The organism is Aeromonas sp. s11, from assembly GCF_040907945.1.
GTDB lineage: Bacteria > Pseudomonadota > Gammaproteobacteria > Enterobacterales > Aeromonadaceae > Aeromonas > Aeromonas veronii.
In genome coordinates this window covers 1-106,354 of record NZ_JBFOCU010000010.1, presented here as the reverse complement: position 1 = coordinate 106,354, position 106,354 = coordinate 1, and the positions used below count along the sequence as shown (strand labels likewise).

Below are 106,354 nucleotides of genomic sequence, written 5' to 3'. Positions count from 1 at the left end.
TATTGCTAAGAAATCGTCTTGGTCACTTCACCAGACATTGAAAATCAAAAATTGTTTTTGATGCTCGATGCTGTGAGTGCCCACACAGATTGCTTGATTCAAATTGTTAAAGAGCGTCACGCTTGTCGCGTTGAGGAGGCGCATAATACGCTTCTCACTTCGAAAGTCAAGCGATTGTTTTCGCTTTTCTTTCGGCGCCCACTTCGCTAGGAAGCTGGCTCATCAGTTCGGCGTGTTCCGCCGTGCTGGTAGGGGCGCATTATAGGGAGCGGCGCTGCGATGACAAGACTTTTTTTGAAGAAAATCACGAAAATTTCAAATTATTCAATTAGAAACAGCTTATTCAGTGTATATATACAATGTTATCCACAATCCGGTTATTTCACTCCCATTTTAGCGTCATTTATGTCGCCTTCAGTGACCTTGGGAATGCCATACTGGAGCCGATAACCTCTCCCGAGTGGTCCATGGTAGCGCCAATCAGGAAAGCTGGTTACCATGGAGGTGAATATAGTGTTGCACCTTTTTTGCTTTCATTTACAAAAGGTCTTTTAAGATGAATTTATCCAAGTTTCCCGTATATATGCAGGCCGCAATCCTTGCTCTGGTATTGGCAGTGGTTGGCTACCTGGTTGCCCAGGCCCTGCAGTTCTCTTTGAAAGCGGAAGTGATTTTTGCAGCAGGTCTGGCCATCGGCGGTTTCGTGGTACCGCTGTTCCTGAAGCGAACCCCGGCCAATGTCGCCGAGTCGATCGCCAATCAGGAGACTTGCACCTTATATGTAGGCAACCTGCCATATCGCGCCAATGAGATTGCAGTGCGCGAATTGTTTGCCGAACAGGGCCAGGTCATTTCCGTGCGGTTGATGAAGGACAAGGCAACCGGCAAGCGCAGAGGTTTCGGTTTCGTGGAGATGCCCGCCGCCGATGCCGCCAAGGCGATTGCCGCGTTGAATGATAAAGAGTACCAGCAGCGCACCCTCAAGGTGCGTGAAGCGAATGACAAACGTGATAAAGAGGAAAGAGAAGGTAGCGAAACTGACGCCTAACCGCTCGTCAGTACTTCACCTCTTCCAGTGATGACAGCCCCCATGCTTGCAAGGGGGCTGTCAGTTTTTGGGCCTCCCCATCCAGCCGGGTACAGTAAGCCCTGGCAATCACCTCTTCTATATGTACAGGCTGCACGGCGGCGTGCCCGCCATTGCTCAGCAACCAGGCCACCCGTTTGGCAACTGCACTGCCCGAGTCGATCAGCTGGCATTGCGGCATCAGTTGCCCAATCTCTTCATTAAGTAGCGGGAAGTGAGTACAACCGAGCACCAGCGTATCCGGCTGCTCTTCCCCATCCAGCCAGTCGGCCAATACCTCGCGCAGCAGCGCCATATTGACCGGCAAGCCCGCCAGCTTGTGTTCGGCTTCTATGACCAGCTCGGTGGTGCCCTTGAGCAGCACACGCTTGCCGGGAGCAAACTGGGCGATCAGTTCGTGGGTATAGTCGCGGCTCACAGTGCCTGGCGTAGCCAGCAAACCGATACAACCGTTGCGAGTCTGTGCAGCGGCGGGCTTGATGGCTGGCACCACCCCCACCACGGGAACATCCAGTGCCTCACGCAAGGCCGGCAGCGCTATGGTGCTGGCCGTGTTGCAAGCAATCACCACCAGATCGATATGATGACGGGCCACCATGGTGGTCACCAAGCGGGTGCAGGCAGCAATCAGGGCGGGCTCGCTCAATTCACCATAGGGGAAGTTGGCGTTGTCGAAGCAGTAGAAATAGTTGTGTGCCGGCAGAACGCGGCGGATCTCGCGGTAGATGGTCAGGCCACCCATACCGGAATCAAACACGAGAATATTGGCCACTTGAGCTCCCCTTTGGTGCAAGGCGGCGATCATACTCCCGCCTGCCGCCAATAGAAAAGGCCCTGCCAATGGCAGGGCCCCTGATTTTTCCGCTTAGCCGGGTCCGGCTTAGAGTGAGTAATCCATTGTCACGTAATAAGCGCGCTCATCGGCAGGGTAACCCACCGACGTCTGATAGTGCTTGTCCAACAGGTTGTTGATCTTGCCCGATACCTTGAGCGCTGGCGTCACCTTGTAACCAACAACCAGATTCCACACGCTGTAGCCACCCAGCTTGGTGGTGTTGGCCACATCGTCATAGCGCTCTCCCTGATAGATCCAGCTCAACGAGCCATCAAACTGTTGCCACTGCGCCTGCGTAATCCACTTGGCCCCTTTGCGGGAGACCCGCTGCAACTGCTTGTCGGTCACCTTGTCTTTGGGATCCTTGTACTCGGCAGAGACCCTATGGCTCAACCAGCCGGTGTCGAACACCCCTTCCAGTTCGACCCCTTCAATGCGCGCCTTGCCAACGTTCTGCGGTGTCCACATACCCTGACTGTTGGGTGCCCACTGGATCATCTGTTCGAAGTCGTTGCGATAACCGGTGGCTCGCCACTCCACACCAGCAGTTTGACCATCCAGCATCAGCTCGCTGCTCTTCGACTCTTCCGGCTTCAAGTTGGGATTGCCTAACCCCGGATAGTAGAGATCATTAAAGGAGGGGGCGCGGAAACCGGTGCCATAACGGGCACTCAGGCGGTAATCCTCCGCGAAACGCCAGCCAGCACCAGTCTGCCAGGTGTTGTGGCGGCCATACTGTTCGTTGTCATCACTGCGCCCGCTCAGCTCACCCTGCCATGTCTGGTTGTCGAATTGGGCCAGGGCATAGACCCCGGTATTGTCCCGCTCCTTGGCCCCTGCCGGATAGGGGGAGCCAGAAGAGCGCGAGCGAGCGTCCAGCATGTCGCGCTGCCAGTCAGCACCGCCGCCGAGCGTCCACAACTCGTTCAGCTTGAGGCTGTTGACCCAGTTCAGGCTGTATTGACGGGTATAGCCACGATTATTGGCCTGATCACGGCCGCTATTGTCGAGATAGTCGTAGGCATCCTGTCTGGAGAAGGCGCCGCGCAGTTCGCTCAGATAGCGATCATCGTGATAGCGCGACCCCAGCTGATAGCTCTGGTTTTCAGTCCACGTTTCGGCTCGATGCGGCGCATAGTTTGCATCAGACCCCGCATACTGGGCCACATTGCGGAACCAGCGGGTCGTACCGAACAGATCCCAGTTGCTGCCGAGCGCCTGCTGATAATCGAGCATGGCGTTGTAGCCCTGATGCCCGTGACGGTCACCATCGTTGATGCCGGGCAAGGGGTGTACGTTGTAACCCTCTTCATCATCAAAACCGCCAGCCACCTTGAGCTGACCCGCCTCGCCCACCTGGCTGGCGCTACTGAAAGCAGCCTGGCGCTGTTGATGGGAACCGGCACCGATATTGAACTTGTGCTGATTGGTCCCCTTGTCGGGGCGGGTAATGATGTTGATCACCCCGCCGATGGCGTCGGAGCCGTAGATGGTGGCGCGTGGGCCACGAATGTATTCAATGCGCTCCACCTGATTGAGCGGCAGATTGTTCAGTTCGGTCATCCCGGCGGTCAAAGAGGCACTGCGCACCCCGTCCACCAGCACCAGCGTCTGAGAAGAGGTGCCACCACGCACCCGCAGCGAGCTGAGCTGGCCTCGGCCACCATTGCTGACCACTTCCACACCGGGCAGGGTTTTGACCACATCGGTCACGGTCTGGGCTTGCAGGCGATCGATCTCGTCCCGGGTCACCACATTGACCGGGGCAAGCACGCTGGAAGCAGGTTGGGCGACGCGGGTAGCGGTCACCACCATGGTGGGATTGACGGGAATGGTCAGCTGCTGGGCAAACGCCGCCGTCGGCAACAGGGCAGCCGCCAGAAATTTCTTCGACATGAGAGATCCTTAAGTTCGCGTAAGTATCTACTTCGTGGCCGGTTTCTCTCGGCCCGAAATACGAACTCTGGCAGGTCTTCGGGCTCGGGGGCTGATAGCCTACGGCGACGGCTTCCCGCCTGACGGCAGTGCCCTGATGTCGCTTCGTTCCCCCTTACCGCTGCGCGCCAGCTCCGGATTCTCACCGGATTCCCTATTAAGCATGATGCGCCAAAGCGGGAGGATTATAGGCAGAGCCAAGCTGGATGTATAGCCATCCAGATTTCTATTTCTTGCCAGCCAGCACCGCCAGCCTCTGCTGGGCCCCCTCCATTACCGCCTGTACCCCGGGATGGGAGAGATGGCGCCCTGCCGAAACCAGATAGTAAGAGAGAGTGACGTCGGTGAGGGTCGCAATTCGCTCCACCCCGTAGAGGCGACCAATTTCGTCAGCCATTGCCAGCGGCGCCGGGAAGATCCCCATCCCCGCCTTGCCGAACGACTTCATCAGGGTGGAGTCATCAAACTGCCCCACCAGATGGGGATGAATGCCCTGCTGGCGATACCACTCCAGCAGCCGATCGTGGGTGGCAGACTTCTCTCCGGGGATCAGCAGCGGCAAGCCCTCCAGCGAGGCGGGAAAACCGTCCCGCGCCCGAGCCGCCAGCTCGGGGCTGGCAAACAGCGCCAGCGGGCTGCGCCCCAGCTCGTGGTTGTAGCCGCGCACGCCGCTGTCGGGGGGAAGCGGGCGATCGATCAGCACCATGTCGAGCTTGTGACGGGCCAGCTCGCTGAACAGCTGCTCGGCCCGCTCCTCGTGACACACCAGCCGCAGCGGGGTCGCCAGCGCCATGGCGGGGGCCAGCAGCTCGAACGCCAGAGTGCGGGGTACCGAATCGGCGATCCCCACCTGCATGGTCAGTTCCTGACTGGCGTGGCGCAGGGTGTGCTCCAGCTCGGCGCCGAGCGAGAAAATCGCCCCCGCCTGCTCCTGCGCCTGCCGTCCGGCTGCGGTCAGCACCAGACGCCGCCCCACCCGGTTGAACAGCGCCACTCCGAGGGACTGCTCAAGCTCGGCGACCTGACCGCTGATGGTCTGCGGCGTGAGATGCAGCTGTTCGGCGGCCTGCGTCACGCTGCCGCTGCGCGCCACATGCCAGAAGTAGTAGAGCTGTTTGTAGTTGAGCATGCCGTTCCCTATCAGTTTTTACCGAACAACCATCAGCGAGAATCTGATTTTATCGAAACATTGCGGGCTCTAGCATGCAACCATTATCTGAACTGCCCTGCGAACCATCATGCTGGACGTTGTTGTACTCTTCTTTCTGTTTGGTCTGCTGGCAGGTCTGGTGCGCTCCGAGCTCAAACTGCCGCCTGCCCTCTACGACACCCTCTCCCTCTTTCTGCTTCTGGCCATCGGCCTCAAGGGCGGCGTCGGTCTGGCCCAGCAATCCCTGCAACCTCTGCTGCCACAGCTGGCGCTGGTGATCCTGCTCGGCGTGGTGCAGACCCTGCTCGGCTTTGCCGTGCTGCGCCTCAAGATGAACCGGGTCGATGCCGCCGCCACTGCCGCCCACTACGGTTCGGTCAGCGTCGCCACCTTTGCGGTCGGGGTGAACTGGCTCACCGAGCGGGGCATCAGCTTTGAATCCCAGCTCTCCATCTTCCTGGCTGTGATGGAGATCCCGGCCATTCTGGTGGGCATAGTGCTCGCCCGCGGCATCAGTCGCGAGACCCGCTGGCGCATGCTGGCCCACGAAACCTTCCTCGGCAAAGGGGTAACCCTGCTGCTGGGCGGCATGGCCATCGGCTATCTGGCCGGGCCGGATGGAATTGCTCCGCTCAAGCCGCTGTTTGTCGACCTGTTCAAGGGAGCGCTGGCGCTGTTCCTGCTGGAGATGGGCCTCATTGTCGCCCGTCAGTGTCAGGACTTACGCAAGCATGGCTTCTTCCTGCTCGGCTTCGCCCTGTTGATGCCGCTCGCCTCGGCGGGACTGGGATTGGCAGCTGGCCAGCTGATGGGGCTCTCCCTCGGCGGACTGACCCTGCTGGCGACCCTGGCGGCCAGCGCCTCCTATATTGCCGTGCCGGCTACCATGCGCATCGCCGTGCCTCAGGCCAATCCGGGGCTGTCCCTCAGCGCCGTGCTGGGGGTCACCTTCCCGTTCAACATCATGCTGGGGATCCCGCTCTACCACAGCTGGGCCCGCCACTTCACGGAGTAGCCACATGCAGACCGAGACCCGCACCCTGCTGACCGTCATCACGGAAGCCAATCTGGAGCCGACCCTGCTGCGCACCCTCACCCGCGAGGGGCTGCGCGGCTACACCATCACAGATGCCCGCGGCAGGGGGGATCATGGCGAGCGCAACGCCAGCTGGAGCGAGAGCGGCAACATCCGGCTGGAGGCCATCTGCAGCCGGGAGCAGGCGGAGCGGCTGCTGGCCCACCTGCAGAGTCGCTACTACCCCGACTACGCCATGATCGCCTTTCTGCAACCGGTAGAAATCGTGCGACCCGAGAAATTCTGAGCCGGCTTGCCGGCTCTTTTTGCTTACCAAAAGCAAACGTTTAACAGCAAGGAACCAATACACATGAACACCCCTCCGATGATCGGCCTGGTAATGGGCTCCGACTCCGACTGGCCCGTGCTGCAGGCCGCCGCCCGCATCCTCAAGGAGCACGGCGTACCCTACGAGGCACAGGTGGTTTCGGCCCATCGCACCCCGGATCTGCTGTTCGAGTATGCCGCCACTGCCCGCGAGCGCGGCCTGCGTGCCATCATCGCCGGAGCCGGTGGCGCCGCTCACCTGCCGGGCATGGTCGCCGCCAAGACCACTCTTCCGGTGCTGGGGGTGCCCATCCCATCACGCCATCTCAAGGGAATGGACTCGCTACTCTCCATCGTGCAGATGCCCAAAGGGGTGCCAGTCGCCACCTTCGCCATCGGCGAGGCGGGGGCTGCCAACGCCGCCCTGTTTGCCGTCTCTCTGCTCTCCGTTGCACAAGACGGCGACGCCCCCCGCTACCGGCAGCAGCTCGACGACTTCCGCACCCACGAGCGAGATCGGGTGCTGGCACTGCAACTGGAGGAGCCGACATGATCCTGCCTCCCGCCACCCTCGGCATGCTCGGCGGCGGCCAGCTCGGACGCTACTTCGTGATGGCCGCCCACCGCCTCGGCTACAAGGTGGTGGTGCTGGATCCCGATCCCGCCAGCATCGCCGGTGCCGCCGCCGATCACCATATTGTCGCCCCCTATGACGACACTGCGGCACTGGTCGAGCTGGCCAGCCGCTGCGAGGCCATCAGCTGCGAGTTCGAAAATGTGCCCGCCACCACCCTCGCCCTGCTCGAAAAACAAAAGCCGGTGCGTCCGACCGCCAGCGCTGTGCGCATCTGTCAGGATCGCCGCGAGGAGAAAGCCTTTCTGCGCGGGGCCAACATCACGGTCGCCCCCTATCTGGCGCTACTGCCGGAAGAGCCCATCCCCGCACAGGCCAGCGAACTCTTGCCCGCCATTCTCAAAACGGCCCGCGAGGGGTACGACGGCAAAGGGCAGTGGCAAGTGAGCGACCTGGATGAGCTGGCGACGGCGCTGGCAGCCAGTGGCGTGCCCTGCGTGCTGGAAAAACGGCTGGCACTGGAGGGGGAGTTTGCCCTGACCCTGGCCCGCAGTCCGAGCGGCGCCATCAGCGCCCTGCCGCTGGTGCAGAACTGGCACCGCGGCGGCATCCTCGATCAGACTCGCTCCCCGGCCAATGTGCCAGCGCTCGAGAGCGAAGCCAAAGGAATCGCCGAACACATCATCGCAGCCCTCGATTACGTCGGGGTGCTGACGGTGGAGTTCTTTCTGGTGGAGGGGCGACTGCTGGTCAACGAGCTGGCGCCCCGCCCCCACAACTCGGGCCATCCCAGCCTCGACAATGCCGCATGCAGCCAGTTCGAGTTGCAGGTGCGGGCCCTGTGCAATCTGCCGCTGCCAGAGCAGATCGCCGTGCGCCCCGCCCTGTTAATCAACCTGCTGGGGGATCTCTGGCAAAACGGCACCCCCGACTGGGCCGCCCTGCTGGCGCTGCCCGGCCTGCATCTGCACCTCTATGGCAAGGGCGAACCCCGCCCCGGCCGCAAGATGGGCCATATCACGGTAACCGGTGACGACTGGCCAATGGTGGAAGAGAGCTGCCGTCAGGCCCGCCAGCTGCAGGGGTTAACGCCGCGCTGATCGACCATCGGAAATGCAAAGACCCGGGCATGGCCCGGGTCTCTGTTTTTGCTTGCTGTGGCAGGGAGACTTATCAGGCCCGCTCGACCGCTACCGGTGCCGGCAGGCGGATGGTGAGGGAGAGCACCAGCGCCACCACCAGCAACACCAGGATCAGGTGGAAGGTCGCCATAAAGCCGCCAAACAGAGAGGCCACGATGGAGCCGATGATGCTGCCCAGACCAAAGCCCAGATAGATGACGCCGTAGTTCTTGGTCAGGTTGTTGAGACCGAAGAAGTCGCTCACCAGCGAGGGGTAGACGGTGATGGTGCCACCGAAGCTGAATGCCACACAGGCGACCGCCACGAAGAACAGATTGGCATTGAGCGGCACGAACAGCAGTAGCGCCATGCCCGCCAGGGTAATCAGCTGGGCGATGGTGATGACCCGGATGCGGGACATCTTGTCGGAGAGGATCCCCAGCACCAGACGGCCACCCAGGTTGGCCATGGCGATGATGGCGACGGCGTTGGCGGCGACCACGGCAGGCAGACCCACCATCTTCTCGCCGATATCCTTGGCCACGCCGATGACGTAGAGGCCGCTCATGCAGGCGGTGAGGAACATCAGCGCCAGCATCCAGTACTGCGGCTTGCGCATCGCTTCGGCCAGGGTGAAGTCACGGCTCTCGCTCTGCTGCACGGAAGCGGCCTGCTTGGGCGCATCCTTCATCAGCATGCCGCCTACCAGCACCATGGACATGGCAATCAGCCCCCACAGCTGGAAGGTGGTCTCAAGGCCGGAGCTGGAGAGCAGCAGCAGGTTGATGTATTTGAAACCGAGACTGCCGAGGCCATAGGCCCCGATGGAGCAGGCGGAGATGAGCCCCTTGCGCTCCGGGAACCACTTCACGCAGTTGGAGAGGGTCATCAGGTAGCCGGTACCGTCGGCAAAACCGACCAGAATGCCCGCACAGAGGTAGAGCATCGCCAGATTGCTGGCGTGGGCGGTGAGGAAGAAGCCGATGCCGAGCAGCACACCGGCGCCCAGGGTCACGTTGCGCACCCCGAACCGCTCCTGCAGCTTGCCCGCCATGGAGGAGGCGACTGCCAGCGAGAGGCTGAGCAGGCCGAAAGCGAAAGCGACCTGACTCACCGGCTCGTCCAGCTTGTCGGAGAGCTGGGCGTTGAACAGGCTCCAGGTGTAGACAGAACCCAGTGCGAACTGGGTGATGATGGTACCGATCAGTGTCAGGTACCGGGTGCGATTCATCTCTTTGGTCATGATGCGTCTCGGTCGATGGCCTTAAGGAAATTGAGGCCACTATAGGCAAGACGCAGCTCGCGCCGATCGATTAAGGCATGAAATGCAGATCGGCGGGAATGAATGACAATCAGAGCCGCATCAGCTGACGGAACGCCTTGATGTTGCTGCGACTGACCGGCACCTCGAACGGCAGATCATGGAGCCGGATGAGATAGGTGCTGTTAAACCAGGGGACGATTTCACGGATCTTGTTGATGTTGACGCAGTAGGAGCGGTGGCAACGGAAGAACCCCTCGGCAGGCAGCCGGCTGACAAACTCGCTGATGGTCATGGTCATCACGTAGCGGTCATCGCGGGTATAGACATAGGTGAGCTTCTCGTCGGCTTCCGCGTAATAGATCTGCTCGCAGGGGGTGACGATGATGCGCTCCCCCTTCACCAGATTGACGGTGCGATTGTGGGGGCTGCTCCCCTCGCCGCTCGCCTCCCCTGTGGTGGCTGGCTGCGACTTGCCCGCATGCTCGAGCTTTTGCAGCAGATTGATGATGCGGGGCTCGTTGTAGGGCTTGAGGATGTAGTCGAACGCCTCCAGCTCGAACGCCTCCACCGCAAACTCCTTGTAGGCGGTGACGAAGACAATGTGGGGCGGATGGCTCGACTTGTGCAGGTTCTTGGCCAGCAGCAGGCCATCGATGGAGGGGATCTGGATATCCAGAAACACCACGTCCACCTCGTGATCCTGCAGATATTTGAACGCCTCCAGCCCATCCTCAAAGCTCGCCACTATCTCGATCTGGCTGTGCTGATTCACCAGATAGATGAGCTCCTCGCGAGCCAGATACTCGTCTTCCACAATGATCGCTTTCAGCATGACAACACCTCTCGCGGCACACACTTATCCTCAGCCATGATGGCACTCAGCATGGCATCGACTCCTGATCCGGCAGATAGAAACTCACTTCGGTACCCGGCTCCAGCCGCTTGAGGTGCAGGCCGTCGCCATAGAGCAGCTTGACCCGCTGATGCACGTTCATCAGGCCGATGCTGCGACTCTCCACCCGCCCGGCGGCGACCCCGTCGATCACCTCCTGACTGATGCCGTAACCGGTGTCCCGCACCGCCACACGGATGCCGCCAGCCAGCTGCTTCACCTCGATGGTGACCCGACCCGGCGCACTGCGGGGCTGGATGCCGTGCAGGATGGCGTTTTCCACCAGCGGCTGCAACAGCAGGCTCGGCACCTCGATATGCACGTCATCCACATCGAACACCACCTCCAGCTTGTCGCCAAAGCGGGCCTGCTCGATGGCCACGTAGTCGCGCACCTGCTGCAGCTCCTCCTGAATGTCGATCAGTTCATCCCCCTTGTTGAGGTTGTAGCGCAGGTAATCCGCCAGATTGGCGATCAGCTGGCGCGCCTGCTGGGGCCGAATGCGGATCAGCGACGAGATGGCGTTGAGGGCATTAAACAGGAAGTGCGGGTTGATCTTGCTCTGCAACGCGGTGAACTCCGCCTTGCGAGTCATCTCCTTGAGCTGCTCGATGCGCGACACCTCCATCTGGGTGGAGATGAGCTGGGAGAGGCCCACCGCCATCTCCCGCAGGGAACTGGTGATGCTGTGGGTGCGGCGGTAATAGATCTTGAGGGTGCCGCTCACCGAGCCGTTTTCCCGCAGCGGAATAATGATGACCGAGTGAAAATCGGAGAGGTGATACTGGCGCAGATCGTTGTTGATGATGATCTGGTCGAGCAGCACCGCCTGCTGGGTCATGCCGCTGATGGCGTGGTGCTCATCCAGCTCGTAGTAGTCCTTGCCCACCCCGACATAAGCCAGCACGTCATGGGTATCTGTGATGGCCACCGCATCGGCGCTGATGTCGCGCCGGATCACATCGCACACCTGACTGAGGGAGTGGCGATCGATGTTCTGGAAGAAGGGCAGCGTCTTGTTGGCGATATCGAGCGCCAGCTTGGCCTGCTTGGCGGCAATCAGCTCCTTCTCATCATCCAGATCCTGCACCAGCTTGATGATAAGGCCGATGCAGAGCGCCCCGGCGATCATCGGATAGGCGATATGGTTAACGATCTCCACCCCGACTTCGTGGGGCTCGGTCAGCAGCCAGATCAGCAGCATGGTCAGCCCTTCGCAGAGCATCCCCGCCAGAATGCCGTAGAGCCAGAGCCGCGACTTGCGACAGCGCAGGTGCAACCAGGTGGCGAGCAGACCGGCGATGATGCTGGCAATCAGGCAAGGGATGGAGGTGTGACCATCCATGTCGATGAGGTAGCGGTGCAGGCCGGAGATGACCCCGGCCGGAATGCCGACCCAGGGGCCGAACAGGATGCCGCCGGAGATGATGGCGATGATCCGCACGTTGATCAGCGCCCCCTCCACCGGAATGCCGGTGTAGGTACTGAACACCGCAAACAGGCCGAAGATGGAGGCCACCAGCACCAGCTCCGCCGGGGTGTGATCCCGCTTCTGGAACAGCCGCTGGAACGGCCGGGTGCGGGTCAGGAAGAAGAGGGTCATCAGCATCAGCGCCGCCCGCTCGAACACCGCCAACAACATCATCTGATTCTCAAGCATCTGCGCCCCCTTGCGGCAACCCAACCGATCACCATAACCCTGACCAATAAATCGGGGCCGGATAAACCAGCCCCTGTGACATCAACAGTACTGACCGGCCACCCAGCCGGAGGACCAGGCCCACTGGAAGTTGTAGCCACCCAGCCAGCCTGTCACATCCACCACTTCGCCGATGAAGTAGAGGCCCGGTACCTTGCGCGCTTCCATGGTCTTGGAGGAGAGCTCGTTGGTATCGACGCCGCCCAAAGTCACTTCGGCGGTGCGATACCCCTCGGTGCCGTTGGGCAGGATCTGCCAGTCACCCAGCAGATTGGCCACCGCTTCCAGCTCCCGCTCGTTGTACTGGCGCATCGGCTTGCTGACCAGCTGGCCCAGCTCCACCAGTTTGTCGACGAAGCGCTTGGGCAGCTCGCGCCCCAGCACGGTTTTCAGCTCCTGCGCCGGGTGCGCCTGCGCCCATTCGCGCAGGGCAGCCGGAATATCCAGCTCCGGCAGCAGGTTGATGTGGATCTTCTCACCCGCATGCCAGTAGGAGGAGATCTGCAGGATGACGGGGCCGGAGAGGCCGCGATGGGTGAACAGCATCGCCTCCTTGAAGCGAGTGCCATCCTCGGCGGTCACCGCGACCGGCAGGCTGATGCCCGCCAGATCGGCGAAGGCCTCTTTCTCCGCCTGATGGAGAGTAAAGGGCACCAGACCGGCGCGGGTCGGCAGCACCTTGAGGCCGAACTGCTCCGCCAGTTTGAAGCCATAAGGGGTAGCGCCCAGCTTGGGCATGGAGAGACCGCCGGTCGCCACCACCAGCGAGTGACAGCCGATCTCCCCCTTGCTGGTGGTCAGCACAAAGCCTTCGTCCTGCTTGCTGACGGTGAGGATCTCGGTCTGGAACTGCAGGGTCACCCCGGACCAGTCACACTCGGTGAGCAGCACATCGACGATATCCTTGGCGCTCTCGAGACAGAACAGCTGCCCCAGGGTGCGCTCGTGATAGTTGACCCCGTGGCGGTCCACCAGATCGATGAAGTCCTGCTGGGTGTAGCGAGCCAGTGCCGACTTGCTGAAGTGGGGATTTTCCGACAGGTAGGCGTGAGCGCCAGCCTGATGGTTGGTGAAGTTGCAGCGACCACCACCACTGATGAGGATCTTGCGGCCCGGCTTCTTGGCGTTGTCGAGCACCAGCACGGAGCGGCCACGGTAGCCCGCCTGCGCCGCACACATCAATCCGGCCGCACCGGCCCCGATCACCACCACATCGACCTGCTTCATCATCACTCACTTATCAAAATAGAAACGGCACCTGGCCAGAACCGAGATTGCCTCTGACGGAACACAACCATAGTGGCTGCCCACCAGAATAAATAACGGCCCTTAAAAGGGCCGTTATTGTACTGGCTGAACACTAAGTGTCCACGACTATCAGGCGTTGCTGTCCATGATGCTGGCAGGGGCGCCCTTGGCCAGTTCGGCCAGCTCCTTGTCGATGAAGTAGAGGCCTTTGCCATCTTCACCCACCAGACCCAGACGGTCGACGATGCTCTTGAACAGCTTCTCCTCTTCATGCTGCTCGGCCACATACCACTGCAGGAAGTTGAAGGTGGAGTAGTCCTGGGTGGTGAAGGCTACGTGAGCCAGACCATTGATGCACTTGGTGATGTGATACTCGTGCTCCAGGGTGGTACGGAACACGTCGCCCAGCGACTTGAACTCGTGGGGAGGGGCATCGATGGCACCCAGTTTTGGCATGGCACCGGTCTCGCTCACGTAGGTGAACAGACGCTCCATGTGCTGGCGCTCCTCGACCGCGTGCTGGCGCAGGAAGGTCGCCGCCCCTTCAAAGCCCTTGTCTTCGCACCAGGCGCTCATCTGCAGATAGAGATTGGAGGAGTAGAACTCCAGGTTAATCTGCTCGTTCAACTTCTCGATCATGGCTTGGGCCAGCATCTTGTTTCTCCTCAGTGATTTGGTATCGATTGTCGCCACACTCCCGCCGCGAATCAACCCGCCAACGAGAGGGAGATCCCGTTTCTTTCAGCTCAGGGGGTCAGCTCGCCAAGGGAGGCGACATCCACCGGCGCAGCATAATCGACGCCCGGCAGCTCGAAGCCGTTGAGCTGCATGAAGTCCTGCCGCAGCCCTGCAAAGTCCCCCAGCCCGTGGAAATTGTTCGGCGTCACCTTGGGCCAGAGCGCCGAAACGGCGGCCTGAATGGCCGGGTCGAGCTCGTGGTCATCCATCCGGATCAGCCGGTTGCCATCGGCCACCACCCCATTGGGCCCGTACATCTTGGCTGCAAACAGCCGCTGCATCTGCTCGATGCAGCCTTCGTGCACACCGCGCTCCTTCATTACCCCCATCAGCAAGCCCAGATAGACCGGCAGCACAGGAATATAGGCGCTCGCCTTGGTCACCAGCGCCTTGCAGACCGATACCCAGGCGTGGCCGCCAATCTCGGCCAGTTGCAGGTTGATGGTCTCGGCGGTGGCGTGCAGATGCTCCTTGGCATAACCGATGGTGCCATCCCGATAGAGGGGATAGGTGGATTCGGGGCCAATGTAGGAGTAAGCGACAGTCTGCGCGCCGGGGGCGAGACAGTCGGCCTGCTGCAACGCCTGCATCCAGAGCTGCCAATCCTCGCCGCCCATCACGGTGACGGTATCGCGGATCTCCTCCGGGGTGGCGGGCGCCAGCGACTGCTGCACCAGCGTATCGCGCTCCAGATCCAGCCCCCAGCCGCTGAATGGCTGGCCGGTGGTCTTGAGCACCGAGCGCACTTGCGTGCCGTCCGGTAGCACCCGGATGCCGCTCGCCAGCGAATAGATCACCAGATCCACCTGCCCCAGCTGCTGGCGGATGGTATCGATGGCCTGCTGGCGCATCGCATCGGAGAAGGCATCACCGATCAGGTTGATCGCGATACGCCCCTCCTGCTCCGCCTCCTTGCGAAACCAGATGTTGTTGTACCAGCCGGCACTGCCCAGCCCCTTGTCGGAGGGACCACGCTCGAACGAGATGCCAATGGTGTCGGCACCGGCACCGAAGGCGAGCGCAATTCGCGACGCCAGCCCGAAACCGGAGGAGGCCCCCAGCACCAGCACCCGCTTGGGCCCGCTGAACGGGCCAGCGGCCTTGATGCGTTCGATCTGCTGTTGCACGGCGGCGCGGCAGCCGATGGGGTGACAGTTGCGGGCAACACAACCTTGAATCTGGGGATGAATGATCATGAGAAGGCCTCCAAAGAAACTGGCTACAGCATAACCAAGTCGCGGGAGATTAACTTGATGCCGGATCTCTATCAGCAAGAAAACGGCAAGAAAAGCAGCAGGAAATGAGGCAGAAAAACAAAAGGGAGCACGTGGCTCCCCAAAGCGGTATTCAGATGCTTTTTGTTGTTTTGTGTTCATTGCGAAGCACGGGCACATCCTATGCCTCTCACCGGCTGCGGGCAATAGAGTGGGTGTGACCTGGCTCAAACTCCTGTTTAATTTACGAGCAAAAAGTGATTATTAATTGAGTCAATTGCAACCGTCAGCTGGAAATTAAACTCGTTCAAATCCCTAAACTGTGCCCAAGGCACCATTTTAGTTTCAGCAGAGATTGGTATAGTGAGTGAAGGATCGGTAAGGAGACATCCCATGAGTGGTACAACCTATTACAAGCACATTCTGGCCGCGATCGACTTGTCGGAAGATAACCGCAAGGTGATCGACAAGGCGGTGGACAGAGCCCGTTCCAACGGCGCCAAGCTGTCGGTTATCCATGTCGATGTGGACCTCAAGGATCTCTACACCGAGATGATCGATATCGACATCGACAACGTGCAGGATCAGGTGATCGCCGAAGCGAAAGAGAAGCTGGAGGCCTTCCTCGCCTCCGTGGACTACCCCATCGAGAAGAAGCTGGTTATCTGCGGCGATCTGAGCGAGCGGGTCAATCAGGCGGTCAAGGAGTACGAGATCGATCTGCTGGTGTGCGGCCATCGCCAGAGCTTCTGGAGCCTGCTCACCTCGAGTGCCCGTCAGCTGATGAATACCGTGCCCTGCGATCTGCTGGTCGTTCCCTTGCAGAAGTGATCAAACAGGCGTAGTGTGATTTGCCATGAATATGACCTCATTCAATCACAACTACTGGTGGTGCTGCTCTTAAACAGGCGGCACCGCGTTTCTATTGTAAATTTCCCAAAGAAAACACCGTGACCGCCGAGAGGCGGTCAACTGTTTTTATCCCTTTGTCGCCTCCCGGCTCACCCAACTGGAGAGAGTGACATGCACAACCCCGTTATCCTGACTGGCGATCGTCCCACCGGCAAACTGCACATCGGCCACTATGTCGGCTCCCTGCGCCAGCGCGTCGAAGCCCAGCACCATTACCGTCAATTCGTGATGATCGCCGATCTGCAGGCGCTGACCGACAACGGCCACAACCCGGCCAAGGTGACCGACAACGTGCTGGAGGTAATGGCCGACTATCTGGCGGTCGGCCTCGACCCGGCCAAGACCACCTTCTGCCTGCAGAGCGCCCTGCCCGCCCTCGCCGAACTCACCTGCTACTACCTCAATCTGGTCAGCGTCGCCCGGCTGGAGCGCAACCCCACCGTCAAGGCAGAGATCCAGCAAAAAGGGTTCGAACGCACGCTGCCAGCCGGTTTTCTGGTCTATCCGGTGAGTCAGGCCGCCGACATTACCGCCTTTCGCGCCAGCCATGTGCCGGTCGGGGAGGATCAGCTGCCGATGCTGGAGCAGACCAACGAGATCGTCCGCCGCTTCAACTCACTGGTAGGCAAAGAGGTGCTGACCGAGTGCCAGCCGATCCTGAGCGACACCGGCCGCCTGCCCGGCATCGACGGCAAGGCCAAGATGTCCAAATCCCTCGGCAACACCATAGAGCTCGGCATGTCGGCGGAAGAGGTCAAACAGGCGGTGTTCGCCATGTATACCGACCCCAACCACCTCAAGGTGAGCGATCCGGGTCAGGTGGAGGGAAATACGGTGTTCGCCTATCTCGATGCCTTCCATCCGGACAAGGAGCTGGTCGCCGAGATGAAGGCGCACTACCGGCGCGGCGGATTGGGCGATATGCGCTGCAAGCAGGTGCTGAACGACTGCCTGCAGACCCTGCTCGCCCCGATGCGAGAGCGCCGGGCCGCGGCCATTGCCGACAAGAAGATGCTGCTGGAACTGCTCTATCAGGGCACCGAGCAGGCCCGCATCATCACCGATGAGGTCTTGGCTGAGGTGAAAAGCGCCATGGGACTCGACTACTTCGCCAGCATCCGCTGAGTCGGCGTACCGAGGGCATCGGCGCCGTAGAGGTCGTACACCAGCTGATGCAGCAGGCTCTTGAACCAGCTGATCGCCTCGTCATGGGCGGTCAGCGGGTGGCCCGCCATCAGATAGACGATGGGGATCTCCGGATCCAGCTGATGCATCCGCAGCGGGTAGTAGCGGCAGAAGTGGCGCCCGATCATCTCGGGCACCACCACCAGATAGCGGCCGGTCGCCATCAGCGGCGGCACCGCCATAAAGCTCGGTAACCTGACCCCCAGCTCCCGCTCCACCCCGAAGCGGGCCAGCCAGAGCTCCACCATCGCCTGGCTGTGGCCCCAGCTGGAGGTGTGGATATGGGGGCGGCTGACCAGCTCGACCGGAGTCAACACATCGGGCAGCTCGCTGCCAAGGGGCGACAGGCAGACCAGCGGATTGCTGAACCACTCCTCGCGCCAGAGACGGGGCGAGAGGTGGTTGGCACCGGCAAAACCGATCACCAGATCCAGCTCCCCCTTCTCCAGCTCCCGCTCGTAGTCGCTGTCGGCCAGTTCGCACACCTCCAGCCGGCAGTGGGGCGCTGCGCGGAACAAGCGATCCACCAGCAACGGCACCAGCCCGTGCTCTACCGAACCCGGGGTGGCGATGCGGAAAATCCGCCGCGCGCTGGCGGGTTCGAATCCCTTGGCCTGCCGCAACCCCTGCTCCAGCATCGCCAGCGCCTGCCGCACCGGCCCGGCCAACGCCTTGGCCCGCTCGGTCGGCATCATCTCCCGTCGGCTCATCACGAACAGCGGGTCATCCAGCGCCACCCGCAGCCGCCCCAAGGCGTGACTGACGGTGGATTGGGATAGATGCAGCCGTTCGGCGGCACGGGTGACGTTGCGCTCCTGCATCAGCATGTCGAATACGGCGAGCAGGTTGAGGTCGAGACGGGCGAGCGAGCTATCCATCGATATTAGCCATAGTTAAATGCCAACAATTCATTTTTACCATAGTAACAGATTGCCTAGAATGCGCTGGCTTAATACATCGGAGATTCAAATGCGTAGCTATCTGTTATTGCTGGCCATTGGCCTGCTGTGGGGTTCCCAATTCATTTTCATGCACCAGGCCGTTGCCGAGTTGCCACCCATTCTGGTAGCTGCCGGTCGTGCCCTGTGCGGCAGCCTGACCCTGGGTCTGCTCTGCCTGTTCATGCGGCTCAAGAGTGAGCACACCCCGTGGCGCACCTATATGCTGATCGCCCTGCTGGATGCCACCATCCCCTTCATCATGGTCGCCTGGGGCCAACAGTATGTGGATAGCGCCATCGCCGCCGTGGTCATGGGTTGTATCCCGTTTGTGACCATTCTGGCTGCACCGCTGTTTATTTCTGGTGAAAGAATCACCAAAACCGGTCTGCTCTCCGTGATTATCGGCTTTGCCGGTGTGCTCACCCTGTTCTGGCCGAAACTCTCCCAGGGCATGAACGCCGGTCTGCTCGGTGCCATGGCCATTCTGCTGGGCGCCAGCTGCTTCGCCATCGGTCTGCTGATGATCAAGCGCTTCGCCAAGGACCATCCCGTCGTGGTCGCCCGCAATATCCTGATCTCCTCGGCAACCCAGTTGCTGCTGGTCGCCCCCTTCATGGTTGACCTGAGCAGCCTGACCCTGCCGAGCAGCCAGGCCCTGAGCGCCATTACCGTGCTGGGTACCCTCTGTACCGGTCTGGTCTACTTCCTCTACATGGCGCTGATCCAGAAGGCCGGCCCGACGTTCGCCTCCTTCAGCAACTATCTGGTGCCGCTGTTCGGCGTGATGCTGGGCGCCCTGTTCCTCGGCGAACAGATCCACCCCACCACCGGCGTGGCACTGGCCCTGATCCTCGGCTCGGTCGCCATGAACCAGTGGGCCCAGCAGCGTCGTGTACAGCGTGAGGCAACCCTATGTCAGGCATCTTGACCACCCTGTGCGGCGGTCTGGTCCTGATTGCCGGCTGGCAGTATCGCCAGCGACTGGCGGGCGTGCTGGGGCTGTTGATGGTACTTCTACCCTGGTTCTTCGATAGCAAGCTGCAAGCCATGCTGAGCTATGCCCTGAGTGCCTGAATCGCTTTTCTGAGTGTGTGAAGAGAGTACATCTCTCCTGTTTTTTGGGACTGTTTTAAAAAACCTCCGATTTGTCCCCCGCTACCGGCGCTCTGCGCCGGTTTTTTTATGCCCGCTTGCCGCCACTCACATCCGGTAGCGGTAGTCGATCCGCTCGTTCTTGCGCGGCCCGGTGATCTGCCAGCTCAGCAGAAAACCGCCGTCAATCTCGGTCAGCTCGGCGCGGTAGTGATCCGCCCCGCACAGATGGGGCTCGGCGGTCAGCCAGCGGCCATCCCCTTGTGGCAGCAGCTCGAACAGTTCGACCGGCGCTTCATAACGCAGGTGAGAAAGGCGGATCCCCCGCTCGCTACGTTGCCACCAGAAACGGTTGTGCATGGTGAGCACCCGATCATGGGGAGTGGTGTAGCGCCCCTGCTCGCTGAAGAGCCAGCCACCCTGATGATCGGTCACCGCCACAACCCCTTCGCCGCGACCATTCCAGTCGGTCGCCGACCCCTCGCCATTGCTGGCGGTGAAGCCAAATGCTCCGACCTGTGGCAATCGTGCCCATAAACGCTGGATTGCCGCTTCCATCTCGGCCATCATAGCCCCCTCAAAAATTGACAACTGATGACAAATCAACCACATGAACTACTTGATAGGGGTCACCCTGCTCTGGTCATTCTCCTTCAGCCTGATCGGGGTCTACCTCGCCGGTCAGGTGGATGCCTACTTTTCGGTGCTGACCCGCATCGCCCTCGCCACCTTGGTATTTCTGCCCTTCCTGCGCCGCCGCTGGCTGCGACCCGCTCTGGTGGCCAAACTCATGGCGCTGGGCGCCATCCAGCTCGGCATCATGTATCTCTTCTACTACCACTCCTTCCTGCTGCTGACGGTACCGGAAGTGCTGGTCTTTACCATCTTCACCCCCATCTACGTCACCCTGCTCCACGACCTGCTTGAGCGGCGCTTCAACCTCGCCTATCTGTGGGGAGCCCTGCTGGCCGTCGCCGGTGCAGCCGTGATCCGCTTTGACGGGCTGACCGAGAGCTATGCACTGGGCTTTCTGGTGGTGCAGGGAGCCAACCTCTGCTTTGCCATGGGTCAGGTGGGCTACAAGGTACTGCTGGCGAGGGAGGCTGAGCAACCGCCACAGCTGGCGATTTTCGGCTGCTTCTATCTGGGAGCACTGGTGATCGCCCTGCCCGCCTGGTGGTGGCTGGGCAAACCCCAGTACCCGACCAGCGGGTTGCAGTGGGGCATTCTGCTCTGGCTCGGGGTGGGCGCTTCGGGGCTGGGCTACTTCCTGTGGAACAAGGGGGCAACGCTGGTCAGCAGCGGGGTGCTCGCCATCATGAACAATGCGCTCATTCCGGCCGGTCTGCTGGTCAATCTGCTGATCTGGGGCAAGGATACCGATTTGACCAGATTGGCCATCGGCGGCGTGCTGATGCTGGCATCCCTCAAGGTGTGCCAGCATCGCAAGGTCACTTCATCCTGAGTGGCAACTAGCCGACGACGGCGTTGCGCTCCCGTCTGGCCTGACCGTGGCAGGTGGCCAGACGGGCCAGCAGATGGTCAAGCTGCTCGCCGGGCTGGCTCTGTACCAGCCCGATACTGACGGTCACCGGTCGCTGTGGCAGCAGGCTGGCGTCGGCAATCTCGAGGCGCAGCCGTTCGGCAATCTCCAGCCCCTTCATCCGCTCGGTGCGGGAGAGCATCAGAATAAAGCCATCCTCATCCCAGCGGGCGAAGGGATCTTCGCGGCGCAGCTCGTGACGCACGATGCGCGCCAGTTTGGCCAGCATGGCGTCGCAAGCCGCTTCACCAAACAACTGCTGGATTTTGGCCATGTGATCGACCGAAAACTGCAGCAGGCTGAAAGTGCCGCTCTCGTTCGCCAGCCGCTCTTCAAGCAGTTGCTCGAAACGGCCACGGCTCTCCAGTCCGGTCAGCGGATCGGTGCCATGTCGCTCCTCCACCAGCACGGCAGCGGGATCGAGGTGACGGACGACCCCCAGCAGATAACCCCGCTCATCGCGACGCATCCGCTCTTCCAGCCGGATGTAGTGGCCGTGGTGGTGAAGAATGCGATATTCAAGGCGCAGACCGCTGCTGCGGCCGCTCTGGCAGGCGCTCAGGGCATCAGCCAGCCGGGCAACGTCATCGGGATGCACCCGCTCCAGCCAGCCGAGATCATCCGGCCAGCTATCGCCAAGCCCCAGCAGGCGCAGGCAGGAAGGGTCGCGGCGCAGTCCCTGTTGCGGAGACCAGGTCCAGATCCCCGCCTCCAGCAGCGCCATGGCATCGAACAGCAGACCCGGATCAAGCCGGGCGGTGACATCCACCAAAGGTGTCTTGAGCATTTCCATGGGGCACCTCGAAACCGAATCTGAAGAGCTGATTCATAAGTAACATTGGCCATGGCGGCGAGCAACAGGGTCAGCTCGCTTTTCCGTGATAACCCTCCATCAGGGTCTGCCAGTTGTCCGGTACGAAGTGAAAACTGGTGTGCAGTTGGGACTCCTTGTTGAAGGAGCGCAACAGCCGCTCCAGATTACCCTTCTGCCACTCACCGGGGGAGCGGATCGCCCCCTTGTCGAAGTCGATCACCCACACCTTCTCATCCTTATCGAGCAGCAGGTTGTGGCTGTTGAGATCGGCGTGGTAAACCCCGGCATCGTGCAGCTGGCGCACCGTCTGGCCAATCTTGTGCCACACCTCGCTGGCCACCGGCCCCTGCTTGAGCAGGGCGACCATGTCCTTGGCACCGCGAATACGCTCGATCAGGATGTCGGCGCGATAAAATGGGCCCTGTTTGGCCATCCGCGCCCCGAACGGACGCGGCACCGGCAACCCCAGTTCGCACAACTTGGCCAGCAGGGTGTATTCCGCCATGGCGCGGCTCGATTCGACCCCTTCGAACCAGAAGCGATCCCGCACCACCTTGCCCACCATGCCGCCACGATAGTAGTGGCGCAGCACCAGATGGCGGGACTCATCCTTGACGAACCAGGTCACGCCGCGACCGATGGAGGTTCCCACCACCTGACGGTTGTTCTGCCACCAGGCCGGTTCGAATAACTGGGAAGTGGGGTCGCGAAAGGCCCCTTCGGCGAACCAGCAAACCTGGTTGTGTTCGGTCTGTATCAGCATCATGAAGATCCCGCTCGGTGGGTCGTTGATCGCCCCTATGTATGGGCGATGAGGCTGCGACTGTGGCATGCCCGCAACATGTGCCAGCCATGGCGGCTATTCGGGTGGCAAAGCCCGGCTGACGATTGCGCGCAATTTTACAATCCAGAGGGGAGTTTGCATAATGCCATCCACCCTTTTTGCCAGCCGTGCGCCACATCATGCCGCTATTTCAAACGCCTCCCTCCTCCATCTGCATTCTGCGGCTCTCCGCCATCGGCGACTGCTGCCACGCGCTGGCACTGGTACGGGTCATCCAGCGGGAGTGGCCGCAAACCCGCATCACCTGGATCACCGGAAAAATCGAGGCCACCCTGTTTGCCGATCTGCCCGGTGTCGAGGTGATCGCCTTCGACAAGAGCAAGGGGTGGCGCGGCTATCGCGACCTGTGGCAGACCCTCAGGGGACGTCAGTTTGATGCCCTGCTGCATCTGCAGGCGGCCATGCGCGCCAGCATCGCCACCCTCGGCATCAAGGCCAAGGTCAAACTCGGGTTTGATCGGGAGCGGGCCAACGACGGCCAGTGGCTGTTCACCAACCACAAGGTGCCCTCGCCCGCCTCCCCCCACGTGCTGGACGGTTTCCTCGCCTTTGCCAAAGAGCTCGGCATCAAGGATCTGACCCCGGATTGGCAGCTGCCCATCAGCGCCGAGCATCAGGCCTGGGCGAAAGAGAAGATTGGTGGCAAACCGACCCTGCTGATCTGCGCCGCAGCCAGCAAGGCCTTCAAGAACTGGACGGCAGCGGGCTATGCCGCACTGGCGGATCACGCAGCCAGCAAGGGTTTTCAAGTCTATCTCTGCGGCGGGCCAGCCAAACTGGAGCGGGATCTGGCCGCCGAGATCCGGCAACTCAGCCAGAGCAAACCGGTCGATCTGGTTGGCCAGACCAACCTCAAGCAGCTGTTGGCGCTGATTGGTGAGGCGAGTCTGGTGCTGGCCCCCGACACAGGCCCAACCCACATGGCCACCATTGTCGACACACCGGTCATCGGCCTCTATGCCCACCACAATCCGGCCCGCACCGGCCCCTATCTCTGCCGGGATTATGTCGTCAGCGTCTATCAGACCCTGATTGAGCAGGAGACCGGCAAGCCGCTGGCCGAGCTCGGCTGGCGCACCCGTCTCAAGGATCCCGATGCCATGAGCAAGATCACCAGCGAGCAGGTCATCGCCGCCTTCGATCGCCTCTGCGCCGATCGCCACCTGCCTGACTGAAAGCAGCTCGGAAATCCCGAGCAGTGAGGCAGGGATAACCTGATGGCCCCATGCCGGAGCGACAGGCAGAATAACGACCGATGTGGGTTACGCTCCCGCAACAAGCTACGAACACTTTGATCGGCCGGAATATGATTCCGGCCGTTTTTTTATTCGCCACCTTCTGTTAAAATTCGCCGCCTTTACATCCCCCTGATCCAAGAATTTATCCGCATCATGCGTTTGGCTGTCTCCCTTTCGGGCACAAGACGGCGGCCTCTGCTACAACCAAAATGCGGGTTCCGATTAAAGGTAATAACATGGCGCAACAAGGCACTCTCTATATCATCTCCTCCCCGAGCGGCGCAGGTAAGTCCAGTCTGCTCAACGCCTTGCTGACCAACCACAATCAAGCTGGCAAGATGCAGCTGTCGGTCTCTCACACCACGCGCGCCACCCGTCCCGGCGAAGAGCACGGCGTCCACTACCACTTCGTCAAGGTGGAAGAGTTCAAGGAGCTGATCGAGCGCGGCGATTTTCTGGAGTGGGCCGAGGTATTCGGCAACTACTACGGCACCTCCCGCGCCGCCATCGAAGCCTGTCTGGCCAAGGGGATCGACGTATTCCTCGACATCGACTGGCAAGGTGCCCGCCAGATCCGCGAGCAGATGCCGACCAAATCCATTTTCATCCTGCCCCCCAGCCGCGAAGAGCTGGAACGCCGCCTGATTGGGCGCGGTCAGGACAGCGCCGAAGTGATTGCCGGCCGGATGGCGAAAGCCATTGCCGAAATGGTGCACTACGACGAGTATGACTATGTCATTATCAATGAAGACTTCGAGCAGGCGCTGTTCCAGCTCAGGTCCATTATTGAGTGCCAACGGCTGGAGATGCGTCACCAGCAACAGGCTCAAAAAAACTTGCTGCAACAGCTACTGGCAGAGTAAGCCAAAAACAAGTAAACTTTTGCGTCATTTTTAAACACTGCTTTTCTAAATACAGAAAGCCCAAACACTGGAGTCCTGCATGGCACGCGTTACTGTAGAAGATGCTGTAAAACAGGTAGGTAACCGTTTTGACCTGGTGCTGGTCGCCGCGCGCCGCGCTCGTCAAATCGCGGTACAAGGCAAAGATCCCCTGGTCGACGAAGAGAACGACAAGCCGACTGTGATCGCTCTGCGTGAGATCGAGCTGGGTCTGGTGAACAATCAAGTGATGGACACCCAGGACCGCTACGAACAGCAAGAGCAGGAAGCCGCCGAGCTGGCTGCCGTTGCTGCCATCGCCGAAGGCCGCGGTTAAGTTATTCCTCCGGTTGGCACCCGCCCGGGTGCCGACTGTTCATCCCCATTTACAACCGCTCGAAAACCTCGCAAACTCAGGGCTATACCCTCAATTCCACGAATTGCCGTTTCACCGCTGCGGGGACTGTCTTGTATTTATTTGAAAACCTTAAAGAAATAGCCAGTTCCTACCTGCCGCCAGAGCAGGTTGAGAAGCTCAAGCAAGCCTATGTGGTGGCCCGTGATGCCCACCAGGGTCAGATGCGTTCCAGTGGCGAACCCTACATCACCCACCCTGTTGCCGTTGCCCGGATCCTGGGTGACATGCGCCTCGATCATGAAACCCTGATGGCCGCCGTGCTGCACGACGTCATTGAAGACACCTCTGTCACCAAGGCCGATCTGGCCGAACAGTTTGGCAATGCGGTTGCAGAACTGGTGGCCGGGGTCTCCAAGCTCGACAAGCTGAAATTTCGCGATCGCAAAGAGGCGCAGGCCGAGAACTTCCGCAAGATGGTGATGGCAATGACCCAGGATATCCGGGTCATTCTGATCAAGCTGGCCGACCGCACCCACAATATGCGTACCTTGGGTTCCCTACGACCGGACAAACGCCGCCGCATCGCCCGGGAAACCCTCGAAATCTTTGCACCCATCGCCAACCGCCTCGGTATTCACACCATGAAGAACGAGCTGGAAGAGCTGGGCTTCGAGGCGCTCTATCCGATGCGATCCCGCGTGCTGCGCGAATCGGTGCGCCGCGCCCGTGGCAATCGCCGCGAGATCATCGACTCCATCCAGAGCGAAATCAGCGGTCGCCTGAAAGAAGCGGGGATCGAGCATCAGGTCAGTGGCCGCGAGAAGAATCTGTTCTCCATCTACAACAAGATGGAGAAAAAAGAGCTGCAATTTCATGAGGTAATGGATATCTACGCCTTTCGTGTCAAGGTGAAGGACATAGATACCTGTTACCGGGTGCTGGGACAGATGCACAGCCTCTACAAACCGCGCCCCGGCCGCTTCAAGGATTACATCGCCATCCCCAAGACCAACGGCTACCAGTCCCTGCATACCTCGCTGGTGGGGCCGCACGGGGTGCCGGTGGAGGTGCAAATTCGCACCGAGTTTATGGACCAGATGGCCGACAAAGGGGTTGCCGCCCACTGGGCCTACAAGCAGGATGGCGACAGCTCGGGCACCACTGCCCAGATCCGCGCCCAGCGCTGGATGCAGAGCCTGCTGGAATTGCAGCAGAGCGCCGGCAGCTCGTTTGAATTCATCGAAGGGGTCAAAACCGACCTCTTCCCCGACGAGATCTACGTGTTCACGCCGGAAGGACGCATCATGGAGTTGCCCGCTGGCGCCACGCCGGTGGACTTTGCCTATACGGTGCACACCGACATCGGCCACGCCTGCGTCGGTTCGCGGGTCGACCGCCACCCCTACCCGCTCAGCAGCCCGCTGCACTCGGGCCAGACGGTGGAGATCATCACGGCACCGGGCGCCCGTCCCAACGCGGCCTGGCTCAACTTCGTGGTAACCACCAAGGCTCGCTCCAAGATCCGCCAGTTCCTCAAGAACCTGCGCACTGAAGAGTCGGTGGTGCTGGGTCGCCGCCTGCTAAACCATGCGCTGGGCGCCAAGAATATCGAAGACATCCCCGAGCCGCGCATCAAGCAGGTGCTGGCCGATACCAAGCATGAGAACCTGCAGGGGCTGCTGGCCGATGTGGGCCTCGGCAACGCCATGAGCGTCATGGTGGCACGCCGCATGCTGGGGGATGAACTACCGCCGGAAGAGCAGCCCAAGTCCAGCAGCAAGAAGATGCCGATCAAGGGTGCCGACGGCATGCTGGTCACCTTCGCCAACTGCTGCCGTCCGATCCCGGGGGATGCCATTATCGCCCACATCAGCCCGGGCAAGGGTCTGGTGATCCACCAAGAAGCCTGCCGCAACATCAAGGGCTACAGCAAGGAGCCGGACAAGTACCTGCCGGTGCAGTGGGAGGTGGACAAGGAGCAGGAACAGGAGTTCCGCACCGGCATCAGCATCGAGATCGTCAACCATCAAGGTGCGCTGGCCGAGCTGGCCAACGTGATTGCCGCCACCGGCGCCAATATTCACGCCATCAGCACCGAAGAGAAGGATGGCCGGGTCTATCAGGTCAGCCTGCTCATCACCACCAAGAGCCGCATCCACCTGGCCAACATCATGCGCAAGATCCGCGTGATGCCCAACGTGCTCAAGGTGAGCCGACAGAAGAACTGAACACAGGCGGCGCAAGCCGCCTGCTGCTTTTATTGAGACAAGCCATGACCCCCGAACGCTTCAAGCGCATCACCGACATGCTGGCCCAGCGTCAGCTCGATTTGACCGTCTGTATGGAAGAGGTACACAAACCTCACAATCTGGCCGCCATCGTGCGTACCGCCGATGCCATCGGCATCCACCGGGTACACGCCGTCTGGCCCAAAACCTGGATCCACAAGCGCAAGGGCACCGCCCGCGGCAGCCAGAACTGGGTGGATGTAAAACTGCACCCGGATATCGGCACAGCCGTTGCCGAGCTTAAAGCCTCCGGCATGCAGATCCTGGCGACTCACCTCTCCGACAGCTCCGTCGATTTTCGCGCCATCGATTACACCAAACCGACCGCCATTCTGGTGGGTCAGGAGAAACACGGCATCGGTGAAGAGGCGCTGGCGCTGGCCGATCACCATATCGTCATCCCCATGGTGGGCATGGTGCAGTCCCTCAACGTCTCGGTGGCTGCCGCCGCCATCCTCTACGAGGCGCAGCGCCAGCGCGAGCTGGCCGGTTGCTATCAGCGCGGCTGCCCGCTCACGCTGGAGGAGCAGAACAGCATCCTGTTCGAGGGGGGTTATCCTATCTATGCCCAACTCTGCAAAGAGAAAGAGATGCCCTACCCCCAGCTCGGCCCGGCCGGTGAAATTCTGGCGGACGAAGAGTGGTGGCAGCGGATGCAGCTGACCCGCAAAGGGTGGGCGCAGCAGAGCGAGCAGGACGACCTACAGGAGGAGTGATGGAGAACCCTTTTGGCAGCTGGCTGGAATCGCAAATCATCCGGGATCACCTGACCAACCCGAACATAGAGGCCGGCGACTACAGCTACTACTCCGGCTACTACCACGGCAAGCCGTTCGAGGATCACTGCGTCCGTTACCTGCTCGGCGATGGCTCGACCCGCGACACCTGGGAGAGCGGCCTCTGGGGCGAGGTGGATCGGCTGATCATCGGCAAGTTCTGCTCCATCGGCTCGGGCGCCACCTTCATGCTGGCGGGCAATCAGGGCCACCGGCTGGATTGGGTTTCCACCTTCCCGTTCAACCCCGACACCTTTGGCGAAGGTGCCCGCAGCGGCTTCCAGCGCAAGGGGGACACCCGGATTGGCAACGATGTCTGGATCGGCTCGGAAGCGATGATCATGCCCGGCATCTCCATAGGCGATGGTGCCGTCATCGCCACCCGCGCCGTGGTGACCAAGGATGTGGCCCCTTACACCATAGTCGGCGGCAACCCGGCCCAACCGATCCGCCGCCGTTTCAGCGATGAGCAGATCCTCATGCTGCAAGAGATGCAGTGGTGGGACTGGCCCCTGCCTCGCTTGCAAGCCTGCATGGCGCTGCTCTGCTCGGGGGATATCGCCGCCCTTTATCACCATTGGCAACAGGAGTGTGCCTGATGAAACCCCTCTCTCTTTCCCTGTTGGCCCTGACCCTGTTTTCTGCCGGAGCCCTTGCCGTGACCAATACCTATCAGCTCACCAGCGAAGCCGATGTACCCAGCCTCTACCAGCAAACCCTGCCAGACTTCTGGCGCCAGCATGCGGTGGAAGGAGAGTTCAAGGGCAAGGATGGGGTGACCATCCGCTATGCTGCGCTGCGGCAAGCCAAGGTCGATCACGCCATCCTCATCGTCAATGGCCGGGTCGAGAGCTACCTCAAGTATCAGGAGCTGGCGTGGGATCTCTGGCGTCAGGGCTACAGCCTCTATCTCATCGACCATCGCGGTCAGGGGATGTCCGATCGGCTGCTGGATGACCCGCAGAAGGGATATGTCGACCAGTTCGACGATTATGTGGTCGATCTCAAGCAGTTTCACGACCAGATCATCATGGCGGACCAGCCTGACAAGCTGTTCCTGCTGGCCCACTCCATGGGCGGCGCCATCTCGGCCCGCTATCTGGAGCGCTGGCCCGATGATATCAAGGCGGCCGTGCTCTCCTCCCCCATGCTGGGCATCAATCTCGGCGGTCTGCCCAAGTGGCTGGCCAAGGGATTGGCGAGCACCATAGGCACGGTCGGCGGCTGGCTTGGCGAGCCTCCCTACGGCCCCGGTCAGGGTGCCTATCAGGATCACGGCTTTGCCGATAACGAACTGACTCACAGCCAGCCCCGCTATCAAGCGTTCCGCCAAATCTACGAGCGGCACCCGCAGATCAAGCTGGGTGGCGCGACCGCCCACTGGATTTATCAAGGGATCACTGGTGCCGATGCCGCCATCGCCGATGCGGGCGCCATCAAAACCCCGCTGCTGGTGCTGCAAGCTGGCAGCGACAGCGTGGTGGACAATGCCGCGCAGGATCGCTTCTGCACCATTGCCAAGTGCGAAGGGGGCAAACCGCTGCGCATCGAGGGAGCCTGGCACGAACTGTTTATCGAATCCGATGACAAACGCCAGCCCGCCCTGACCGCGATGGTCGACTTTTTCGCCCGCTTCTGAGCTGGCTATTTTTTGTAACCCTAAATAAATGGGGTGACAGTGCGGGCTAAGGTAAACTGCCCCTGTTTTCAATCGATGCCGAGGTAATGATGTTCAAGGTAGTTGTATCCGATCTCGATGGCACTCTGCTCAACAAGCAGCACCAGATCTCTCCCCGTACCCGGGATACCCTGCACCGCCTGGTAGAACAAGGTGTGAAATTCGTGGTCGCCACCGGCCGTCATCATGTTGACGTTCGCAGCTTCCGCGATGCGCTGGGGATGGACATCTACCTCATTACCTCCAATGGCGCCGTGGTCCATGACAAACAGGATCAGCTGATTTTCAACCAGCCGCTGCCGACCGAGATCGCCGCCGAACTGATTGCACTGGAGCGCGACCCCTCTATCCACCTCAATGTCTATCAGGGTGATGACTGGGTGGTGGAAGAGGAGCTGCCCTGGCTGCTGCAGTTCCACGACGAGTCAGGGTTCACCTACCGTCTGGTCGATGACCTGAAGCAGGAACCGAAAGAGCAGATCAACAAGGTGTTCTACATCGGCGACCACGAGAAGCTGCTGAAGATCGAGGCGCACCTCAACCAGCGCTATGGCGATCAGCTCAACGTCACCTTCTCCCTGCCGGACTGCCTCGAAGTGATGCACGCCGGGGTGCACAAGGGCAATGCTGTGCGGGCCGTGCTGGAGCAGAACGGGTTCGATATGTCCGAGGCGATCGCCTTCGGCGATGGCATGAACGACTTCGAGATGCTGACCATGGTGGGACGCGGCATCGTGATGGGCAACGCCCATGACCGCCTGAAAATGGCGCTGCCGGAGTATGAGCAGACCCTCACCTCCGACGAAGATGGCGTCGCCGTCTATCTGGAGAAGCTGTTCGAGCTGGAGAACGTCAGCGCCGCCTGATCCTCTTCATCCCGACATTCGATTCAACAAAGCCTCACCATGTGAGGCTTTGTTTTTTCAGAGTCTCCAGCCAGGGATTGGGCCGCTGCCAGCTGAAGCTCTGGTTCGCTCCGCCGTAGCATTCAGCCAGCCGCAGCGGCGTGCCGGGGGTATGGCGTCGCCCGGCCACATCGAGGCAGCGGGAGACCTTGCTGTTGAACAGCCTGTCTTTCTGCCACTCCCACTGCGCCTGACCGTCACAGGGTGCCAGCATCACTTCGCTGTCGTTTTTGGCTTGCAAACAGAGCTCCTGCAGGCGCAACTCACCCAGATCCCACTCGAACAGTTGATCGTCTTTTCCGCTGCAAGGTTGTGCCAACACCTTCTGTTGGGACACCGCAACGCAAAAATCACCGCTGGTCAGCAAGGGGGAGCGCGCATGCTCCTCCTGCGGTTGTGAAGCAATGGAGCCCATCATCACATCGGTGGATGGCGGCTTGATGGTACAGCCACCCAGCAGCAAGGCAGCCAGCAGGGCAGGAGAGCAAGCAAAGGAAATTTTGTTATTCATGGAAAAATGCCTGAAATGGGCCGATGACATCCGGTTGTCAGTGACTCGAGGCTGAAGCATAACCGAAAGGCGGGGCGCGCTGCCCAAATAGAGTGTAAACAGACGTAACAGGGAGAGAGTGCTGGCCCAACGGAGGCCAGAAAGCAAAAAACCTCGCCGAAGCGAGGTTTTTCTAAATTTGGTCGGTGATAAAGGATTCGAACCTTTGACCCTCTGGTCCCAAACCAGATGCGCTACCGGACTGCGCTAATCACCGAGGCTATTTCTTTCAAAATAGTTTACTTCAAAAAAACAAAGACGACCTGATGGTCATCCTCGTCATACAGCAAGTATGGTGCGAAGAGAGGGACTCGAACCCTCACACCCGGGGGGCACTAACACCTGAAGCTAGCGCGTCTACCAATTCCGCCACCTTCGCGTACCTGACAAGCTGTAAAATGGGGTGGCTGATGGGGCTCGAACCCACGACAACCGGAATCACAATCCGGGACTCTACCAACTGAGCTACAGCCACCACAGCTGTTTTCGTTCCACAACAACGCCCGTTTAACCGACGCACTTTTGATGGTGCGCCCGACAGGATTCGAACCTGTGACCTCTGCCTCCGGAGGGCAGCGCTCTATCCAGCTGAGCTACGGGCGCTACGCTGTCGAACGGGGCGCATTATTAATGATGGTTGCTGGTTTGTCTACACTTTTCTGTCACCGAAACACTGTTCGTTGTTTTTTCAAGCACATTGCGCACTTTTCTTCCACTATTCCCCTGCTGACAGCCGAAAAGGGGCAGATCGCAGTCGCAAATCACCTTGCTGCCTTGACTTGATTTGATGCCCATCTAGAATGAATGAACGTTCATTCAATCGAAAGTCACACTGATGATTCTGGATAAAAAAGAGAGCATCTTCAACGCGGCCCATGAGGTGCTGGGTGAACGGGGTTTTCATGGTCTGTCGATTGCAGAAGTTGCCAAGAAGGCCAATGTTGCCACCGGCACCATCTATCGCTACTTCGGCGACAAGGATGATCTGATCCGGCAACTGCACCAGCACACTATCTTGCAGTGTGTGCCCATGGTCATGGCCGATGTAGCAATCGATAAAGTTTCATTTCAACAATTTCGCCAATTATGGCTCAATATTCATGCCATTTTTGTTAACGAACCCAACGCTATCCGGTGCAAATTGCAGTACGAGAGCTCTCCGCTAGGGGCAGAATTGGAGACCAATCCTGCCATTCTGGCTGCCTGGGAGCCTCTGGACCGATTTTTTGAACAGGGCGTTGAACAAGGATTGTTTATTGATTTACCGATACGGGCACTCCAGGTGTTGAGTCTGGACAGTGTCATGCATCTGGCCCTGCAGTGCAGGGTGCACAACATCACGCTGACCGAATCGCAGTTGGAAACCGCGATCCGTGCCAGCTGGAATGCCATTTTATCCCCCAATCTTTCCACCTCAGGAGCCTGTTCATGAAAAAGTGGATGGCCATTATGTTGCTGATAGCGATCGCCTTGTTTGGCAGCGTCATCGGCTTCAATTTGTTCAAACAGAAGATGATTGCCCAATATATGGCCAACCGGCCGGAACCCGAGTTCCCCGTCACAGCCATGGTGACCAAGGCGCAGGATTGGGTACCGACCATCGAAGCGATCGGCTTCATCGAGCCGAATCAGGGGGTGACCCTCTCTACCGAACTGGCCGGCACCATTGATGCCATCACCTTCGAGTCGGGCAAACCGGTCAAGGCTGACCAGCTGCTGCTGAGCCTGGACTCCACCGTGGAGCGTGCCAATTTGCGGGCCTCCCAGGCCAAACTGCCGGCGGCAAAAGCCAAGTTCGATCGTTTCCAGAACCTCTACAAGACCAGCTCCATCTCCAAAGAGCAGCTGGATGAAGCCGAAGCGGCCTATCGCTCGCTGGAAGCGGATATCGAGAGTCTGAAGGCGACTATTGCCCGTCGTGAAGTCCGTGCGCCCTTTAGCGGCGTGGTCGGCCTGCGCAATGTGTTCCTCGGTCAGTATCTGCAACCGGGCACCGATATCGTGCGCCTGGAGGATACCAGCGTGATGCGCCTGCGCTTCACCGTGCCCCAGACCGATATCTCCAAAATCAAGCTGGGCCAGACCATCAAGATCAATGTAGATGCCTATCCGCAAACCCAGTTTGACGGTCATATCACCGCCATCGAGCCTGCGGTCAACTTCCAGAGCGGCCTGATCCAGGTACAGGCAGACATTCCGAACAACGACGGTCAGCTGCGTTCCGGTATGTTCGCTCGCGCCAGCATCATTCTGCCGACGGTGAAAGATCAGATCGTGATCCCGCAAACCGCTATCTCCTTCACCCTTTACGGTCAGAACGTCTACGTGCTCAAAGAGGGCGAAGAGACCGACAAAGAGGGTAACAAGGTGAAAGTGCTGCGAGCCAAGCAGGTTGTGGTCAAGGCTGGTGAGCGCCGTGGCAACGATGTGCATGTGCTCTCCGGCATTCAGGCCGGTGACCAGATCGTACTGTCGGGTCAGGTTCGCCTGAGCAACGACACCAAGGTGCATGTGGTCGAGAACGATGCCCTGGCCGTTCCGGCACAAACCCCGATGCTGTAAGCGCGGAGATCTGCGATGCGATTTACTGACATATTTATAAAACGGCCTGTGCTGGCGATCTCGCTCAGCTTCCTGATCGCCTTGCTGGGCTTTCAGGCCATCTTCAAGATGCAGGTACGGGAATACCCCGAGGTGACCAACACGGTGATCACCGTCAGCACTGGCTACTATGGCGCCAGTTCTGATCTGATCCAGGGGTTCATCACCCAGCCGCTGGAACAGGCGGTCGCGCAAGCCGACAACATCGACTTCATGACCTCCTCCAGCCAGCTGGGCAGCTCCACCATCACTGCGTACATGAAGCTCAACACCGACCCCAACGCCGCGCTGTCCGACATCCTGGCGAAGGTGAACTCGGTGCGCTCCCAGCTGCCGAAAGAGGCGGAAGACCCTTCGGTCACCTCCTCCACCGGTTCAACCACGGCGGTGCTCTACCTCGGCTTTACCAGCCCCGAGCTCAATTCCAGCCAGATCACCGACTATCTGGAGCGGGTTATCAAGCCGCAGCTCTTTACCGTGGGCGGGGTCTCCAAGGTTGACCTCTACGGCGGTGTCGAGTTTGCCCTGCGGGTATGGCTGGATCCGGCCAAGATGGCGGCCTTCAACCTGACGGCCAGCGACGTGATGACGGTGCTCAACAGCAACAACTATCAGTCCGCGACAGGTCAGGCGACCGGTTACTTTACCCTGTTCAACGGCAACGCCGAGACCCAGGTCAAGGATGTCGACGAGCTGAAGCGTCTGGTGGTTGCTACCCGTGACGGCAAGGTGATCCGCCTTTCCGACATTGCCAAGGTGACCCTCGAGAAGAGCCACGACATCTATCGCGCCAGCGCCAACGGCCGCGAAGCTGTGGTCATGGCGGTCAACGCCGCGCCAACAGCCAACCCCATCAACATCGCCCACGATGTGCTGGCGTTGCTGCCAAGCCTTGAACGCAATATGCCGAGCACCATGCGTCTCAACGTGATGTATGACTCAACAGTGGCGATCAACGAGTCCATCCACGAGGTTATCAAGACCATCCTGGAGGCAGCCGCCATCGTTCTGGTGGTCATCACCCTGTTCCTCGGTTCGTTCCGCGCTGTCATCATCCCGATCATCACCATTCCGCTCAGTCTTATCGGCGTGGTGATGATGATGGATATGTTCGGCTTCTCGATAAACCTGATGACTCTGCTGGCGATGGTGCTGGCGATCGGTCTGGTGGTGGATGACGCCATCGTGGTGCTGGAGAACGTCGACCGCCATATCAAGGAGGGGGAAGAACCGTTCCGGGCGGCCATTATCGGTACCCGCGAGATCGCGGTACCGGTTATCGCCATGACGGTTACCCTGGCGGCGGTATACGCCCCTATCGCCCTGATGGGGGGCATCACAGGCTCCCTGTTCAAGGAGTTTGCCCTGACGCTGGCTGGCGCCGTGTTCGTCTCGGGCATCATCGCCCTGACTCTGTCCCCGATGATGTGTTCCAAGATGCTCAAGGCCAACGAGCAGCCAGGCAAGTTCGAGAGCACAGTCCATCACCTGCTGGAGCGGATGACCGATCGCTACGACAGCATGCTGCACGCCGTGATGAAAAAGCGCCCCGTCATCGTGGTGTTCGCCGTCATCGTCTTCGCCAGCCTGCCGCTGCTGTTCAAGTTCATCCCGAGCGAACTGGCACCGTCAGAGGACAAGGGGGTAATGGCCGTGCTGGGTACCGCACCGTCCAACGCCAACCTGGACTACATCGAAAACACCATGGCGGATGTGAACAAGATCCTGGACGACCAGCCCGAGATCGCCTTCTCCCAGGTCTTCTCAGGGGTGTTCAACGCCAACCAGGCGTTCGGTATCGCCTCCATGGTGCCCTGGAGTCAGCGTGAAGCGAGCCAGAAAGAGGTGCTGGATCGGGTCGCCAATCTGGTGAAAGACATCCCGGGTATGGCCATCACCACCTTCCAGTTCCCGGAACTGCCGGGTGCATCGAGTGGTCTGCCGATCCAGTTCGTCATCACCACCCCGAACAGCTTCGAAAGCCTGTTCCTGGTGGCCGGTGAAATTCTGGCAGCGGCGCAGAGTAACGGTCAGTTCGTCTATTCGGATCTCGATCTGAACTACGACTCCGCCACCATGAAGATCCGCATCGACAAGGACAAGGCGGGTGCCTACGGCATCACCATGCAGGATATCGGTATCACCATGGGCACCATGATGGCGGATGGTTACGTCAACCGTATCGACCTGGATGGCCGCTCCTACGAGGTGATCCCGCAGGTCGAGCGCAAATACCGTCTCAATCCGGAGTCCATCAAGGGTTATTACGTGCGGGCCGCCGACGGCAAGTCGATCCCGCTCGGCAGCCTGATCAGCATTGAAGTGGTTGGCGAGCCTCGCGCCCTGCCCCACTTCAACCAGCTGAACTCTGCTACCATAGGCGCCGTTCCGGCTCCGGGCGTGGCCATGGGTGATGCGATCAACTGGTTCCAGACCACCGCCGACGAGAAGCTGCCGCAAGGCTACCGTTACGACTTCATGGGTGAAGCCCGTCAGTTCGTCACCGAAGGCAATGCGCTCTATGCCACCTTCGCGCTGGCACTGGCCATCATCTTCCTGGTGCTGGCAATCCAGTTCGAGTCGGTGCGTGACCCGCTGGTCATCATGGTCTCTGTACCGCTCGCCATCAGCGGGGCCTTGATTGCCCTGGCATGGGGGATGGCGACCATGAACATCTACTCCCAGGTGGGCCTCATCACCCTGGTGGGTCTGATTACCAAGCACGGTATCCTGATCTGTGAAGTAGCAAAGGAAGAGCAGTTGCTGCGCGGCATGAACCGGATGGAAGCCGTGATGCAGGCCGCCAAGGTGCGTCTGCGTCCGATCCTGATGACCACGGCCGCCATGATTGCCGGTCTGATCCCGCTGCTCTATGCCGCTGGCGCCGGTGCGGCACAGCGTTTCAGCATCGGTATCGTCATCGTGGCAGGTCTTGCCATCGGTACCCTGTTCACCCTGTTCGTGCTGCCGGTGATCTACACCTATCTGGCTTCCGAGCACAAACCCTTGCCGGTATTCGATGAAACCATTCCGCCCAAAGCAAACGGCGGACATTAATCATCAATCACATGCAAAGGCCCCGATACGGGGCCTTTTTTATGCTTCGCAGGAAAGACGACATAAGTGCATGAAGCAGTTAAACTAAAAAACACCACATCCAGACCGCAAGGACGCCATGTCAGGACTCTTCACCAAGACCGCCAGGGCCGTAGGCCGCAACGGACTCTCATATCGCCTGCTCTCCTACATTCTGGTCTGCAGTACCGTATTGGCGATGATCATTACGGCGCTGCAACTCGCGTGGGATTACCGCAAGGATGTCGCCGTCATCGAAGACAGCATCGGCCAGATCGAGGCCTCGTTCCTGCAACCCATCGCAGCCAGCTTGTGGAACCTGGATGAAGAGCAGGTCAAAGTGCAAATTGAAGGGATCATGAACCTGCCCAACATGCAGTTCGTGATGGTCAAGGAGATGCTCGGCAACTCCGAAGTCCCGCTGCTGACCCAGGGGGTCGAGCGGGAAAGCTATGATATCTCCCGCGAATTCAACCTCACCTATCAGGGTGAAATCGTCGGCAAGCTGTTCGTTGCCGCCTCTCTCGAGCAGATCTACCAGCGCCTCATCGAAAAATCGGTGCTGATCATGGTCAGCCAGACCATCAAGACCCTGGTGGTCTCATTTTGCATCCTGATCATCATTTACTATCTGGTGGTCAGGCACATCAACCGCATCGCCAACTACGCCCAGAAGTTCAACCTCGATCGGCTCGACATGGCGCTGGAGCTGGAAGGCCGCCCGCAGCCGCGCAAGAAACCCGATGAGCTGGATACCCTGGTCTCCACCCTCAACCAGATGCGAACCCGACTACGTGACGAGCTGGTTGCCCGCCATCAGGCGGTGGAACAGCTGCAAAAGGAGCGGGACTTCTCCGCCACCCTGATCAACTCCGCCAACATGGTCATCTGCTGCATGGAACCGGATTTGACCATCGCCAGCATCAACCCGGCAGCCATACTGCTGACCGGTTACCACCAGCAGGAGCTGTTGCAACACAACTGGCTGGATCTCTTTGTCAGCCCGGCGCAACGGGAAGAGCTGAACGATATTCTGGCAGCGGAAGGTTCACTGGCCGACAAAGAGGTCATCATGCATGACCAGCAGGCCCATGAGCTGGTACTGCAATGGACCTTCGTCCCCTTCTACGATGGCCCCAACCTCAAGTACCAGATCGGCTTCGGCTACGACATCACCCAGCTGAAAAAGGTCGAGCGGGAGATTATCCAGCTCAACGAACAGCTGGAAGGCAAGGTGGTGGAACGTACCCGCAGCCTGAGCGAAGCCAACAACCAGCTCGGCAAGGCGTACGACGACCTGAAACAGGCCCAGCAAACCCTGGTGGAGTCGGAGAAGATGGCCTCCCTCGGCTCGCTGGTGGCCGGGGTAGCACACGAGATCAATACCCCCATCGGCATCAGCGTAACCGCCTCCTCCTACCTGCAGGAGCGGGTCGCCGACTTCAAGTCCCATATCGACTCCAAGCAGCTGTCGCGCTCCTATCTCAACGAGTTCACCGTCAACCTCGACGAGTCGATGCAGCTGCTGCAGAGCAACCTGCGGCGCGCCTCCGAGCTGATCGCCAGCTTCAAGCAGGTAGCGGTCGACCAGTCATCGGAAGCACGCTACAACTTCAGCCTCGCCGACAACCTCCATCAGGTGGTGGTCTCGCTTGGCCACAAACTGAAGAAGAGCCAGTGCGAAGTGGATATCCAGTGCGATCCCAAGCTGTCTATCTTCTCCTTCCCGGGCAGTTTTACCCAGATCTACTCGAACCTGATCCTCAACTCCATCAACCACGGGTTCGACAGCTGGGATAAACCGAAGAAGATCACCATCAAGGTGGAACAGCAGGGAGAGGAGCTGTTTATCGACTATTCGGACAATGGCCGCGGGATCCCGCCCGAAATATTGCCGCGAATCTTCGATCCCTTCGTCACCTCCAAGCGGGGTCAGGGTGGCAGCGGTCTGGGCACACACATCATCTACAACCTGGTGGTGCAACTGCTGAAAGGCCGTATCAGCTGTGCCAGCGAACCGGGCCAGGGCGCCCAGTTCCATATTCGCCTGCCGATCCAACATAACTGAGCGCTGGCTCTTGTGAGCCAGCCGCTTTATCCCCATCATGCTGTGATTGCATTCTTAATGAGCGGAGAACCTCGCAATGGCACAGCATTTTGACTATATCGCCATCGGCGGCGGCAGCGGCGGTATTGCGTCTGCCAACCGGGCTGCCATGTACGGTAAGAAAGTTGCCCTGATTGAAGCCAAAGAGTTGGGTGGAACCTGCGTCAACGTAGGCTGCGTACCGAAGAAGGCCATGTGGTATGCAGGCCAGATCGCCGATGCCCTGAAATATGGCGCCGACTACGGCTTTGACACCACCCTCAACCACTTCAACTGGGCCAAGCTGGTCGAGTCCCGCCAGGCCTACATCGGCCGCATTCACCAGTCCTATCAGAACGTGCTGGGCAAGAACCAGATCACCGTCATCAAGGGCTTCGCCCGCTTCGTCAGCAGCAACACCATCGAGGTCAATGGCGAGCACTACACGGCCGATCACATTCTGATCGCCACCGGTGGCCGCCCGGAAATTCCGGCGATCCCGGGTGCCGAGCTGGGTATCGACTCCGACGGTTTCTTTGACCTGCAAAGCCAACCCAAGCGGGTTGCCGTAGTGGGTGCGGGCTACATCGCAGTCGAGATCGCAGGGGTGATGCAGGCGCTCGGCTCAGAGACCCATCTGGTGGTGCGCAAGCACGCGCCGCTGCGCAACTTCGACCCCATGATCCACGAGACACTGGTCGAAATCATGGCGCAGGAAGGGCCCAAGCTGCACACCTATGCCATTCCCAAAGCCGTGCTCAAGAACGCTGACAACAGCCTGACCCTGCAACTGGAAGATGGCCGCCATCTCACCGTCGACTGCCTGATCTGGGCCATCGGCCGGGTACCGGCTACCGACAACCTGAATCTTGCCGCCGCAGGCATCGCGCTGGACGAGAAGGGCTTTATCCCGACCGACAAGTTCCAGAACACTTCCGTCGCCAACATCTATGCGGTGGGTGACAACACGGGTCGCATCCAGCTCACGCCGGTAGCCGTCGCGGCGGGCCGCCGCCTCTCCGAGCGGCTGTTCAACAACAAGCCGAACGAGCACCTCAACTACGATCTGGTGCCGACCGTGGTGTTCAGCCACCCGCCCATCGGCACCATCGGCCTGACCGAACCGGAAGCCATCGCCGAATACGGCGAGGACCAGGTGAAGGTCTACCGCAGCCAGTTCACCGCCATGTACTCGGCGCTGACCCAGCATCGCCAGCCCACCCGGATGAAGCTGGTCTGTGTCGGCCCGGAAGAGAAGGTGGTCGGTTTGCACGGTATCGGCTTTGCGATGGACGAGATCCTGCAAGGTTTCGGCGTCGCCATGAAGATGGGTGCCACCAAGGCTGATTTCGACAACTGCGTCGCAATCCACCCCACCAGTGCGGAAGAGTTCGTCACTATGCGTTAAGGGCAGATGAAGTTGGCCTGTCATTATCAGGCCAGCTTCAACAACTGCGTTCCCACGCCTCACCCCACCAGTGCTGAAGAGTTCGTCACTATGCGCTAAGGACAGATGAAGTTGGCCTGTCACGAGCAGCCGGCTTCTACAGCCATGTAATCCCTTCATCCAAACCCGGCTCAGGCCGGGTTTTTTGATCCCTCCTCGCCATTTCTCTCGCAGATCCGTCGTTCTTTACGCCGATTTTACGCCTGCCACATGGCGCTTTATGGCGCCTTTACGCCTGTTTTACATACCCTTTTCAGCGTCAATGACACCAACAGAGTCGATATGGTCTTACATCGGCTCTCGCAGCTAATTATCTCAATGGAGTCGATATGAATTGGCTATATCTGCTGCTTGTCCTCGCCTTGATGGCCTATCTGATGCGCGCACTCACGCGCAGTCACGAGTGAGGGACTACCTATATGCAGCAAGAAATTATCTACCCGGTGGCCAGCAAACTGCCGAGCCTCGTGAGCAATCCAATGCGTGCCCTGACGCACCGTGACCACGAGTGAGGAACTAGAACATGTGGCAAGAAATAATCTATCCGGTGGCCTTCGTGCTGCTGGTTCTGCTACCAGCACCGCTGCTGGGCAACTACATCTACCGGGTATTTGAAGGCAAAATCCACTGGCTGGCACCGGTCGAGCGCGCCACGCTGGCTTGCTGTGGCACCGATGGGCGGGAGCAGGACTGGAAGTCCTACGCCCTCAGCCTGCTGGCCTTCAACGGCGCCGGTTTCGGTCTGCTGTTCCTGATCCTGATGGCTCAGGGGTTGCTGCCCCTCAACCCGCAGCAACTGCCGGGTCTGAGCTGGCAACTGGCCTTCAACACCGCGGTCAGCTTTATGACCAACACCAACTGGCAAGCCTATTCCGGTGAGGCCAGCCTCTCCTACTTCAGCCAGATGGTAGGCCTGACCACCCAGAACTTCGTCTCCGCAGGGACGGGCGCTGCCGTCGCCATTGCCCTGTTCCGCGGTATCGCCCGTCAGCAGACCATCAACCTTGGCAACTTCTGGCAGGATCTGGTTCGTTTCTGCCTCTATGTGCTGCTGCCCATCGCGCTGATCATGGCGCTGGTGCTGGTATGGCAAGGGGTGCCGCAAAGCCTCTCCGCCTATCTGCCGTTCCACGGTGTGGAAGGTCAGGAGCAGCTGCTGCCCCTCGGCCCGGCGGCCTCGCAGATCGCCATCAAGCAGCTTGGCTCCAACGGCGGCGGCTTCTTCGGCATCAACTCGGCACATCCGTTCGAGAACCCGACAGCCCTCTCCAACTGGCTGGAGATGGTCGCCCTGCTCACCATCGCCGCAGCCATGGTCTTTACTCTGGGCCGCTATGTGAAAGACATGGCCCACAGTCGCGCCATTCTCGGCGCCATGACCCTCATGCTGGTGCTGGGGCTCTTCGTCTCCCTCTCCCAGGAGCTGAAACCGGATCTCGCCCTCGCCCAGCTCACCACTGACGCCAGCAACATGGCTGGCAACTGGGAAGGCAAGGAGAGCCGCTTCGGCCCTGTGCTCTCCAGCATCTGGGAAGTGGCGACGACTGCCGCCTCCAACGGTGCCGTCAACGCCATGCACGACAGCTTTACTCCGCTCGGCGGCATGGTGGGCATGATCAACATGCTGCTGGGTGAGGTCATCTTCGGCGGGGTCGGCTCCGGTATCTACGGCATGATGCTGTTCGTGCTTCTGACCGTGTTCCTGTGCGGCCTGATGGTGGGACGTACCCCGACCTATCTGGGCAAACGGCTCGGTATCACCGAGATGAAGTGGGTGGTCGCCAGCATGCTGGTCATGCCGGTGGGTGTTTTGGTGATCGGTGGTGTCACCCTGCTGATGCCGGATGCCAGCACCATCATCGGCCATGATGGCCCGCACGGTCTGTCACGCCTCATCTATGCCTACGCCTCGGCTGCCGGCAACAACGGCTCCGCCTTCGCCGGTTTTGCCGCCGGTGACAACTGGCAGTGCATCGCCATCGGTCTGGCCATGCTGCTCGGTCGCTTCGGCTACATCATTCCGGTACTGGCCATCGCCGGTCAGCTGGCCCGTGCGCCCCGTCAGGAGACGAGCGAAGGGGACTTCCCCATCAGCGGCCCGCTGTTCGTTACCCTGCTGATCATCACCGTCCTGCTGATAGGTGGCCTCTCCTTCCTGCCGGTGCTGGCACTGGGCCCGGTGGCCGAACATCTGAGTCTGATCGGAGGGGCACTCTGATGAACCTGACCCTGTCGATCACCATCCGGATGCCAATCGCCAACTATCTGATGCTGGGAGCTTTCCAATGAGCAAGTCCACTGCAATGAGCACCGACACCATGTTGGTGAAGGGCAAAAAACAGAAATCACAGATCATCCAGGCAATGGTTGAGGCCCTCTATCGCTTCAATCCCAAGGCGCTGTTTGGCAGCCCCATCCTGTTCACCCTCTGGCTGGCCGCAGTCATGGCGACGGTGGAGTCCCTGCTGGGGCAGCCTTTCTCCGGCGTCGCCCCCTCGCTGGCCTGGCAGCTGACCGCCTGGCTCTGGCTGACCCTCTGGTTTGCCAACTTCGCGGAAACCCTGGCCGAGGGGCGAGGCAAGGCGCGAGCCGACAGCCTGAAGGCGGGCATGAGCCAGCTGAAGACCCGTCGGGTGGCGAATGCCAAAGATGGTCAGGGCGAATGGGTACCCGCCACCAGCCTGATGAAGGGGGACCTGGTGCTGGTACGCAGCGGCGAGATGATCCCGGCCGACGGTGAAGTGATCGCCGGTATCGCCTCGGTCAACGAGGCGGCCATCACCGGCGAATCCGCCCCCGTCATCCGCGAGTCGGGTACCGACCGCAGCGGCGTGACCGGCAACACGACGGTCGTCTCCGACGAGATCTGGGTGCGCGTCAGCAACAATCCGGGCGAAAGTACGCTGGATCGGATGATCGCACTGGTGGAAGGGGCCAAGCGCCAGAAGACCCCCAACGAGATGGCGCTCGACGCCCTGCTGGTGGGCTTGACCCTGATCTTCCTGCTGGTGGTGGCTACCCTGCCCTGGTTCCTCGACTACAACGGCACCCAGGTCCCGCGTCTCTACCTGATCGCTCTCTTCATTACCCTGATCCCGACCACCATTGGCGGCCTGCTCTCCGCCATCGGCATTGCCGGTATGGATCGACTGGTGAAGCTGAACGTCATCGCCAAGTCTGGCCGTGCCGTGGAAGCGGCTGGTGACGTGCGCACCCTGCTGCTGGACAAGACCGGCACCATCACCTTCGGCAACCGGATGGCCGATGAGTTGATCCCGGCACCGGGTGTCGACCCTGCCCTGCTGGCACAAGCGGCCATGCTGGCCTCGCTGGGTGACAACACCCCGGAGGGCAAATCCATCCTGACTCTGGCCAGCAAGAGCATGGCCAAGCCGAGCCAGCTGGAGAGCGACAAGGTGATCCCCTTCAGCGCCGAAACTCGCCTGAGCGGACTGGATCGCAACGGTCATCAATATCGCAAGGGTGCGGTGGATGCCATGTTGAACTACCTCAGCCTCGACCGCAAGGCGGTACCTGAGCTGGTGCTCAAGTCAGTCGACAGCATCGCCCGTCAGGGTGGGACTCCGCTGCTGGTCTGCACTCAGGAGAAACTGCTGGGGGTGGTCTACCTCAAGGACATCATCAAGCCCGGTATCAAGGCTCGCTTCCAGATCCTGCGCCATATGGGGATCCGTACCGTGATGATCACCGGTGACAACCCGAAAACCGCCGCCGCCATCGCCGCCGAAGCCGGGGTGGATGACTTCATCGCCGAAGCGACGCCGGAGAAGAAGCTCGCCTATATCCGGCAGGAGCAGGCCGATGGTCGTCTGGTCGCCATGTGCGGTGACGGCGCCAACGATGCGCCCGCGCTGGCGCAGGCTGATGTGGGGCTGGCCATGAACGAGGGTACCCAGGCCGCCAAGGAGGCGGGCAATCTGGTGGATCTCGACTCCAACCCCACCAAGCTGCTGGATGTGGTGCTGGTCGGCAAACAGCTGCTGGTGACCCGTGGCGCCCTGACTACCTTCTCCATCGCCAACGACGTGGCCAAGTACTTCGCCATCCTGCCAGCCCTGTTCATCGCCGCCTACCCGCAACTGGGGGCGCTGAACCTGATGCAGCTGGGCAGCCCGCAGAGCGCCATCCTGTCGGCCATCATCTTCAACGCCCTGATCATTGTGGCGCTGGTGCCACTGGCTCTGCGCGGTGTCGACCTGAAAGGCTCGGCCGCCAGCCTGCTGCGCCGCAACCTGCTGATCTACGGTGTCGGTGGCCTGCTGGTGCCTTTTATCGGCATCAAGCTGATCGATCTGGTCATTACCGGCCTGGGTCTGGTGTAACGACATAACCGGGATGCGGGTCAGACCCGCATCCCCAGCCATCCTTTGGAGCAAGCGAATCATGATAGCAATCAGAACCCTGTTGACCCTGACCCTGCTGCTGGGGGTCGCCTACCCGCTGGCGGTCACCGGACTGGCACAGCTGCTGTTCCCCTGGCAGGCCAACGGCAGCCAGCTGACCGACAGTAAACAGCAACTCATCGGTAGCGCCCTGCTGGGGCAGAAATTCGAGCGGGCTGACTATTTCCATCCCCGTCCCTCCGCCAGCGATTTCAACACCATAGGCGGCAGCGCCAGCAATCTGGGGATGAGCTCGCCGCTGCGGGCAGAGTTTGCCGAACAGGTGGCCAAGGCACAGCCTGGAACCCGCTCCCCCGCCATGCTGACCCGCTCCGCCTCCGGCCTCGATCCCCACCTGCCGCTGGATGCGGTGATGGCTCAGGTCAACCGCGTCGCCAAAGAACGTGGACTGGATCCCGCCCAACTGACGGAGCAGGTCAAGTCGGCCACACAAGCTGGTATCCTTGGCCCGCAGGTGGTCAACATTCTCCAGCTGAATCTGCAACTGGAGCATAAAAAGGGCGCCTGATGGCGCCCATTCCGGTTTGGTGATGACCTCGATTTTCGAAACGGGCGGTTGGCTCGATAGGGATAACAATGGCTGATGTAGCAAGCGCTGATGCCCTGCTGACGAGTCTGATGCAGGAGCATGGGGATGCGTGATGAGGTAAGGGCCGACGCCCTGCTGGCGAGCCTGGAACAGGAGCACAAGGGCAAGCTGAAGGTGTTTCTCGGCGCCGCTCCCGGCGTGGGCAAGACCTACGCCATGCTGCAGGCGGTGCGGGAGCAGGCCAAAGAGGGGGTAGACATCCTGATCGGCGTGGTGGAGACCCATGGCCGGCAGGAGACGCTGGCTCTGCTCGACAAGCTCGCCATCATGCCGCGCAAAATCCACATGCACCGCCAGCAGCGACTGGAGGAGATGGATCTCGACGGCCTGCTCGCCCGCAAACCGGCCATCGCCGTGGTGGACGAGCTGGCCCACAGCAACGCCCCCGGCAGCCGCCACGAGAAGCGCTGGCAGGATGTGGAGGAGCTGCTCAACGCCGGGATCGACGTCTACACCACCCTCAACGTGCAGCATCTGGAGAGCCTCAACGATCTGGTGTGGCAGCTGACCGGGGTCAGGGTGAAAGAGACCCTGCCCGATCAGGTGCTGCTGGAAGCCGACAGTCTGGTACTGATCGACCTCCCCCCCAAGGAGCTGCTCGGCCGCCTCAAGGAGGGCAAGGTCTATGTGCCCCATCAGGCCAAGGCGGCGCTGCAATCCTTCTTCTCCCTCAACAACCTCACCGCATTGCGGGAGCTGGCGATGCAGACCGCCGCCAGCCATGTGGAGGGCGATCTGCAACTGCAGTGGCAAGCGGCAGGCAAGAGCACCTTGCCGCTACGGGGCAAGCTGATGGTTTGCCTCGGTGACCTGCACGGCTCGGCGCTGGTGCGCTACGGCCACCGCTTTGCCCAGCGCCGCCAACTCCCCTGGCTGGTAGTGCATGTCGACAGCAATGGCCGCCGCTCGGCCGATGTGGAGCAGGCGCTGGCGCTCGCCTCCCACCTCGGCGCCAAGGTACTGACGCTATCCAGCCCGGCGGTCGCCAACACCCTGCTGGAGACCGCCGAACAGCAGCAGGTCTCCCAGCTGCTGCTCGGCAAACCCCACAAGGCACCGTGGCGCCGCTCGCTGGTGCAGCACCTGCTCAAGCAGGCGCAGGGGCTCGAAATCACGCTGGTCGATACCGAGAAGCAGAAGCCAGAAGTGGGGATGCGCGTCCCGACCCCGAAAGATATTCACCACAGCCTGCTGGCGGTGACCATCATGGGGATCTCCTCGGCCGCCGCCTGGGGGCTCTCCTACTGGCTGCCGCCGGCAGCGTTACCGCTCATCTTCGTGCTGGGGGTACTGGCGACGGCCCTCACCACCAGTCTGGTACCCGCCACGCTGGCGGCGGTGCTGGGCTTTATCGCCCACAATCTGCTGTTCACCGCCCCCTACTTCTCCCTGAGCGTCGCCAACCACAGCGATCTGCTCACCCTGTTTGTGCTGCTTATCGTCGGCATGACCGCGGGGCGGCTCGCCTCCCGCCAGCGGCAACAGCTGATCGGTCTGCGCGAGACCCAGCAGCTGGGCAATGCCCTGCTCTCCCTCAGTCAGGGGCTGGCCACTGCCAGCAGCCCGGAGGAGGTTTTGAGACAAGGTGCCCAGGCCATTTCGCTGGCGCTCGGCCAGCCGACCGTGGTGATCGACAAGGAGTTCAACGATCGGCTCGGCAACGAGAAGCACAGGCCCGGCCAGACCGACAAGGCGGCCATCGACTGGTGTCTGGCCCAGAAGCAGAGCGCCGGAGCCCACACCGCAACTCTCAATGCCGCCGAGGCCCAGTATCACCACCTCAGCGATGATCTGGTGATCGGCATAACGCTGGCCAATCCGCTCTCCTCCTCTGCCGAACACCAGCTACAAGCGCTGCTCACCGACATTCGCGCCGCGCTGGCGCGGATCGACCTCAACGAGCGGCTGGCCGACAGTCAGTTGCAAGCGGAGACCGACCGGATGCGCGCCGCCCTGCTCTCCTCGGTCTCCCACGATTTGAAGACACCGCTGGCCACCATCATGGGGGCTGGCAGCACCCTGCTGGAATATGGTGACCGGATCCCCGCCGAAGACCGTGACGAACTGCTCCACTCGGTGCAGGAGGAGGCGCGCCGCCTGCACAGCTATGTGCAGAATCTGCTGGATATGACCCGCATCGGCTCCCCCGACTTCCAGCTGAAACGGGACTGGGTCGATCTGGCAGATCTGGTGGAGAGCGCCCGCAAGCGGCTCGACTCCTCCTGGCGCCAGCACAAGCTGCTGGTCCATTTCGATCAGCATGTGCCCCAGATCTATGTGCACGGCGCCCTGATCGAGCAGGTGCTGGTCAATATCCTCGACAACGCCTCCCGCTACTCGCCAGCTGGCACCCCCATCGAGTTCAAGGTGATGGTGGCCGAACCCGACCTCATCATCGATATCATCGATATCGGGGTCGGTATCGCCGAGTCGGATCGGGAGAAGATCTTCAACCTCTTCTACACCCAGCCGGTGGGTGATTGCGGCAGCCGTGGCACCGGGCTTGGCCTCGCCATTTCCCGCGCTATGATAGAGGCCCACGGCGGCAAGATTTGGGCCTTCTCCGGCCCCAATGGCAACGGAACCTGCATGCGCATCTCCCTGCCGCTTGCTCTCAATTCACCGGAGGTCTGATAGTTGACCGCCAGATCGGGTCACTCAGCCCCTCCCACCATTCGCCTCTGGAGGTTCGATGGCGCACATTCTGGTCATAGATGATGAAGCGGCGATCCGTCGCTTTCTGCGGATCAGCCTGATTGCCGAGGGCCATCAGGTGAGTGAGGCGGTGGGGGTCAATGAAGGGCTGGAGCAGTATCGCCACCTCAACCCCGATCTGGTGATCCTCGATCTCGGTCTGCCGGATGGCGATGGCATTCAGGTGTTGCAGGCCATTCGCGAACACCACCCCAATCCTGTGCTGGTGCTGTCGGCCCGTGATTCAGAGCAGGAGAAGGTGCGGCTGCTGGATGCCGGCGCCAACGACTACATGAGCAAGCCGTTTGGCATCGGCGAGATGATGGCCCGCATTCGCGTGCTCTTGCGCCAGCGGGCTGGTGTCAGCAGTGGCGAGCGGCGCCACTTCCCCCAATGCGGCCTGACGCTGGATATCAGCAGCCACAAAGTGACCATGAGGGAGGAGGAAATCCCCCTCTCCCGCAAGGAGTTCGCCCTGCTGCAGGCGCTGGTGTGCCACCCCGGCAAGCTGGTGATGCAGACCCAGCTGCTCAACGACATCTGGGGGCCGAGCCACAAGGAGGACACCCACTACCTGCGCATCGTCATCGCCAGTCTGCGCAAGAAGCTGGGGGATAACCCCCAGCAACCGACGCTTATCGAGACCGAATCTGGTATCGGCTACCGCTTTATCGGCAACTGATGTTTCACGTGGAACGGCGCCCGCAGCAAATCAGCGCCAGCAAACCGCAGCCACTCAGCAACAGGCCGAGATCCTGCAATCCGGCCGCTACCGCCAACCCCAGACTAAGCAGCAGGTAGTAGCCAAGCCCGAACAGGGCACCAGCACTGCCCGCTACCTCGCGATAGGCCAGCAGCGCCTGACTCAGCACATTGGGGATCGCCAGCCCGAAGGCCACCACAATCCCCATCATGGGCAACAGGAACCAGAGGCTGGCCTGAGTCGCCCATACCAGCAGCCCGGTAACCAGCGCCAGAGCGCAAGCCAGTCTGACCAGAGATGACGGCAGCCACCCCCTCCCCAAGAGATGCTTGTTGAGCAGGCTGCCGAGCAGAGTCGCCTGCGCCAGCAAGATCCCCGAATAGCCAAACTCGCCGGTGCTCAATCCCAATCCGGCAAACAGGAAGGGGGCCAGACTGTAGTAGCCAAACAGCATGGTGTTGAACAGGGCGACTAGCATGGCACTGCGCCAGAGTCCGCCATCCTTCATCATCCGACACGCCAGCGGCCAGAGCGCGACTCGCTGGCTGGTGGCCGGACGGGTTTCCGGCAACTGCCAACAGGTCACCAGCAGCAAACCTACCGCCAGGACCAGCAGACCGCTGAACACTCCGAGATAGCCGAACCCGCTCGCCAGCTGGCCACCACTGAGCAGCCCCAGCACTGGGCTCAGTGAGAGCGCAATGCCCATCACCGAGAAGACCCGCGCCAGATCGCTACCCTGATAGCTGTCGCGCAGCATGGTCTGGGTCACCACAGAACCCACGGCGGCGCCAAAGGCCGAGATGATCCGGGCCAGCAGCAGGGTTTCAAACTGATTAGCCAGCAGTGCCAGCAAGGTGCCGACACCATAGGTGAGCAGACCCGCCAGCATGGCGGGACGCCGCCCAATCAGATCGCAGAGCCGTCCCCAGCAGACCACACCCACCGCAAACGCCAGAAAATAGACCGACAGGGTCTGGGATGCCTGCCCCTCGCTCACCTGAAACTCGGTAGCGATGTGGGTCAGGACCGGGCTGTAGATGGTCTCCACAATTTGGGGAAACATCATCAATCCCACCACCAGCCAGAGCGGTGGCAACTTGTTGTTCATGACAAACCTCCTTCACAAGAGGTCGCCATTCTAGAGAGATGCCGATTGTCTGATTACAATAAGCAGGACTATAAACATCAAAAATCGGACATATGGCCTTTATTCTTCCCGATCACCCTTTTGACCCCGACCAGCTGACGGGCAGCGTAATCGGCATTGCCTCCGCGCTCGGCTGGCACGACTCGGGTCTGCATCAACATCAACGCCATCAGCTGCTGTTCGCCCAATCCGGCTGCATGACCATGGAGCTGGAAGGTCGGGTCTGCCTGCTGCCACCCACCCGCGCCGCCTGGCTGCCTGCGGGCACAGCCCACCGGGTACTGATGCGTGGTGTGGTGGCCTACCGCTCCCTCTACTTCCAGCCGCACCCCGAGTTGCCCGGCACGGTGGAGGTGCTGGCGGTCAATCCGCTGCTGCACGAACTGATCGAACGGATGGCGCTCTGGCCGTGGGACAAACCGCAAGAGCAGCAGCAACGGACGGTTGCACTGTTTATGGAGGAGTTGGGGCAGGCGCCACGGGAGTCGTGGCAGTTGCCGCTGCCAACCGATCCCAGACTGGGCGACTGGCTACAGCAGTTGAAACGGGGGGATGCCCTGCCCGATCGACTCAACCGGCTGGCCGAACGGGTAGGTGCCAGTGACAAGACCATTGGCCGTATCTTTATGCGGGAGACCGGCATGAGCTATCAGGCGTGGCGTCAGCAGTGGCGGCTGTTGCGCGCCATGGAGCTGCTGGCAGAAAGCGAGTCCATCAGCCGGATTGCCGCTGCGCTGGAGTTCTCCAGCGACAGCGCCTTCATCAGCTTCTTCAAACAACATACGGGACAGACCCCCCTGCGCTACCTCAACTCTCGGGGTGAGTGGCCACAGCCTGACTCGCCTCCACCACCAGGGTATCCAGCGCCAGCGGCTTGAGGTTATGCAACGCATCCTTCACCACGGCATGGGATGCCTGTTGCAACTCGCTCTGCACATCCTGCTCCAGCTGGACACTCTCCAACTCGGGCCGCGGGTTTTCGTTGGCCATCACGTTCAGGCTCAGGGCACTCACTATCAGGGTAGCGATCAGGTTTTTCATCTGGTTTGCTCCGGTATGGTTGAGATGACCAGATAGCTATTCCAATAGTTGTGCCAATCCTCAGGCAATTCATAACATAATGATTTTGTTTAAATTAACTATATCTCGATACCAAATTGAGTCGCAAAATGCATCCCGCTCGGTCATTTTTAAACCAATAGTTGGTGCTTTTAACCACGCTTGATTTTTGCACCATGTTCCACGTGGAACGTCCCATCTTTTTGATCGACACCCGCTTTTAAACTGAGCTATGGTGCTACATCCCCGTAACTCAATTCTGGATCTGTCACTGAATGGAATTTTCCTTGTTCGGCGAGAAATTCACTCGCCACGCCGGTATTACCCAACTCATGGATGACCTCAATCAGGGGCTGACCAATCCGGACGCCATCATGCTGGGTGGCGGCAATCCGGCCCCCATCCCCGCCATGCTGGAACGCTTTCAGGCCGAGGCCAAGAGCCTGCTCGACAACGGCGAGCTGGTCAAAGCGATGGCCAACTACGACGGCCCACAGGGCAAAGACAGGTTCACCAAAGCGCTGGCAGCCCTGCTCAGCAAGGAGCTGGGCTGGGATATCTCGGCTCGCAATATCGCCCTGACCAACGGCAGCCAGAATGCCTTCTTCTACCTGTTCAACCTGCTGGCCGGCGAATTTGCCGATGGCCGCAAGAAGAAGGTGCTGTTCCCGCTCGCCCCCGAATACATCGGCTATGCCGACTCGGCGCTGGCCGACGACTACTTCGTGGCCTACAAACCCACCATCGAGAAGCTGCCCGATGGCCAGTTCAAATACCACGTGGATTTCGAGAGCCTGCAGGTAGGTGACGATATCGGGGTGATCTGCGTCTCCCGCCCGACCAACCCGACCGGCAACGTGCTGACCGACGAAGAGATCGAACACCTCGACCAGATCGCCCGCGACAAGGGAATCCCGCTGCTGATCGACAACGCCTACGGCGTTCCCTTCCCGGGCATCATCTTCAGCGAAGCCAAGCCGTTCTGGAACGCCAACACCATCCTCTGCATGAGCCTCTCCAAACTCGGCTTGCCGGGCACCCGCTGCGGCATCGTCATCGCCGACGAGAAGATCATTCAGGCCATCACCAACCTGAGCGGCATCATCAATCTGGCGCCGGGCAGTCTGGGGCCTGCCATCACCATCCCGATGATCGAGAGCGGCGAGATCATCACCCTCAGCGAACAGGTGGTGAAACCCTTCTATCAGCAAAAGGCAGAGCTGGCGGTGCAGCTGCTGCGCGAAGCGATCCCCGACCCGCGCTTCCACATTCATAAACCGGAAGGCGCCCTCTTCCTCTGGCTCTGGTTTGAAGGCTTGCCGATCCACTGTCAGGAGCTCTATGAGCGACTGAAGGCGAAGAACCTGCTGATCGTGCCGGGTCACTACTTCTTCCCCGGCATTGATGACCCCGAGTGGCGCCACAGCCAGGAGTGCATTCGCCTCAACTACTCCCAGAGCGAGGAGCTGGTGCGTCGCGGCATCGCCATTCTGGCGGACGAGATCAACACCCTCTACGCTGGTTAATCCAATCCAGCGATACAAAACAGAAAGGCCTGCAGATGCAGGCCTTTGTCATTTATCGCGATCCGGTTTGCTTAGCCGGGCAGCGCCAGCTGCTCGGGTTTACCGATGGGGATTGCGCGGGGCTTGAGCGCCTCCGGCAGTTCGCGTGCCAGATCGATGGTCAACAGACCATGCTCCAGCTTGGCGCCCTGCACTTCCACGTGCTGGCTCAGCTTGAAGGCAAGCTCGAAGTCGCGCTCGGCAATCCCCTGATGGAGGAACTGACGCTCACCGGCCGCAGCCCCTTTGCGCCCCTTCACCTTGAGGGTGCCGTTTTCGGTCTCCAGCTCCAGCTCTTCGCGCTCGAAGCCAGCCACGGCGACCGTGATGCGATAGCCATCCTGATCGCGCTTTTCAATGTTGTACGGGGGGTAAGCGGCGGTCTTCTGCTCGAACAGACCTTCCAGCTCACGGGCCATCCGCTCGAAGCCGACGGCGTTGGAATAGAGATGAGAGAAATCGAGGTTACGCATAATCCTATCCTTCTAATAAGCAACAGGTTCAACTCTCCACAGGCCCGTCATCGGCACCCGGGAAATTTTAAAATTTCAGAAAATTCAGGCTATCAGCCGTTGATCTCGATCTTGCGCGGCTTCATCGCCTCGGGCACTTCACGCACCAGCTCGATGTGCAGCAAGCCGTTTTTCAGGTCGGCCCCTTTCACCCGCACATAGTCGGCCAGCTGGAAGCGGCGCTCGAAACCACGTTCGGCAATCCCCTGATAGAGATAGTTGCGCCCGGTGTCGGCCTGCTTGTTGCCCTTCACAGTCAGCAGATTTTCCTGGAAGCTCAGCTCCAGCTCTTCCTGGGTAAAGCCCGCCACAGCCATGCTGATGCGGTAGTCGTTGTCACCCAACTGCTCGATGTTATAGGGGGGATAACCGGCATTGCCATTGCTGGCCGCAGATTCGATGAGATTGGCCAGACGATCGAAACCGATGGCAGAACGATAGAGCGGAGAAAAGTCGATAGAACGCATAGTATTACCCTCTTGTGAGCGATAACAGATTGTTTGCCCTCCTTATGGACGGGCGCCTGGTCGAAACCTCTGTCGAGCGTTCCGGCCTTGTTACCTATATAGGGGCTTACTTTTTTCTTTCAAGGGGATTTTTCAAATTTTTTAAATGGCCGCACCGACCTGTAGAACATCAACCTGTTGGCCCGATAGTGATGATAATCGACCCGTGGGCCACTGATGGCAATGCGCTCCACACCCCATAATTGGTTGCATATCCACCAGCCAACATGGAGCCATCCCATGAAGATTACCCAGGTTCGCAACGCCACCTTGCTGCTCGACTATGCCGGCACCCGCTTTCTGATCGACCCCATGCTCTCGGCCAAGGGTGCCTTCCCCGGCTTTGAGGGCACCGCCAACAGCCAGCTGCGCAATCCGCTGGTCGAGCTGCCGCTACCGATCGATGAGCTGGTCGATGTGGACGCAGTGATCGTCACCCACGACCATCCCGACCACTGGGATGATGCCGCCAGAGCCCTGATCCCCAAACATCTGCCGCTCTTGGTACAACATCAGAAAGATGCCGATGCCATTCGTGCCAGTGGCTTTGAGGATGTGCGCCTGCTGAGCGACCAGCCCGAATTTGCCGGCATTCGCCTGCAGCAAACCGGTGGCCAGCATGGTAGCGACCTGTTGATGGCGGTACTGGGCGAGCGCATGGGAGAGGTATGCGGCGTGGTCTTCTCCCACCCCGATGAACAGTGCCTCTATCTGGCCGGTGACACCATCTGGCATCCCCGGGTCGAGCAAGCCCTGCAACAGCATCAACCCGAGGTCATCATCCTCAACTGTGGCGATGCACAGGTGCCCGGGCTCGGTTCCATCATCATGGGCAAGGAGGATGTCGCCGCCGTATATCAGGCGGCACCGCAAGCCACGCTGATCGCCAGCCATATGGAGGCGGTCAACCACGCCGTGCTGTCACGCCAGGAGCTGCGCGACTATCTGGCGGAACGGGGCATGATGGATCGGGTACGGGTGCCGGAAGATGGCGAGGCGATATCGCTGTGATCCGCAGGAGGGCCATGCCAGACATGGCCCTTCGGCTTTCACTGCCAGACGCTTATGATGAGTGCTCTGCGCACAGAGAAGGAGCCAACATAATGCCCACCCCGATCGTTGCCGTGGTGACCTTCGATCACTTCAGCCCTTTCCACTGCGCCGTCCCCTGCCTCATCTTCGGCGACATCCTGCCGGGCCAGCCACTGTTCGAGCTCAAGATCTGCTGCGGTGATGGCAACCACCACTCACACTCGGCGCAAGGCTTCACCATTCAGGCGCCCCATGGGCTGGAGGTGCTGGCCGAGGCGGAGATCATCGTCATCCCCTTCTGGCACGACCCGGCAGCACAGCCACCCGCAGCGCTGCTCGATGCCCTGATTGCCACCAGAGCCCGAGGTGCCCGGCTGGTCGGGCTCTGTCTTGGCACCTATGTGCTCGCCTACGCCGGACTACTTAATGGTCGCAAAGCATCGACCCACTGGGAGTACGAACAGGATTTCTGCCGCCGCTTTCCCTGCGTGCAGCTCGATACCAACGCCCTCTATGTGGATGACGATGGGCTGGTCACCTCGGCAGGCACTGCCGCCGGGCTGGACTGCTGCCTCTATCTGGTACGCCAGTACCACGGCTCGGCCATCGCCAACAAGGTGGCACGGCGGCTGGTGATCCCGCCTCACCGGGAAGGGGGGCAGGCCCAGTTTATCGAGCAGCCGGTGCCCGCCTCCACTCGCGATGTCAGGATGAACCAGTTGCTCGACCACCTGCGTGCCCATCTGGCAGAGCCTCACACCCTGGACTCTCTGGCGGCCCATACCCTGATGAGCCGACGCACCTTTACCCGCCGCTTTCATCAGGCAACCGGCCTCTCGGTGGGTGAATGGCTGCTGGCGGAGCGGCTCAGGCGCAGTCAGGAACTGCTGGAGGTAAGCGGCCATTCCATCGATCGCATCGCCGAGCTGGTCGGCTTCAAGAGTGCCACCTCCCTGCGCAATCACTTCCGTGCCCGCTTTGCCATCTCCCCCAGCGAGTGGCGACGATCTTTTCGCGGAAACAATGTCTGATGACATCCTCTATACCCGCTCACTCCGCTATGGCAGGCTAACCAGAAATCCCGAGGAGTCATCCCATGTCCCGTTCCGAACGCCTGCTGGCCCTGCTCCAGCTGCTGCGCGGCCACCGTTACGCCATAACTGGCGCGGAGCTGGCCAACCAGCTTGGCATCAGCCTGCGCACCCTCTATCGGGATATCGCCACCCTGCAGGCGCAAGGTGCCCATATCGAGGGTGAACCCGGGATCGGCTATGTGCTGCGTCCCGGCTTCATGCTGCCGCCATTGATGTTTAGTGAAGAGGAGCTGGATGCGCTGGTGCTGGGGTCACGTTGGGTCGTCGCCCACGGTGACGGAGCCTTCAGAGCATCGGCCAGCAGTGCGCTGGCCAAGATAGAAGCCGTACTGCCAGCCGACTATCGCCAGCAGCTCCAGAGCAATGCCCTGCTGATCGGCACCTCCCGCAGCGAGAGCCTCACCGATGAAGCTCCGCTGCGCAGCGCCATCCGCCAACAACGCAAGGTGACCCTGGGCTATCGCGATCTCAAGGATGAGGCCTCTGAGCGCACCGTCTGGCCATTTGCCCTCGGCTACTTCGAACAGGTGCGGGTACTGGTGGCCTGGTGCGAACTGCGTCAGGGCTTTCGCCACTTTCGGGTCGATCGCATCACCCGGATGCAGCCGCAAGATTGCCGCTATCCAAAAAGCAGAGAGAGCCTGCTGAAGGAGTGGCGCACCACCCAGCAAATCCCGCAGCCGAAATTCATTGCTGACAGAAACTGACAGCAGGTAGCGCCATCCTGAGGGGGTCGGCGCAGATGTGCTATTTCATCTGTTAGGTCATGTACATCGAAACGAGGTTGCTCAAAAACATGAACAATAAAAGTGGTTATATCGGCGTCAACGGTGGTGAGTTGTATTACGAACTTTCGGGTAATCCTGATGGTGAGCCTTTATTGATGCTTCATGGTGGCCTTGGTTCCCTTAATGAACTAATACCCATTCAAAGATATGTTGCCATGGATTATCAGTTGATCAGTGTAGATTTCCGTGGCCATGGAAAATCCCCTCTAGGTAGTAAGCCACTGAGTTACTTGCAGTATCAGCAAGATATCCAAACACTCCTCGACTATCTGGGCGTTGATAAATATTCAATATTTGGCTTTAGTGATGGTGGTATCGTAGGTTATCGACTAGCCGTACAAGAACCCGATAGCGTTTCTTGTTTGGTTACACTTGGTGCAACGTGGCGATTAGAGCCTGATGATCCATCACTCGGGTTGCTAAGCGGCTTAACAGCAGACTTTTGGATTTCAAAGTTTGCCGATGATGTCGCGCTATATAAGGTGTCAAATCCCGAGCCTGATTTCCCAAAACTGGTCGATGCTGTAAAGGCTGTTTGGCTTGATACAACACCATCTGGCTACCCGAGTAACCTAGTTGAAAAAATTCGTTGTCCGACATTAATCATGAGGGGTGATAACGATGTCATATTTTCGCTTGAGGAGTCTGTGGCTTTAAAAGCAAAAATCGCAGATTCCAGTTTTGCCAATATTCCACTCGCGGCTCACTCAGCTCATCAAGAATCGCCGGAACTGGTAGGTAAAATGCTTCAACAGTTCATGTCACAGCATAAAAACTATTAACTCTTCCATAGCACACTGCATATAAAGAATCAGCTCTGTGCAAGTGAACTCATCATCAAAATGCCGAACATCAAATTCGGCATTTTCTTTATCTCAGCCCGCTCGCCCATCCTTTCAACTGCCAGTGTTTCACGTGGAACGTCGGGCGGCATCCGGCTGGGCCGTCTGTGCTATCATCCCCGCTCCTTACTCTCTGGAGAAACAATGACCACTCGACATAATCCGCTCGAACTGTACCAGCCGGACAACAGCTCCCCCGATAAACTGAGCGAACGACAGCTGATGCTATTTGCCCTACTACAACAGCGTGAGCAGGAGTTTGGCTTCAACCAGAACGTAATCGTCCACTACCCGGAAGCGAGCTTTCTCACCGCTCCGCTCGATTATCTGGATCTGCTGATCCTGGAACAGCAGCAACAGGGTCACCTCATCAATGAGGTGGTGATACTCACCACTTACCCTCAGGTGCACACCCCACTGGTCGAGCGTGACTATCTGCATGAAGCGGTTCATATGCCCGCAGGCCCGGATCACACTGCAATATTCAGAGCGCATTGCGGTTCTCAGCAAGCAGGCAAAATCCTCTACATCGAAGCGGTCAACGAGCAGGATCCCAAAATCCAGCCGACCTTTGTCTTGATGCTGCGCGATGAGAATGGTGAACTGCAGGGAGGTATGTCCGGGTCTATCTACTCCACAGACAATCAGCGATACGCCTATATCGGCACTGTGGTCGTGCAACCAGGGCAACCCGCAGGAACCGGCACCCTGCTCGCCAATACCGTGCTGGAGTACCTGACGCAGCAAGGGGTTTACGAGGTCAATCTCGGCACCCAGACCGCCGAGTCTTTCTATGCCAAGCTGGGGTTCAGGGTCATCCACCACATAGTGCCAGCGTTGCGTCATCGCACGGCTAGCGATGGTGCTGTGCTACCCCACAACCTGGTCATCATGAGCAAAATGCTCTGATAAAGCAGACTACAAATGTAAAAAAGCCGCTCTTGTGAGCGGCTTTTTATTGCAATCAGCGAGTCTGATTAGACGTCGAGGTTGGCTACGCGCAGGGCGTTGGTCTCGATAAAGTCACGACGGGGCTCAACGGCATCACCCATCAGGGTGGAGAAGAGCTGATCGGCACCGACGGCATCATCGATGGTGACGCGCAGCATACGGCGGGCTTCCGGATCCATGGTGGTTTCCCACAGCTGGTCCGGGTTCATCTCACCCAGCCCTTTATAGCGCTGGATGTAGATGCCGCGTTTGCCTTCGCCCATCAGCCACTCGACGGCTTCCACGAAGTTGGCAACCGGTTTGACCTTCTCGCCACGCTTGATGAAACCACCTTCCTCGATCAGGTTGGCGATCTCCTTGCCCAGCGAGACCAGCTGACGGTACTCACCGGATTGCAGGAAGTCGTAGCTGAGCGGGTATTCGCGATCGACCCCGTGCTGACGCACAACGGCGTGCGGCACGTACAGGCTGCGCTCTTCGTCACGACGAACCTGGATCTGGTACTGGATACCGTGGTTGCTCTCGTTGAGCACGGCTTCCATCCCCTGACACCAGGCCAGCAGATCGCTCTCGCTGTTCAGCAGCGCTTCGTTCAACTCCGGCTGATAGATCAGCTGGGTCAGTACCGCTTCCGGCGCACGACGAGACATACGGGTGATCAGGTGAGTCACCGAGCGGTGCTGGTTGACCAAGCGCTCCAATGCCTCGCCACCGATAGCCGGAGCAGACTCGTTGACGTGCAGGGTAGCACCATCCAGCGCCATGGCGGTCTGGTACTGCAGCAGCGCGTCTTCGTCTTTCAGGTACTGCTCCTGCTTGCCCTTCTTCACTTTATAGAGTGGCGGCTGGGCGATGTAGACGTAGCCACGTTCGATGATTTCCGGCATCTGACGATAGAAGAAGGTCAGCAGCAGGGTTCGGATGTGCGCACCATCAACGTCCGCATCGGTCATGATGATGATGTTGTGATAACGCAGCTTGTCCGGGTTGTACTCGTCGCGACCGATACCGCAGCCCAATGCGGTGATCAGGGTGCCCACCTCTTGCGAGGAGATCATCTTGTCGAAACGGGCCTTCTCTACGTTCAGGATCTTGCCCTTGAGCGGCAGGATGGCCTGGTTCTTCCGGTTGCGACCCTGCTTGGCGGAACCACCAGCAGAGTCCCCTTCCACTATGTAGAGTTCGGAGAGAGCCGGGTCTTTTTCCTGACAGTCAGCCAGCTTGCCGGGCAGACCGGCGATATCCAGCGCGCCTTTGCGGCGGGTCAGTTCGCGGGCTTTGCGGGCCGCTTCACGGGCACGGGCCGCATCGATGATCTTGTTGACCACGATCTTGGCATCGCCCGGGTTTTCCAGCAGGAAGTCGGCCAGCTTCTCACCCATCGCCTGTTCAACGGCGGTCTTCACTTCGGAAGAGACCAGCTTGTCTTTGGTCTGGGAGGAGAACTTGGGATCCGGCACCTTGACGGAGATAACGGCAATCAGGCCTTCACGAACGTCGTCGCCACTGGCGGCAGACTTGGCCTTCTTGCTGTAGTCCTCTTTGTCCATATAGGAGTTCAGAGTACGGGTCAGCGCGGTACGGAAGCCAACGAGGTGAGTACCACCATCCCGCTGCGGGATGTTGTTGGTGAAGCAGTAGACCCCTTCCTGATAGGCGTCGTTCCACTGCATCGCCACTTCAACGCCAATACCATCCTGCTCGGTGGTGAAATGAAACACCTTCGGGTGGATCGGGGTCTTGTTCTGGTTCAGGTACTCAACGAATGCCTTGATGCCACCCTCGTAGCAGAAATGCGCCTCGCGGCCATCACGCTCGTCTTGCAGACGGATGGAGACACCGGAGTTGAGGAAGGAGAGCTCGCGCAGGCGCTTGGCCAGGATCTCGTAATGGAACAGGGTATCGCTGAAAATGGCAGGGCTCGGCCAGAAGCGAACTTCGGTACCGGTGCCGGTGCTGTCGCCAATCTGCTTGAGCGGCGCCTGCGGCTCACCCAGATGATAGGTCTGCTCGTAGACGTGGCCGTTACGACGAATGGTCAGCAACAGCTTGTCAGAGAGGGCGTTAACGACGGAGACACCCACGCCGTGCAGGCCGCCGGATACCTTGTAGGAGTTGTCATCAAACTTACCGCCAGCGTGCAGCACGGTCATGATGACCTCTGCGGCGGAGCGGCCCTCCTCCTCGTGCATGTCTACCGGGATACCCCGGCCATTGTCACGCACAGAGACAGAACCGTCGGAATGGATCTTGACCAGAATATCGGAGCAGTAGCCAGCGAGCGCCTCGTCAATGGAGTTATCGACGACCTCGAACACCATGTGGTGCAGACCCGAGCCATCATCCGTATCGCCGATATACATCCCCGGGCGCTTGCGGACCGCATCCAGGCCCTTCAGCACCTTGATATTCGAGGAGTCGTAAGTATTTTCACTCATAGCTTACTCTCTGCCTTCTCTAACGTTTCGGAGATTTTACCCTGTTCCACGTGGAACAACTTGCAGTCATTCGCATCCATCATGTCTGCGAGCTGACCGGTGTCGATGGCGGTGATAAACACCTGGGACGCACACTGCTTCAGCCTTGCGGCCAGCAAGCGGCGCTTGTCGACATCCAGTTCAGAGGCAAAATCGTCAATTAAAAAAATACAGCCACGGCTGCTATGTTGATTCAAATAGAGCCCTTGGGCCAGTCGCATGGCGCAGACCAGCAACTTCAGCTGACCCCGGGACAAAATATCCTGAGCTGGTACCCCGTTCGCCTTGAGGCGCACATCGGCTTTCTGTGGACCGACACCGGTATAGCCCAGCGCCCGATCCCGCTCAAACCCCGCCTCCAGCAGATCGCCGAGGGGAGTATCTTTCTCCCAGCCCCGGTAAAAGCCGAGACTGATATCGAATTCCGGCAGAAAATCCGCCGTCATCTCCTTGATCAGGGGCGTAATGGCCTGACAATAACTGGCGCGAAACTCGGCCAGCTCACCCCCCAGCCGCACCAGCTCCTGATCCCAGAACGCCAGCTGACGGTACTGGGTGCTCTGGCGCAACAGCGCATTGCGCTGTTTCAGCAGCCGCCGCACTCGTCCCCACAGGGCAAAGAAGGTCGGCTCCTGATGGAAGACCCCCCAATCGAGCCAGGCGCGGCGAGCCTGAGGCCCTCCCGTCAGCAAGTTGAAACCATCGGGATGGATCAACTGCACCGGCAACAGCTCCGCCAAATCGGCAAGCCGCTGGGCCTGTGCCCCGGCAATCTTGAGCTGGGTCTCGCCACTCTTATCTTTGGCAAGACCGATCGGTACCTGACGCCCCTCCAGCTCGCACTGGGCAAACAGGGTAAACGCCCTCTCCCCCTGGCGGATGACCCGCCCGGTCAAATGAGTGCGAAAGGAGCGCCCCAGACCAAGGTAGTGAATGGCTTCCAGCACGCTGGTCTTGCCACTGCCATTGCACCCGACCAAAATGTTGAGGCCGGGCGACAGCTTGAGACTGGCTTGCTGGATATTGCGAAAGTCGCTGAGCTGGAGTTTGACCAGGGACACGACTAGATCCGCATCGGCATCACCACGTACTGAGCATCCTGATGTTCAAAATCCTCAATAATGGCACTGCTGATGGAATCGCTCAGGCTAATCCGAATTTGGTCACATTTTAACGTATTCAGCACGTCGAGCACATAAGAGACGTTAAAGCCGATCTCCATCTCGCCAGCGGCATATTGTACGTCAAGCAGCTCTTCGGCTTCTTCCTGTTCCGGGTTGTTGGCGGTGATGCGCAGCAGGTTTTCCTGCAGATTGAGACGCACCCCACGGAATTTCTCGTTGGAGAGGATGGCGGCGCGGGCAAACGCCTGACGCAGATCCTCACGGCCGGCGATCAAGGCCTTGTCGCTGTTGCGCGGAATGACGCGGCGCCAGTCCGGGAAGCGGCCATCCACCAGCTTGGAGGTGAAGATGAAGCCGTCCAGCGCAGCACGCAGATTACTGCGACCGATCTGCAGTCGTACCGGCTTATCTTCTGCTTCCAGCAGACGCACCAGCTCCAGTACCCCTTTGCGCGGCAGGATAACCTGATGATCGGGTAGCGATTCCCCGACTACCTCGCGGCGGCAGGTAGCCAGACGGTGACCGTCGGTCGCCACGGTACGCAGACCGTGACCTTCACTCTCGAACAGCATGCCGTTCAGGTAGTAACGCACGTCCTGGCTGGCCATGGAGAACTGGGTCGCATCGATCAGCTTCTTCAGCTCCAGCTGGCTGATATCGAACTCGAGCACGGATTCCCAATCCTCGATGTTCGGATACTCGGTCGCCGGCAGGGTCGAGAGGTTGAAGCGGGAACGACCGGAGCGGATGATCAGGCGCTCGCCTTCGGTATTGAGACGGATCTCGGCGCCTTCCGGCAGACCACGGCAGATATCCAGCAGCTTGCGCGCCGGTACTGTGGTGCGGCCATCTTCGCTGGCCCCGTTCAGATAGACCTGACCGATCATCTCTACTTCGAGATCGGTACCGGTCAGTGACAACAGACCGTTGCTGACATCAAGCAGCACGTTGCCGAGGATCGGCAGGGTCGGTCGGCCGCCGAGGGCGCCGGACACCAGTTGCAGAGGACGTAACAGGGCCTCACGGCTAATTTCGAGCTGCATCTGTGCTCTCCGTTGTGATTAGGAGGAAAAGATTCGGATCAGGTTGGAATATTCGCGCTGCATCTGTCCACTCGATTCCGTTATCAGGAAGAAAGGGTACGGATCAGGTTGGAATAGTCTTCCTTGATGTCGTGACTCTCTTCCTTCAGTTGCTCGATCTTGCGGCAGGCATGAAGAACGGTAGTGTGATCACGGCCACCAAAGGCATCACCTATCTCCGGCAAACTGTGGTTGGTCAGCTCCTTGGCCAGTGCCATCGCCAGTTGGCGCGGACGGGCAACAGAGCGGGAACGACGCTTGGAGAGCAGATCCGCCAGCTTGATCTTGTAGTACTCCGCCACCGTCTTCTGGATATTGTCGATGGTGACCAGCTTCTCCTGCAGTGCCAACAGGTCGCGCAGCGCTTCGCGCACGAAATCGATGTTGATGGCACGGCCGGTGAAGTTGGCGTTGGCGATCACCCGGTTGAGGGCGCCTTCCAGTTCACGGACGTTGGATCGCAGACGTTTGGCGATGAAGAAGGCCACTTCGTCCGGCAGATGGATCTGGTTCTCGTCTGCCTTGCGCATCAGGATCGCGACGCGGGTCTCCAGCTCCGGCGGTTCGATCGCCACGGTCAGGCCCCAGCCGAAGCGGGACTTGAGGCGATCCTCGACACCGTTGATCTCCTTCGGATAGCGATCCGAGGTCAGGATGATCTGCTGATTACCTTCCAGCAAGGCATTGAAGGTATGGAAGAACTCCTCCTGGGAGCGCTCCTTGTTGGCGAAGAACTGGATGTCATCGATGAGCAGGGCATCGACACTGCGGTAGTAACGCTTGAACTCTTCAATGGCGTTGTTTTGCAGCGCTTTCACCATGTCCTGAACAAACCGCTCGGAGTGCATATAGATGACTTTGGCATCTTTTTTACTCTCCTTGATGGCATTGCCAACGGCGTGCAACAGGTGGGTTTTACCCAGGCCTGTGCCGCCATAGAGGAACAGCGGGTTGTAAGCACCACCCGGATTGTCCGCTACCTGACGGGCAGCCGCACGCGCCAACTGGTTGGACTTACCCTCGACGAAATTCTCGAAGGTATAGTTTACGTTGGTATTGCTCTTGTGGTTCGGCTCGGGCTTGGCTTCAGCCTTGCTTTCCCAGCTCTTCTGCAAGTTATTCACAGGCGCGGCACCCTGTACCGGCGCTCTGGCGACAGCAACAGGATGGGGACGATTGCCTATATCAAAACGCAGGGCGGGGCCGTCGACCCCGCAGAGTTCGTTGATGATGCCGTTAACCCGGATGAGATACTTGTCTCGTACCCAGTCCAGAACAAAGCGATTCGGTGCATACAGGGTCAGAGTATTGTCACTCAACTCCGCTTGAAGCGGCCGGATCCACATGCTGAATTCTGCCGAGGGCAACTCATCTTGCAGCCGGTTAAGGCACTGCTGCCATAGCGAAGCAGTCACTCTAAACTCCTGTCGATTGATTAACTAAAGACCGGCTATTCTACGTTTTTAGCCGCCGGATCTCCAGCCATCGCCCGGTGGATCCAGCAAATAAGATCCTTGACTTTCAAGGATCCAGCGCCTTTGGATCGGATTTCATCCCCAAAGTTACCCACAGCTTGATCCACCGTCCGGATTGGTCGATCCCGTGCTTCTCTCCTGTTATTTCATATAACCAAATGTCATTTATTTTTTAAATTTTATTCCAATAACATCAGGGCCAAACCAGTTATTACAACTACAAATACAAGACATTGAGAGAGAGAAACACCATGAAAACATCCATCAAACTGATTTCCGGCGCAGCCATCCTGCTCGCCACCCTGTCCGGTCAGGCCATCGCCCAGGAGACCATCAAGGTCGGCATGTCCGGCAAATATTTCCCGTTCACCTTCGTCAAGCAGGACAAGCTGCAGGGCTTTGAAGTTGATATGTGGAACCAGATCGGCGAGCGCACCGGCTACAAGGTCGAATTCGTGACCGCCAGCTTCTCCGGCCTGTTCGGCATGCTGGAAACCGGCCGCATCGACACCATCTCCAACCAGATCACCATCACCGACGAGCGCAAGGCGAAGTACGACTTCTCCCAGCCTTACGTCTATGACGGCGCCCAGATCGTAGTACGCAAGGGCAACAGCACCATTCATGGCATCAAGGATCTGGAAGGCAAGAAGGTGGCCGTGAACCTGGGTTCCAACTTTGAAGAGCTGCTGCGCAAGAATGACCCGAACAAGAAGATCGACATCCGCACCTATGACTCCGCCTTCGAGCAGGATGTCGCGCTGGGTCGCATCGATGCCTTCGTGATGGACCGCGTCTCCACCGCCCAGCTGATCAAAGAGTCCAAGCTGCCGCTGCAACAGGCTGGCGCACCGTTCGAGACTATCGAGAACGCCCTGCCCTTCCTGAAGACCCCGGAGAAACAGGCACTGCTGAAGAAGGTCGACGAGGCCCTGACCGCCATGCGCAAGGATGGCTCCCTGCGTCAGATCTCCGAGAAATGGTTCGCTTCCGACATCACCGACAAATAAATGATGGAATTTGACCTCGAATACACGCTGGGGCTGTTTCCCATCCTGCTCAAATACCTGGGCACCACGATGGAAATGGCCCTGTGGGGATTCGTGCTGGCACTCGTACTCTCGCTGGCCCTGGCGATAGTACGGGTGTTTCGCGTCCCCGCGATTCACTGGCTGGCAATGCTCTATATCTCGTTCTTTCGGGGTACACCGCTACTCGTTCAGCTGTTCCTGCTCTACTACGGACTGCCGCAGCTGTTCCCGATCTTCGTGGGGATGGATGCCTTTACTGCCGCCATCGTCGGTCTGACCCTGCACTTCGCCGCCTACATGGCCGAGTCGATCCGCGCAGCCATCATCGGCATTCACAAAAGCCAGATGGAAGCGGCTCTCAGTATCGGCATGAGCCGTTATCAGGCGATGCAGCGGATCATCCTGCCGCAGGCGGCCCGTATCGCCACCCCGTCGCTGATGAACTACTTCATCGACATGATCAAGAGTACCTCGCTGGCATTCACGCTGGGGGTGGCCGAGATCATGGGCAAGGCGCAAATGGAAGCCTCCTCCTCCTTCAAGTTCTTCGAGAGCTTTATGGCGGTGGCGCTGATCTACTGGGTGGTGGTGATCTTCTTTACCCGCTTGCAGCATCCGCTGGAAGTCCGTCTCAACCGTGCCTATTAAAGGAGGGCTCTCATGATCAAGCTAACCGGCCTCTCCAAGGCATATCACGGCAATCAGGTGCTCAACGGCATCGATCTGGAGGTCAAAAAGGGGGAAATTGTCGTCATCATCGGCCCCTCCGGCACCGGCAAGTCGACCCTGTTGCGCTGCCTGAACCTGCTGGAGACCCCGGATGCGGGCACCCTTGCCATCGACGATCTCGAGCTGAATCTGGCCAAGGCCAGCGAACAGCAGGCGATCGAGCTGCGCAAACGGGCCTCCTTCGTGTTCCAGAATTACGCCCTGTTTGCCAACAAGACGGCGCTCGACAACATCGCCGAAGGGCTGATCACCGTCTGGAAGCAGCCAAAAGCGGAGGCCCGCGCCACAGCGCTCGCCATCCTCAAGGACATTGGTCTTGCCGACAAGCAGGATGCCTATCCGGCCTCCCTCTCCGGCGGCCAGCAGCAACGGGTCGGCATTGGTCGCGCCATGGCAGCACACTCCAAAGTGATCCTGTTTGACGAGCCCACCTCGGCCCTCGATCCCGAGTGGGTCGACGAGGTTTTGGGGCTGATGAAAGAGTTGGCCCGCCAGCACCAGACCATGGTGGTAGTGACCCATGAGATTGAATTTGCTCGTGATGTTGCCGATCGGGTGATCTTCATGGAAGGAGGACGGATCGTCGAGCAGGGCCCGCCGGATCAGATATTGGTCGATCCCAAGGATCCCCGTACCCGGGAGTTCTTGCGGAAAGTCCTTAAATAGCTCTCTCTTTGGCGGCCTGGCCGCCTTTTTTATTGAGGGATCCCTTGTTTAACCCCGGGTTGCCAGTATAATCCGGAGCCCTTGATCCTCTGGATCCTCACGCTCGGCAGTGGCCTTTTCAAGGCCACGGCAGGATGAGAGGGAACGGCGGATTGACTAAAAGCCGAACTCTGTTTAGAATTCGGCCTCTTTTGCTAGTCGTCACACGCTATAGCTGGCGCGTCGGCTAAGTGTGACAATCAAAACTGTACAGAAATACGGAATCGAATCATGAAACGTACTTTTCAACCGTCCAACCTGAAGCGCAAGCGCTCTCACGGTTTCCGCGCCCGCATGGCAACTGCCAACGGTCGTAAAGTTCTGGCCGCTCGTCGTGCCAAGGGTCGTGCCCGCCTGGTAGTCTAATGCCTACCCAGCACACCTTCTCTCGGGAGTTACGTCTGTTAACTCCCGAACACTTCAAACGCGTTTTCGCCGAGCCTGTCCGGGCCGCCTCTCCGCAGATTACCCTTCTCGCTTCTCCCAATTCGCTCGAACACCCTCGTCTTGGTCTCGCTGTGCCCAAAAAAGCACTCAAGCGTGCCGTTTGGCGTAATCGTGTCAAACGGGTGGTTCGGGAAAGTTTCCGCCTCAAACAACATCAGCTGCCCGCTATCGACATCGTGGTAATCGCCAAGGCCGGTGTGAAAGAGATGGATAACGAGGAACTGTTCAAGTTACTGGAAAAGCTATGGCGCACCCTGTCACGCCGTTGCAATGGGTAGCTATCAAACTGATACGCCTGTATCAGCTAATCATTAGCCCTCTGCTCGGGCCGCGCTGCCGTTTTACCCCAACTTGTTCCCAATTTGCGATAGAAGCCATCCGACTTCACGGTTTCATAAAAGGCGTTTGGTTAGCCAGCAAACGTCTATTAAAATGCCATCCCTTATCCGAGGGTGGTTATGACCCGGTTCCGCAACCAAAGCGAAGAAACTGAAAACTATGGAATCACAACGCAATCTACTCCTGATCGGTTTGCTGTTCGTGAGCTTTCTGCTCTGGCAACAGTGGGAGTCCGACAAGGCTCCGAAGCCGGCCCCGACTACCGTGGCCCAAACCGAACATTTCGTACCTGAAGCCGGTCAGACCGGTGATATTCCTCAGGTTTCCGAGCAAGCCAACGCGACTGCCGCACGCAAGCTGATCACCGTCTCCTCTGACGTGCTCAAGCTGACCCTGGACACCCAGGGTGGCGACATCGTGTCTGCCGAACTGCTGTCTCACAAACTGGAAGAGGGCAAGGACCAACCGTTCGTGCTGCTGACCAGCAAGCCTGAGCACCTCTATATCGCCCAGAGCGGTCTGGTGGGTCGCAACGGTCCGGACAGTCAGGCCGAAGGTCGTCCTACCTATGAAGCCGCCCAGACCAGCTATCAGCTGGCCGATGGTCAGGATCAAGTCGTCGTTCCGATGACCTGGACCGACAGCAAGGGCGTGGTCTTCACCAAGGAGTTCATCCTCAAGCGTGGCGACTATGCCGTTGGCGTTGATTACAAGATCGACAACAAATCTGCCGAGCCGGTTCAGGTGCAGTTCTATGGTCAGCTGAAGCAGACCGTAGCCACACCGAAGGATCAGGAAGGTCATGCCATGGTAGCCAGCGCTTACCGTGGTGGTGCCTTCTCCACTGAAGATACCCGCTACAAGAAGTACACCTTCGACGAGATGAAGGATGCCGACCTGAACAAGACCACCAAGGGTGGTTGGGTCGCCATGCTGCAACACTACTTCGTCTCTGCCTGGGCACCAAATGCCGACGATACCAACAGCTTCTACAGCCGTGTGATCCCGGGTAAAGGCCAGGCCATCATCGGTTACAAGGCGCCGATGGTTGACGTGGCTGCCGGTCAACAGGCCGAAGTGACCAGCAAACTGTGGGTTGGCCCCAAGCTGCAAGACCAGATGGCCAAGGTGGCTAACCACCTCGACCTGACCGTCGACTACGGCTGGCTGTGGTTCATCGCCCAACCGCTGCACTGGCTGCTGACCGTGTTCCACGGTTTCGTCCAGAACTGGGGTCTGGCCATCATCATGCTGACCCTGCTGGTGCGCGGCATCATGTTCCCGCTGACCAAGGCCCAGTACACCTCCATGGCCAAGATGCGCATGCTGCAGCCCAAGATTGCAGCCCTGCGCGAGCGCTTCGGCGATGACCGCCAGAAGATGTCTCAGGGCATGATGGAGCTGTACAAGAAGGAGAAGGTCAACCCGCTGGGTGGCTGCCTGCCGATCCTGGTTCAGATGCCGATCTTCATCGCCCTTTACTGGGCACTGATGGAGTCCGTTGAACTGCGTCACGCGCCGTTTGCCCTGTGGATCACTGACCTGTCAGTGAAGGACCCCTTCTTCGTGCTGCCAATCCTCATGGGTGCCTCCATGTGGTATCTGCAGAAGATGAGCCCGACCACCGTAACCGACCCGATGCAGCAGAAAGTGATGCAGTTCATGCCGATCATCTTCACTTTCATGTTCCTCTGGTTCCCGGCTGGTCTGACTCTCTACTGGCTGGTGAGCAACGTCATCTCCATCATCCAGCAGACCATCATCTATCGTCAGCTGGAGAAGAAAGGACTGCATTCACGCAGCTAATCTTCCCGTGATGACAAAAGAGGCGGCCTTCGGGCCGCCTTTTTTATTACAATGTCTCCCACTACGTTTTCCTATCAGCGAACAAACGAGCCAAGCAAGATGACAACAGATACGATCGTGGCCCAGGCCACCGCGCCAGGCCGTGGTGGCGTCGGCATAGTCCGGGTCTCCGGCCCCGCAGCCGAACAGGTCGCCGGGATAGTGCTCGGCAAGCTCCCGCGGGTGCGCTACGCCGAATATCTGCCGTTCAAGGATGAGCAAGGCCAGGTACTGGATCAGGGCATCGCCCTACTGTTCAAAGCCCCCAACAGCTTCACCGGCGAGGATGTGCTGGAGCTGCAGGGCCACGGCGGCCCCGTCATCATGGACATGCTGATCCGCCGCATTCTGAAAATCGATGGCATCCGCCCTGCCCGCCCCGGCGAGTTCAGCGAGCGCGCCTTCATCAACGACAAGCTGGATCTGGCCCAAGCCGAAGCTATCGCTGACCTTATTGAAGCCTCCAGCGAACAGGCCGCCCGCAGCGCCATGCACTCCCTGCAGGGGCAGTTCTCCAGCAAAATCCAGCAACTGGTGGAGAGCCTGATCCGGCTGCGCATCTATGTGGAAGCGGCCATCGACTTCCCGGACGAGGAGATCGACTTCCTCTCCGACGGCAAGGTGGCGGGCGACCTCTACGCCATCATGTCCGAGCTGGACGACGTGCGCGGGGAAGCCAAACAGGGCGCCCTGCTACGGGAAGGGATGAAGGTGGTGATCGCCGGTCGTCCCAACGCCGGCAAATCGAGCCTGCTAAATGCCCTGGCGGGCCGCGAGTCAGCCATCGTCACCGAGATTGCCGGTACCACCCGCGATGTGCTGCGCGAGCATATCCATCTCGATGGCATGCCGCTGCACATCATCGACACCGCCGGTCTGCGCGACACCCAGGACAAGGTGGAGCAGATCGGTATCGAACGCGCCTGGGCCGAGATCGAACAGGCCGACCGGGTGCTGTTTATGGTGGATGGCACAACCACAGACGCGGTTGACCCGCGGGAGATCTGGCCGGAATTTGTTGATCGGTTGCCAAAAAACATCGGCCTCACCGTCATTCGCAACAAGGCCGATCTGACCGGCGAGGATCTGGCTCCGAGTCAGGAGCTGGGCCACGCCGTCTACCGCATCTCCGCCAAAACCGAGCTGGGGCTGCCCGCCCTGCGCGAGCACCTTAAACAGTGCATGGGCTTCCAGGGCAACACCGAAGGGGGCTTTATGGCCCGCCGCCGCCATCTGGATGCGCTGGAGCGTGCTGCCGAGCGGCTGCAGGTGGCCAAAGAGCAGCTGGAAGTGTTCGTGGCCGGCGAGCTGGTGGCCGAAGAGCTGCGCCTCGCGCAGGAGTCCCTCTCCGAGATCACCGGCGAATTCAGCTCCGACGATCTGCTGGGCCGCATCTTCTCCAGCTTCTGCATCGGCAAGTAACTCTCCGCACAGCAGGCAACAAAAAGCCCGGGTTTATCCCGGGCTTTTTGTATGTTTTTTATCCGCAAACCTAGAGGCGACGCAGGCACCACATGAAGTAAGCGCCCCCTAACAGGGTGGATACCAGCCCGACCGGCACCTCCTGCGGGAAGAGGATCTGCTGGCCGACCCAGTCAGCCGATACCATCAGCAGTGCGCCGGAAGCGGCGGCCCCAAGCAGGTGCCAACGTGCCCGCACCAACCCCATCAGCTTGGCCATATGTGGCGCCAACAGACCGACGAAGGAGAGCGGCCCGACCACCAGGGTGGCACTGGCGGTGAGCACGGCCACCAGCAGCAGGATGGCGAGCTGGGCACGGTTGAGGCGAATGCCAAGCGCGGTCGCTACAGCACTCCCCATCGGCAGCAGATCGAGCCAGCGGCTCACCAACAGGCAGACGGCCAGCATCAACAGCGCCAGCCCCACCAACTCATAGGCCACCGGCAGGGTGACGTAGTAGGTGGAGCCGGACATCCAGGAGAGCAGTTGCTGCACCCGCAGGTCACCGTTGGCCAGCGCGATGGCCTGCAGCGGCTCAAACAGTGCCGTGATGGCGATACCGGAGAGCAGGATCCGCTCCGGCTGGAAGCCGTGCTTGCGATTGACCAGCACCAGCAGCAAGAGACAAGCGAAGGCACCGAGCAGGCCACCGGACAGCATCAGCGGCAGGGGCAATGCAGGCAGCAACAGCGCCGTCGCTATCACCCCCATAAAGGTGCCACCGCTCACCCCCAGCAGCTCCGGGCTCGCCATCGGGTTGTTGCTGACCCGCTGCAACAGGGTGCCCGCCAGCGCCAGCAGCACACCGGCCGCCCCCGCCGCCAGAGTGCGCGGCAGCCGCCACTCCAGCTGGGCCTGCCAGCGGAGCCAGCTTGGCCAGCTCCAGCCCGTCATTCCCTGCCCAACCAGCAGGGAGGCGACCACGGCCAGCAGCAACCCGACCAGCAACAGGCCAATAAGGCGAGCCGGAGCCGGATGGCGAGCCACCAGCAGGCCGGCGTTTGCCTTCGGCGTACCCGACTTGATGCCAAGGCGCGGGATCAGCCAGAGCAGCAGCGGCGCCCCCAGCAGGGCGGTCATGGCGCCGGTGGGGATCAAGACTGGCCAGAAGCGGCTCAGGCTCTGCAACAACAGATCGGTCGCCGCCAGCAGCAGGGCGCCGAGGATCGGTGCCCACAACAGCCGCTGGCCAAGCTGGCGGATCCCGAGCAGCTGCACCATGGCGGGTGCGGCCAGCCCGACAAAGCCGATCAGCCCCACCACGCTCACCACGCAAGCGGTGACAAACACCGCCAGCCCAAGTCCGGCAAAACGCAGATGCTGAAGGGAGACCCCCAGACTGCGGGCGCTGGCATCATCCAGCTCCAGCACCGCCAGCGGGCGAACCAGTACCGCGGCCAGCAAAGCGGCTGCCAGCAGGCGGGGTAACAGGTAACTAACCCCGCTCCAGCTGTTCTGCACTAGCGAGCCACTGCCCCACACCAGCAAGCCTTTCAGCTCCTCCTGAAAGAACAGCAAGAGTCCCATGCTGATGGCCGCCAGATAGAGGTTGATCACCAGCCCGGCAAAGACGATGACCACCGGATTGAGCTGGCGACGCCAGGCCAGGGCAAACACCAGTGCCATCGCGAGGCTGCCACCGGCCATGGCGATCCACTCCCGCCCCAGCAGCAACCAGGAGGGGGCAAACAGGGTCACCATCATCAACGCCAGCTGGGCGCCGGAGGCCACCCCAAGAGTGGTGGGTGATGCGAGCGGGTTGCGCAGCACCTGCTGCATCAGGGTGCCTGCCAGCCCGAGCGCCGCCCCAGCCAGCAGGGTGACAACCAAGCGGGGCAGCCAGCTGAAATGCACCACCGCTTGGCTGACGTCATCCAGATTGGGGGCGAAGAGGCTCTGCCACCAGAGCGCACCGGGCAGCTGGCGAGCCAGCTCCCAATACGCGAGCAAGAGGATCAACCCCAGCAGGATCGAGACCGGCCGCAGCAGCGGCGATGTGAGCAGTCGCTTCATCGGCTCGCCTCCATACGCTCGGCATCTTGCAGCAATGCATCGCTGAGCAGACCGGCGAAACGGCGGGCTGCAAGTACGCCGCCAAAACTCCAGACCGCAGGCAGATGCAGCACGGGCGCCTGCCGTACCAGCGGCAGATGCTGCCACAGCCCAGGCTCCTGCAGCCGTTCGCTCACCCCTACCGGGATAGGATCGACCACCACCAGCCGCGCGGTTGGCAAGGTCATAAACTGCTCGATGCTGACCACCGAGAAACCCCAGTCATTGGTCTGCTCCTGCCAGCCATTACGCAGCCCGAGCCGCGTCATCACCGCATCGAACAGGCTGTGGCGACCAAACACCCGCACATGGCGCTCATCGATAAACTGCACCACCAGCAGGGGCGGCAGATCCGCAGGCAATCCGGCCTGCATGCTGGCGAGATCCCGATCCAGCCCGGCCAGCAGCCGTTCGCCCTCGGCAGTTTTGCCCACCATACGGGCGAGAGTCAGGGTCACCTCGTGCAGTCTCTGCCACAGATCGGTTTGCCCATCATAGAGGGCGATGGTGCTCACCGGCGCGATGCGGGAAAGAGTTGGCGCCAGCGGGGCCGCCAGCGGCGAGATGAGGATGCGGTCGGGTTTGAGCTCTGCCAGCAGCTCACGGTTGGGCTGGGTGCGCAGGCCGATATCCACCACTCCGGCGGGTAGCCGTGGCTCGCCAACCCATGCCTGATAGGGGCCAACATCCCCAACGGCCAGCGGAGTCACCCCGAGTGCCAGCAGGGTTTCGGCTATGGTCCAGTCGACGGTGGCGATACGGGGTAGCGGCGCAGAGGCGATCGGGGATGTTTCGGCCTGCGCCGCAAGTGGCAGCAGCAGGCTAATAAGGCAGGGTGCCATCTTCTTCAATAAACGGTTCAAGAGAGCCCCCCGGTCAGACGATGGCGATGGGATGAGCATGAGCCGGGTGGCGAATGACCTCCATCGGAATGCCATAGATGGCGTGCAGGGTCTCACTGGTCATGAGCCCCTCAGGTTCGCCGTGGGTAAGCAGGCGGCCGGAGTGGAGCGCCACCAGCCGATCACAGAAGCGGGAGGCCATATTGATGTCGTGAATGACGATGATGACCCCGAGGTTTAGCTGACGGCTCAACTGCTTGACGAGCGTCAGCACCTCCACCTGATGGGCCACATCCAGCGCGGCCAGCGGCTCGTCCAGCAGGATAAAGCGGCTCTCCTGGGCCAGCAGCATCGCCAGCCAGACCCGCCCCCGCTCGCCGCCGGAGAGGGTATCCACCAGCCGATCGGCAAAGCGTTCGGTATGGGTAAGGGCGATGGCCCGATCAACCTGACGGTGATCCTCCGCCCCCATCCGGCCCAGCAGGCCGCGCCAGGGGTAGCGGCCCATCTCCACCAGCTCCCTCCCGAGCAGATTCTCGGCGCTCGGCAAATGCTGGGGCAGATAGGCCACCTGACGGGCAAACTCCCGATTGCCCCAGTCGGGCAGCGGCTTGCCATCGAACAGGATCTCGCCATCACTCAAGGGTTGCTGGCGTGCCAGTAGCTTGAGCAGGGTCGATTTGCCCGACCCATTGTGGCCGATGAGGCCATAGACCTGTCCCTGCTCGAAACGCAGGTCGGTGGGGTGCAGCAGCGTGCGGTCATTGACCGTGAAGCTGGCTGATTTCATCTCGAACATAAGCAATTCCTGTGCTGGCTTGCCGCCAGTCTCATCGGTGCCGGCATCAAGCCGGCACCTCGCAATCCAGGTGGGCGATCGCATCACGGCTCACTGCGGCACGGCGCGCGCCGGTCAGTTCGGTGAGTTTTCCCTGCCGCATCTCCAGCAGGCGATCGGCCAGCGGGAAGTAGTGATCGTCGTGACTGATGGCAATCACCGTCTTGCCCATCTCCTTGAGGCGCGGCAGCAGTACCTGATAGAAGATGCGGCGGAACTGGGGATCCTGATCCGCGGCCCACTCGTCAAACAGCATCACTTCGCGCTGCTCGGCCAGCGCCAGCAGCAGGGCGACCCGCTTGCGCTGCCCTTGGGAGAGATCGATATCGGCGATAAAGCCATCCTCGATGGTGAGCTTGCTGCCCATCTGCAACCGCTCCAGCCACTCAGCCACCAGCTCATCCTTGGGTTCCGGCCCCAGCAGGTGCTGGAACAGGTGATAGTCGGTGAAGATGGCGGAGAAGAGCGCCAGATAGCCGTTGCGATCGGTGATCGGCTCACCATCCAGCAGGATCCGGCCCGATACCGGCTGGTAAAGGCCGGTCAGCAGCATGGCCAGCGTCGACTTGCCGGAGCCATTGCCACCGATGATGAAGATCTGCTCCCCCTTTTCGATGACCAGATCGATGGGGCCAACGGTAAAACCGCCCTCCCCCTGATAGTGAAAGCTCACCTGCTCCAGCTCGATACGCTGCCAGGGGCGGATGGCGGGCGGCAGCGGGAAGTCCGCATCCGGCTCGGCCAGATTGAGGGCGGCGATCTTGTCGAACGCCACCTGAGCGGCAAGCAGGGTCGGCAGGGCGCCAATCCCCTGCAACAGCGGGGTGCGCAGGAACAGCAGGGTCAGGGCGAAGGTGGCGGCCACATTGGTGTTGGCCCAGCCAAGGCCGTTGGCCAGAAAGAAGACCAGACCGATGGCCCCCAGCATCATGATATTCGACCAGTTCACCGCGCTCAGGTGATAGGTGTCGGCGCGAATGATCTGCTGGCGGTAGTCACGGGCATTTTGCTCATAGAGCTGGTGGTAAACGAAGTGAGCCCGCTCGCGGTTGAGCGCCAGCTCCTTGCTACCGGCGATGATGGCCTGATAGTTCTGATAGAGCCGATCTTCGGCCTGACGCATGTGGGAGAGATGGCGATAAACACGGTTCACCAGCAACCAGCCCACCACCATGGTGACGGTGACCCAGAGCGCAGTCACCCCGAGCAATGCAGGAGAGAGCCAGCCAAGGTAAAGGGCAGAACCCAGCGTGAGCACCAGCCCCTGCACCAGCTCAGGCAGGCGCACGAAGGCGATGGTGATCTGGCCGATATCGCTGGAGAGGGAGGCCAGCAGTGGCCCCTGACCAATCTGGCGGATGCGGGCGACATCGGTATCCAACAGTTGCTTGAGCAGACGGCCACGCAACCGGTAGACAAAATGGTGACCGAGAGTGGTCAGGGCCAGCTGAGATCCGAGAGTGATCACCAGCAGCAACACAATCAGGCCGACCAGCTGACCGAGGATCGGCAGCGGATCACCTATAGATTCGATAAGAGACTGATTGATAAAAGCAATGACGCCAATCCCGCTGACGGCACTGAGCAGACTGAGCAGGGTGATGGCGATAAAGGGCCAACGATATTGGCGATAAACCAGAGACAAGAGTTCCATAACGGACCGGTATTCCAGAGAGATCAGAACAACTGCGGGTGAAAAGAAGGGCGGGAATCCGGTTCCCGCCCGACTTCGATTACCAGCGGTAGTTGATGCTGCCCACTACGCTGCGCGGCTCGCCGTAGTAGCAGTAGTAGTCACAACTGGCCACGTAGGTTTCACCCAGCAGGTTGTTGACGTTGAGCTGGGCACGCCAGTTCTTGGCAAAGTCATACCCGATCATCGCATCCCAGACGGTATGGGCCGGCACCTCGGCAGAGCCGTAGATGGGGGAGTAGTCCGCATTCACGGCGCCAATACCCACACTGGAACCGATATAACGTACACCGGTACCCAGCTCCAGACCCGAAGCCACCCCTTGCTGCACCTTGTAGTTACCCCAGAAGGAGGCCTGGTGGCGCGGGATCAGACTGGCACGGCGATCGCCACTGCCGGTGTCGTTGGTTTTGGCATCTGTGTAGGTATAAGCAGCGGTCAGACGCAGCGCATCTGTCACCTGCACGCTCCCTTCCAGCTCAATCCCCTGAGAGGTCACTTCACCCGCCTGGGTCTGCTGGCCGGAACCGGTAGAGACCAGCGAGTTGGTCTGGGCCAGATCGAACAACGCCAGATTGATGTAACCGTCGAGGAAGGCAGGCGCATATTTGACGCCTGCTTCATACAATTTTCCCTCACGGGATTTATATGAAGTTTTGGTATTCGGATCGATCCCGGGCAACATCAAGAACGACTCAGAATAAACAAGATATGGCGAGATGCCGTTGTCGGCCAGATACATCAAGCTGCCGGAAAGGGATAGCGCATGATCGTACTGCTTTTCATCTCTATCATATGTTTTGCTGATGTTATGGGTCTCGACATAGTCAAAGCGACCACCTCCTGTCAGCAACCAGCGATCGTCCCAACGGATCTGATGCTGGGCATAGATCCCCTCTTGAGCCATGGTTGTTTTCTGGTAAGTGGCCGTTGACTCATCAAATCCAGGGAAGCCGCTGTAATCTGGGTTCTGGGTATCTATGGTTCCCATCCATGAATCCGCTTCCATCCCCTTGTTGACATGACGCTGCAGATCCACCCCAAGCAGCAGGGTCTGCTCGGTGCTGTCGGTGTTCCAGTAGCCCACCATCTGATTATCCATAGTGGCACTCTTGGTATTGCCATCCCGATAGATCATGCCACGGCCACGAACCGGCATATTTTCATCGGGAGTCGCGGGCCAGGCAGCCCAAGGATAGATATAGGTCTGGCGCAGCAGCAGATCGTTGTAGTTGAAGCGGACGTTCTGCTTGAACTCCCAGGTCTGGTTGAGCTGGTGGGCCAGCTCGTAACCGGTGGAGATCTGGGTATTGCGGTTGCGATCGTAATCCGGCTGGCTCAGGTTGGTGGAGGGATCAATCTGGCCACCTGACGTATTCAGGGTGCCATAGACCGGGAAGAAGCCGTTGGTCGGGACTCCTTCGTCGTGCAGAAAACTGGCCAGCAGGGTCAGGCTGGTACGATCCGAAAGATCGAAGGTGACGCTCGGCGCCAGATAAACCCGATCGTTGTAGGTGCCGGTGAGCACCCCATCACGCTCTTTATAGAGAGCAACCATCCGGTAGCGGCTGCTGTCGGAGAGCGCGTCAGAGACATCCACCCCGACCTGACGATGATCCCGGCTGCCAAGCTGCAGCTCCACCTGCCCTTGCGGCGTGGCGGTCGGTCGCTTGCTGATGGCATTGATCACCCCGCCCGGAGGCGCTACGCCATAGAGCATTGAAGCGGGCCCCTTCAGCACTTCCAGACTCTCCAGGCCGAACGGTTCCGGCGTCCAAAGATAGTAACCAGAGCCAAACAGGATGCTTCCATCGAGATAGGAAGCGGCATCGAAGCCACGTACCTTGAACCAGTCGGTGTTGTTGTCGGAACCATAGAGACCGGTCAATACGCCGGAACGGTAGCGAATCGCTTCATCCAGCTGCAACACGGCGTGCTGATCCAGCTCCTCGCGATTAACCACGGAGACGGCGCGAGGGGTCTCGGCCATCGGCACTTCCACCTTCATGGCCGTACCGGTCACCACCATGGTTTCGCTGGCTTTGGGCAGCTCAGCGGTGGTTTGTTCGGCCATCAGCGGCAGAGAGACGAGCAAACCGGAGAGCGAAAGCACGCCGAAGGCGCCCTTCTTGCCGGGTCCTGTAGTGTATTTTTGCGCAATCATATTAAAGTCTCGTTTATCAATGAGTTATGTTGTTTTAATTGTTATTTGTGGTCGTTTGTCACGACATCACCCTGTTCCATGGGCGAATAAAGCAGCGCAATCCTACTACAGGAGCCGTGATCGAATCGATTCAATAATTGCTAATCATTTGCATCTACATTGTTATCTGACTGCATCGTTGGCAGGATTCCGCGGGAGATGGGAACCATCAGGAGAGCTATGAGCGGAGAAGAAAATGGAGAGGAATATAAAGAAGCAGAAAAAAGATCGGCAGGATGGATCCGGTGGCATTATCTGACTGGATCCATTATCCCCAAGCTTTATCCATATTTATCCACACCCTTTGGCGGTAGAATCAGGCTTTCCGTTTCTTTGTCTGAAATCAGGATCCATTCCATGGCCAAACTCAATCTCGTCGTCGGCTCCATGCTGGGCGCCGCCGAATATGTCGCAGACCACGTCGCCAACCTGCTGGAACAGGCTGGCCACCAGACCCGGATCCACAACCCGGCCAAGCTGGCAGAGGTGCTGGATGATGCGGGATCCATCCTGCTGGTGGTCACTTCCACCCATGGTGCCGGGGATGTACCCGACAACCTGCAAGCCTTCGCCAAGGATCTTGCCGAGCAGCATCCGGATCTTAATTCATTGAAATATGGCGTAATCGCCCTTGGTGACAGCAGTTATGACACCTTTTGCCAGGGTGGCAAGACGCTGGATCGGCTGCTGGCCGAGTGCGGTGCCAGCCGGATCGGCGAGCGGCTCGACATCGATGTGACCCAACACGAGATCCCCGAAGATGCCGCAGAAGTGTGGATCCGCGACTGGATGACGATGATCGCCTGATCAGCGTGCGGGAGATCCTGAAAAAAAGCTTGATCTCCCCACTTATCCCCAGATCGACTATCCACCATGTTATTAACAGATTGATCCGGGGGAGTTGTTCTACAAGGTTACCCACAACACCCAGGGGTAATGTGCATAACTACGGTGTAAAGCTCTGCAAAACCTATAGTTATCCATGTATTAGATCCATACCGACAGACCTCTGTGTATAAAAGTCCTGGTTATCCCCTCGTTCACCGAGCCAGGATCCAAGCTTTTCCACAAGCTAGGATCGTCCTTAAATTAATGATCTTTATGATCAAAAAGTGCTTATCAACAGAAAGGGCGGATCCTAATAAGAGATCCAGTAAAAGATCAATCTAAAGATCCTTAAGATCTAATTAGTGGATCCTCCCTTCATACTGAACGTTAAGTAGACGTTCCCCTCAGGACGCGAAACAGATAGAATGTTCCGCCCTTTAGCCCAGGCAAATAAAGATCTTCAGGCGTGCAGATCAAGGTGATCCCAATGCAATACCATGAACAATTTGATGTGATCGTCGTCGGTGGCGGTCATGCCGGAACCGAAGCAGCAACAGCGGCAGCCCGTATGGGCATGAACACCCTGTTGCTGACCCACAATATCGATACGCTGGGACACATGTCCTGTAATCCGGCGATCGGCGGGATCGGCAAGGGACACCTGGTCAGGGAAGTTGACGCACTCGGCGGGATCATGGCGCGTGCCATTGATCTTGGCGGGATCCAGTTTCGCACCCTCAACTCCTCCAAGGGCCCGGCAGTGCGAGCCACTCGTGCCCAGGCGGATCGCCTGCTCTACAAGGCCGTCGTTCGCCAGATGCTGGAGAACTACCCGAACCTGAAGATCTTCCAGCAAGCCTGTGACGATCTGATCATGGACGGGGATCGTGTTGCCGGTGTGGTCACCCAGAGCGGGATCCGCATCAGCGGCAAGACAGTGGTGCTGACGGTCGGTACCTTCCTGAACGGGTTGATCCATATCGGGATGGAAAACTACAAGGGCGGCCGTGCCGGGGATCCTCCCTCGATCGCTCTGGCCCAACGCCTGCGTGAACTGCCGCTGCGCATCGATCGTCTCAAGACTGGCACCCCGCCGCGCATCGATGCTCGCAGCGTCGATTTCTCCGTCATGCAGGAACAGCACGGCGACGATCCGCGTCCGGTCTTCTCGTTTATCGGCAATGCCAGCCAGCATCCCCGTCAGGTGCCTTGCTACGTCACCCACACCAACGAGCGTACCCACGAGGTGATCCGCAATAACCTGGATCGCAGCCCCATGTACGCCGGGGTGATCGAAGGGATCGGCCCGCGCTACTGCCCGTCGATCGAAGACAAGATCACCCGTTTCGCCGACAAGACGGCGCACCAGATCTTCGTCGAGCCGGAAGGCCTGACCACCCACGAACTCTATCCGAACGGGATCTCTACCAGCCTGCCGTTTGACGTGCAGGTGCAGATCGTCCGTTCTGTGCGCGGCTTCGAGAACGCCCACATCACCCGCCCCGGCTATGCCATCGAATATGATTTCTTCGATCCGCGGGATCTCAAGGCCAACATGGAGAGCAAGTGCATTCCAAACCTGTTCTTCGCCGGCCAGATCAACGGCACGACCGGTTACGAAGAGGCGGCGGCACAAGGCCTGATGGCCGGCCTGAACGCGGCCCTGCGTGCCCAGGACAAGGATCCCTGGAACCCGCGTCGGGATCAGGCCTACATGGGCGTGATGATGGACGATCTCTCCACCCTGGGGACCCGCGAGCCTTACCGCATGTTCACCAGCCGCGCCGAATACCGCCTGCTGCTGCGTGAAGACAACGCCGATATCCGCCTGACCGCCATCGGTCGCGAGCTGGGTCTGGTGGATGACGAGCGCTGGAGCAAATTCAACGCCAAGATGGAACAGGTCGAGCTGGAGCGTCAGCGCATGCGTTCAACCTGGATCCACCCGCAACATCCGTCACTGGAGGCAGTCAACGCCCTGGTCAACACCCCGCTGACCCGCGAACAAAGTCTGGAAGAGCTGCTGCGTCGCCCCGAGGTGACCTATGATGCGCTGATGGCCATCGAAGGTGTCGGCCCTTCCGTGACTGATCCTGCCGCGGCCGAACAGGTTGAGATCCAGATCAAGTACGCCGGTTACATCGAGCGTCAGCACGATGAAGTGGAGAAGCAGCTGCGCAACGAGAACACCTTGCTGCCGCTGGATCTGGACTATCGCGATGTGAATGGCCTCTCCAACGAGGTGAAAGCCAAGCTGAACGATGCCAAACCGCAGACCATTGGTCAGGCTTCCCGCATCTCCGGCATCACCCCGGCGGCCATCTCCATCCTGCTGGTTCACCTGAAAAAACACGGCCTGCTGCGTAAAACCGCCTGAGGATTCTTACCGTTGGAAAATATGCTGGAAAGATTGAACGGCCTGCTCAAGCAGGCCGAAATTGTTATCACCGATACCCAAAAGAGCCAACTGGTGCAGTTGGTCGAGTTGCTGCACAAGTGGAACAAGGCTTACAATCTCACCTCGGTGCGAGATCCGGACGCCATGCTGGTCAAGCATATCCTCGATAGCCTGGTGGTAAGCCCCCACTTGCACGGTGAGCGCTTCATCGACGTGGGGACAGGACCCGGCCTGCCGGGATTGCCGCTGGCCATCATCAATCCGGACAAGCAGTTCGTCCTGCTCGACAGTCTGGGCAAGCGGATCAACTTCATCCGTCAGGTAGTCCAGGAGCTGGGTCTGACCAATGTGACGCCGGTCAAATCCCGGGTTGAAGAGTATCAACCCGAGGTGGGATTTGATGGTGTACTGAGTCGGGCATTTGCCTCGCTGGAGGACATGCTGAGCTGGTGTCACCACCTGCCGTCAGAACAGGGCAGTTTCCTGGCGCTCAAGGGACAATATCCCGAGCAGGAGCTGGCCCAGTTGCCTGCCAATATCCGTCTGGTAGCCTGTCATGAGTTGCGGGTGCCGGAGCTGGAAGGCGAACGTCATCTGCTGGAATTCAAACATATCCAGCCCGAATAGGGTCGCAGTTTCATTTAGGGGATCGTGTGGGAAAAGTCATCGCCATAGCCAACCAGAAGGGTGGAGTGGGTAAAACCACCACCTGTGTGAATCTGGCCGCCTCCATGGCTGCCACCCGGCGCAAGGTGCTGGTGATCGATCTGGATCCGCAGGGCAATGCCACCATGGGCAGCGGTGTCGACAAGTATGACGTCGAGCGCACCGCCTATGAGTTGCTGATCGAGGATGCCCCCATCAGCGAAGTGATCATCCCCGAAACTACCGGGGGTTATCACCTGATCGCCGCCAATGCCGACGTGACCGCGGCCGAAATCCGCCTGATGGAATTTTTCGCCCGCGAAATCCGCCTGCGCAATGCGCTGGCCTCGGTGCGGGACAAATACGACTACGTCTTCATCGACTGCCCGCCCTCTCTCAACATGCTGACCGTGAACGCCATGGCCGCCGCCGACTCCGTGCTGGTACCCATGCAGTGCGAATATTACGCGCTGGAGGGGCTCACCGCCCTGGTCGACACCATCAGCAAGTTGGCCGCCGTGGTCAATCCGGATCTCAAGATCGAAGGGGTGCTGCGCACCATGTTCGATCACCGCAACCGGTTGGCCAATGATGTGTCCGATCAGCTAAAACAGCACTTTGGCGACAAAGTCTACCGCACCATCATTCCCCGCAACGTTAGACTGGCTGAGGCCCCGAGTTTCGGTGCCCCGGCCATGCACTATGACAAATCATCGGTGGGCGCCAAGGCCTACCTGGCACTGGCTGGCGAGATCCTGCGCCGCCAGGAGCAGGAACGTCAGGCGACCATCGCAGACCGAGAGAGCATATGACTCCGAAAAAACGTGGACTGGGCAAGGGGCTGGATGCCCTGCTCAGTACCAGCACGGCTGCCCGCCAGAAACAGGTGATGAGCGATCAACGTACTGAAGAAGCCATGGCCCCCACCAATCAGGGTGAGCTGCGCAAGCTGCCGGTGGAGTGGTTGCAGTCCGGCAAGTACCAGCCCCGCAAGGACATGTCCCAGGATGCACTGGAAGAGCTTGCCAACTCCATCCGCGCCCAGGGGGTGATCCAGCCCATCGTGGTACGCCCTCTCGGCGAACAATCCTTCGAAATCATCGCCGGTGAACGGCGCTGGCGCGCGTCCCAGCTGGCGCGGCTCGAGGTGGTGCCCTGCATCGTCAAGGATGTTCCCGACGAGGCTGCCGTCGCCATCGCGCTGATTGAAAACATTCAGCGGGAAGACCTCAATGCCATCGAAGAGGCGGTCGCTTTACAAAGACTGCTGACCGAATTCGAACTCACCCACCAGCAGGTGGCCGAGGCGGTGGGCAAGTCCCGCACCACGGTGACCAACCTGTTGCGTCTCAACCAGCTCAACGACGACGTGAAGCGTTTCGTCGAGCATGGCGACCTCGACATGGGCCATGCCCGTGCCCTGCTGGCTCTGAGCGGCCAGGCCCAGTCCGAACTGGCCAAGCTGGTTGCCCAGAAAGGGCTGACCGTGCGCGATACCGAGAAGCTGGTGCAAAAAGCGCTCGAACCGGCAAAAGCCAGGGTCGAACCGGCCCGTGATCCGCAGATCGGCTACCTGGAGCGCCAACTGGCAGAAAAAATTGGCAATCAGGTGCAACTTCAGCCTGGCAAGCGGGATAGCGGGAAGTTAGTAATAAGTTACGAGAATTTGTCCGATTTGGACCGTATATTGGGCTATTTTGGCGTGTCGGAATCGTGATTTTTACGCTTTTTGTAGTAATAAAACATCCATTCCTTTTGATATGACCATAACCCTGATTTGCCGCGGAAAGCCGCAAAAATTAAGGATTTTTGTCATATTGCAATAGCTGCCCTCAAGGGTATAATTTGACCGGCTTTAAGAGCTGTTAACATGGGGTCTTCGGATCCCGATTTTTTACAGTTCTGTAATGTTCAGGGGTAGGTTGGTGAAGCAGAAAATAGCCTTGGAAGGTTTGACACTGGCCTTGGTTATGCTCGTTTGTCAGCTCATCCTGATCCTGGCGATGAGTGCCGTCTGGTTTTACCTGACTGGTGCCAGCGCCGGTTATTCCGCCCTCTACGGAGGGGGGATGTACTGGGTTCCTCAAGCCTTGTTTACTGTCTGGGTGCTGCGCCGCAAGGTGACAACCGAGAGTGTGGGCATGGTTTTGCGGGACTTTTATGGTGGGGCAGGGATTAAGCTCATTTCTACAACAGGTCTATTCGCCCTGATGTTTGGTGCGGGAGTCGAGGTCGTTACCGTCTCGTTTTTCGCCACTTATATCCTCGCCCTCGTTGTACAGTGGATGGTTTCATTCACGCTTAACAACCACTATTAGGAAAACTCATGTCTGCAACCGGAGAAGTCCTGACTCCTCAGGGATATATCTCCCACCACCTGACCCACCTTCAAGTCGGGTCCGGGTTCTGGACGGTCAATATCGACTCAATGGTATTTTCCGTCGTGCTAGGCGCCCTGTTTATCCTGCTGTTCCGCAAAGTAGCCGTTAACGCTACCAGCGGGGTGCCGGGTAAGCTGCAGTGCTTTGTGGAGATGCTGGTCGAGTTTGTGAATGGTAACGTCAAAGACATCTTTCACGGTCGCAACAAGGTCATCGCACCTTTGGGGCTGACGGTGTTTGTGTGGATCTTCCTGATGAACTTCATGGATCTGATCCCCGTTGACTTTATCCCTCACGCTGCACAATTGATGGGTATTCCCTATCTGCGTGTGGTTCCCTCTGCTGACGTTAACATCACCATGTCCATGGCTTTGGGCGTGTTCTTCTTGATCCTGTATTACAGCATCAAGGTCAAGGGTATCGGCGGGTTTGTGAAGGAGCTGACGCTTCAGCCTTTCAACCACCCGGCGGCCATCCCGGTTAACCTCATCCTGGAAACTGTTACGCTGATTTCCAAACCTGTTTCTCTGGGTCTTCGACTGTTCGGCAACATGTATGCTGGCGAACTGATCTTTATCCTGATTGCTGGTTTGTTACCCTGGTGGTCACAGTGGATCCTGTCCGTGCCTTGGGCAATTTTCCACATCCTGATCATCACTTTGCAGGCATTCATTTTCATGGTTCTGACCATCGTCTATCTGTCGATGGCGCAGGAAGACCATGGTTGATGCAACTCAAATAATCCTTTTTATACAATCAATTACATCTAAATAACTGGAGATCCTCATGGAAAACTTGAACATGGACCTGCTGTACATCGCTGCTGCAATGATGATGGGTCTGGCTGCTATCGGCGCTTCCATCGGTATCGGTATCCTGGGTGGCAAGTTCCTGGAAGGTGCTGCTCGTCAACCGGATCTGATCCCTGTTCTGCGTACCCAGTTCTTCATCGTAATGGGTCTGGTGGATGCGATCCCGATGATCGCCGTTGGTCTGGGTCTGTACGTGATGTTTGCGGTTGCTGGCTAAGTCGTTACGACTCTCCAGGCATAACCCATTAACTAACTTAAGAGGACATCGGCTGTGAATATCAATGCCACCCTCCTCGGCCAAGCAATTGCTTTTTTCTTCTTCGTAGTGTTTTGCATGAAGTACGTATGGCCGCCGCTGATTGCTGCCATCGAAGCCCGTCAGAAAGCTATTGCTGACGGTCTCTCTTCTGCCGAACGTGCCAAGAAAGATCTGGATTTGGCCAAGGCCAACGCCACCGATCAGCTGAAAGAAGCCAAGCTGCAGGCTGCTGAAATCATTGAGCAGGCTAACAAACGTAAAGCCCAGATCATTGATGAAGCTGCCGCTGGTGCCCAGTCTGAGCGGGAAAAAATCCTGGCTCAGGGCCGTGCCGAGATCGAAGCTGAACGTCATCGTGCCAAAGAAGAACTGCGTAAGCAGGTTGCTGCTCTTGCCATTGCTGGTGCAGAGAAGATCCTGGCGCGTCAAATCGACCAGGCTGCCAACAGCGACATCGTCGACAAACTGGTAGCAGAACTGTAACGGGAACGGGGCTATGTCTGAACTGACTACAATCGCTCGCCCCTACGCCAAGGCTGCTTTCGAGTTTGCCGTTGAGCACAAGGCGGTTGACCAGTGGCTGGGTATGCTCGGTTTCGCTGCGCAAGTAGTGGAAAACGAGACCATGCACAACCTGGTAAACGGCTCTGTGGCCGCCGAAGAGCTGGCAACGCTGTTTGTCGGTGTCTGCGGTGAGCAACTCGACGTGCATGGCCAGAACCTGATCCGGGTGATGGCCGAGAATGGTCGCTTGGGTGTGCTGCCGGCGGTCGTTGCTGAATTTGTAGCGTTCAAAGCTGAACTGGATAAAGAGGTTCAGGCTGACGTGATTTCGGCGATCGAACTGACCGACCAGCAGAAAGCCAATATTCAGGCTTCTCTGGAACAACGTCTCGCGCGCAAAGTGAAGCTGAATTGCAGCATCGATGCGTCCTTGATGGCCGGGGTGCTCATCAAGGCCGGTGATCTGGTAATCGACGGCACAGTCCGCGGTAAGCTGGATCGCATGGCTGACGCGCTGCAATCTTGATTGGGGTATTAGAGCATGCAACTGAATTCCACTGAAATCGCCGAGCTGATCAAGCAGCGCATTGCGCAGTTTGATGTAAAGAGCGAAGCGCGTAACGAAGGTACTATCGTCTCTGTGAGCGACGGTATCATTCGTATTCACGGCCTGGCTGATGCCATGCAGGGTGAGATGATCGAGCTGCCGGGCAACCGCTACGCTCTGGCATTGAACCTGGAGCGTGACTCCGTCGGTGCGGTGATTATGGGTTCCTATGACGGTCTGTCAGAAGGAATGAAAGTAAAAGGTACTGGCCGCATTCTGGAAGTGCCGGTAGGTCGTGGTCTGTTGGGCCGGGTGTTGAACACCCTGGGTCAGCCGATCGACGGTAAAGGTCCGATCGACAACGACGGCTTCTCGCCGATCGAAGTGATCGCACCGGGCGTTATCGAGCGTAAGTCTGTTGACCAGCCGGTCCAGACCGGTCTGAAAGCCATCGATGCCATGATCCCAATCGGTCGTGGCCAGCGTGAGCTGATCATCGGTGACCGTCAGGTTGGTAAGACCGCCATCGCGATCGACACCATCATCAACCAGAAAGATTCCGGCATTAAGTGTGTTTACGTTGCGATTGGCCAGAAGGCCTCCACCATCGCCAACGTAGTGCGCAAGCTGGAAGAGCACGGAGCTCTGGCCAACACCATCGTGGTGGTTGCCTCTGCCTCCGAAGCGGCTGCCCTGCAGTACCTGGCTCCGTATGCCGGTTGCTCCATGGGTGAGTACTTCCGTGACCGCGGTGAAGACGCGCTGATCATCTATGATGACCTGTCCAAGCAGGCCGTAGCTTATCGCCAGATCTCCCTGCTGCTGCGCCGTCCGCCAGGACGTGAAGCTTACCCGGGTGACGTTTTCTATCTGCACTCCCGTCTGCTGGAGCGTGCTGCTCGCGTTAACGCCGAGTACGTAGAGAAGTTCACCAAGGGTGAAGTGAAAGGCAAGACCGGCTCTCTGACCGCGCTGCCGATCATCGAAACCCAGGCGGGTGACGTATCTGCGTTCGTTCCGACCAACGTGATCTCCATCACCGATGGTCAGATCTTCCTGACTTCACAGCTGTTCAACTCCGGTATTCGTCCGGCGGTTGACCCGGGTATCTCCGTATCCCGTGTAGGTGGTGCTGCTCAGACCAAGATCGTCAAGAAGCTGTCCGGTGGTATCCGTACCGCGCTGGCCCAGTATCGCGAACTGGCTGCATTCGCCCAGTTCTCTTCCGATCTGGACGAGGCGACTCGCAAGCAGCTGGATCACGGTGTGAAAGTGACCGAGCTGATGAAGCAGAAGCAGTACTCTCCGCTGAGCGTGGCTCACCAGTCTCTGGTGCTGTTCGCTGCCGAGAAAGGCTATCTCTCCGATGTCGAGCTGAACAAGATCGTCGACTTCGAAGCCGCTCTGCTCTCTTACGCCAATACCCAGCATGCCGAGCTGATGGCTGAAATCAATGCCAAAGCCGACTACAACGACGCGATCGTTGGCAAGCTGACTGCGTTGCTGGATAGCTTCAAAGCAACCCAGACCTGGTAAGCGTGTGTGGCAGCGTGAGCTGCCACTTGATGGAGAGTAAGAGATGGCCGGCGCAAAAGAGATACGTAACAAGATCGGGAGTGTGAAAAACACTCAGAAGATCACCGGCGCTATGGAAATGGTGGCAGCAAGCAAAATGCGCCGTGCGCAGGAACGCATGTCTGCCAGCCGTCCGTACGCTGAAACCATGCGCAAGGTGATCGGCCATATCGCTCAGGGGAACTTGGAATACAAGCACCCCTACCTCATCGAACGTGAGGTCAAGCGAGTGGGTTACATCGTCGTCTCCACCGACCGTGGCCTGTGTGGTGGTCTGAACATCAACCTGTTCAAGGCTGCCCTCAATGATATGAAGCAATGGAGCGCGAAAGGTGCCAAGGTTGACCTGGCACTGATCGGTAACAAGGCCTCCAACTTCTTTGAACGGCACGGCGCCAAGGTTAAAGCTCATGTCGCAGGACTGGGCGATAGTCCGAGCGTCAATGACCTGATTGGTTCAGTCAAGGTCATGCTGAAGGCTTACGACAACGGTGAGATTGACAAGCTGTATCTGGTGTACAACAAGTTCGTCAACACCATGGTGCAGCAACCACGGGTCGATCAACTGCTGCCTTTGCCCGTAACTGAAGACAGCAAGCTCGCCAAGAAACACCACTGGGATTACCTCTATGAGCCGGATCCCAAGAAGCTGCTGGATACCCTGCTGGTTCGCTATGTTGAATCTCAGGTTTACCAGGGTGTAGTGGAAAACTTGGCAAGTGAACAGGCAGCCCGAATGGTTGCCATGCAAGCCGCGACTGACAACGCCGGTAACCTGATTAACGATCTGCAACTGGTATACAACAAGGCCCGTCAGGCCAGTATTACCCAGGAGCTGACAGAGATCGTATCCGGTGCTGCTGCGGTGTAAGGCAAGGGTTATCAAAGGTTTAGAGGATTTGACATGAGTAACGGTTTCATCGTCCAAATCATCGGCGCTGTGGTGGACATCGAGTTCCCGCAGAATGCCGTGCCCCAGGTGTACGATGCACTGAAGGTCGTTAGCGAAGGTCAAGGCCAGGGTCTGGTGCTGGAAGTTCAGCAACAGATCGGTGGCGGCGTCGTTCGTTGCATCACCATGGGCTCCTCCGACGGTCTGCGTCGTGGGTTGGAAGTAGTGAATAGCGGTAAATCCATCCAGGTTCCGGTCGGTACTGCGACTCTGGGTCGGATCATGAACGTACTGGGTGAGCCAATCGACGAAAAAGGTCCGATCGGTGAAGAAGAGTGCTGGTCTATCCACCGCGCTGCCCCCAGCTACGAAGATCAGTCCAACAGCAACGATCTGCTGGAAACAGGCATCAAGGTTATCGACCTGGTATGCCCGTTCGCCAAGGGCGGTAAAGTTGGTCTGTTCGGTGGTGCCGGTGTAGGCAAAACCGTAAACATGATGGAGCTGATCCGTAACATCGCGATCGAACACAGTGGTTACTCTGTGTTCGCCGGTGTTGGTGAGCGTACCCGTGAGGGTAACGACTTCTACCACGAGATGATGGAGTCCAACGTACTGGACAAAGTATCTCTGGTTTACGGTCAGATGAATGAGCCGCCCGGAAACCGTCTGCGCGTTGCGCTGACCGGCCTGACCATGGCTGAGAAGTTCCGTGACGAGGGTCGTGACGTGCTGTTCTTCGTGGACAACATCTACCGTTACACCCTGGCCGGTACTGAAGTATCCGCACTGCTGGGCCGTATGCCTTCCGCAGTTGGTTACCAGCCGACCCTGGCCGAGGAGATGGGTGTTCTGCAAGAACGTATCACCTCCACCAAGACTGGTTCCATCACCTCCGTACAGGCCGTTTACGTGCCTGCGGATGACTTGACTGACCCGTCTCCGGCGACCACCTTCGCCCACCTGGATGCGACCGTCGTACTGTCCCGTCAAATCGCGGCACTGGGTATCTACCCGGCCGTTGACCCGCTGGACTCTACCTCTCGTCAGCTGGATCCGCTGGTGGTTGGCAAAGAGCACTACGAGACCGCTCGTGGCGTTCAGACCGTACTGCAGCGCTACAAAGAGCTGAAGGACATCATCGCCATCCTGGGTATGGATGAACTGTCAGAAGAAGACAAACTGACCGTAGCCCGTGCCCGTAAGATCGAGCGTTTCCTGTCCCAGCCGTTCTTCGTAGCAGAAGTGTTTACCGGTTCTCCGGGTAAATACGTGCCGCTGAAAGAGACCATCCGTGGTTTCCAGGGCATCCTGAAAGGCGAGTATGACGATCTGCCCGAGCAGGCGTTCTACATGGTTGGCGGTATCGACGAAGTCGTCGAGAAATCCAAGAAACTGTAAGCCTCGACAGGAGGGCCCATGGCAGAGATGATCTCCTTTCACCTGGATGTGGTGAGCGCCGAAGGAAAACTGTTTTCCGGTCGCGTGCAATCCGCTCAGGTATCAGGCTCCGAAGGTGAGTTGGGTCTCCGCCACGGTCATGCTCCGTTGCTGACTGCCATCAAGCCGGGCCTGGTCCGCTTGGTGAAGCAGAACGGAACTGAAGAGGTGCTGTACATCTCCGGCGGTATGCTGGAAGTACAACCTGAATCCGTGACCGTGCTGGCGGACACCGCGATTCGTGCTGACGACTTGGATGAGGCGAAAGCCCAGGAAGCCAAGCGTGCAGCCGAAGAGCGGATCCACAGCTCCCATGGTGATATCGACTACGCCCAGGCCGCCACCGAGCTGGCCAAGGCGATGGCTCAACTGCGAGTCATCGATATCGTCAAAAAGAATTACCGCTAATAACGGTGATGTAAAAAGCGACCTTCGGGTCGCTTTTTTTTTACCCGTTGGATAGACTCCGCCGAGTATTTCCACACAAGTTCAAGGTCGAAGTCATGTCTCTCAACGTCGTGATCCTGGCTGCGGGTAAAGGTACCCGTATGCGCTCTTCCCTGCCCAAGGTACTGCACCCGGTAGCCAACAAACCCATGGTCTCCCATGTGATCGATACCGCCCGTCAGGTCGGTGCCGAGCAGTTGCATCTGGTTTATGGCCACGGTGCCGAGCTGCTGAAAGAGCGGATCGTGGCGGCCGATGTGAACTGGGTGCTGCAAGCCCAGCAGTTGGGGACAGGTCATGCGGTCGCCCAGGCCATCCCGTTCTGGAAGGATGAAGACGATGTGCTGGTGCTCTACGGCGATACCCCGCTGATCCAGCCCGAGACCCTGCAGCGACTGCTGGCTGCCAAGGCTGAAAACGGGATGGCACTGCTGACCGTGGTACTGGACAATCCTACCGGCTATGGCCGTATCGTCCGTGAAAATGGTCAGGTAGTCGGCATCGTCGAACAGAAGGATGCCAATGCCGAACAGCTGGCGATCCGCGAGGTGAACACCGGCGTGCTGGTGGCCAACGGCGGTCAGCTGCGCAGCTGGCTATCCCGTCTGGACAACAAGAATGCCCAGGGCGAATTCTACCTGACCGACGTGATCGCCATGGCGCACGGCGATGGCTGTCCGATCGCGGCGGTCCATCCGGAGCGTGCCGCCGAGGTGGAAGGGGCCAACAACCGGGTGCAGCTGGCTGCCCTTGAGCGCAGCTACCAGCAGATGCAGGCCGAGAAGCTGATGATCGCCGGTGCTACCCTGATCGACCCGGCCCGCTTCGATCTGCGCGGAACCCTCGAGATCGGTGAAGAGGTGGTGATCGACGTCAACGTCATCATCGAAGGCAAGGTAACCCTCGGCAACCATGTTCGTATCGGTGCCGGCAGCGTGCTGAAGGATTGCGTCATTGGCGATCACACCGAAGTGAAGCCCTACTCCATCGTTGAAGGGGCTCAGGTGGCGGATCAGTGTTCGGTCGGCCCTTTTGCCCGTCTGCGCCCGGGGGCCGTGCTGGAGCAGGATGCCCACGTTGGCAACTTCGTCGAGATGAAGAAGGCCCGTCTGGGGGTTGGTTCCAAGTGTGGTCACCTCACCTATTTGGGAGATGCCGAGGTGGGTGCCAAAGTGAATATCGGTGCCGGTACCATCACCTGCAATTACGACGGGGTCAACAAATTCCAGACCATCATCGAGGATGATGTGTTCGTCGGTTCCGATACCCAGCTGGTGGCGCCGGTGCGCATCGGCAAGGGGGCAACCCTGGGGGCAGGTTCCACCATCACCAAGGATGTGGCCGAGAACGAGCTGGTGATCACCCGGGTGCCCCAGCGCCACATCAAGAACTGGGCTCGTCCGGTCAAGAAGAAGTGATGCCCGATCAATAAAATAGAACCGGCGCCTGATGGCGCCGGTTTTTTTGGCTTATGCCTTATGGCTGGTGCCACTGGTCGATGACTGGGGGGTCGCCCATGTGGTGGCGGGGGCGCTATAGTCCATCACCTGATACCAGTCGAGCTTGCGGGTCAGCAGCATGATCAGCGCCAGGGTGGCGAACAAGAGCAGGGCCCCGAGCAGCAGAGCAATCTCTTCGGCCTGCAGCAGGCTGTAGAGGATGGCATAGACCAGCCCGAGCAGTGCCGCGAAACCGATCCCCTGTTTCGGGCCACCCAGCACATGACTGAGGTAGAAGCCGTTGAGCAGCACGCTGGCCAGTGCGGCCACCAGATAGGCCCAGCCAAAACCGAGGTGTTCGGTCAGCGCCAGCAGCACCAGATAGAAGATGGCCAGCCCCATGCCCACCAGCGCGTACTGGATCGGGTGAACCCGCAGCCCCTTGAGCAGCTCGAACATGAAGAAGCTGATAAAGGTGAGGCCGATAAACAGCAGGGCATATTTGGCCGCCCTCTCATTGAGTTGATAGTGATCCACCGGCTGCACCAGACTGACGCTGAAGGTGGAGAGATGGCTATCGCCCCCGTTCATCATCCGGTTGAAGCGGGTCTCCATGTCGCTGGCGAACCAGCTGGTTTGCCAGTTGGCCTCAAACCCTTGCGAGCTCAGGGTGCGACTGCCCGGCAGAAAGTCACCGATAAAGTTGGGGTGGGGCCAGTTGCCCGCCAGTTGCAGGGTGCTCTCCTTGCCCAGCGGGACTATGTCGAGGGCGTTCATCCCCTGTAGATTGAGCTCCAGATGGAAGGTGCCATCCTGCTGCGGCAGGCTGTCGAGTGGGGCATGGATACCCGCGAGCGCGTCACCGAGGCGGGCGCCGGGGGCAAACGGGATCCGCTGTGTGCCGAGTTGCAGTTCGGGGACGCTGTTGATACCGCGGGCATCGGAGAGCAGCAGGCTCAGGTAGGGTTTGCCCGCCACCAGCTCGGCCGTTTCACCGAGCGGTGAGGTCGCGTCATTCAGCAGACTCTGCCGGGTTGGCAGGCGGCCCGAGAGGGAGAGCCGGGTCTGATAGACCTGCGCCTGATAGATGCCCAGCTTGCGCGGGGTGACCTCCATGTTGGCCTTGATATCCAACTGCTCCGGCAGCAGGTAGCGGTAGATCTGCTCCTGACGGACGAAGCGCTTGCCCTCCTGCTCGACCGTCACCGAACGGGTATAGGGCTGCACGATAATGGGCCCCATCAGCCGTTGCGGGCCGCTGCTGCTGGCCATGATGCTGTGAATGGCCTGACTGCGGTAAGCCTGACGCTCCCGGTTGAGCTCCATGATGGATTGCACCGGCACCATCAACAGCAGGCTGAGCAACAGCAGCAGAAATATCTTGTGGGTGAATATCTGTTTGACCATGACACGTCTCCTTGTTGGATGGAGTGAGTCTGTCAGTCCGGCGTGAAGTGGTGATGGGCTTGTGTGAAGTGGTGGTGAAGGGGGATAAAAAAACCGGCATTGAGCCGGTTTCTGGAGGAATTACAGGGTCTTCAGCTTCCCGGGCAATGCGGCCAGCACCTCTTCTTTCGCCTTGATAGAGGCGAATTGCTTGCCCGGTTTCTGCACCACGGTATGAACGAAAATGAGCTGCTTGCCCAGTTTGCTGGCCCAGCCGACGAACCAGCCGATCTGCTGATCGCGGTTGAGGCTGCCATCCAGCTTCTTCGGGTAGCCCATGCCGGTCTTGCCGTGGATCTGCCAGCCGTCGATCTCGCTCACCTTGAGGATATTGGCGGTGTACTGCAGGGTCTGCGCCGAGACCGGAAGCTTGCCGCTGAGCATCTTGCCGAGGAAGCGGGCCTGTTCCTCCGGACTGATGGCGAGGCTGGAGCTGAGCCAGGCCTGGGTCAGGCCGTCATGTTTGCCCGGATTGCCGGAGAGATCCCGATTGCCGTAGTCGAAGCGGTCGACATATTGCTGGAAGCGCTCCATCCCCAGCCATTCGGTGATCTGCTGGGAGAACCAGACGACCGAGTAGGTTTCCCAGCGGCGTGGGGTAGTGGTTTCGCGCCAGGCGGGCAGCCAGCCATCGTAGTTCGGCTTGTAGGGCAGTGCCGGATGCTCTTCATCCACCAGATAGCCACTGTCGTAACCCATCAGCGCCAACGGGATCTTGAAGGTGGACGCGGGCGGCAGCTGGCTGGAGCAGTCCCCTTCACTGGAGAGGGTCTGGCCGTTGCCGTCAGCATAGAGAAAACAGCCGCTGGCGGCGGAGGCAGGCAGGGCTGCGAGCAGACCGGCAGCCAGCAGGCTGGAGAGAAGCAGGCGGGACATAGCATTTCCTTGAGCAAATGGATGAGAGAAAGCGGCAGTCTAATGCCGCTTTGTGTGGGGAATGTGAAGTTGCGGGGGGGCTAGGCGAACGGCAGCCAGAGTTCCGCCAGCGCGCCCCCTTCCGGCCGGTTGCTCAGGGTCAGACGGCCGCCATGCTGGTGGGCCACCTCATGGGCGAAGCTGAGCCCCAGACCGCTGCTCTTGCCCTTGTCCGGGCGCGGCAAGGAGTAGAAGCGCTCGAAGATGCGCGGCAGGGCGTAGTCGGGAATGCCGGGGCCGCTGTCGGTGACCCGAAAACAGTAGCCCTCCTCCTGCTGGCTGCCGCTCAGGGTGACCTGCCCGTTGGCGGGAGAGAAGTCGATGGCGTTGTCCAGCAGGTTGCCGATGGCCTGCTCCACCAGCAGCGGATCCCACTTCTGTTTCGGCGCGCTGGCCAGCTCGGCCACCAACTCGACCTGACGGCGCTGGGCGATGATCTGGCGGGCGTCGAGGGTGCGCTTGCCCAGTTTCGCTGGCTCCACCGATTGGCGATCCAGCCCCTGCCCCGACTCCAGCCGCGCCAGTTGCAGCATTCGCTCGATCAGCTGCTGCATGCGGGCACTCTCCTGATTGATGTTGCCGATAAAGCGTTTGGCAACTTCGGGGGGCGGCGTTTCGGCCAAAATCTCCCCTGCCCCGCGAATAGCGGCCAGCGGGCTCTTCAGCTCGTGGGTCAGGCTGTGCACATAGGCTTCGATGTAGCTTTTGCCATCGAGCTGGTGGCGCATGGTCTCCAGCGAGCGGCCGAGCCGATCCAGCTCGACGGTGTGCAACTGCGGCAGCGGTGCCGCCTCCCCCTTGCTGACCGAGTCGGCGTAGTGCACCAGCTTGCCGATGGCGCGGTTAAGCCACCACACCAGCAGGCTGCCGATCAGCAGCGAGATGAGCAGCATCTGGCCGCCGGCCCGCAGCAGCTCCTGTTCCCCCCGCTCGATGGCGGGCATCAGGGTGCGATTGGGTTTGGCGACGGTGAGGGAGCCGATGATCTCGGCCCCTTCCCGCAGCGGAGCCGCCACATACATGGTCGAGCTGGTGGCATCATCGGGATCGGTGCGGGTGCTGCGGGCGCCATACTGGCCGCGCAGGGTGCGGTAGACATCGTTCCAGCGCGAATAGTCCTTGCCCAGATCCGTGCCGTCGGAGTCGTAAATCACCATGCCTTGCCGGTCTGTCACATAGATGCGGTACTCCGCCTGCTGCTTGAGATGGCCGTCGATCATCGCATTGATGGGATTCTGGTTGAGGCGGGCGAAGGCGCTGGCCAGTCGCCCGTTCATCATATTGTCCTCTTGCAGATCATCGAGCGCCAGCGGCGCCAGCAGCTGGGTCATGTCCACCAGGGTATCCTCGGTGGCGCTGCGCACCCCCGGTTTGATCTCCTCGACGAAGATCTCCAGCACGAACCAAGCGGCCAGCGCGAAGATCAGCAGCAGGCCGAACAGTAGTTGCAGCCCGAGTCTCATGCCAGCTCCAGGCTGTAGCCCAGTCCGCGATGGGTGAGGATCAGGTTGGCCTCGGGATCATGTTCGCGCAGCTTGGCGCGGATGGTCTTGATGTGGGTATCGACGGTGCGATCCAGACTCTCCTCCGCATCCTGCCACACCAGATCCATCAGCTGCTGGCGGGAGTAGACCCGCCCCGGCGCCAGCATCAGGGTCTTGAGCAGCAGATATTCGTAACGGGTGAGGGCCAGCGGCTGACCGCGAAAGTGAATGCGGGCACGCTCCTCATCCAGCACCAGCAGGGCGCTGGACTGGGGGGCGACGGGTTGGCTGCGGCGCAGGATGACCCGCACCCGGGCACACACTTCCCGTGGCGAGAAGGGTTTGGCCACATAGTCGTCGGCACCGATCTCCAGCCCGATCAGCCGGTCTATCTCCTCGCTGCGGGCGGTGAGGAACATCAGGGGAATATCGGTCAGCGCCCTTACCTGCTTGCAGAGTTCGAAGCCGCTGATGTCGGGCAGCCCCACATCGAGGATCAGGAAGTCGGGTCGCGTCTGTTTCAGTCGTGTCAGCAACTGTTGGCCCAGCATGAACCACTCCACCTCGAACCCGTCGGTCTGCAGGGCGTAAATCAGGGTGTCGGCGATGCTGGCCTCATCCTCCACCAGCCATATGACTCTCTTTTGCATGGCATCCTCGTCGCAAATTGGCACCCCATTCTGGCATCGAACCAAATCGGATCCTATTTGCTGTTTTATTTTTCCGAAAAAGGGGCTAATATTTCGATGTTCTTTCGAATCGAAACTTAAAAATGACCAAACGTAATACTCAACAACGCCGCCACACCATAGTGACCCTGGTACAAGAGCAGGGTGAAGTGAGTGTCGACGCCCTCGCCAAACACTTTTCTACCTCCGAAGTGACCATCCGTAAAGATCTGGCCGTACTGGAGACCGGCGGTCTGCTGCTGCGTCGTTACGGTGGCGCCGTCCCCTTGCCGAGCGAGATGGTGGTCGAGGCCAATCCTGAACAAGTTTCGAACCGAAAGTTAGCCATTGCCCGTGCGGCGGCCGAGCGGCTGCGTGATCACAACCGCGTCATCATCGACAGCGGCAGCACCACCAGCGCCATGATCCCCATGCTGGGCAACAAGCGCGGCCTCATCGTGATGACCAACTCCCTCAATGTGGCCGGAGCCCTGCGCGAGCTGGAAAATGAGCCTACCCTGTTAATGACCGGTGGCACTTGGGACCCTCACTCCGAATCCTTTCAGGGGCAGGTGGCGGAACAGGTGCTGCGCTCCTACGATTTCGACCAGCTCTTTATCGGTGCCGACGGCATCGACCCGGAGCGTGGCACCACCACCTTCAACGAGCTGGTGGGCCTGTCGCGGGTCATGGCCGAGGTGTCGCGGGAGGTCATTGTGATGGTCGAATCGGAAAAGATCGGCCGCAAGATCCCCAATCTCGAACTTCCCTGGTCGAGCATCCATACCCTGGTGACCGACGAGGGGCTGGCCAGCGAGGCCAGAGAACAGATTCAAGCCCAGGGGGTGACGCTTATCTGCGCCCCGGTCACTTGCTGACATCGAGCTCTGAACCATCCAACTGACTTTACGATTTGCATCTCAAGGAGAAGTGTATGTGTGGCATCGTCGGGGCTGTCGCCCAACGTGATGTGGCTGAAATTCTGGTAGAGGGCCTGCGCCGTCTGGAGTACCGCGGTTATGACTCTGCCGGTGTGGCCGTGTTCAGCGCCAACCAACCGTTGCAGCGGGTTCGCCGTCTGGGCAAGGTGGCCGAGCTGGCCAAGGCGCTCGACGAGCAGTCCGTCCATGGTGGTACCGGCATCGCCCATACCCGCTGGGCCACTCACGGCGAGCCTTCCGAGCGCAATGCCCACCCCCACGTCTCCGAGTATATCGTGGTGGTGCACAACGGCATCATCGAGAACCACGAAGAGCTGCGGGAAGAGTTGAAGGCGCTGGGTTATGTGTTCAGCTCCGACACCGATACCGAGGTGATTGCCCATTTGGTCCATCACGAGCTGAAGAGCGCCGGCAGCCTGCTGGCCGCCATGCAGACTGCGGTGAAGCAGCTGCGCGGTGCCTACGGTACCGTGGTGATGGACAGCCGCGACGACAGCCGCGTGGTGGTGGCCCGCTCCGGTTCACCGCTGGTGATCGGCCGCGGTATCGGCGAGAACTTTATCGCCTCCGACCAGATGGCGCTGCTGCCGGTGACCCGTCGTTTCATCTTCCTGGAAGAGGGTGATGTGGCCGAAGTGACCCGTCGCGATGTGCATATCTTCGATACCAACGGCAACGCCGTGGTGCGCGAAGAGCAGGAGTCCGAACTCTCCCACGATGCCGGTGACAAGGGTGAATACCGTCACTACATGCTCAAGGAGATCCACGAGCAGCCCAAAGCGATCACCAACACCCTGGAAGGGCGTCTGGGCAGCGATCACGTGGTGGTCGAATCGTTCGGTAACGGCGCGCGCGCCATCTTTGACAAGGTGGAGCACGTGCAGATCGTCGCCTGCGGCACCTCCTATCACTCCGGCATGGTGGCTCGCTACTGGTTCGAAGAGATCGCTGGCGTCTCCTGCGATGTGGAGATCGCCTCCGAGTTCCGTTATCGCAAATCGGTAGTGCGCCCCAACAGCCTGCTGGTGACACTCTCCCAGAGCGGCGAGACCGCCGATACCCTGGCCGCACTGCGTCTGGCCAAGGAATCCGGCTACATGAGCTCGCTGGCTATCTGCAACGTGCCGGGCTCCTCGCTGGTGCGTGAATCGGATCTGGCCTTTATGACCCGTGCCGGTGCCGAGATCGGCGTAGCCTCCACCAAGGCGTTCACCACCCAGCTGGCTGGCCTGTTGATGCTGGTGGCCTCGGTCGGTCACTGTCGTGGCCACCTGAGCGCCGCCGCCGAAGCCGAACTGGTCAAGGCGCTGCAAGCCCTGCCGCTGCGTATTAAAGAGAGTCTGGCGCTGGCCAAGGATATCGAAACCCTGGCCGAAGAGTTTGCCGACAAGCAGCATAGCCTGTTCCTCGGCCGTGGCAGCCAGTACCCCATCGCCATGGAGGGGGCGCTCAAGCTCAAAGAGATCTCCTACATCCACGCCGAAGCTTACGCCGCTGGCGAACTGAAGCACGGCCCGCTGGCGCTGATCGATGCCGAGATGCCCATCATTGTGGTGGCGCCGAACAACGATCTGCTGGAGAAGCTCAAGTCCAACGTGGAAGAGGTGCGCGCCCGTGGCGGTATCCTCTACGTGTTCGCCGATGCCGACACCGGCTTCAAGAGCGACGAGACCATGCGGGTCATGAACCTCAACCATGTGGAAGAGGTGATCGCCCCCATCGTCTATACCGTGCCGCTGCAGCTGCTCTCCTACCACGTTGCCCTGATCAAGGGCACCGACGTCGACCAGCCGCGAAACTTGGCAAAATCGGTGACCGTTGAGTAAGTCACTATCTGATAAGTCACTTTCTGAAATGAAAAAGAGCCGCAATCGCGGCTCTTTTTGTTGCTGCTGAGGGGTTACGACAGCCGCAGGTTGGTGATGGTGACCTCGTCGAGGGAGGGCACTATGATGCCGCTGGTGATCCCTTTGGCGATGGCCTGACTGCGGTTCTTTGAGTCGGTCTTGTTGGTCACCTGGGTCAGGTGGAAGTTGACCGTCCGCTCACTGATGCCGAGGATGGTGGCGATCTCCCAGGAGGTCTTGCCCTCGCTGGCCCAGAACAGGCACTCCTTCTCCCGATCCGACAGTTCGGTCAGGTATTTCATCATATCCGGTCTGCTTTTTATCAGTTGCAGTGCGGAGTTGAAGATGTAGCTGGCGCAGAACGACAGCAGCGGAACATTTTCAAACATCAGATCGGAGTTGGATTTCTCCTTGGTGATGAATGAGAGGATGCCGTGCTCCCCCTGCGGGGTGTGCAGCGGAAAGGAGACGCCATTGCGTACCCCGAAATCGGCGGCCAGGTTCATCACGTCGCGGCTGGCGCTGGGCAGCCAGGGCGAATCGCAGTCGAGCTTGTTCCAGAAGATCGGCTGGGTCTGTTTCAGCCCCAGATAGACCACCGGATCCTGGGTCAGATACTGGTTTTCGCTGTAGGCGTCAAACCAGGTGGTCGGACAGTTGTTGAACAGTGCCACGTGGGATTTTTGCATGCTGATGGGGAAAATAATCAGCAGCCGAAAGTAATCGAAGCCCATTTGATGACTGAAGCGCTCCAGCAGTTGCTGGATATCGCTGGTTTTTGTTGCCTTGGTGAACTTGTCTATATGTTCCCAGATCGCATCGTTGAGCATTACTTTCTCCTTTTTCGATCTCTATCACGCTGATCGAAAAGATTTTTTCTCGTTATTTATATTTGTGCGGTGGCTATTGGCGCCACTTATTCCGTGCGTGCTTAAAAATTATCCTGTTTTTGTGCATAAAGGCCAAGAAAATCCTCTCGTTGCCAGTCCGCCCTGCATTTGAGATAATGATAATAGTTATCATTAGTAAGATATATTTCAATGAACAAATTATGGGGTGTGGCCCTGCTGCCACTGTCAGTCCACTTTGCTGCCATCGGGGGTGAGCTGGTTGCTCCCGCCCTCAAGAACAGCATAGCTGCCGGGAAAGCCTCCCAGCAGCGGGTGGAAAAAGCCGCCGATGCCGCCGTTGCCGCACGACTGGAGCTGCAAAATGCCCAGCTGCAACTGCGCGACCTCGAAGCCTACAACCGCTACATGCAATCTCTGGTGGCCGATCAGCAAAATGAGCTGGGTAAATTGAGCCAGCAGCTGGAAGCGGTGCAAGAGACCCGTCAGGGCTTGATCCCGCTGATGTTGCAGATGCAGGCAGATCTGGAACAGCTGGTGCAAAACGACATTCCGCTGCGCAAGGAAGATCGTTTGGCGCGGGTTGAACAGTTGAAAGCGACCCTGGCTCGCGCAGACGTTAGCGAGGCGGAGAAATTCCGTCAGCTGCTGCAGGCCTATCAGATTGAAGCCGAGTACGGCAGCCGGATGGACAGCTATTCCGCCGAGCTGGAGCTGGATGGTGCTCCGCGTCGGGTCGATGTGCTGGCGTTGGGTCGGGTCTCCCTGCTGGCGATGACGGCCGATCGTAGTCAGGCATGGCGCTGGTCTGCCGAGGCTAAGCAGTGGCAAGCCCTCGACAGCCAGTGGCTCTCCCCCATCGCCGAGGCGATGGATGTGGCCGCCGACAAGAAAGTTCCCCAGTTGCTCAATGTCCCCCTCTCTGTCAGCCGCAGTCAGGAGGCCCAATCATGAGAGTCACCATGAAGTGGTTCCCCCTCCTTATTGCCCTCTCCTGCGGTACCAACACCGCTGTCGCCGATGAGTGGCAGCAGCAGGAACAGGCTCGTGAACAGCAGGCTCAGCAAGATCTGGCGACCGTTGCCAAGGAGCTCGGCACTGCCCGCGCCAGACTGGCCGAGGCCCAGCGCCTGAGCAAGGAGCTGGCCGGCAAGTTCGCCAGCAACGAGAAGCAGCTGGTCGAGCTCAACGCCCAGTGGGAGCAAGCCTCCGGCGACATGAACGAGATCTTCGCGGTCACCCGTCAGAGCGCCAGCGATGCGGTCAAGCTGCTGAGCGAATCCGCCGTCGAGGGCCAGTACCCGGAGCGTCTCGCCCCGCTGAAAGCCATGGCACAGGATAAACAGGTACCGGATCGTGCCGCTCTCGCCCTGCTGCCCGCCACGCTGCTGCAGGAGATCCGTGAATCTGGCCGGATTGCCCAGTTCAACGGCAAGGTGCTCGATGCCCAGGGGGCTGCCAGCGAGCAGTCGCTGACCCGGGTTGGCAGTTTTGCCCTGCTGGGGAGTGACGGCTTCCTGCAACCGACAGCCGAAGGCTTGAGCCCGGTACTGGGTCTGCCCGGTAGCGTGCTCTCTGCCGTTGCGGCTTATCAGGGTCAGGAAGGGGAAGCGCTGCCGCTGGATCCTTCTCATGGCACTCTGCTGGCGATGCTGGCACAGGCGCCCACCTTCTGGCAGCAGGTACAACAAGGTGGTCAGGTCGGCGCCATTATCGTGCTGCTGGCCGCCATCGGTTTGGGTATCGCTGCGGTACGGCTGTGGAGCCTCTCCCGCGAACTGAGTCGGGTGCGCCGCCAGCTCAAGAGCGGCGAGTATCACGCCGACAACGCCCTTGGCCGGGTGCTGACGGTGGCAGAAAAACACCCCGAGCTGAGCATGGAGACCCTCGAGCTGCGTCTTGATGAGGCGATCCTGCAGGAGACCCCTCGCATGGAGCGCGGCATCGGCATGGTCAAGGTGATCGCGGCCATCGCCCCCATGTTGGGCCTGCTCGGTACCGTGACCGGGATGATCGGTACCTTCCAGGCCATCACCCAGTTTGGTACCGGCGATCCCAAGATCATGGCGGGCGGCATCTCCATGGCACTGGTCACCACGGTACAGGGTCTGGTGGCGGCTATTCCGCTGATCCTGGCCCACAGCCTGCTGCAATCGCGCTTCACTGAGCTTTCCAATGTACTGGAGCAGCAGGTGGCCGGCATTCTGGCCGAGCGCGCCGAGAGCAATAACGGCGGGATGGAGCGAGCAGCATGATGCTCGACATCTGGCAACAGCTGCAGAGTTTCATGGGCCGTGGCGGCCCTGTGCTCTGGGTCATTCTGGCCTTGCTGGTGCTGATGTGGATTTTGATGATCGAGTGGCTGCTCTACCTCAATCTGGGTTTTGGCCCCTTGCAGCAACAGCTGCTCGGCCGCTGGCAGGCCCGCAGCGAGCGCCACAGTTGGCACGCCCGGGCGATCCGCAGCCGCTGGCTGGCGCAGGCAGAGCTGGAACTGAACCGTCATCTGATCTTCATCCGCACCCTGGTGGTGCTCTGCCCCATGCTGGGGTTGCTGGGCACTGTGACCGGCATGATCGGCGTATTCGATGCGTTGGCCGCGGCCAACCGCTTTAACCCGGAGAGCATGGCGGGCGGGATCTCCCGCGCCACCATCCCCACCATGGCAGGCATGGTGGTGGCGCTCTCCGGCGTGTTGTTACTCAGTCGGCTCGAGAGTCAGGCCAAGCGTGCGCTGGCCAAGACCCGGGACGGCCTGCGAGAAGAGAAGGTAATGCAATGAGACGGCAATCCAAACGCCAGCGTGACGAAGTGCAGATCGACATGACCCCCATGCTGGATATCGTGTTCATCATGCTGATCTTCTTTATTGTCACCACCTCCTTCGTGCGTGAAGCCGGGCTCGAGGTACACAGACCTCAGGCCAGTCAGGCCAAGGCGCAGAAATCTTCCAGCATCATGCTGGCGATCGGGGCTCAGGGTCAGATATTCCTCGACCGCAAGCAGATCGATGTGGAGCGGGTACAGGCCACCATCGCCCGTCTGCTGGCAGAGCAGCCCGATGCCAGCCTGGTTATCCAGGCCGATGAGCGGGTGCCCCACGGCAAGGTGGTGCGGGTGATGGATGAGGCCAAGGCGGCGGGTATCGCCAATATCGCCGTGGCGGTGGCGCCGAAATGAAATACAAGCTGATGAGCCTGGGGCTGGGGATTGCCCTCAGTCTGGGCATCCTGCTGTTTATGGCCACGCTGGTTGAACCGCCCCGGGGCGAGAAGGTGGCGAGCGAACAGAAGCCCATCGTCATCAATATGCAGAACGAGGTGACCGAGGTGCAGGTGCGCGAGCGTCCGGTGCCGCAGGAGCCTGAACCTCTGCCAGAGCCTCCCGCGGCATTGGCCTCGACACCGCTGCCGATGCCTGCCGCGGCTCCCTTGGCGGCCGTTGAGCCGAGTCTGGATCTGGTTTCCAGCCTCAGCGCGGTGCAGGTCTATGCCCCCGGTGTGGCGACCAGTACCGCACCGGTATTGAGTGGCAACTACCACGGCCAGCAGCAGGGAGCGGGTATAGGCGCAGGTGACATGCTGATGCCGCTGCAACGGATCGAGCCGGTCTACCCCTATCGTGCCCAGCAGTCAGGGATCGAAGGATTCGTCACCCTGCGCTTTAGCGTGAATGCCGAAGGTGGCGTGCAGGATGTGGAAGTGGTCGAGGCCAAACCCAAGCGTCAGTTCGAGCGGGCGGCCATTCAGGCGATCAACAAGTGGCGCTATCAGCCGAGACCGGGCGCCACCGACAAGCTGGTGCAAGTCATCACGCTCAAATTCAAACTGGAGTCATAACTATGTTGCGGATCTGGATCTGTCTGCTTGCCCTGGTCGGCCAAGCCTGTCTGGCGATGGAGGTCAGCCCTCACTTCTCCCGTCAGCTTGAACCCGTGATGAAGCTCTATCAGTCCGGTCAGTGGCAACAAGCCCAGAGCAAGGCATCCGGCCTCAAGCCAAATAGCGATGCCGAGCGTGCCTGGCTGGCGCAGTTGCAAGCCTCGCTGGCGGCCAATCTGCAACAGACCGCCCAGGCGAGCCGTTATGTCGAACAGGCCCTTGCCTATAAAGAGTGGCCCGAGCAACAACAGCTCCAGCTGCTGCGACTGCGCGGCGATATTCAGGCCCAGCAATCCAACTGGTCTGGTGCCATCGCCAGCTACAAGGCGGCTTTGGCACTCAAGCAAGACGATGCACTACGCCTGCGTCTGGCCGGCCTCTATTACCACAACAAGCAGTACGGTGACGCCGCCAGCCAGAGCGAACAGTTGTTGAAGAAGGGTTGGCAGAAGCAGGCCGCCATTATTCGTCTCTCCGCCCTCACCGCTCAGCAACGTTATGGCGTGGCGGCCGATCAGGCGGCCGAGTTGATCAGCCACGAACCCAAAGAGAGCAAATGGTGGCAACAGGCGGTATCGCTCAACCTCTCCGCCAAACGTGGGGATCAGGCGTTGGCGCTGCTGCAGACTGCCATCGACAGAAAACTGATGGATGACGCGTCAGCCCGCAACCAGCTGATCCGCCTCTATGCCTGGCAAGGGCTGCCTTATCGTGGTGCCCGTCTGCTGGAAGCGGCCATAGCCAAGGGACAGATGAAGCAAAGTGCTGAAAACCGCCAACTGCTTGCCCAATTGTGGGAAGGTGCCCGGGAGTGGTCACAAGCGGTCGATAGCTGGCAGCTGCTCGCCAACCAGCACGGTCAGCCCAAAGCCGCTATGCGCGCCGCCGAACTGCTGCTGCAACAGGGCAAGACTGATGCTGCCATGACCCAGCTCGCCGCCATCAAGTCGGTAAAAGGCGAGCAAGGCAATCGTGCCAAAGCGCTGCTGGTGCAGGCACACCTTAATAAGGAGCAGTATGCCCAGGCGCTGGAACTGGCACGTGAGCTGCAGCAACAGGATAACTGGCAGCAGAAGGCAACCAGCTGGGTCAACTATATCCGGGCACAAAGCGAAGAGTTGAGCAAAAAAGCGGCGTAAAAGAGGTGCCAAGGGGCTGTTTTGGGGCGTTCAGTTCGCTTTTTCAGCAAACGAACGCATTTTTGCAAAAAGCCCTTGTCATCCCGGCGCGGCTCCCTATAATGCGCACCTACCAGCACGGCGGAACACGCCGAACTGATGAGCCAGCTTCCTAGCAAAGTGGGCGCCGAAAGAAAAGCGAAAACAATCGCTTGACTTTCGAAGTGAGAAGCGTAATATGCGCCTCCTCAACGCGACAAGCGTGACGCTCTTTAACAATTTGAATCAAGCAATCTGTGTGGGCACTCACAGCATAGAACATCAAAAACAATTTTTGATTTTCAATGTCTGGTGAAGTGACCAAGGCGATTTCTTAGTAATAAGAAGTCGAACAGTTTATTTCAGCAATTCATTGAGCCGCTTTTCGAAGCAACCAAACTTAAATTGAAGAGTTTGATCATGGCTCAGATTGA

At 59.4% G+C, this 106,354-nt stretch carries 98 protein-coding genes, 4 tRNA genes and 1 riboswitch; of the genes, 66 read left to right on the top strand and 36 right to left on the bottom strand.

From position 1 onward, the window contains the following. Positions 1–556 precede the first annotated feature (556 nt). Entirely contained in the window at positions 557–1,048 is a 492-nt protein-coding gene (locus tag AB5Y84_RS02350) for an RNA-binding protein (protein ID WP_005339200.1), read from the top strand. 7 nt (positions 1,049–1,055) lie between these two features. Here the strand turns inward: AB5Y84_RS02350 and murI are convergent, their stop codons facing one another. From murI to nhaR, 3 genes are all read right to left on the bottom strand, one after another. After that, positions 1,056–1,859 carry a glutamate racemase gene (murI, locus tag AB5Y84_RS02345; protein WP_368176289.1) on the bottom strand — a complete coding sequence of 268 codons (804 nt, stop codon included), beginning with the start codon at positions 1,857–1,859 and terminating at the stop codon, positions 1,056–1,058. 108 nt (positions 1,860–1,967) lie between these two features. Further along, complete coding sequence (locus AB5Y84_RS02340; RefSeq protein WP_368176288.1) at positions 1,968–3,818, bottom strand: TonB-dependent receptor; 1,851 nt, start codon at positions 3,816–3,818, stop codon at positions 1,968–1,970. Positions 3,819–3,869: 51 nt separating this feature from the next. Further along, positions 3,870–4,048: riboswitch (cobalamin riboswitch) on the bottom strand. A gap of 35 nt (positions 4,049–4,083) precedes the next feature. Then, positions 4,084–4,986, bottom strand: a complete 903-nt coding sequence (gene nhaR, locus AB5Y84_RS02335; RefSeq protein ID WP_113740700.1) for a transcriptional activator NhaR — start codon at positions 4,984–4,986, stop codon at positions 4,084–4,086. Positions 4,987–5,095: 109 nt separating this feature from the next. Between nhaR and AB5Y84_RS02330 the strand changes: the two genes are divergently transcribed. From AB5Y84_RS02330 to AB5Y84_RS02315, 4 genes are all read left to right on the top strand, one after another. Continuing rightward, positions 5,096–6,022 (top strand): sodium-dependent bicarbonate transport family permease, encoded by a 927-nt coding sequence (locus tag AB5Y84_RS02330; protein WP_040069609.1) that lies wholly within the window; start codon positions 5,096–5,098, stop codon positions 6,020–6,022. Between the two features lie 4 nt (positions 6,023–6,026). Beyond that, positions 6,027–6,329 carry a hypothetical protein gene (locus tag AB5Y84_RS02325; protein WP_005321666.1) on the top strand — a complete coding sequence of 101 codons (303 nt, stop codon included), beginning with the start codon at positions 6,027–6,029 and terminating at the stop codon, positions 6,327–6,329. A 63-nt stretch (positions 6,330–6,392) separates the two neighbouring features. Beyond that, positions 6,393–6,902, top strand: a complete 510-nt coding sequence (gene purE / locus AB5Y84_RS02320) for a 5-(carboxyamino)imidazole ribonucleotide mutase (RefSeq protein WP_088868060.1) — start codon at positions 6,393–6,395, stop codon at positions 6,900–6,902. Further along, positions 6,899–8,023 (top strand): 5-(carboxyamino)imidazole ribonucleotide synthase, encoded by a 1,125-nt coding sequence (locus AB5Y84_RS02315; protein ID WP_368176287.1) that lies wholly within the window; start codon positions 6,899–6,901, stop codon positions 8,021–8,023. The genes purE and AB5Y84_RS02315 overlap by 4 nt, the downstream gene beginning before the upstream one ends. A 73-nt stretch (positions 8,024–8,096) precedes the next feature. Here AB5Y84_RS02315 and AB5Y84_RS02310 read toward each other — a convergent pair whose 3' ends face one another. The 6 genes from AB5Y84_RS02310 to fabV form a co-directional block, all read right to left on the bottom strand. Next, entirely contained in the window at positions 8,097–9,287 is a 1,191-nt protein-coding gene (locus AB5Y84_RS02310) for an MFS transporter (RefSeq protein ID WP_040069602.1), read from the bottom strand. 109 nt (positions 9,288–9,396) lie between these two features. Further along, positions 9,397–10,140, bottom strand: a complete 744-nt coding sequence (locus AB5Y84_RS02305) for a LytTR family DNA-binding domain-containing protein (protein WP_058052680.1) — start codon at positions 10,138–10,140, stop codon at positions 9,397–9,399. A 46-nt stretch (positions 10,141–10,186) separates the two neighbouring features. Further along, complete coding sequence (locus AB5Y84_RS02300; RefSeq protein WP_335820356.1) at positions 10,187–11,860, bottom strand: sensor histidine kinase; 1,674 nt, start codon at positions 11,858–11,860, stop codon at positions 10,187–10,189. An 81-nt stretch (positions 11,861–11,941) separates the two neighbouring features. Continuing rightward, positions 11,942–13,126 (bottom strand): NAD(P)/FAD-dependent oxidoreductase, encoded by a 1,185-nt coding sequence (locus tag AB5Y84_RS02295; protein WP_201982545.1) that lies wholly within the window; start codon positions 13,124–13,126, stop codon positions 11,942–11,944. 150 nt (positions 13,127–13,276) lie between these two features. Next, on the bottom strand, positions 13,277–13,801 hold the full coding sequence (gene ftnA, locus AB5Y84_RS02290; RefSeq protein WP_005339225.1) for a non-heme ferritin: 525 nt from the start codon (positions 13,799–13,801) through the stop codon (positions 13,277–13,279). 92 nt (positions 13,802–13,893) lie between these two features. Then, positions 13,894–15,081, bottom strand: a complete 1,188-nt coding sequence (gene fabV / locus AB5Y84_RS02285) for an enoyl-ACP reductase FabV (protein WP_368176286.1) — start codon at positions 15,079–15,081, stop codon at positions 13,894–13,896. Between the two features lie 411 nt (positions 15,082–15,492). Here fabV and AB5Y84_RS02280 point away from each other — a divergent pair, with 411 nt between their 5' ends. Together AB5Y84_RS02280 and trpS are read left to right on the top strand one after the other, a co-directional pair. After that, positions 15,493–15,930 (top strand): universal stress protein, encoded by a 438-nt coding sequence (locus tag AB5Y84_RS02280; RefSeq protein ID WP_005339229.1) that lies wholly within the window; start codon positions 15,493–15,495, stop codon positions 15,928–15,930. Between the two features lie 192 nt (positions 15,931–16,122). Then, positions 16,123–17,136: a tryptophan--tRNA ligase gene (gene trpS, locus AB5Y84_RS02275; protein ID WP_019446260.1), complete on the top strand. Its 1,014-nt coding sequence runs from the start codon at positions 16,123–16,125 to the stop codon at positions 17,134–17,136. On the opposite strand, the gene AB5Y84_RS02270 is transcribed toward trpS, so the two are convergent. Then, positions 17,115–18,074 (bottom strand): LysR substrate-binding domain-containing protein, encoded by a 960-nt coding sequence (locus tag AB5Y84_RS02270; RefSeq protein WP_368176285.1) that lies wholly within the window; start codon positions 18,072–18,074, stop codon positions 17,115–17,117. The two genes, trpS and AB5Y84_RS02270, sit on opposite strands and share 22 nt — an antisense overlap. Positions 18,075–18,165: 91 nt before the next feature. On the opposite strand from AB5Y84_RS02270, the gene AB5Y84_RS02265 reads away from it, so the two are divergent. Together AB5Y84_RS02265 and AB5Y84_RS02260 are read left to right on the top strand one after the other, a co-directional pair. After that, positions 18,166–19,065: a DMT family transporter gene (locus AB5Y84_RS02265; RefSeq protein ID WP_181270065.1), complete on the top strand. Its 900-nt coding sequence runs from the start codon at positions 18,166–18,168 to the stop codon at positions 19,063–19,065. Beyond that, a complete protein-coding gene (locus AB5Y84_RS02260; protein WP_098981153.1) occupies positions 19,050–19,211 on the top strand; it encodes a hypothetical protein in 162 nt (53 codons plus the stop codon). The genes AB5Y84_RS02265 and AB5Y84_RS02260 overlap by 16 nt, the downstream gene beginning before the upstream one ends. 126 nt (positions 19,212–19,337) lie before the next feature. On the opposite strand, the gene AB5Y84_RS02255 is transcribed toward AB5Y84_RS02260, so the two are convergent. Then, positions 19,338–19,799 (bottom strand): DUF6314 family protein, encoded by a 462-nt coding sequence (locus AB5Y84_RS02255; protein WP_236764070.1) that lies wholly within the window; start codon positions 19,797–19,799, stop codon positions 19,338–19,340. Between the two features lie 40 nt (positions 19,800–19,839). On the opposite strand from AB5Y84_RS02255, the gene AB5Y84_RS02250 reads away from it, so the two are divergent. Then, entirely contained in the window at positions 19,840–20,694 is an 855-nt protein-coding gene (locus tag AB5Y84_RS02250) for a carboxylate/amino acid/amine transporter (protein ID WP_368176284.1), read from the top strand. A 7-nt stretch (positions 20,695–20,701) separates the two neighbouring features. Here AB5Y84_RS02250 and AB5Y84_RS02245 read toward each other — a convergent pair whose 3' ends face one another. Together AB5Y84_RS02245 and AB5Y84_RS02240 are read right to left on the bottom strand one after the other, a co-directional pair. Then, positions 20,702–21,565, bottom strand: a complete 864-nt coding sequence (locus AB5Y84_RS02245) for a GGDEF domain-containing protein (RefSeq protein ID WP_368176283.1) — start codon at positions 21,563–21,565, stop codon at positions 20,702–20,704. Between the two features lie 70 nt (positions 21,566–21,635). Continuing rightward, positions 21,636–22,349, bottom strand: a complete 714-nt coding sequence (locus AB5Y84_RS02240; protein WP_042031136.1) for a 3-deoxy-D-manno-octulosonic acid kinase — start codon at positions 22,347–22,349, stop codon at positions 21,636–21,638. A 200-nt stretch (positions 22,350–22,549) separates the two neighbouring features. On the opposite strand from AB5Y84_RS02240, the gene AB5Y84_RS02235 reads away from it, so the two are divergent. From AB5Y84_RS02235 to AB5Y84_RS02200, 8 genes are all read left to right on the top strand, one after another. Continuing rightward, positions 22,550–23,605 (top strand): glycosyltransferase family 9 protein, encoded by a 1,056-nt coding sequence (locus AB5Y84_RS02235; RefSeq protein WP_368176282.1) that lies wholly within the window; start codon positions 22,550–22,552, stop codon positions 23,603–23,605. A gap of 299 nt (positions 23,606–23,904) precedes the next feature. Then, a complete protein-coding gene (gmk, locus tag AB5Y84_RS02230; protein WP_368176281.1) occupies positions 23,905–24,531 on the top strand; it encodes a guanylate kinase in 627 nt (208 codons plus the stop codon). Between the two features lie 79 nt (positions 24,532–24,610). Continuing rightward, the gene (gene rpoZ / locus AB5Y84_RS02225) at positions 24,611–24,886 is read left to right on the top strand and encodes a DNA-directed RNA polymerase subunit omega (RefSeq protein WP_005307060.1); all 276 of its coding nucleotides are present in this window, start codon (positions 24,611–24,613) and stop codon (positions 24,884–24,886) included. Positions 24,887–25,017: 131 nt separating this feature from the next. Further along, positions 25,018–27,135 (top strand): bifunctional GTP diphosphokinase/guanosine-3',5'-bis pyrophosphate 3'-pyrophosphohydrolase, encoded by a 2,118-nt coding sequence (gene spoT / locus AB5Y84_RS02220; RefSeq protein WP_019446267.1) that lies wholly within the window; start codon positions 25,018–25,020, stop codon positions 27,133–27,135. Between the two features lie 44 nt (positions 27,136–27,179). Continuing rightward, positions 27,180–27,911 carry a tRNA (guanosine(18)-2'-O)-methyltransferase TrmH gene (trmH, locus tag AB5Y84_RS02215; protein ID WP_005355744.1) on the top strand — a complete coding sequence of 244 codons (732 nt, stop codon included), beginning with the start codon at positions 27,180–27,182 and terminating at the stop codon, positions 27,909–27,911. Next, positions 27,911–28,570 (top strand): CatB-related O-acetyltransferase, encoded by a 660-nt coding sequence (locus AB5Y84_RS02210; protein ID WP_368176280.1) that lies wholly within the window; start codon positions 27,911–27,913, stop codon positions 28,568–28,570. Before trmH ends, AB5Y84_RS02210 begins: the two co-directional genes overlap by 1 nt. Further along, entirely contained in the window at positions 28,570–29,610 is a 1,041-nt protein-coding gene (locus tag AB5Y84_RS02205; RefSeq protein ID WP_368176279.1) for an alpha/beta fold hydrolase, read from the top strand. Before AB5Y84_RS02210 ends, AB5Y84_RS02205 begins: the two co-directional genes overlap by 1 nt. An 89-nt stretch (positions 29,611–29,699) precedes the next feature. Beyond that, positions 29,700–30,515 carry a Cof-type HAD-IIB family hydrolase gene (locus AB5Y84_RS02200; protein ID WP_040069618.1) on the top strand — a complete coding sequence of 272 codons (816 nt, stop codon included), beginning with the start codon at positions 29,700–29,702 and terminating at the stop codon, positions 30,513–30,515. 34 nt (positions 30,516–30,549) lie between these two features. Here the strand turns inward: AB5Y84_RS02200 and AB5Y84_RS02195 are convergent, their stop codons facing one another. From AB5Y84_RS02195 to AB5Y84_RS02175, 5 genes are all read right to left on the bottom strand, one after another. Then, positions 30,550–31,065 carry a ricin-type beta-trefoil lectin domain protein gene (locus AB5Y84_RS02195; RefSeq protein WP_111900885.1) on the bottom strand — a complete coding sequence of 172 codons (516 nt, stop codon included), beginning with the start codon at positions 31,063–31,065 and terminating at the stop codon, positions 30,550–30,552. A gap of 179 nt (positions 31,066–31,244) precedes the next feature. Further along, a tRNA-Pro gene (locus AB5Y84_RS02190) sits at positions 31,245–31,321 on the bottom strand. Positions 31,322–31,397: 76 nt separating this feature from the next. Continuing rightward, positions 31,398–31,483: transfer RNA gene (locus tag AB5Y84_RS02185), tRNA-Leu, on the bottom strand. A 20-nt stretch (positions 31,484–31,503) separates the two neighbouring features. Next, positions 31,504–31,579, bottom strand: a tRNA-His gene (locus AB5Y84_RS02180). A gap of 51 nt (positions 31,580–31,630) precedes the next feature. Then, positions 31,631–31,707, bottom strand: a tRNA-Arg gene (locus tag AB5Y84_RS02175). A 232-nt stretch (positions 31,708–31,939) separates the two neighbouring features. On the opposite strand from AB5Y84_RS02175, the gene AB5Y84_RS02170 reads away from it, so the two are divergent. The 10 genes from AB5Y84_RS02170 (at position 31,940) to AB5Y84_RS02125 (ending at position 48,702) form a co-directional block, all read left to right on the top strand. Further along, entirely contained in the window at positions 31,940–32,536 is a 597-nt protein-coding gene (locus AB5Y84_RS02170; protein WP_252656587.1) for a TetR/AcrR family transcriptional regulator, read from the top strand. Continuing rightward, the gene (locus tag AB5Y84_RS02165) at positions 32,533–33,666 is read left to right on the top strand and encodes an efflux RND transporter periplasmic adaptor subunit (protein WP_005355753.1); all 1,134 of its coding nucleotides are present in this window, start codon (positions 32,533–32,535) and stop codon (positions 33,664–33,666) included. Before AB5Y84_RS02170 ends, AB5Y84_RS02165 begins: the two co-directional genes overlap by 4 nt. Positions 33,667–33,681: 15 nt before the next feature. Then, the gene (locus AB5Y84_RS02160) at positions 33,682–36,762 is read left to right on the top strand and encodes a multidrug efflux RND transporter permease subunit (protein WP_005355755.1); all 3,081 of its coding nucleotides are present in this window, start codon (positions 33,682–33,684) and stop codon (positions 36,760–36,762) included. A 118-nt stretch (positions 36,763–36,880) separates the two neighbouring features. Next, on the top strand, positions 36,881–38,848 hold the full coding sequence (locus AB5Y84_RS02155) for an ATP-binding protein (protein ID WP_043820745.1): 1,968 nt from the start codon (positions 36,881–36,883) through the stop codon (positions 38,846–38,848). A gap of 76 nt (positions 38,849–38,924) precedes the next feature. Then, complete coding sequence (gorA, locus tag AB5Y84_RS02150) at positions 38,925–40,274, top strand: glutathione-disulfide reductase (RefSeq protein ID WP_204384799.1); 1,350 nt, start codon at positions 38,925–38,927, stop codon at positions 40,272–40,274. Between the two features lie 562 nt (positions 40,275–40,836). Beyond that, positions 40,837–42,531 (top strand): potassium-transporting ATPase subunit KdpA, encoded by a 1,695-nt coding sequence (kdpA, locus tag AB5Y84_RS02145; RefSeq protein ID WP_368176278.1) that lies wholly within the window; start codon positions 40,837–40,839, stop codon positions 42,529–42,531. Positions 42,532–42,598: 67 nt separating this feature from the next. Next, positions 42,599–44,656, top strand: a complete 2,058-nt coding sequence (gene kdpB, locus AB5Y84_RS02140; protein WP_368176277.1) for a potassium-transporting ATPase subunit KdpB — start codon at positions 42,599–42,601, stop codon at positions 44,654–44,656. A gap of 61 nt (positions 44,657–44,717) precedes the next feature. Further along, entirely contained in the window at positions 44,718–45,245 is a 528-nt protein-coding gene (locus AB5Y84_RS02135) for a potassium-transporting ATPase subunit C (RefSeq protein WP_368176276.1), read from the top strand. 126 nt (positions 45,246–45,371) lie between these two features. Beyond that, complete coding sequence (locus tag AB5Y84_RS02130) at positions 45,372–47,960, top strand: ATP-binding protein (RefSeq protein WP_368176275.1); 2,589 nt, start codon at positions 45,372–45,374, stop codon at positions 47,958–47,960. Positions 47,961–48,018: 58 nt separating this feature from the next. Then, positions 48,019–48,702 (top strand): response regulator, encoded by a 684-nt coding sequence (locus AB5Y84_RS02125; protein WP_021230453.1) that lies wholly within the window; start codon positions 48,019–48,021, stop codon positions 48,700–48,702. A 4-nt stretch (positions 48,703–48,706) separates the two neighbouring features. On the opposite strand, the gene AB5Y84_RS02120 is transcribed toward AB5Y84_RS02125, so the two are convergent. Next, positions 48,707–49,834, bottom strand: coding sequence for a multidrug effflux MFS transporter (locus AB5Y84_RS02120; RefSeq protein WP_368176274.1), 1,128 nt, complete (start codon positions 49,832–49,834; stop codon positions 48,707–48,709). A 92-nt stretch (positions 49,835–49,926) separates the two neighbouring features. Here AB5Y84_RS02120 and AB5Y84_RS02115 point away from each other — a divergent pair, with 92 nt between their 5' ends. Then, positions 49,927–50,751, top strand: a complete 825-nt coding sequence (locus tag AB5Y84_RS02115; RefSeq protein WP_368176273.1) for a helix-turn-helix transcriptional regulator — start codon at positions 49,927–49,929, stop codon at positions 50,749–50,751. Here the strand turns inward: AB5Y84_RS02115 and AB5Y84_RS02110 are convergent. Then, the gene (locus AB5Y84_RS02110; protein ID WP_368176272.1) at positions 50,681–50,914 is read right to left on the bottom strand and encodes a hypothetical protein; all 234 of its coding nucleotides are present in this window, start codon (positions 50,912–50,914) and stop codon (positions 50,681–50,683) included. The genes AB5Y84_RS02115 and AB5Y84_RS02110 overlap by 71 nt on opposite strands. Before the next feature lie 293 nt (positions 50,915–51,207). Between AB5Y84_RS02110 and AB5Y84_RS02105 the strand changes: the two genes are divergently transcribed. Next, positions 51,208–52,458 carry a valine--pyruvate transaminase gene (locus tag AB5Y84_RS02105; RefSeq protein ID WP_164535751.1) on the top strand — a complete coding sequence of 417 codons (1,251 nt, stop codon included), beginning with the start codon at positions 51,208–51,210 and terminating at the stop codon, positions 52,456–52,458. A 71-nt stretch (positions 52,459–52,529) separates the two neighbouring features. On the opposite strand, the gene AB5Y84_RS02100 is transcribed toward AB5Y84_RS02105, so the two are convergent. Both AB5Y84_RS02100 and AB5Y84_RS02095 read right to left on the bottom strand, forming a co-directional pair. Next, on the bottom strand, positions 52,530–52,970 hold the full coding sequence (locus AB5Y84_RS02100; protein WP_005339297.1) for an Hsp20 family protein: 441 nt from the start codon (positions 52,968–52,970) through the stop codon (positions 52,530–52,532). Positions 52,971–53,062: 92 nt separating this feature from the next. After that, positions 53,063–53,476 (bottom strand): Hsp20 family protein, encoded by a 414-nt coding sequence (locus AB5Y84_RS02095; RefSeq protein ID WP_005339298.1) that lies wholly within the window; start codon positions 53,474–53,476, stop codon positions 53,063–53,065. A gap of 279 nt (positions 53,477–53,755) precedes the next feature. On the opposite strand from AB5Y84_RS02095, the gene AB5Y84_RS02090 reads away from it, so the two are divergent. From AB5Y84_RS02090 to AB5Y84_RS02070, 5 genes are all read left to right on the top strand, one after another. Then, positions 53,756–54,526 (top strand): MBL fold metallo-hydrolase, encoded by a 771-nt coding sequence (locus tag AB5Y84_RS02090; protein ID WP_368176271.1) that lies wholly within the window; start codon positions 53,756–53,758, stop codon positions 54,524–54,526. 92 nt (positions 54,527–54,618) lie between these two features. After that, positions 54,619–55,578: a helix-turn-helix domain-containing protein gene (locus AB5Y84_RS02085; protein ID WP_368176270.1), complete on the top strand. Its 960-nt coding sequence runs from the start codon at positions 54,619–54,621 to the stop codon at positions 55,576–55,578. Between the two features lie 65 nt (positions 55,579–55,643). Then, positions 55,644–56,348, top strand: coding sequence for a helix-turn-helix transcriptional regulator (locus AB5Y84_RS02080; RefSeq protein WP_368176269.1), 705 nt, complete (start codon positions 55,644–55,646; stop codon positions 56,346–56,348). An 89-nt stretch (positions 56,349–56,437) separates the two neighbouring features. Continuing rightward, positions 56,438–57,211: an alpha/beta fold hydrolase gene (locus AB5Y84_RS02075; RefSeq protein WP_043820704.1), complete on the top strand. Its 774-nt coding sequence runs from the start codon at positions 56,438–56,440 to the stop codon at positions 57,209–57,211. A 204-nt stretch (positions 57,212–57,415) separates the two neighbouring features. Further along, on the top strand, positions 57,416–58,180 hold the full coding sequence (locus AB5Y84_RS02070; RefSeq protein WP_106844444.1) for a GNAT family N-acetyltransferase: 765 nt from the start codon (positions 57,416–57,418) through the stop codon (positions 58,178–58,180). A gap of 68 nt (positions 58,181–58,248) precedes the next feature. On the opposite strand, the gene gyrB is transcribed toward AB5Y84_RS02070, so the two are convergent. The 4 genes from gyrB to dnaA all read right to left on the bottom strand — a co-directional run bounded on the left by gyrB (position 58,249) and on the right by dnaA (position 64,320). Further along, on the bottom strand, positions 58,249–60,660 hold the full coding sequence (gyrB, locus tag AB5Y84_RS02065) for a DNA topoisomerase (ATP-hydrolyzing) subunit B (RefSeq protein WP_005357188.1): 2,412 nt from the start codon (positions 60,658–60,660) through the stop codon (positions 58,249–58,251). Further along, positions 60,657–61,760 (bottom strand): DNA replication/repair protein RecF, encoded by a 1,104-nt coding sequence (gene recF / locus AB5Y84_RS02060; RefSeq protein WP_005339305.1) that lies wholly within the window; start codon positions 61,758–61,760, stop codon positions 60,657–60,659. Before recF ends, gyrB begins: the two co-directional genes overlap by 4 nt. A gap of 2 nt (positions 61,761–61,762) precedes the next feature. After that, complete coding sequence (gene dnaN, locus AB5Y84_RS02055; RefSeq protein WP_005339306.1) at positions 61,763–62,866, bottom strand: DNA polymerase III subunit beta; 1,104 nt, start codon at positions 62,864–62,866, stop codon at positions 61,763–61,765. Positions 62,867–62,949: 83 nt separating this feature from the next. Beyond that, positions 62,950–64,320 carry a chromosomal replication initiator protein DnaA gene (gene dnaA / locus AB5Y84_RS02050; protein ID WP_005339307.1) on the bottom strand — a complete coding sequence of 457 codons (1,371 nt, stop codon included), beginning with the start codon at positions 64,318–64,320 and terminating at the stop codon, positions 62,950–62,952. A gap of 311 nt (positions 64,321–64,631) precedes the next feature. On the opposite strand from dnaA, the gene AB5Y84_RS02045 reads away from it, so the two are divergent. The 8 genes from AB5Y84_RS02045 to mnmE all read left to right on the top strand — a co-directional run bounded on the left by AB5Y84_RS02045 (position 64,632) and on the right by mnmE (position 70,898). Continuing rightward, complete coding sequence (locus AB5Y84_RS02045) at positions 64,632–65,390, top strand: amino acid ABC transporter substrate-binding protein (protein ID WP_005339308.1); 759 nt, start codon at positions 64,632–64,634, stop codon at positions 65,388–65,390. After that, positions 65,391–66,059: an amino acid ABC transporter permease gene (locus AB5Y84_RS02040; protein WP_368176268.1), complete on the top strand. Its 669-nt coding sequence runs from the start codon at positions 65,391–65,393 to the stop codon at positions 66,057–66,059. A 12-nt stretch (positions 66,060–66,071) separates the two neighbouring features. Continuing rightward, positions 66,072–66,806: an amino acid ABC transporter ATP-binding protein gene (locus tag AB5Y84_RS02035; RefSeq protein WP_139444457.1), complete on the top strand. Its 735-nt coding sequence runs from the start codon at positions 66,072–66,074 to the stop codon at positions 66,804–66,806. A 270-nt stretch (positions 66,807–67,076) separates the two neighbouring features. Continuing rightward, positions 67,077–67,211 carry a 50S ribosomal protein L34 gene (rpmH, locus tag AB5Y84_RS02030; protein WP_005307156.1) on the top strand — a complete coding sequence of 45 codons (135 nt, stop codon included), beginning with the start codon at positions 67,077–67,079 and terminating at the stop codon, positions 67,209–67,211. Then, a complete protein-coding gene (gene rnpA / locus AB5Y84_RS02025; protein ID WP_005342318.1) occupies positions 67,211–67,570 on the top strand; it encodes a ribonuclease P protein component in 360 nt (119 codons plus the stop codon). Before rpmH ends, rnpA begins: the two co-directional genes overlap by 1 nt. Next, positions 67,537–67,785: a membrane protein insertion efficiency factor YidD gene (gene yidD / locus AB5Y84_RS02020; protein ID WP_075116235.1), complete on the top strand. Its 249-nt coding sequence runs from the start codon at positions 67,537–67,539 to the stop codon at positions 67,783–67,785. Before rnpA ends, yidD begins: the two co-directional genes overlap by 34 nt. 5 nt (positions 67,786–67,790) lie before the next feature. After that, a complete protein-coding gene (gene yidC, locus AB5Y84_RS02015) occupies positions 67,791–69,437 on the top strand; it encodes a membrane protein insertase YidC (protein ID WP_088868083.1) in 1,647 nt (548 codons plus the stop codon). A 99-nt stretch (positions 69,438–69,536) separates the two neighbouring features. Then, entirely contained in the window at positions 69,537–70,898 is a 1,362-nt protein-coding gene (gene mnmE, locus AB5Y84_RS02010; RefSeq protein ID WP_064339080.1) for a tRNA uridine-5-carboxymethylaminomethyl(34) synthesis GTPase MnmE, read from the top strand. A gap of 70 nt (positions 70,899–70,968) precedes the next feature. Here mnmE and fhuB read toward each other — a convergent pair whose 3' ends face one another. The 5 genes from fhuB to AB5Y84_RS01985 form a co-directional block, all read right to left on the bottom strand. Then, positions 70,969–72,951, bottom strand: a complete 1,983-nt coding sequence (gene fhuB, locus AB5Y84_RS02005; RefSeq protein WP_064339079.1) for a Fe(3+)-hydroxamate ABC transporter permease FhuB — start codon at positions 72,949–72,951, stop codon at positions 70,969–70,971. Continuing rightward, complete coding sequence (locus AB5Y84_RS02000; protein ID WP_368176290.1) at positions 72,948–73,832, bottom strand: ABC transporter substrate-binding protein; 885 nt, start codon at positions 73,830–73,832, stop codon at positions 72,948–72,950. The genes fhuB and AB5Y84_RS02000 overlap by 4 nt, the downstream gene beginning before the upstream one ends. Before the next feature lie 34 nt (positions 73,833–73,866). Then, positions 73,867–74,631, bottom strand: a complete 765-nt coding sequence (locus tag AB5Y84_RS01995) for an ATP-binding cassette domain-containing protein (RefSeq protein WP_076494161.1) — start codon at positions 74,629–74,631, stop codon at positions 73,867–73,869. 46 nt (positions 74,632–74,677) lie between these two features. Further along, positions 74,678–76,324, bottom strand: a complete 1,647-nt coding sequence (locus AB5Y84_RS01990) for a multidrug ABC transporter permease/ATP-binding protein (RefSeq protein ID WP_201939320.1) — start codon at positions 76,322–76,324, stop codon at positions 74,678–74,680. A 79-nt stretch (positions 76,325–76,403) separates the two neighbouring features. Beyond that, positions 76,404–78,527 (bottom strand): TonB-dependent siderophore receptor, encoded by a 2,124-nt coding sequence (locus tag AB5Y84_RS01985; protein WP_368176267.1) that lies wholly within the window; start codon positions 78,525–78,527, stop codon positions 76,404–76,406. Between the two features lie 396 nt (positions 78,528–78,923). Between AB5Y84_RS01985 and mioC the strand changes: the two genes are divergently transcribed. From mioC to glmU, 15 genes are all read left to right on the top strand, one after another. After that, complete coding sequence (gene mioC, locus AB5Y84_RS01980) at positions 78,924–79,373, top strand: FMN-binding protein MioC (RefSeq protein WP_204384830.1); 450 nt, start codon at positions 78,924–78,926, stop codon at positions 79,371–79,373. 508 nt (positions 79,374–79,881) lie between these two features. Next, on the top strand, positions 79,882–81,771 hold the full coding sequence (gene mnmG, locus AB5Y84_RS01975) for a tRNA uridine-5-carboxymethylaminomethyl(34) synthesis enzyme MnmG (protein WP_245133375.1): 1,890 nt from the start codon (positions 79,882–79,884) through the stop codon (positions 81,769–81,771). Between the two features lie 21 nt (positions 81,772–81,792). After that, entirely contained in the window at positions 81,793–82,419 is a 627-nt protein-coding gene (rsmG, locus tag AB5Y84_RS01970) for a 16S rRNA (guanine(527)-N(7))-methyltransferase RsmG (protein ID WP_323969583.1), read from the top strand. Positions 82,420–82,445: 26 nt separating this feature from the next. Next, positions 82,446–83,249, top strand: a complete 804-nt coding sequence (locus AB5Y84_RS01965; RefSeq protein WP_005342341.1) for a ParA family protein — start codon at positions 82,446–82,448, stop codon at positions 83,247–83,249. Further along, positions 83,246–84,154: a ParB/RepB/Spo0J family partition protein gene (locus tag AB5Y84_RS01960; protein WP_005342343.1), complete on the top strand. Its 909-nt coding sequence runs from the start codon at positions 83,246–83,248 to the stop codon at positions 84,152–84,154. Before AB5Y84_RS01965 ends, AB5Y84_RS01960 begins: the two co-directional genes overlap by 4 nt. A gap of 190 nt (positions 84,155–84,344) precedes the next feature. Further along, positions 84,345–84,755 (top strand): ATP synthase subunit I, encoded by a 411-nt coding sequence (locus AB5Y84_RS01955; protein ID WP_368176266.1) that lies wholly within the window; start codon positions 84,345–84,347, stop codon positions 84,753–84,755. 8 nt (positions 84,756–84,763) lie between these two features. Continuing rightward, positions 84,764–85,546, top strand: a complete 783-nt coding sequence (gene atpB, locus AB5Y84_RS01950; protein ID WP_005339335.1) for a F0F1 ATP synthase subunit A — start codon at positions 84,764–84,766, stop codon at positions 85,544–85,546. Positions 85,547–85,604: 58 nt separating this feature from the next. Continuing rightward, entirely contained in the window at positions 85,605–85,847 is a 243-nt protein-coding gene (gene atpE / locus AB5Y84_RS01945) for a F0F1 ATP synthase subunit C (RefSeq protein WP_005307205.1), read from the top strand. A 54-nt stretch (positions 85,848–85,901) separates the two neighbouring features. Beyond that, positions 85,902–86,372 carry a F0F1 ATP synthase subunit B gene (atpF, locus tag AB5Y84_RS01940; RefSeq protein WP_005339336.1) on the top strand — a complete coding sequence of 157 codons (471 nt, stop codon included), beginning with the start codon at positions 85,902–85,904 and terminating at the stop codon, positions 86,370–86,372. 13 nt (positions 86,373–86,385) lie between these two features. Next, positions 86,386–86,919 carry a F0F1 ATP synthase subunit delta gene (atpH, locus tag AB5Y84_RS01935; RefSeq protein ID WP_005339341.1) on the top strand — a complete coding sequence of 178 codons (534 nt, stop codon included), beginning with the start codon at positions 86,386–86,388 and terminating at the stop codon, positions 86,917–86,919. Positions 86,920–86,934: 15 nt separating this feature from the next. Next, on the top strand, positions 86,935–88,476 hold the full coding sequence (gene atpA, locus AB5Y84_RS01930) for a F0F1 ATP synthase subunit alpha (protein ID WP_005339342.1): 1,542 nt from the start codon (positions 86,935–86,937) through the stop codon (positions 88,474–88,476). A gap of 43 nt (positions 88,477–88,519) precedes the next feature. Further along, entirely contained in the window at positions 88,520–89,386 is an 867-nt protein-coding gene (gene atpG, locus AB5Y84_RS01925; protein WP_005339343.1) for a F0F1 ATP synthase subunit gamma, read from the top strand. Positions 89,387–89,419: 33 nt separating this feature from the next. Next, positions 89,420–90,808 carry a F0F1 ATP synthase subunit beta gene (gene atpD, locus AB5Y84_RS01920; protein ID WP_005339344.1) on the top strand — a complete coding sequence of 463 codons (1,389 nt, stop codon included), beginning with the start codon at positions 89,420–89,422 and terminating at the stop codon, positions 90,806–90,808. A gap of 18 nt (positions 90,809–90,826) precedes the next feature. Then, complete coding sequence (locus tag AB5Y84_RS01915) at positions 90,827–91,255, top strand: F0F1 ATP synthase subunit epsilon (protein ID WP_005339345.1); 429 nt, start codon at positions 90,827–90,829, stop codon at positions 91,253–91,255. A gap of 95 nt (positions 91,256–91,350) precedes the next feature. After that, positions 91,351–92,712 (top strand): bifunctional UDP-N-acetylglucosamine diphosphorylase/glucosamine-1-phosphate N-acetyltransferase GlmU, encoded by a 1,362-nt coding sequence (glmU, locus tag AB5Y84_RS01910; RefSeq protein WP_368176265.1) that lies wholly within the window; start codon positions 91,351–91,353, stop codon positions 92,710–92,712. Between the two features lie 51 nt (positions 92,713–92,763). On the opposite strand, the gene creD is transcribed toward glmU, so the two are convergent. The 4 genes from creD to blrA form a co-directional block, all read right to left on the bottom strand. Then, entirely contained in the window at positions 92,764–94,140 is a 1,377-nt protein-coding gene (gene creD, locus AB5Y84_RS01905) for a cell envelope integrity protein CreD (RefSeq protein WP_368176264.1), read from the bottom strand. Between the two features lie 120 nt (positions 94,141–94,260). Continuing rightward, positions 94,261–95,055, bottom strand: coding sequence for an OXA-12 family class D beta-lactamase (blaOXA, locus tag AB5Y84_RS01900; protein ID WP_368176263.1), 795 nt, complete (start codon positions 95,053–95,055; stop codon positions 94,261–94,263). Positions 95,056–95,135: 80 nt separating this feature from the next. Beyond that, a complete protein-coding gene (gene blrB / locus AB5Y84_RS01895) occupies positions 95,136–96,557 on the bottom strand; it encodes a beta-lactam sensor histidine kinase BlrB (protein WP_368176262.1) in 1,422 nt (473 codons plus the stop codon). Next, positions 96,554–97,228 carry a beta-lactam response regulator transcription factor BlrA gene (blrA, locus tag AB5Y84_RS01890; RefSeq protein WP_368176261.1) on the bottom strand — a complete coding sequence of 225 codons (675 nt, stop codon included), beginning with the start codon at positions 97,226–97,228 and terminating at the stop codon, positions 96,554–96,556. The genes blrB and blrA overlap by 4 nt, the downstream gene beginning before the upstream one ends. 122 nt (positions 97,229–97,350) lie before the next feature. Between blrA and AB5Y84_RS01885 the strand changes: the two genes are divergently transcribed. Both AB5Y84_RS01885 and glmS read left to right on the top strand, forming a co-directional pair. After that, positions 97,351–98,124: a DeoR/GlpR family DNA-binding transcription regulator gene (locus tag AB5Y84_RS01885; RefSeq protein WP_005339356.1), complete on the top strand. Its 774-nt coding sequence runs from the start codon at positions 97,351–97,353 to the stop codon at positions 98,122–98,124. Between the two features lie 56 nt (positions 98,125–98,180). Further along, positions 98,181–100,013 (top strand): glutamine--fructose-6-phosphate transaminase (isomerizing), encoded by a 1,833-nt coding sequence (glmS, locus tag AB5Y84_RS01880; protein WP_368176260.1) that lies wholly within the window; start codon positions 98,181–98,183, stop codon positions 100,011–100,013. Positions 100,014–100,087: 74 nt separating this feature from the next. Here glmS and AB5Y84_RS01875 read toward each other — a convergent pair whose 3' ends face one another. Next, the gene (locus AB5Y84_RS01875; RefSeq protein WP_005357256.1) at positions 100,088–100,864 is read right to left on the bottom strand and encodes a LuxR family transcriptional regulator; all 777 of its coding nucleotides are present in this window, start codon (positions 100,862–100,864) and stop codon (positions 100,088–100,090) included. A gap of 210 nt (positions 100,865–101,074) precedes the next feature. On the opposite strand from AB5Y84_RS01875, the gene AB5Y84_RS01870 reads away from it, so the two are divergent. Genes AB5Y84_RS01870 through AB5Y84_RS01845 form a run of 6 tightly spaced genes read left to right on the top strand, consistent with a single transcriptional unit; the run spans position 101,075 to position 105,902 of the window. After that, complete coding sequence (locus AB5Y84_RS01870; RefSeq protein ID WP_180349318.1) at positions 101,075–101,836, top strand: DUF3450 domain-containing protein; 762 nt, start codon at positions 101,075–101,077, stop codon at positions 101,834–101,836. Then, positions 101,833–103,137 (top strand): MotA/TolQ/ExbB proton channel family protein, encoded by a 1,305-nt coding sequence (locus AB5Y84_RS01865; protein WP_368176259.1) that lies wholly within the window; start codon positions 101,833–101,835, stop codon positions 103,135–103,137. The genes AB5Y84_RS01870 and AB5Y84_RS01865 overlap by 4 nt, the downstream gene beginning before the upstream one ends. Beyond that, positions 103,134–103,664: a MotA/TolQ/ExbB proton channel family protein gene (locus tag AB5Y84_RS01860; RefSeq protein ID WP_368176258.1), complete on the top strand. Its 531-nt coding sequence runs from the start codon at positions 103,134–103,136 to the stop codon at positions 103,662–103,664. The genes AB5Y84_RS01865 and AB5Y84_RS01860 overlap by 4 nt, the downstream gene beginning before the upstream one ends. Next, the gene (locus tag AB5Y84_RS01855; RefSeq protein ID WP_005339369.1) at positions 103,661–104,062 is read left to right on the top strand and encodes a biopolymer transporter ExbD; all 402 of its coding nucleotides are present in this window, start codon (positions 103,661–103,663) and stop codon (positions 104,060–104,062) included. Before AB5Y84_RS01860 ends, AB5Y84_RS01855 begins: the two co-directional genes overlap by 4 nt. After that, a complete protein-coding gene (locus AB5Y84_RS01850) occupies positions 104,059–104,721 on the top strand; it encodes an energy transducer TonB (protein WP_005339371.1) in 663 nt (220 codons plus the stop codon). The genes AB5Y84_RS01855 and AB5Y84_RS01850 overlap by 4 nt, the downstream gene beginning before the upstream one ends. Positions 104,722–104,723: 2 nt before the next feature. Continuing rightward, positions 104,724–105,902 carry a hypothetical protein gene (locus tag AB5Y84_RS01845; RefSeq protein ID WP_368176257.1) on the top strand — a complete coding sequence of 393 codons (1,179 nt, stop codon included), beginning with the start codon at positions 104,724–104,726 and terminating at the stop codon, positions 105,900–105,902. Positions 105,903–106,354 lie beyond the last annotated feature (452 nt).

Excerpts from the sequence above, each read along its gene's own strand:
- purE (WP_088868060.1), top strand. The coding sequence starts at position 6,393 with ATGAACACCCCTCCGATGATCGGCCTGGTAATGGGCTCCGACTCCGAC.
- AB5Y84_RS02085 (WP_368176270.1), top strand. The coding sequence starts at position 54,619 with ATGCCCACCCCGATCGTTGCCGTGGTGACCTTCGATCACTTCAGCCCT.
- AB5Y84_RS02095 (WP_005339298.1), bottom strand. The coding sequence starts at position 53,476 with ATGCGTTCTATCGACTTTTCTCCGCTCTATCGTTCTGCCATCGGTTTC.
- atpB (WP_005339335.1), top strand. The coding sequence starts at position 84,764 with ATGTCTGCAACCGGAGAAGTCCTGACTCCTCAGGGATATATCTCCCAC.
- AB5Y84_RS02250 (WP_368176284.1), top strand. The coding sequence starts at position 19,840 with ATGAACTACTTGATAGGGGTCACCCTGCTCTGGTCATTCTCCTTCAGC.
- AB5Y84_RS02240 (WP_042031136.1), bottom strand. The coding sequence starts at position 22,349 with ATGCTGATACAGACCGAACACAACCAGGTTTGCTGGTTCGCCGAAGGG.
- AB5Y84_RS02310 (WP_040069602.1), bottom strand. The coding sequence starts at position 9,287 with ATGACCAAAGAGATGAATCGCACCCGGTACCTGACACTGATCGGTACC.
- glmU (WP_368176265.1), top strand. The coding sequence starts at position 91,351 with ATGTCTCTCAACGTCGTGATCCTGGCTGCGGGTAAAGGTACCCGTATG.
- AB5Y84_RS02270 (WP_368176285.1), bottom strand. The coding sequence starts at position 18,074 with ATGGATAGCTCGCTCGCCCGTCTCGACCTCAACCTGCTCGCCGTATTC.
- AB5Y84_RS02210 (WP_368176280.1), top strand. The coding sequence starts at position 27,911 with ATGGAGAACCCTTTTGGCAGCTGGCTGGAATCGCAAATCATCCGGGAT.
- AB5Y84_RS02195 (WP_111900885.1), bottom strand. The coding sequence starts at position 31,065 with ATGAATAACAAAATTTCCTTTGCTTGCTCTCCTGCCCTGCTGGCTGCC.
- rnpA (WP_005342318.1), top strand. The coding sequence starts at position 67,211 with ATGCCTACCCAGCACACCTTCTCTCGGGAGTTACGTCTGTTAACTCCC.
- AB5Y84_RS01870 (WP_180349318.1), top strand. The coding sequence starts at position 101,075 with ATGAACAAATTATGGGGTGTGGCCCTGCTGCCACTGTCAGTCCACTTT.
- AB5Y84_RS02045 (WP_005339308.1), top strand. The coding sequence starts at position 64,632 with ATGAAAACATCCATCAAACTGATTTCCGGCGCAGCCATCCTGCTCGCC.
- blaOXA (WP_368176263.1), bottom strand. The coding sequence starts at position 95,055 with ATGTCCCGCCTGCTTCTCTCCAGCCTGCTGGCTGCCGGTCTGCTCGCA.
- AB5Y84_RS02235 (WP_368176282.1), top strand. The coding sequence starts at position 22,550 with ATGCCGCTATTTCAAACGCCTCCCTCCTCCATCTGCATTCTGCGGCTC.
- mioC (WP_204384830.1), top strand. The coding sequence starts at position 78,924 with ATGGCCAAACTCAATCTCGTCGTCGGCTCCATGCTGGGCGCCGCCGAA.
- gorA (WP_204384799.1), top strand. The coding sequence starts at position 38,925 with ATGGCACAGCATTTTGACTATATCGCCATCGGCGGCGGCAGCGGCGGT.
- atpD (WP_005339344.1), top strand. The coding sequence starts at position 89,420 with ATGAGTAACGGTTTCATCGTCCAAATCATCGGCGCTGTGGTGGACATC.
- AB5Y84_RS01855 (WP_005339369.1), top strand. The coding sequence starts at position 103,661 with ATGAGACGGCAATCCAAACGCCAGCGTGACGAAGTGCAGATCGACATG.
- AB5Y84_RS01955 (WP_368176266.1), top strand. The coding sequence starts at position 84,345 with ATGTTCAGGGGTAGGTTGGTGAAGCAGAAAATAGCCTTGGAAGGTTTG.
- AB5Y84_RS02115 (WP_368176273.1), top strand. The coding sequence starts at position 49,927 with ATGGCCTTTATTCTTCCCGATCACCCTTTTGACCCCGACCAGCTGACG.
- blrA (WP_368176261.1), bottom strand. The coding sequence starts at position 97,228 with ATGCAAAAGAGAGTCATATGGCTGGTGGAGGATGAGGCCAGCATCGCC.
- AB5Y84_RS02265 (WP_181270065.1), top strand. The coding sequence starts at position 18,166 with ATGCGTAGCTATCTGTTATTGCTGGCCATTGGCCTGCTGTGGGGTTCC.
- AB5Y84_RS02340 (WP_368176288.1), bottom strand. The coding sequence starts at position 3,818 with ATGTCGAAGAAATTTCTGGCGGCTGCCCTGTTGCCGACGGCGGCGTTT.
- AB5Y84_RS01885 (WP_005339356.1), top strand. The coding sequence starts at position 97,351 with ATGACCAAACGTAATACTCAACAACGCCGCCACACCATAGTGACCCTG.
- atpH (WP_005339341.1), top strand. The coding sequence starts at position 86,386 with ATGTCTGAACTGACTACAATCGCTCGCCCCTACGCCAAGGCTGCTTTC.
- atpE (WP_005307205.1), top strand. The coding sequence starts at position 85,605 with ATGGAAAACTTGAACATGGACCTGCTGTACATCGCTGCTGCAATGATG.
- fhuB (WP_064339079.1), bottom strand. The coding sequence starts at position 72,951 with ATGAAGCGACTGCTCACATCGCCGCTGCTGCGGCCGGTCTCGATCCTG.
- AB5Y84_RS01985 (WP_368176267.1), bottom strand. The coding sequence starts at position 78,527 with ATGATTGCGCAAAAATACACTACAGGACCCGGCAAGAAGGGCGCCTTC.
- trmH (WP_005355744.1), top strand. The coding sequence starts at position 27,180 with ATGACCCCCGAACGCTTCAAGCGCATCACCGACATGCTGGCCCAGCGT.
- AB5Y84_RS01915 (WP_005339345.1), top strand. The coding sequence starts at position 90,827 with ATGGCAGAGATGATCTCCTTTCACCTGGATGTGGTGAGCGCCGAAGGA.
- AB5Y84_RS02135 (WP_368176276.1), top strand. The coding sequence starts at position 44,718 with ATGATAGCAATCAGAACCCTGTTGACCCTGACCCTGCTGCTGGGGGTC.
- AB5Y84_RS02280 (WP_005339229.1), top strand. The coding sequence starts at position 15,493 with ATGAGTGGTACAACCTATTACAAGCACATTCTGGCCGCGATCGACTTG.
- mnmE (WP_064339080.1), top strand. The coding sequence starts at position 69,537 with ATGACAACAGATACGATCGTGGCCCAGGCCACCGCGCCAGGCCGTGGT.
- AB5Y84_RS02350 (WP_005339200.1), top strand. The coding sequence starts at position 557 with ATGAATTTATCCAAGTTTCCCGTATATATGCAGGCCGCAATCCTTGCT.
- creD (WP_368176264.1), bottom strand. The coding sequence starts at position 94,140 with ATGGTCAAACAGATATTCACCCACAAGATATTTCTGCTGCTGTTGCTC.
- AB5Y84_RS02160 (WP_005355755.1), top strand. The coding sequence starts at position 33,682 with ATGCGATTTACTGACATATTTATAAAACGGCCTGTGCTGGCGATCTCG.
- AB5Y84_RS02035 (WP_139444457.1), top strand. The coding sequence starts at position 66,072 with ATGATCAAGCTAACCGGCCTCTCCAAGGCATATCACGGCAATCAGGTG.
- AB5Y84_RS02330 (WP_040069609.1), top strand. The coding sequence starts at position 5,096 with ATGCTGGACGTTGTTGTACTCTTCTTTCTGTTTGGTCTGCTGGCAGGT.
- AB5Y84_RS02165 (WP_005355753.1), top strand. The coding sequence starts at position 32,533 with ATGAAAAAGTGGATGGCCATTATGTTGCTGATAGCGATCGCCTTGTTT.
- AB5Y84_RS02300 (WP_335820356.1), bottom strand. The coding sequence starts at position 11,860 with ATGCTTGAGAATCAGATGATGTTGTTGGCGGTGTTCGAGCGGGCGGCG.
- nhaR (WP_113740700.1), bottom strand. The coding sequence starts at position 4,986 with ATGCTCAACTACAAACAGCTCTACTACTTCTGGCATGTGGCGCGCAGC.
- AB5Y84_RS02075 (WP_043820704.1), top strand. The coding sequence starts at position 56,438 with ATGAACAATAAAAGTGGTTATATCGGCGTCAACGGTGGTGAGTTGTAT.
- AB5Y84_RS02125 (WP_021230453.1), top strand. The coding sequence starts at position 48,019 with ATGGCGCACATTCTGGTCATAGATGATGAAGCGGCGATCCGTCGCTTT.
- AB5Y84_RS02170 (WP_252656587.1), top strand. The coding sequence starts at position 31,940 with ATGATTCTGGATAAAAAAGAGAGCATCTTCAACGCGGCCCATGAGGTG.
- atpG (WP_005339343.1), top strand. The coding sequence starts at position 88,520 with ATGGCCGGCGCAAAAGAGATACGTAACAAGATCGGGAGTGTGAAAAAC.
- AB5Y84_RS02080 (WP_368176269.1), top strand. The coding sequence starts at position 55,644 with ATGTCCCGTTCCGAACGCCTGCTGGCCCTGCTCCAGCTGCTGCGCGGC.
- kdpA (WP_368176278.1), top strand. The coding sequence starts at position 40,837 with ATGTGGCAAGAAATAATCTATCCGGTGGCCTTCGTGCTGCTGGTTCTG.
- AB5Y84_RS02295 (WP_201982545.1), bottom strand. The coding sequence starts at position 13,126 with ATGAAGCAGGTCGATGTGGTGGTGATCGGGGCCGGTGCGGCCGGATTG.
- rpmH (WP_005307156.1), top strand. The coding sequence starts at position 67,077 with ATGAAACGTACTTTTCAACCGTCCAACCTGAAGCGCAAGCGCTCTCAC.
- kdpB (WP_368176277.1), top strand. The coding sequence starts at position 42,599 with ATGAGCAAGTCCACTGCAATGAGCACCGACACCATGTTGGTGAAGGGC.
- AB5Y84_RS01995 (WP_076494161.1), bottom strand. The coding sequence starts at position 74,631 with ATGTTCGAGATGAAATCAGCCAGCTTCACGGTCAATGACCGCACGCTG.
- AB5Y84_RS02325 (WP_005321666.1), top strand. The coding sequence starts at position 6,027 with ATGCAGACCGAGACCCGCACCCTGCTGACCGTCATCACGGAAGCCAAT.
- AB5Y84_RS02040 (WP_368176268.1), top strand. The coding sequence starts at position 65,391 with ATGATGGAATTTGACCTCGAATACACGCTGGGGCTGTTTCCCATCCTG.
- fabV (WP_368176286.1), bottom strand. The coding sequence starts at position 15,081 with ATGATCATTCATCCCCAGATTCAAGGTTGTGTTGCCCGCAACTGTCAC.
- AB5Y84_RS02315 (WP_368176287.1), top strand. The coding sequence starts at position 6,899 with ATGATCCTGCCTCCCGCCACCCTCGGCATGCTCGGCGGCGGCCAGCTC.
- atpA (WP_005339342.1), top strand. The coding sequence starts at position 86,935 with ATGCAACTGAATTCCACTGAAATCGCCGAGCTGATCAAGCAGCGCATT.
- yidC (WP_088868083.1), top strand. The coding sequence starts at position 67,791 with ATGGAATCACAACGCAATCTACTCCTGATCGGTTTGCTGTTCGTGAGC.
- AB5Y84_RS01850 (WP_005339371.1), top strand. The coding sequence starts at position 104,059 with ATGAAATACAAGCTGATGAGCCTGGGGCTGGGGATTGCCCTCAGTCTG.
- rsmG (WP_323969583.1), top strand. The coding sequence starts at position 81,793 with ATGCTGGAAAGATTGAACGGCCTGCTCAAGCAGGCCGAAATTGTTATC.
- AB5Y84_RS02130 (WP_368176275.1), top strand. The coding sequence starts at position 45,372 with ATGCGTGATGAGGTAAGGGCCGACGCCCTGCTGGCGAGCCTGGAACAG.
- dnaN (WP_005339306.1), bottom strand. The coding sequence starts at position 62,866 with ATGCAGCTCGAAATTAGCCGTGAGGCCCTGTTACGTCCTCTGCAACTG.
- AB5Y84_RS01860 (WP_368176258.1), top strand. The coding sequence starts at position 103,134 with ATGATGCTCGACATCTGGCAACAGCTGCAGAGTTTCATGGGCCGTGGC.
- AB5Y84_RS01875 (WP_005357256.1), bottom strand. The coding sequence starts at position 100,864 with ATGCTCAACGATGCGATCTGGGAACATATAGACAAGTTCACCAAGGCA.
- AB5Y84_RS02205 (WP_368176279.1), top strand. The coding sequence starts at position 28,570 with ATGAAACCCCTCTCTCTTTCCCTGTTGGCCCTGACCCTGTTTTCTGCC.
- mnmG (WP_245133375.1), top strand. The coding sequence starts at position 79,882 with ATGCAATACCATGAACAATTTGATGTGATCGTCGTCGGTGGCGGTCAT.
- AB5Y84_RS01865 (WP_368176259.1), top strand. The coding sequence starts at position 101,833 with ATGAGAGTCACCATGAAGTGGTTCCCCCTCCTTATTGCCCTCTCCTGC.
- glmS (WP_368176260.1), top strand. The coding sequence starts at position 98,181 with ATGTGTGGCATCGTCGGGGCTGTCGCCCAACGTGATGTGGCTGAAATT.
- AB5Y84_RS02110 (WP_368176272.1), bottom strand. The coding sequence starts at position 50,914 with ATGAAAAACCTGATCGCTACCCTGATAGTGAGTGCCCTGAGCCTGAAC.
- AB5Y84_RS02255 (WP_236764070.1), bottom strand. The coding sequence starts at position 19,799 with ATGATGGCCGAGATGGAAGCGGCAATCCAGCGTTTATGGGCACGATTG.
- ftnA (WP_005339225.1), bottom strand. The coding sequence starts at position 13,801 with ATGCTGGCCCAAGCCATGATCGAGAAGTTGAACGAGCAGATTAACCTG.
- blrB (WP_368176262.1), bottom strand. The coding sequence starts at position 96,557 with ATGAGACTCGGGCTGCAACTACTGTTCGGCCTGCTGCTGATCTTCGCG.
- AB5Y84_RS02000 (WP_368176290.1), bottom strand. The coding sequence starts at position 73,832 with ATGGCACCCTGCCTTATTAGCCTGCTGCTGCCACTTGCGGCGCAGGCC.
- AB5Y84_RS02155 (WP_043820745.1), top strand. The coding sequence starts at position 36,881 with ATGTCAGGACTCTTCACCAAGACCGCCAGGGCCGTAGGCCGCAACGGA.
- AB5Y84_RS02200 (WP_040069618.1), top strand. The coding sequence starts at position 29,700 with ATGTTCAAGGTAGTTGTATCCGATCTCGATGGCACTCTGCTCAACAAG.
- AB5Y84_RS02105 (WP_164535751.1), top strand. The coding sequence starts at position 51,208 with ATGGAATTTTCCTTGTTCGGCGAGAAATTCACTCGCCACGCCGGTATT.
- gyrB (WP_005357188.1), bottom strand. The coding sequence starts at position 60,660 with ATGAGTGAAAATACTTACGACTCCTCGAATATCAAGGTGCTGAAGGGC.
- rpoZ (WP_005307060.1), top strand. The coding sequence starts at position 24,611 with ATGGCACGCGTTACTGTAGAAGATGCTGTAAAACAGGTAGGTAACCGT.
- AB5Y84_RS01845 (WP_368176257.1), top strand. The coding sequence starts at position 104,724 with ATGTTGCGGATCTGGATCTGTCTGCTTGCCCTGGTCGGCCAAGCCTGT.
- AB5Y84_RS02245 (WP_368176283.1), bottom strand. The coding sequence starts at position 21,565 with ATGGAAATGCTCAAGACACCTTTGGTGGATGTCACCGCCCGGCTTGAT.
- yidD (WP_075116235.1), top strand. The coding sequence starts at position 67,537 with ATGGCGCACCCTGTCACGCCGTTGCAATGGGTAGCTATCAAACTGATA.
- AB5Y84_RS02120 (WP_368176274.1), bottom strand. The coding sequence starts at position 49,834 with ATGAACAACAAGTTGCCACCGCTCTGGCTGGTGGTGGGATTGATGATG.
- AB5Y84_RS02260 (WP_098981153.1), top strand. The coding sequence starts at position 19,050 with ATGTCAGGCATCTTGACCACCCTGTGCGGCGGTCTGGTCCTGATTGCC.
- AB5Y84_RS02090 (WP_368176271.1), top strand. The coding sequence starts at position 53,756 with ATGAAGATTACCCAGGTTCGCAACGCCACCTTGCTGCTCGACTATGCC.
- AB5Y84_RS01960 (WP_005342343.1), top strand. The coding sequence starts at position 83,246 with ATGACTCCGAAAAAACGTGGACTGGGCAAGGGGCTGGATGCCCTGCTC.
- gmk (WP_368176281.1), top strand. The coding sequence starts at position 23,905 with ATGGCGCAACAAGGCACTCTCTATATCATCTCCTCCCCGAGCGGCGCA.
- AB5Y84_RS02305 (WP_058052680.1), bottom strand. The coding sequence starts at position 10,140 with ATGCTGAAAGCGATCATTGTGGAAGACGAGTATCTGGCTCGCGAGGAG.
- AB5Y84_RS02100 (WP_005339297.1), bottom strand. The coding sequence starts at position 52,970 with ATGCGTAACCTCGATTTCTCTCATCTCTATTCCAACGCCGTCGGCTTC.
- AB5Y84_RS02070 (WP_106844444.1), top strand. The coding sequence starts at position 57,416 with ATGACCACTCGACATAATCCGCTCGAACTGTACCAGCCGGACAACAGC.
- trpS (WP_019446260.1), top strand. The coding sequence starts at position 16,123 with ATGCACAACCCCGTTATCCTGACTGGCGATCGTCCCACCGGCAAACTG.
- AB5Y84_RS01990 (WP_201939320.1), bottom strand. The coding sequence starts at position 76,324 with ATGGAACTCTTGTCTCTGGTTTATCGCCAATATCGTTGGCCCTTTATC.